Origin of the sequence: Streptococcus sp. oral taxon 431 (assembly GCF_001553685.1) — a bacterium.
Classification (GTDB): Bacteria; Bacillota; Bacilli; order Lactobacillales; family Streptococcaceae; genus Streptococcus.
Genome location: NZ_CP014264.1, coordinates 589044 through 704386, shown reverse-complemented (window position 1 = coordinate 704386; position 115343 = coordinate 589044). Strand labels below are relative to the sequence as shown.

108 protein-coding genes, 1 other RNA gene and 1 riboswitch (1 of these 110 only partly in view) are annotated in these 115343 nt (G+C 40.1%); of the genes, 24 read left to right on the top strand and 85 right to left on the bottom strand.

The genetic code is table 11. From position 1 onward, the window contains the following. From metA to cdaA, 11 genes are all read right to left on the bottom strand, one after another. Positions 1-880 carry the 5' portion of a homoserine O-acetyltransferase MetA gene (gene metA, locus AXE83_RS03400; protein WP_001122704.1) on the bottom strand. 65 nt of this gene lie to the left of the window's left edge, so 880 of the gene's 945 nt are visible here — the first part of the coding sequence; the start codon lies at positions 878-880; its stop codon lies beyond the left edge, outside the window. A gap of 193 nt (positions 881-1073) precedes the next feature. Then, on the bottom strand, positions 1074-1586 hold the full coding sequence (locus AXE83_RS03395) for an adenine phosphoribosyltransferase (RefSeq protein WP_001049312.1): 513 nt from the start codon (positions 1584-1586) through the stop codon (positions 1074-1076). 122 nt (positions 1587-1708) lie between these two features. Beyond that, a complete protein-coding gene (locus tag AXE83_RS03390; protein WP_060955438.1) occupies positions 1709-2314 on the bottom strand; it encodes a hypothetical protein in 606 nt (201 codons plus the stop codon). After that, on the bottom strand, positions 2314-4182 hold the full coding sequence (locus tag AXE83_RS03385) for an ABC-F family ATP-binding cassette domain-containing protein (RefSeq protein ID WP_060955437.1): 1869 nt from the start codon (positions 4180-4182) through the stop codon (positions 2314-2316). The genes AXE83_RS03390 and AXE83_RS03385 overlap by 1 nt, the downstream gene beginning before the upstream one ends. Then, complete coding sequence (locus AXE83_RS03380) at positions 4179-5378, bottom strand: CCA tRNA nucleotidyltransferase (RefSeq protein ID WP_083500977.1); 1200 nt, start codon at positions 5376-5378, stop codon at positions 4179-4181. Before AXE83_RS03380 ends, AXE83_RS03385 begins: the two co-directional genes overlap by 4 nt. After that, positions 5375-6142 (bottom strand): 4-hydroxy-tetrahydrodipicolinate reductase, encoded by a 768-nt coding sequence (gene dapB, locus AXE83_RS03375; RefSeq protein WP_060955435.1) that lies wholly within the window; start codon positions 6140-6142, stop codon positions 5375-5377. The genes AXE83_RS03380 and dapB overlap by 4 nt, the downstream gene beginning before the upstream one ends. A 282-nt stretch (positions 6143-6424) precedes the next feature. Next, positions 6425-7273, bottom strand: coding sequence for a DegV family protein (locus AXE83_RS03370; protein ID WP_060955434.1), 849 nt, complete (start codon positions 7271-7273; stop codon positions 6425-6427). A 3-nt stretch (positions 7274-7276) separates the two neighbouring features. Continuing rightward, positions 7277-7651, bottom strand: coding sequence for a DUF1149 family protein (locus AXE83_RS03365; RefSeq protein WP_001050093.1), 375 nt, complete (start codon positions 7649-7651; stop codon positions 7277-7279). 65 nt (positions 7652-7716) lie between these two features. Then, positions 7717-9066 (bottom strand): phosphoglucosamine mutase, encoded by a 1350-nt coding sequence (gene glmM / locus AXE83_RS03360; protein WP_060955433.1) that lies wholly within the window; start codon positions 9064-9066, stop codon positions 7717-7719. Between the two features lie 21 nt (positions 9067-9087). Next, positions 9088-9879 (bottom strand): CdaR family protein, encoded by a 792-nt coding sequence (locus AXE83_RS03355; RefSeq protein ID WP_060955432.1) that lies wholly within the window; start codon positions 9877-9879, stop codon positions 9088-9090. Further along, on the bottom strand, positions 9866-10723 hold the full coding sequence (gene cdaA / locus AXE83_RS03350; RefSeq protein ID WP_060955431.1) for a diadenylate cyclase CdaA: 858 nt from the start codon (positions 10721-10723) through the stop codon (positions 9866-9868). The genes AXE83_RS03355 and cdaA overlap by 14 nt, the downstream gene beginning before the upstream one ends. A gap of 134 nt (positions 10724-10857) precedes the next feature. Between cdaA and AXE83_RS03345 the strand changes: the two genes are divergently transcribed. Then, complete coding sequence (locus AXE83_RS03345; protein WP_060955430.1) at positions 10858-11826, top strand: NAD(P)/FAD-dependent oxidoreductase; 969 nt, start codon at positions 10858-10860, stop codon at positions 11824-11826. A 33-nt stretch (positions 11827-11859) separates the two neighbouring features. On the opposite strand, the gene whiA is transcribed toward AXE83_RS03345, so the two are convergent. From whiA to rlmD, 12 genes are all read right to left on the bottom strand, one after another. Next, positions 11860-12771, bottom strand: coding sequence for a DNA-binding protein WhiA (whiA, locus tag AXE83_RS03340; RefSeq protein ID WP_000011302.1), 912 nt, complete (start codon positions 12769-12771; stop codon positions 11860-11862). After that, positions 12768-13745 carry a YvcK family protein gene (locus tag AXE83_RS03335; RefSeq protein ID WP_060955429.1) on the bottom strand — a complete coding sequence of 326 codons (978 nt, stop codon included), beginning with the start codon at positions 13743-13745 and terminating at the stop codon, positions 12768-12770. The genes whiA and AXE83_RS03335 overlap by 4 nt, the downstream gene beginning before the upstream one ends. Then, positions 13742-14632 (bottom strand): RNase adapter RapZ, encoded by an 891-nt coding sequence (gene rapZ / locus AXE83_RS03330; protein ID WP_060955428.1) that lies wholly within the window; start codon positions 14630-14632, stop codon positions 13742-13744. The genes AXE83_RS03335 and rapZ overlap by 4 nt, the downstream gene beginning before the upstream one ends. A 51-nt stretch (positions 14633-14683) precedes the next feature. Continuing rightward, positions 14684-15064: a RidA family protein gene (locus AXE83_RS03325; RefSeq protein ID WP_001140424.1), complete on the bottom strand. Its 381-nt coding sequence runs from the start codon at positions 15062-15064 to the stop codon at positions 14684-14686. 9 nt (positions 15065-15073) lie between these two features. Then, the gene (gene yihA, locus AXE83_RS03320; protein ID WP_006148034.1) at positions 15074-15661 is read right to left on the bottom strand and encodes a ribosome biogenesis GTP-binding protein YihA/YsxC; all 588 of its coding nucleotides are present in this window, start codon (positions 15659-15661) and stop codon (positions 15074-15076) included. A gap of 8 nt (positions 15662-15669) precedes the next feature. After that, on the bottom strand, positions 15670-16902 hold the full coding sequence (gene clpX, locus AXE83_RS03315; RefSeq protein ID WP_006145154.1) for an ATP-dependent Clp protease ATP-binding subunit ClpX: 1233 nt from the start codon (positions 16900-16902) through the stop codon (positions 15670-15672). Positions 16903-17103: 201 nt separating this feature from the next. Then, positions 17104-17610: a dihydrofolate reductase gene (locus AXE83_RS03305; RefSeq protein ID WP_060955426.1), complete on the bottom strand. Its 507-nt coding sequence runs from the start codon at positions 17608-17610 to the stop codon at positions 17104-17106. Positions 17611-17737: 127 nt separating this feature from the next. Further along, positions 17738-18256, bottom strand: coding sequence for a Dps family protein (locus AXE83_RS03300; protein WP_060955425.1), 519 nt, complete (start codon positions 18254-18256; stop codon positions 17738-17740). 146 nt (positions 18257-18402) lie between these two features. Continuing rightward, on the bottom strand, positions 18403-20184 hold the full coding sequence (locus AXE83_RS03295) for an ABC transporter ATP-binding protein (RefSeq protein WP_060955424.1): 1782 nt from the start codon (positions 20182-20184) through the stop codon (positions 18403-18405). 10 nt (positions 20185-20194) lie between these two features. After that, on the bottom strand, positions 20195-21931 hold the full coding sequence (locus tag AXE83_RS03290) for an ABC transporter ATP-binding protein (protein ID WP_060955423.1): 1737 nt from the start codon (positions 21929-21931) through the stop codon (positions 20195-20197). A gap of 230 nt (positions 21932-22161) precedes the next feature. Next, on the bottom strand, positions 22162-22920 hold the full coding sequence (tpiA, locus tag AXE83_RS03285) for a triose-phosphate isomerase (RefSeq protein WP_000087887.1): 759 nt from the start codon (positions 22918-22920) through the stop codon (positions 22162-22164). Positions 22921-23037: 117 nt separating this feature from the next. Further along, positions 23038-24405, bottom strand: a complete 1368-nt coding sequence (gene rlmD / locus AXE83_RS03280; RefSeq protein ID WP_060955422.1) for a 23S rRNA (uracil(1939)-C(5))-methyltransferase RlmD — start codon at positions 24403-24405, stop codon at positions 23038-23040. Positions 24406-24460: 55 nt separating this feature from the next. On the opposite strand from rlmD, the gene AXE83_RS03275 reads away from it, so the two are divergent. The 3 genes from AXE83_RS03275 to ntdP all read left to right on the top strand — a co-directional run bounded on the left by AXE83_RS03275 (position 24461) and on the right by ntdP (position 26643). Further along, entirely contained in the window at positions 24461-25234 is a 774-nt protein-coding gene (locus AXE83_RS03275; RefSeq protein ID WP_060955421.1) for an aminoglycoside 3'-phosphotransferase, read from the top strand. 10 nt (positions 25235-25244) lie between these two features. Next, complete coding sequence (gene recX, locus AXE83_RS03270) at positions 25245-26021, top strand: recombination regulator RecX (RefSeq protein WP_060955420.1); 777 nt, start codon at positions 25245-25247, stop codon at positions 26019-26021. An 88-nt stretch (positions 26022-26109) separates the two neighbouring features. Beyond that, complete coding sequence (gene ntdP, locus AXE83_RS03265; protein ID WP_000775325.1) at positions 26110-26643, top strand: nucleoside tri-diphosphate phosphatase; 534 nt, start codon at positions 26110-26112, stop codon at positions 26641-26643. Between the two features lie 267 nt (positions 26644-26910). Here ntdP and AXE83_RS03260 read toward each other — a convergent pair whose 3' ends face one another. The 5 genes from AXE83_RS03260 to AXE83_RS03240 form a co-directional block, all read right to left on the bottom strand. Then, complete coding sequence (locus AXE83_RS03260) at positions 26911-27678, bottom strand: epoxyqueuosine reductase QueH (protein ID WP_000567559.1); 768 nt, start codon at positions 27676-27678, stop codon at positions 26911-26913. 67 nt (positions 27679-27745) lie between these two features. After that, the gene (locus tag AXE83_RS03255) at positions 27746-28945 is read right to left on the bottom strand and encodes an MFS transporter (protein ID WP_060955419.1); all 1200 of its coding nucleotides are present in this window, start codon (positions 28943-28945) and stop codon (positions 27746-27748) included. 223 nt (positions 28946-29168) lie between these two features. Further along, positions 29169-30512: an asparagine--tRNA ligase gene (gene asnS / locus AXE83_RS03250; protein ID WP_083279616.1), complete on the bottom strand. Its 1344-nt coding sequence runs from the start codon at positions 30510-30512 to the stop codon at positions 29169-29171. A gap of 150 nt (positions 30513-30662) precedes the next feature. Further along, the gene (locus AXE83_RS03245; protein WP_060955417.1) at positions 30663-31841 is read right to left on the bottom strand and encodes a pyridoxal phosphate-dependent aminotransferase; all 1179 of its coding nucleotides are present in this window, start codon (positions 31839-31841) and stop codon (positions 30663-30665) included. Then, entirely contained in the window at positions 31838-32326 is a 489-nt protein-coding gene (locus AXE83_RS03240) for a cell wall elongation regulator TseB-like domain-containing protein (protein WP_060955416.1), read from the bottom strand. The genes AXE83_RS03245 and AXE83_RS03240 overlap by 4 nt, the downstream gene beginning before the upstream one ends. Positions 32327-32587: 261 nt before the next feature. Between AXE83_RS03240 and AXE83_RS03235 the strand changes: the two genes are divergently transcribed. After that, on the top strand, positions 32588-33136 hold the full coding sequence (locus AXE83_RS03235; protein ID WP_060955415.1) for an NAD(P)H-dependent oxidoreductase: 549 nt from the start codon (positions 32588-32590) through the stop codon (positions 33134-33136). 49 nt (positions 33137-33185) lie between these two features. Here the strand turns inward: AXE83_RS03235 and AXE83_RS03230 are convergent, their stop codons facing one another. Next, positions 33186-34376 carry an O-antigen ligase family protein gene (locus AXE83_RS03230; RefSeq protein ID WP_060955414.1) on the bottom strand — a complete coding sequence of 397 codons (1191 nt, stop codon included), beginning with the start codon at positions 34374-34376 and terminating at the stop codon, positions 33186-33188. Between the two features lie 209 nt (positions 34377-34585). On the opposite strand from AXE83_RS03230, the gene birA reads away from it, so the two are divergent. Beyond that, positions 34586-35521 (top strand): bifunctional biotin--[acetyl-CoA-carboxylase] ligase/biotin operon repressor BirA, encoded by a 936-nt coding sequence (gene birA, locus AXE83_RS03225; protein ID WP_060955413.1) that lies wholly within the window; start codon positions 34586-34588, stop codon positions 35519-35521. Between the two features lie 54 nt (positions 35522-35575). On the opposite strand, the gene AXE83_RS03220 is transcribed toward birA, so the two are convergent. The 7 genes from AXE83_RS03220 to AXE83_RS03190 all read right to left on the bottom strand — a co-directional run bounded on the left by AXE83_RS03220 (position 35576) and on the right by AXE83_RS03190 (position 43977). Then, on the bottom strand, positions 35576-36766 hold the full coding sequence (locus AXE83_RS03220; RefSeq protein WP_060955412.1) for an acetate kinase: 1191 nt from the start codon (positions 36764-36766) through the stop codon (positions 35576-35578). A 49-nt stretch (positions 36767-36815) separates the two neighbouring features. Further along, positions 36816-37769 (bottom strand): class I SAM-dependent methyltransferase, encoded by a 954-nt coding sequence (locus tag AXE83_RS03215; RefSeq protein WP_060955411.1) that lies wholly within the window; start codon positions 37767-37769, stop codon positions 36816-36818. 103 nt (positions 37770-37872) lie between these two features. Further along, entirely contained in the window at positions 37873-38985 is a 1113-nt protein-coding gene (locus AXE83_RS03210) for an N-acetylmuramoyl-L-alanine amidase family protein (protein ID WP_060955410.1), read from the bottom strand. Positions 38986-39103: 118 nt separating this feature from the next. Further along, the gene (locus AXE83_RS03205; protein WP_049548381.1) at positions 39104-40711 is read right to left on the bottom strand and encodes a CTP synthase; all 1608 of its coding nucleotides are present in this window, start codon (positions 40709-40711) and stop codon (positions 39104-39106) included. 318 nt (positions 40712-41029) lie between these two features. Then, on the bottom strand, positions 41030-41605 hold the full coding sequence (gene rpoE, locus AXE83_RS03200) for a DNA-directed RNA polymerase subunit delta (protein WP_060955409.1): 576 nt from the start codon (positions 41603-41605) through the stop codon (positions 41030-41032). A gap of 282 nt (positions 41606-41887) precedes the next feature. Continuing rightward, the gene (locus AXE83_RS03195) at positions 41888-43087 is read right to left on the bottom strand and encodes an ABC transporter permease (protein ID WP_060955408.1); all 1200 of its coding nucleotides are present in this window, start codon (positions 43085-43087) and stop codon (positions 41888-41890) included. Further along, positions 43084-43977 (bottom strand): ABC transporter ATP-binding protein, encoded by an 894-nt coding sequence (locus AXE83_RS03190; protein ID WP_006147212.1) that lies wholly within the window; start codon positions 43975-43977, stop codon positions 43084-43086. The genes AXE83_RS03195 and AXE83_RS03190 overlap by 4 nt, the downstream gene beginning before the upstream one ends. Before the next feature lie 327 nt (positions 43978-44304). Here AXE83_RS03190 and AXE83_RS03185 point away from each other — a divergent pair, with 327 nt between their 5' ends. Then, a complete protein-coding gene (locus AXE83_RS03185) occupies positions 44305-45210 on the top strand; it encodes an alpha/beta fold hydrolase (RefSeq protein ID WP_060955407.1) in 906 nt (301 codons plus the stop codon). A 115-nt stretch (positions 45211-45325) separates the two neighbouring features. On the opposite strand, the gene pheT is transcribed toward AXE83_RS03185, so the two are convergent. From pheT to AXE83_RS03150, 7 genes are all read right to left on the bottom strand, one after another. Further along, positions 45326-47731, bottom strand: a complete 2406-nt coding sequence (pheT, locus tag AXE83_RS03180; RefSeq protein ID WP_060955406.1) for a phenylalanine--tRNA ligase subunit beta — start codon at positions 47729-47731, stop codon at positions 45326-45328. Between the two features lie 77 nt (positions 47732-47808). Beyond that, positions 47809-48318 (bottom strand): GNAT family N-acetyltransferase, encoded by a 510-nt coding sequence (locus AXE83_RS03175; RefSeq protein ID WP_060955405.1) that lies wholly within the window; start codon positions 48316-48318, stop codon positions 47809-47811. Further along, positions 48318-49364, bottom strand: a complete 1047-nt coding sequence (pheS, locus tag AXE83_RS03170) for a phenylalanine--tRNA ligase subunit alpha (RefSeq protein ID WP_060955404.1) — start codon at positions 49362-49364, stop codon at positions 48318-48320. The genes AXE83_RS03175 and pheS overlap by 1 nt, the downstream gene beginning before the upstream one ends. Positions 49365-49640: 276 nt before the next feature. Continuing rightward, positions 49641-50357 carry an LD-carboxypeptidase LdcB/DacB gene (ldcB, locus tag AXE83_RS03165; protein ID WP_060955403.1) on the bottom strand — a complete coding sequence of 239 codons (717 nt, stop codon included), beginning with the start codon at positions 50355-50357 and terminating at the stop codon, positions 49641-49643. Positions 50358-50360: 3 nt separating this feature from the next. Continuing rightward, positions 50361-50831, bottom strand: coding sequence for an HIT family protein (locus AXE83_RS03160; protein WP_060955402.1), 471 nt, complete (start codon positions 50829-50831; stop codon positions 50361-50363). A 53-nt stretch (positions 50832-50884) separates the two neighbouring features. Beyond that, entirely contained in the window at positions 50885-51838 is a 954-nt protein-coding gene (locus AXE83_RS03155) for a hypothetical protein (RefSeq protein ID WP_060955401.1), read from the bottom strand. A 17-nt stretch (positions 51839-51855) separates the two neighbouring features. Further along, positions 51856-52893 (bottom strand): M42 family metallopeptidase, encoded by a 1038-nt coding sequence (locus tag AXE83_RS03150; protein ID WP_060955400.1) that lies wholly within the window; start codon positions 52891-52893, stop codon positions 51856-51858. 133 nt (positions 52894-53026) lie between these two features. Here AXE83_RS03150 and AXE83_RS03145 point away from each other — a divergent pair, with 133 nt between their 5' ends. Next, positions 53027-53563 carry a DUF1307 domain-containing protein gene (locus tag AXE83_RS03145; RefSeq protein ID WP_060955399.1) on the top strand — a complete coding sequence of 179 codons (537 nt, stop codon included), beginning with the start codon at positions 53027-53029 and terminating at the stop codon, positions 53561-53563. A gap of 46 nt (positions 53564-53609) precedes the next feature. Here AXE83_RS03145 and brnQ read toward each other — a convergent pair whose 3' ends face one another. From brnQ to AXE83_RS11180, 6 genes are all read right to left on the bottom strand, one after another. Next, positions 53610-54935 carry a branched-chain amino acid transport system II carrier protein gene (gene brnQ, locus AXE83_RS03140; RefSeq protein WP_060955398.1) on the bottom strand — a complete coding sequence of 442 codons (1326 nt, stop codon included), beginning with the start codon at positions 54933-54935 and terminating at the stop codon, positions 53610-53612. 166 nt (positions 54936-55101) lie between these two features. Beyond that, the gene (locus tag AXE83_RS03135) at positions 55102-55383 is read right to left on the bottom strand and encodes a rhodanese-like domain-containing protein (protein WP_060955397.1); all 282 of its coding nucleotides are present in this window, start codon (positions 55381-55383) and stop codon (positions 55102-55104) included. Then, on the bottom strand, positions 55380-55970 hold the full coding sequence (locus tag AXE83_RS03130) for a uracil-DNA glycosylase family protein (protein ID WP_060955396.1): 591 nt from the start codon (positions 55968-55970) through the stop codon (positions 55380-55382). Before AXE83_RS03130 ends, AXE83_RS03135 begins: the two co-directional genes overlap by 4 nt. Positions 55971-56020: 50 nt before the next feature. Next, positions 56021-57421: a dipeptidase PepV gene (gene pepV / locus AXE83_RS03125; protein ID WP_060955395.1), complete on the bottom strand. Its 1401-nt coding sequence runs from the start codon at positions 57419-57421 to the stop codon at positions 56021-56023. Between the two features lie 9 nt (positions 57422-57430). Continuing rightward, entirely contained in the window at positions 57431-58036 is a 606-nt protein-coding gene (locus AXE83_RS03120; protein ID WP_000670142.1) for a nitroreductase family protein, read from the bottom strand. Further along, positions 58023-58244, bottom strand: coding sequence for a hypothetical protein (locus AXE83_RS11180; RefSeq protein ID WP_060955394.1), 222 nt, complete (start codon positions 58242-58244; stop codon positions 58023-58025). The genes AXE83_RS03120 and AXE83_RS11180 overlap by 14 nt, the downstream gene beginning before the upstream one ends. A gap of 18 nt (positions 58245-58262) precedes the next feature. On the opposite strand from AXE83_RS11180, the gene AXE83_RS03110 reads away from it, so the two are divergent. After that, complete coding sequence (locus AXE83_RS03110; protein ID WP_060955393.1) at positions 58263-59072, top strand: amino acid ABC transporter substrate-binding protein; 810 nt, start codon at positions 58263-58265, stop codon at positions 59070-59072. A gap of 63 nt (positions 59073-59135) precedes the next feature. Here AXE83_RS03110 and AXE83_RS03105 read toward each other — a convergent pair whose 3' ends face one another. After that, complete coding sequence (locus AXE83_RS03105; RefSeq protein ID WP_060955392.1) at positions 59136-59969, bottom strand: metallophosphoesterase family protein; 834 nt, start codon at positions 59967-59969, stop codon at positions 59136-59138. Between the two features lie 217 nt (positions 59970-60186). On the opposite strand from AXE83_RS03105, the gene AXE83_RS03100 reads away from it, so the two are divergent. From AXE83_RS03100 to AXE83_RS03075, 6 genes are read left to right on the top strand one after another with little or no spacing between them, the layout of a single operon-like run. Next, positions 60187-60381, top strand: a complete 195-nt coding sequence (locus AXE83_RS03100; protein WP_060955391.1) for a helix-turn-helix transcriptional regulator — start codon at positions 60187-60189, stop codon at positions 60379-60381. Positions 60382-60396: 15 nt separating this feature from the next. Further along, positions 60397-60939: a DUF3278 domain-containing protein gene (locus AXE83_RS03095; RefSeq protein WP_060955390.1), complete on the top strand. Its 543-nt coding sequence runs from the start codon at positions 60397-60399 to the stop codon at positions 60937-60939. 10 nt (positions 60940-60949) lie between these two features. Further along, a complete protein-coding gene (locus AXE83_RS11390) occupies positions 60950-61276 on the top strand; it encodes a hypothetical protein (protein ID WP_060955389.1) in 327 nt (108 codons plus the stop codon). Positions 61277-61302: 26 nt separating this feature from the next. Beyond that, the gene (locus AXE83_RS03085) at positions 61303-61845 is read left to right on the top strand and encodes a DUF3278 domain-containing protein (RefSeq protein ID WP_060955388.1); all 543 of its coding nucleotides are present in this window, start codon (positions 61303-61305) and stop codon (positions 61843-61845) included. 10 nt (positions 61846-61855) lie between these two features. Further along, positions 61856-62197, top strand: coding sequence for a hypothetical protein (locus AXE83_RS11385; RefSeq protein WP_060955387.1), 342 nt, complete (start codon positions 61856-61858; stop codon positions 62195-62197). Positions 62198-62209: 12 nt separating this feature from the next. Continuing rightward, positions 62210-62749 carry a DUF3278 domain-containing protein gene (locus tag AXE83_RS03075; protein WP_060955386.1) on the top strand — a complete coding sequence of 180 codons (540 nt, stop codon included), beginning with the start codon at positions 62210-62212 and terminating at the stop codon, positions 62747-62749. Between the two features lie 84 nt (positions 62750-62833). Here AXE83_RS03075 and AXE83_RS03070 read toward each other — a convergent pair whose 3' ends face one another. The 8 genes from AXE83_RS03070 to zapA form a co-directional block, all read right to left on the bottom strand. Next, positions 62834-63730, bottom strand: coding sequence for a TDT family transporter (locus AXE83_RS03070; RefSeq protein ID WP_060955385.1), 897 nt, complete (start codon positions 63728-63730; stop codon positions 62834-62836). A gap of 108 nt (positions 63731-63838) precedes the next feature. Then, the gene (locus AXE83_RS03065; protein ID WP_060955384.1) at positions 63839-64903 is read right to left on the bottom strand and encodes an acyl-CoA dehydrogenase family protein; all 1065 of its coding nucleotides are present in this window, start codon (positions 64901-64903) and stop codon (positions 63839-63841) included. Positions 64904-64917: 14 nt separating this feature from the next. After that, positions 64918-65466, bottom strand: a complete 549-nt coding sequence (locus AXE83_RS03060) for a carboxymuconolactone decarboxylase family protein (protein ID WP_045763587.1) — start codon at positions 65464-65466, stop codon at positions 64918-64920. 224 nt (positions 65467-65690) lie between these two features. Further along, positions 65691-66869, bottom strand: coding sequence for a ryptide export MFS transporter (locus AXE83_RS03055; protein WP_060955383.1), 1179 nt, complete (start codon positions 66867-66869; stop codon positions 65691-65693). 393 nt (positions 66870-67262) lie between these two features. Next, positions 67263-68585, bottom strand: coding sequence for an alanine/glycine:cation symporter family protein (locus tag AXE83_RS03050; protein ID WP_060955382.1), 1323 nt, complete (start codon positions 68583-68585; stop codon positions 67263-67265). A gap of 90 nt (positions 68586-68675) precedes the next feature. After that, positions 68676-68764, bottom strand: a riboswitch (glycine riboswitch). A 146-nt stretch (positions 68765-68910) separates the two neighbouring features. Next, complete coding sequence (locus AXE83_RS03045; protein ID WP_060955381.1) at positions 68911-71247, bottom strand: endonuclease MutS2; 2337 nt, start codon at positions 71245-71247, stop codon at positions 68911-68913. Between the two features lie 110 nt (positions 71248-71357). Next, complete coding sequence (locus tag AXE83_RS03040; protein ID WP_060955380.1) at positions 71358-71906, bottom strand: CvpA family protein; 549 nt, start codon at positions 71904-71906, stop codon at positions 71358-71360. Next, positions 71903-72205, bottom strand: a complete 303-nt coding sequence (zapA, locus tag AXE83_RS03035) for a cell division protein ZapA (protein ID WP_060955379.1) — start codon at positions 72203-72205, stop codon at positions 71903-71905. The genes AXE83_RS03040 and zapA overlap by 4 nt, the downstream gene beginning before the upstream one ends. An 86-nt stretch (positions 72206-72291) precedes the next feature. On the opposite strand from zapA, the gene rnhC reads away from it, so the two are divergent. From rnhC to recD2, 3 genes are all read left to right on the top strand, one after another. After that, entirely contained in the window at positions 72292-73173 is an 882-nt protein-coding gene (gene rnhC, locus AXE83_RS03030) for a ribonuclease HIII (protein ID WP_060955378.1), read from the top strand. 3 nt (positions 73174-73176) lie between these two features. Continuing rightward, positions 73177-73791, top strand: a complete 615-nt coding sequence (gene lepB / locus AXE83_RS03025; protein WP_060955377.1) for a signal peptidase I — start codon at positions 73177-73179, stop codon at positions 73789-73791. A gap of 100 nt (positions 73792-73891) precedes the next feature. Continuing rightward, positions 73892-76258 (top strand): SF1B family DNA helicase RecD2, encoded by a 2367-nt coding sequence (recD2, locus tag AXE83_RS03020; protein ID WP_060955376.1) that lies wholly within the window; start codon positions 73892-73894, stop codon positions 76256-76258. A 47-nt stretch (positions 76259-76305) separates the two neighbouring features. Here recD2 and tig read toward each other — a convergent pair whose 3' ends face one another. From tig to AXE83_RS02940, 16 genes are all read right to left on the bottom strand, one after another. Continuing rightward, complete coding sequence (gene tig, locus AXE83_RS03015) at positions 76306-77589, bottom strand: trigger factor (protein WP_060955375.1); 1284 nt, start codon at positions 77587-77589, stop codon at positions 76306-76308. 230 nt (positions 77590-77819) lie between these two features. Continuing rightward, positions 77820-78452 (bottom strand): response regulator, encoded by a 633-nt coding sequence (locus tag AXE83_RS03010; protein ID WP_060955374.1) that lies wholly within the window; start codon positions 78450-78452, stop codon positions 77820-77822. Positions 78453-78463: 11 nt separating this feature from the next. After that, a complete protein-coding gene (locus AXE83_RS03005; RefSeq protein ID WP_060955373.1) occupies positions 78464-79462 on the bottom strand; it encodes a sensor histidine kinase in 999 nt (332 codons plus the stop codon). After that, a complete protein-coding gene (liaF, locus tag AXE83_RS03000; RefSeq protein WP_060955372.1) occupies positions 79459-80157 on the bottom strand; it encodes a cell wall-active antibiotics response protein LiaF in 699 nt (232 codons plus the stop codon). The genes AXE83_RS03005 and liaF overlap by 4 nt, the downstream gene beginning before the upstream one ends. 94 nt (positions 80158-80251) lie before the next feature. After that, positions 80252-81253 carry a type 2 isopentenyl-diphosphate Delta-isomerase gene (fni, locus tag AXE83_RS02995; RefSeq protein WP_060955371.1) on the bottom strand — a complete coding sequence of 334 codons (1002 nt, stop codon included), beginning with the start codon at positions 81251-81253 and terminating at the stop codon, positions 80252-80254. After that, positions 81231-82244 (bottom strand): phosphomevalonate kinase, encoded by a 1014-nt coding sequence (locus tag AXE83_RS02990; RefSeq protein ID WP_060955370.1) that lies wholly within the window; start codon positions 82242-82244, stop codon positions 81231-81233. The genes fni and AXE83_RS02990 overlap by 23 nt, the downstream gene beginning before the upstream one ends. Beyond that, positions 82231-83184 (bottom strand): diphosphomevalonate decarboxylase, encoded by a 954-nt coding sequence (gene mvaD / locus AXE83_RS02985; protein WP_060955369.1) that lies wholly within the window; start codon positions 83182-83184, stop codon positions 82231-82233. The genes AXE83_RS02990 and mvaD overlap by 14 nt, the downstream gene beginning before the upstream one ends. After that, positions 83166-84044, bottom strand: a complete 879-nt coding sequence (gene mvk / locus AXE83_RS02980; RefSeq protein WP_060955368.1) for a mevalonate kinase — start codon at positions 84042-84044, stop codon at positions 83166-83168. The genes mvaD and mvk overlap by 19 nt, the downstream gene beginning before the upstream one ends. Positions 84045-84167: 123 nt before the next feature. Further along, positions 84168-85085 (bottom strand): N-acetylmuramoyl-L-alanine amidase family protein, encoded by a 918-nt coding sequence (locus AXE83_RS02975; RefSeq protein ID WP_060955367.1) that lies wholly within the window; start codon positions 85083-85085, stop codon positions 84168-84170. A 229-nt stretch (positions 85086-85314) separates the two neighbouring features. Continuing rightward, a complete protein-coding gene (locus AXE83_RS02970; protein ID WP_060955366.1) occupies positions 85315-86004 on the bottom strand; it encodes a response regulator transcription factor in 690 nt (229 codons plus the stop codon). An 11-nt stretch (positions 86005-86015) separates the two neighbouring features. Next, the gene (gndA, locus tag AXE83_RS02965; RefSeq protein ID WP_003017375.1) at positions 86016-87440 is read right to left on the bottom strand and encodes an NADP-dependent phosphogluconate dehydrogenase; all 1425 of its coding nucleotides are present in this window, start codon (positions 87438-87440) and stop codon (positions 86016-86018) included. A 76-nt stretch (positions 87441-87516) separates the two neighbouring features. After that, complete coding sequence (mapZ, locus tag AXE83_RS02960; RefSeq protein WP_060955365.1) at positions 87517-88980, bottom strand: cell division site-positioning protein MapZ; 1464 nt, start codon at positions 88978-88980, stop codon at positions 87517-87519. Between the two features lie 12 nt (positions 88981-88992). Beyond that, positions 88993-90150: a THUMP domain-containing class I SAM-dependent RNA methyltransferase gene (locus AXE83_RS02955; protein ID WP_049527389.1), complete on the bottom strand. Its 1158-nt coding sequence runs from the start codon at positions 90148-90150 to the stop codon at positions 88993-88995. A gap of 82 nt (positions 90151-90232) precedes the next feature. Then, positions 90233-90613, bottom strand: an RNA gene (gene rnpB, locus AXE83_RS02950) — RNase P RNA component class B. Between the two features lie 18 nt (positions 90614-90631). Then, positions 90632-90961 carry a cell division regulator GpsB gene (gene gpsB, locus AXE83_RS02945; protein ID WP_000146538.1) on the bottom strand — a complete coding sequence of 110 codons (330 nt, stop codon included), beginning with the start codon at positions 90959-90961 and terminating at the stop codon, positions 90632-90634. 69 nt (positions 90962-91030) lie between these two features. Further along, the gene (locus AXE83_RS02940) at positions 91031-91558 is read right to left on the bottom strand and encodes a DUF1273 domain-containing protein (RefSeq protein WP_060955364.1); all 528 of its coding nucleotides are present in this window, start codon (positions 91556-91558) and stop codon (positions 91031-91033) included. Positions 91559-91625: 67 nt separating this feature from the next. Between AXE83_RS02940 and recU the strand changes: the two genes are divergently transcribed. Together recU and pbp1a are read left to right on the top strand one after the other, a co-directional pair. Further along, positions 91626-92222: a Holliday junction resolvase RecU gene (gene recU / locus AXE83_RS02935; RefSeq protein WP_060955363.1), complete on the top strand. Its 597-nt coding sequence runs from the start codon at positions 91626-91628 to the stop codon at positions 92220-92222. Continuing rightward, entirely contained in the window at positions 92219-94375 is a 2157-nt protein-coding gene (gene pbp1a, locus AXE83_RS02930) for a penicillin-binding protein PBP1A (RefSeq protein WP_060955362.1), read from the top strand. Before recU ends, pbp1a begins: the two co-directional genes overlap by 4 nt. Positions 94376-94738: 363 nt before the next feature. Here the strand turns inward: pbp1a and AXE83_RS02925 are convergent, their stop codons facing one another. Further along, the gene (locus tag AXE83_RS02925; protein WP_060955361.1) at positions 94739-96721 is read right to left on the bottom strand and encodes a peptide ABC transporter substrate-binding protein; all 1983 of its coding nucleotides are present in this window, start codon (positions 96719-96721) and stop codon (positions 94739-94741) included. Between the two features lie 223 nt (positions 96722-96944). Here AXE83_RS02925 and AXE83_RS02920 point away from each other — a divergent pair, with 223 nt between their 5' ends. Next, the gene (locus tag AXE83_RS02920; protein ID WP_000032544.1) at positions 96945-97427 is read left to right on the top strand and encodes an S-ribosylhomocysteine lyase; all 483 of its coding nucleotides are present in this window, start codon (positions 96945-96947) and stop codon (positions 97425-97427) included. 54 nt (positions 97428-97481) lie between these two features. Here the strand turns inward: AXE83_RS02920 and AXE83_RS02915 are convergent, their stop codons facing one another. After that, a complete protein-coding gene (locus tag AXE83_RS02915) occupies positions 97482-99584 on the bottom strand; it encodes an AAA family ATPase (RefSeq protein WP_060955360.1) in 2103 nt (700 codons plus the stop codon). A gap of 404 nt (positions 99585-99988) precedes the next feature. Continuing rightward, a complete protein-coding gene (gene pflB / locus AXE83_RS02910; protein WP_049527379.1) occupies positions 99989-102304 on the bottom strand; it encodes a formate C-acetyltransferase in 2316 nt (771 codons plus the stop codon). A gap of 236 nt (positions 102305-102540) precedes the next feature. Between pflB and dinB the strand changes: the two genes are divergently transcribed. Beyond that, positions 102541-103602: a DNA polymerase IV gene (gene dinB / locus AXE83_RS02905; protein WP_060955359.1), complete on the top strand. Its 1062-nt coding sequence runs from the start codon at positions 102541-102543 to the stop codon at positions 103600-103602. A gap of 34 nt (positions 103603-103636) precedes the next feature. Here the strand turns inward: dinB and AXE83_RS02900 are convergent, their stop codons facing one another. Both AXE83_RS02900 and AXE83_RS02895 read right to left on the bottom strand, forming a co-directional pair. Beyond that, the gene (locus tag AXE83_RS02900) at positions 103637-104482 is read right to left on the bottom strand and encodes an undecaprenyl-diphosphate phosphatase (protein WP_060955358.1); all 846 of its coding nucleotides are present in this window, start codon (positions 104480-104482) and stop codon (positions 103637-103639) included. A gap of 62 nt (positions 104483-104544) precedes the next feature. Beyond that, positions 104545-106440 (bottom strand): DUF2207 domain-containing protein, encoded by a 1896-nt coding sequence (locus AXE83_RS02895; RefSeq protein ID WP_060955357.1) that lies wholly within the window; start codon positions 106438-106440, stop codon positions 104545-104547. Between the two features lie 130 nt (positions 106441-106570). Here AXE83_RS02895 and AXE83_RS02890 point away from each other — a divergent pair, with 130 nt between their 5' ends. Both AXE83_RS02890 and AXE83_RS02885 read left to right on the top strand, forming a co-directional pair. Beyond that, a complete protein-coding gene (locus tag AXE83_RS02890) occupies positions 106571-108136 on the top strand; it encodes an ABC transporter substrate-binding protein/permease (RefSeq protein WP_045763619.1) in 1566 nt (521 codons plus the stop codon). Further along, entirely contained in the window at positions 108136-108876 is a 741-nt protein-coding gene (locus AXE83_RS02885) for an amino acid ABC transporter ATP-binding protein (RefSeq protein WP_060955356.1), read from the top strand. The genes AXE83_RS02890 and AXE83_RS02885 overlap by 1 nt, the downstream gene beginning before the upstream one ends. Before the next feature lie 445 nt (positions 108877-109321). On the opposite strand, the gene AXE83_RS02880 is transcribed toward AXE83_RS02885, so the two are convergent. The 6 genes from AXE83_RS02880 to AXE83_RS02855 all read right to left on the bottom strand — a co-directional run bounded on the left by AXE83_RS02880 (position 109322) and on the right by AXE83_RS02855 (position 115210). Then, positions 109322-109537 carry a capsule biosynthesis transcriptional regulator gene (locus AXE83_RS02880; RefSeq protein WP_001140700.1) on the bottom strand — a complete coding sequence of 72 codons (216 nt, stop codon included), beginning with the start codon at positions 109535-109537 and terminating at the stop codon, positions 109322-109324. A 105-nt stretch (positions 109538-109642) separates the two neighbouring features. Then, positions 109643-110539 carry an SPFH domain-containing protein gene (locus AXE83_RS02875; protein ID WP_000243418.1) on the bottom strand — a complete coding sequence of 299 codons (897 nt, stop codon included), beginning with the start codon at positions 110537-110539 and terminating at the stop codon, positions 109643-109645. 82 nt (positions 110540-110621) lie between these two features. Then, positions 110622-111872: a threonine ammonia-lyase IlvA gene (gene ilvA, locus AXE83_RS02870; RefSeq protein WP_060955355.1), complete on the bottom strand. Its 1251-nt coding sequence runs from the start codon at positions 111870-111872 to the stop codon at positions 110622-110624. Between the two features lie 80 nt (positions 111873-111952). Beyond that, positions 111953-112975 carry a ketol-acid reductoisomerase gene (ilvC, locus tag AXE83_RS02865; protein ID WP_045763621.1) on the bottom strand — a complete coding sequence of 341 codons (1023 nt, stop codon included), beginning with the start codon at positions 112973-112975 and terminating at the stop codon, positions 111953-111955. 65 nt (positions 112976-113040) lie between these two features. Next, a complete protein-coding gene (gene ilvN / locus AXE83_RS02860; protein WP_001253809.1) occupies positions 113041-113517 on the bottom strand; it encodes an acetolactate synthase small subunit in 477 nt (158 codons plus the stop codon). Then, positions 113510-115210 carry an acetolactate synthase large subunit gene (locus tag AXE83_RS02855; protein ID WP_060955354.1) on the bottom strand — a complete coding sequence of 567 codons (1701 nt, stop codon included), beginning with the start codon at positions 115208-115210 and terminating at the stop codon, positions 113510-113512. Before AXE83_RS02855 ends, ilvN begins: the two co-directional genes overlap by 8 nt. Between the last annotated feature and the right edge of the window lie 133 nt (positions 115211-115343).

The window sequence follows — 115343 nt, the reverse complement described above, 5'->3', positions numbered from 1 at the left end:
AAACTGCATAATTTACCCAGTTACTGAAAAAGAGAGCTGCTGAGGAACTCCAACGCATACAAGGAAGTTCATGGATGTCATCATTTTTGAAATAATTTTCTGGTATATGGGGATCTAAACCAGCATCTAGATCTCTAAAATATTCCTTGGCTAGCGTATCACGATCATACTCCAAATGCCCAAAGCTATAAACTTCTCTTAAATCTCGGCTTGCAAGGATAGAGATTCCCACTTCTTTTCCAGATGCTAAGATCTCTAAATTTGTTTTATTTACAATGTCTTCTTTGAGAATTTCTGTGTGACGAGAATGGGGAGATACATACAAATCATCAAAACCTCTCAGCAAAAGATGACCTTCTTTTAAAACATCCTGAGGATAAATTCCCGAAAGTTTTTGAGCCATCTGGTGTTTATCTACGCCGTAACGATAGTAGAGGCCAGCCTGTGCTCCCCAGCAAATATGCAGGGTTGAAAAGACATGAGTCTTTGACCAATCAATGACCTGAGTAAATTCCTCCCAATAGTCCACTTCTTCAAAAGGGAGATGCTCAACTGGTGCTCCTGTGATAATCAAGCCATCAAAATACTGGTCTTGAACTTCCGAGAAGGTCTTATAAAAAGTCTCCATATGTTCAGAACGAGTTGTTTTCGACTGATGACTTTCCATATATAAGAAATCAATATCTAACTGCAAAGGAGTATTAGCTAAATGTCGTAAAAGCTGAGTCTCTGTAACCATCTTCTGTGGCATCAAGTTTAAAATCAGAATTTTCAGTGGTCGAATATCCTGATGAGCCGCCCGCTGGTCATCCATGACGAAAATATTTTCCGTTCGTAAAATCTCAACTGCTGGTAATTTTTTATCTATTCGAATCGGCATGGAAATCTCCTTACTGTATCAAGTTTAGGCTCAAGTGAACATACAGTCATCAAATGAAAAAATCAGCTGACGAAAGTCCTTCCCTTTATTATACTGTAAGAAGATATAGTTTTCAATTATAGTTTTTCTCTAACTAGGTATAGCTTATTTTTATATCAGATGAAGAGAAAACAGCCCTAGGGACTGTTTTTCATTAATAATGCATAAGCACCTTGTAGTCGTAATCTCCGATAGCTTCACGACCTTTAAGCTCATCAAGTTCGATCAAGAAGGCGCAACCTGCTACGACTCCACCCAATTTTTCAATCATTTCGATTGTAGCCTTAACAGTACCACCTGTTGCCAAGAGGTCATCTACGATAAGAACACGTTGTCCTGGTTTGATAGCATCTGCGTGCATAGTCAAAGTATCAACACCATATTCTTTTTCATAGTCAGCTGAAATCACTTCGCGTGGCAATTTTCCTGGTTTACGCACAGGTGCAAAACCAATTCCCAACTCAAAAGCAACTGGACATCCAACGATAAATCCACGCGCTTCTGGTCCTACGATCATATCAATCTTTTTGTCAGTAGCATATTGAACAATTTCACGAACAGCGTAGCTGTAGGCATTGCCGTTAGCCATCAAAGGGCTGATATCACGGAATGTAATTCCTTCTTGTGGATAATTTTCAATACTTGCAATGTAATCTTTTAAGTTCATAGCATTTCTTTCTTTTTAAGTTTTTACTCCCTATTATACCATAAATCTTAGAAAAGAGAAATAGAAAGAAACCCTGGAAACTGAGTCCAAGGCTTCTAATCAAATCTGTAACTATTGCTCGTTTAATGAAATCTTTCCTTCTTTTTGCTTTTAGAGTTTTGATTGAGTTGACGATTTTGTTCGATACGCCACTCTCGCTCAAAGTAGGACATGGCTTCAAAGACTCTTCGCGGTAAACCGACATCCAGCAAGTAGATTGGGATTTTCAAAACATTTGATTGCTTTGCAGTCGAAAATCTACTTCGTAGACGATTCCATAAAGAATTGGGTTTTATAAAATCCTTGTCAAAAAAATGAACTTCAATAGTATAAAAATCCCTTGAACTTCTTCCACCCTTGATTCTCATAAGAGAAAACGTTTCTACCTGCCCCCAGGAATAAAACTGCCAATCTTTTTTAGGATGTGGCTTATAGGAAAAACCTTGCGCCGTACATTTCAAATACTCTTTATCTGAAAAAAGAAGTCGCAAACGTTCATACAAAATCCACCCAACAATGATGATTAAGAATAAGACAAAGAGTCTTAATGCCACCAATCCCACAGGTGCCTCCTTGGGATAGGTCATCATAAAAGATAGGATCCAAAGAAGAAAAGCTAACTCAACTAAGCAGAGAAGAATAGTCCAGATGATTTTCTTACTGCTCCATTTGATGATTTTTTCTTCCATTAAGCCAACTCACTTAAATATTCATAGCGTTCATATTTTTCAAGCAAGGCTTCATTCTTCTCATCTAACTCTTTTTGAAGAGTAGCTAGCTTCCCAAAGTCAGAGCCATTGGCCTGCATTTCCTCTTCAATAACAGAGATACGATTTTCCAAGGCTTCGATATCACTTTCAATACTTGCCCACTCCTGCTTTTCTTGGTAGGTCATTCGTTTCTTCTCTTCACGGACTTTGACGACTTTTTCCTTCTCAGCCTTTTGAACTTGACTTGTTGCTTCTGCTTCGAAGGCTTTTTCATCTAGGTAGTCGGTATAGTGGCCAAAGAACGGACGTATGATGCCATTCTCAAAAGCAAGAATCTTAGTCGCCACCTTATCAAGGAAATAACGGTCGTGACTAACTGTCAAGACTGGACCTGCAAAACCTTGTAAAAAATTTTCCAGAACAGTTAAGGTCGCAATATCTAAATCATTTGTCGGCTCGTCCAAAAGTAGCACATTGGGTTTTTCCAATAGCAACTTAAGGAGGTAGAGACGTTTTTTCTCACCACCAGACAACTTCTCAATCAAGGTGCCGTGAGTTGAGCGTGGGAAGAGAAATTGTTCTAATAACTCCGCGATAGATGTCGTAGTACCACCGCTAGTCTTAACCTCTTCTGCCACTTCTTGCAGGTAATTGATAACCCGCTTACTCTCATCCAAGCCTTCGATTTGTTGAGAGAAATAGGCGATGCGAACCGTTTCACCGATAATAACCTTTCCTTCAGTCGGTTTCAAACTTCCTGCAATTAGGTTAAGAAGGGTTGACTTCCCAACACCATTGTCACCAACGATTCCGATACGGTCTTTGGCTTGCACTAAAAGGTTAAAATGCTGCAGAATCGGTTTGTCGTCATAGGCAAAGGAAACATCCTTGAACTCAATGACCTTCTTACCGATACGGCTGGTTTCAAAATTCATGCTCAAGTCTGTCTCAACACTAGTATCAGAAACCTCCTTTTTCAAATCATGGAATCGATTGATACGTGCTTGTTGCTTGGTTGCACGAGCCTGTGGTTGTCTGCGCATCCAGGCCAATTCTTGCTTATAAAGTTGCTCTTTTTTGTGAAGAAGAGCTGCATCGCGCTCATCCTGTTCAGCCTTGAGGCGAACATAGTCTTGGTAATTTCCTTGATATTCGGTCAAACCAGCACGGTCCAACTCGAAAATTCTCGTCGAAAGCGCATCTAGGAAATAACGATCATGGGTGATAAAGAGAACCGTTTTCTTGGAATTTTTCAAAAAGAGGGTCAGCCACTCAATCGTGGCAATATCCAAGTGGTTGGTTGGTTCATCCAAAAGCAAAAGATCGTGATTTCCTAACAGCACTTGGGCCAACTGAACCCGTCTTCGCAGACCACCAGACAAAGCTCCAACAGGAGTTGATAAGTCTTGAATGCCTAGTTTACTGAGAACAGTCTTGACTTGACTCTCAATTTCCCAAGCTTGGAGGGAATCCATCTCAGCCATAACCCGTTCTAAACGAGCCTGCTTATCCTCACTATAGTTGAGCATGAGTAGTTCATATTCACGTATCAGCTGGATTTCTTTCAAATCACTTGATAGGACAGTATCCAAGACAGTCTTGCCATCATCAAAATCCGGATCCTGGGTTAGATAGCCAATCTTGTAATCGCTCTTTGCTGAAAATGGGCTAACATCGCCATCAAAACCTGAAACGCCTGAAAGAACATCTAATAAGGTCGTCTTTCCTGTTCCATTGACACCAATGAGTCCTATGTGGTCCAATTCATGGATAATAAAGGAAATATCCTTAAAGACAGTCTTATCACCAACAGATTTACTTAGTTTTTCAACAATAAAATCACTCATTTTTTCTCCCTCAAGTAAGCATGGATGGCTTCCAAGTTATTTTCCAAATCCCCATCCACGATAGCATACTCAATCTCTGCTAAAATTTCTCCCATTTCTGGTCCTGGCTGATAGCCGTATTCCTTGATGAGAATCCCACCATTGATTTGAATTTCTTTCTTATCATGGATGGTTAGGCTGTGGTAAGTCTCTTCGATAGCCTGTGGATTGACTTCTTTTCCTTGAGCCTGACGAAGATGTTCAGCCTGTAAAAGTAAATCTAGATCAAAACGGTAACAATCGCGCTTGCTTAGTTCACCTTCTTCACGAAGTTCTAAGATCGTAAGTAAATCTTGAACCTGCTTAGCGAATTGACGCGAAGTTTTCCAATGTTTCAAAAATTGTTGCGCATCTTCCACTTCTAAAACCCATAAAAGTGCAGCCCAGGCTTGTTCAGAAGATTCAAAGGTAAAATCAGCATCTAAGTCAAATAAAGATTGGAGGTTCTCCTGACTACCAGCCATATCCGGAAGATAATCATAAGCTTTACTTGCAATCATAGAAGACAGACCTACTCGCCAATAGGGAGCCAGTAAAAGCTTATCAAACTCGACAAAGGTGCGCTCCACAGAAATCTTCTCTAAGAGTGGTGTCAGATCTTTCATAGCTTCAAAGGTTTCTTGCTCAAGCTCAAAGCCAAGACTGGCCTGAAAACGGAAACCACGCATAATCCGCAAAGCATCTTCGTTGAAACGCTCACTAGCTACACCAACTGCTCGTAAAACTTGATTTTCTAAATCTCTCAAACCATCGAACAAATCAATGATTTCGCCCATCTCATCCAAGGCAAAGGCATTGACTGTGAAATCACGGCGTTTGAGGTCCTCTTCTAACGAACGAACAAAAGAAACTGAACTTGGTCTCCGATAGTCTACATAGACATCCTCTGTTCGAAAAGTGGTGACCTCGTACTCTTCATCTCCATCTAAAACCAAAACTGTTCCGTGTTCAATGCCAATGTCAGCTGTCCGTGGAAAAATCTGCTTGGTCTCTTCTGGATAAGATGAAGTCGCAATATCCACATCATGGATGGGACGATTGAGTAGGGCATCCCTAACAGAACCTCCAACAAAATAGGCTTCAAAGCCTGCTTCTTTAATTTTTTCTAATACTGGTAAAGCCTTCTGAAATTCAGAAGGCATTTGTGTTAATCTCATAATAAGTGTTCTAATCCATAGACAAGCTCATGACGCTTGACAACTTCTTTGATTCCCAAATTCACCCCTGTCATGAAGGAGCTACGATCATAGGAGTCATGACGTAGAGTCAATCCTTCTCCCTGATTTCCAAATATAACTTCCTGATGAGCTACCAAACCTGGCAAACGGACTGAATGGATTCGCATACCATCAAAGTTAGCTCCACGTGCCCCTGAAATGAGTTCTTCCTCATCACTAGCACCTTGTTGGATAGACTCACGAACTTCTGCCATCAATTCCGCTGTTTTGATAGCTGTTCCGCTCGGAGCATCTTTTTTCTTGTCATGGTGAAGCTCAATAATCTCTACATTTGGGAAGTATTTTGCAGCTTGTGTCGCAAATTGCATGAGCAAGACAGCACCCAAAGCAAAGTTAGGAGCAATCAAGCCACCCAAGTTTTTAGAACGAGAAAATTCTTTTAGTTCTTCAATCTCTTGACTAGTGAAACCTGTTGTTCCAACTACTGGAGCAAAGCCATTTTCAAGAGCAAAGCGTGTATTCTCATAGGCAACAGCTGGTGTTGTAAAGTCAACCCATACATCTGCCTCAAAACCTGTCAAATCATTCTTATCATTGAATACTGGAATTCCCTGCCAGTCAGATGCAGACTCAAAAGGATCTAAAACCGCTACCAGTTCAAGTTCAGAATCAGACAAAACCATTTGACAAGCAGATTGGCCCATTCTTCCCTTAAAACCAGCAATAATTACTCGAATACTCATCTCAATCTCTACTCCTATTTAAGATACAAAGGACCTTAGCTGCCCATGAAAAATAGGGAATGGCGCTGACTTTCCACGAAAGGCAAGACAGGCATCTTTTTTCAAGAGGCAGGTAGTCCGTATTCAATTTCTAAGATACAAAGCCTGTAAGAACACAAAGTGAAATTAGGAGTTCTGATCAAGGAGTGTATACTTCTTGGAAGAACTATCTATTTCACACTGGGTTCCATGCGTGTTCAATTTTCAAGATACAAAGGACCTTTGCTGCCCATGAAAAATAGTCTAGATTATGGGTGTATATCCCAGAGCAATACTTCCTTCTCCCAGGTGAGTCCCAATAACACTACCGAAGGTTGCAATTGAAACATCTGTAGCCACTCCACCATCGATTAAAAGCTGGCGCAAATCTGCTGCTTTTTGAGGAGCATTACCGTGAATGACAGTAATCTGGTAATTCCCATTAGCTGTTGCTTCTTTAACAATTTCAACTAAGCGTTTTGTAGCCTTTTTCTCTGTACGAACCTTTTCATATACTTCTATCACACCTTGGTCATTGAAATATAGGATTGGCTTGATACTTAGGAGATTCCCCAAAATAGCCGCGCCATTAGAGAGTCGTCCCCCCTTAACTAGATGGTCAAGATCATCCACCATGATAAAGGCTGAGGTATTTTCAATCTGTTCAGTTACTTTATCTAAGATAGACTCAAAGCCATCTCCTTGCTCTGCCCATTTCAAGACACTCTCAACCATATAGCCTAGGGGAGCGCTTGTAATACGGGTATCAGGAAAGGCAATGGTTAACCCTTCATATTCATCCTTCATATACTGGATATTTTGGTAAAATCCTGATATTCCAGAAGATAGGAAAAGACCTAAGGCATGTGTATAGCCTTTAGCTTTTAATGATGATAAAATTTCATCCAACTTGGCAATACTTGGTTGGCTCGTTTTTGGTAATTCGCTTGCTGAAGCCATTTTTTCATAAAATTCTTGAGCGGTTAGATTTACACCTTCAACATACTCCTGTCCATCGATATTCACAGGAATGTCTAGCACAAATAAATCTTCTTTCCGCAAGGTTTCCGCTTGTAGAAAAGCAGATGAGTCTGTTATGACCGCTAACTTCATTTCTTAAAACTCCAAATTAATTCCCGGTAAATCAAGGGCAATTTCTGTTACTTCATAAGTCAAACGATTAAGCATATCCAAACATGGACGTGCTAGTGTCTCAACCTCTTCTTGGCTGAAATCACTTGGTTGATCGATAATACGACCTTCAACATGGTTGACTTGAGAAATCGTTCCACTAATGACAAATCTATCAAAGACAATCATAAAGCTCAAAACAACTACTAAAGAGGTAACTTGATTTTCTTGATCATGCTGAAGCAACTGGAAGTTTACATCTACCTTAGTTTCAGGTGCTCCATTTTCATTTTCCCATTCAAAGTTACGCGCATCAAAGTGATACTGACTGACAAATTCTTGTTCACGTTTTAAATTCATTTTCATCTCCATTGGTACAATATAGTTGCCATTGTACCATATTTTTTTATTTTCTGCTAGATTTACTAAATACCAATCTCAGTTTTAACAACTTCAGCAATAGTGTCTACATAGTAGTCTACTTCCTCAGTGGTTGGGGCTTCAGCCATGACACGCAAGAGTGGCTCCGTTCCACTTGGGCGAACGAGGATGCGACCATTTCCTGCCATTTCTTCTTCCATCTTCTCGATAATAGCTTTGATAGCAGGAACTTCCATAGCTTTTTCTTTCATGGTATTTTCCACACGGATATTGACCAATTTTTGTGGGTAAATTGTCACTTCTGAGGCCAATTGAGACAAACTCTTACCTGTTTCTTGCATGATCTTCGTCAATTGAACAGCTGAAAGCTGACCATCACCAGTAGTATTATAGTCCATCAAGATAACGTGACCTGACTGCTCACCTCCGAGATTGTAGCCAGATTTTCTCATTTCTTCAACTACATAGCGGTCTCCAACAGCAGTAACTGCCTTATTGATCCCTTCACGATCCAAGGCCTTATGGAAACCGAGGTTGGACATAACTGTTGTCACAATCGTGTTTTGAGCCAATTGACCTTTTTCAGAGAGGTATTTCCCAATGATGTACATAATCTTGTCACCATCGACAATTTCGCCATTTTCATCAACAGCAATCAAACGGTCGCTATCCCCATCAAAGGCTAAACCGATAGCTGACCCGCTTTCTTTTACAAGTTCTTGCAAAGCTTCTGGATGAGTTGAACCAACGTTCAAGTTGATGTTAAGGCCATCTGGTGTTTCACCGATAACTGTTAATTGAGCACCTAGATCTGCAAAAATTTGACGAGCACTTGTTGCTGCTGCACCGTTAGCAGTATCCAAGGCAACCTTCATCCCTTCAAGAGGAGTTCCAGTTGAAACAAGATAGGATTCATACTTACGTAAACCTTCTGGGTAGTCAACAACCGTACCTAAGCCCTCTGCACTTGGACGTGGGAGAGTATCTTCACTGGCATCTAGCAAGGCTTCGATTTCTGCTTCTTTGTCATCGTCTAGTTTAAAGCCATCACCACCAAAGAATTTGATTCCATTATCAAGGGCTGGGTTGTGACTAGCTGAAATCATGACACCAGCGCTCGCACCTTCTGTTTTAACAAGATAAGCTACTGCTGGTGTTGCAAGAACTCCAAGCTTATAAACGTGAATTCCCACTGAAAGAAGTCCAGCAATCAAAGCTGCTTCAAGCATTTGACCTGAGATACGAGTGTCACGTCCTACAAAAACTTTTGGCGCTTCAGTCGTATGTTGACTGAGAACATAGCCTCCAAAACGTCCCAATTTAAAAGCTAATTCTGGCGTAAGTTCTACGTTTGCTTCTCCACGGACTCCATCCGTTCCAAAATATTTACCCATGTTATATCCTTTTCTAATTTTTTAGTCTTTCTTTGAAGAGTCTGGTTTGGTTTCAGGCCCTGTAGTAGAAGATTTCGTTGAAGATGAGCTAGTCGTTGAAGAGGTAGAACTACTTGTTGATCTAGCTTGTTTCGTTGTTATCTTCATGGTTGTTTCATACGGTGTAATCACCGTTGGTAAAACTGTTCCATTCTTATCAATAGCTTGTAAGGGAACTGAACCTGTATAATTTCCAGTAATTTTTTCACTAGTTGGTAAAACAGCCACAATCTTATCAATCTTAGATAAGGTGTCGGCATCACTTGTAACTGAAACGCGTTCATCTGAAACGGTCACACTATCGATGAGAATTCGTTCATCAACCTTACCAGAGTCGATCTGTGGAGTGACTGGTAAATTATCCCGTGTTGCCTTCTTCCCAATTTTAACGGTGATTTTTTGTGGTGTTGCTAGAGCTGTTAAACCGCTTGGAAGATTCTCAATGGTCAAGGGAACTTCAACGGTTCCTTCTGTCGCCTGTGTCAAATCTGCAATAACCTTGAATTTACGAGTGCTTTCTTGCATCTCACTAGCCAAGGTCACTCGATTAGATCCAGTTAAAAATACCGTTACTTCTGAACTAAAACCGCTAATAAAATACTGCTCACTATCGTACTGAATATCAATCGGTACATTTACGACCGTATTGGTATAGGTTTCTGTTCGAGCTGGTCTTGCATTATTATTATTTTGGTAATTAATAGAGGTAGCGTAGATAAATAAAACGCAAGCAAATAGGAGTGAGGAGATGATATATAAACTATTTTTTTTCATTCTTCCAGCCTCCTAATATACGCTCTGTTAAGCTTGGCTCTTGTGAATTTTCCGGAATCAGTATACGACGTAGTTCTTCCTCAAATTCTTCCATCGTTAAATCATGCTTAAAGACACCATTATAGGTAATGGAAATGCCTCCAGTTTCTTCTGACACAACAAATGTTAAGGCGTCTGATACTTCAGATAAACCAATAGCTGCACGGTGTCGTGTTCCAAACTCCTTAGAAATACCAGTGTTTTCGGTAAGTGGAAGATAAGCAGATGTTACAGCTATTCGATCCCCTTTTATAATGACTGCACCATCATGTAAAGGTGTGTTTGGAATGAAGATATTGATTAAGAGTTCTGCAGAAATCTTAGCATCTAAAGGAATCCCCGTGGAAATATATTCCTGCAAGGTTCTGACACGCTGAACAGAGACCAGTGCTCCAATTTTACGAGGGCTCATATATTCTACCGCTTTAACAAAGGCCTGAATCATCTGTTCTTCTGAACTCATTGGTGTACTTGAAAAGAAATCAGTCGCACGTCCCAAACGCTCTAAACCTGTCCGAATTTCTGGAGAGAAAATAACTACCGCTGCGATAACACCGTAAGTAATCAATTGATTGATCAACCAGGAAATAGTTGTCAAGCCTAGGGTATTTGCTGCTATCTGAGCTAAGATAAAAACTAAAACACCTCGAACCAGGATCATAATCTTGGTTCCTGCAATTGATTTTGTAAATTGGTATAAGATATAGGCAACGATAAGAATATCAATCACATTTATCAGAATACTCCAAGGACTGGAAAATAAACTAGACCAGTATTGAAGATTAGATAATTGTTGAAAATTCATTCTAGGCCTCCTCTCCATAAAAAAGCTACTCTTCATTATATCATTTTATATGAAAATTTTCTTCCCCCTACTTCATTTTAAATTGGTAGAAAATATGATAGAATAAAATGATAGAAATGAATTAAGGAGAAACCATGTCTGAACTATATGATATTACCATTGTAGGAGGTGGACCTGTTGGTCTTTTCGCAGCCTTTTATGCTCACCTTCGTCAAGCCAAAGTACAAATCATCGATTCTCTTCCTCAACTAGGTGGTCAGCCTGCTATCCTATATCCTGAAAAACAAATTCTCGATGTTCCTGGTTTTCCAAACCTCACAGGGGAAGAATTGACTAACCGCCTTTTGGAACAACTTGAAGGGTTTGAGACACCTGTTCACCTCAATGAAACTGTTCTTGAGATTGAAAAAGGGGATGATGTTTTTAAGATTACAACTAATAAGGGAAATCATACTTCTAAAACCGTTATTATTGCTATGGGTGGTGGTGCCTTTAAACCACGTCCACTCGAATTAGAAGGGGTTGAAGGCTATGACAATATCCACTACCACGTTTCTAATATTCAACAATACGCTGGTCAGAAGGTAACCATCCTGGGTGGTGGTGACTCAGCCGTTGACTGGGCTTTAGCTTTTGAGAAGATTGCTCCAACTACACTTGTGCATCGTCGCGATAACTTCCGTGCTCTTGAGCATAGCGTCCAAGCCTTGCAAGAGTCTTCTGTGACTATCAAAACACCTTTTGTGCCAAGTCAGCTTCTTGGAGATGGAAAAACTTTAGACAAGCTTGAAATCACAAAAGTTAAATCCGAGGAGACAGAAAGCATTGAGTTGGGCCACCTCTTTGTCAACTATGGCTTCAAATCTTCTGTAGGTAATCTTAAAAAATGGGGACTTGACCTTAACCGTCACAAGATTATCGTCAATAGCAAGCAGGAATCAAGCCAAGCTGGAATTTACGCTATCGGTGACTGCTGCTACTACGAAGGTAAGATTGACTTGATTGCAACCGGTCTAGGTGAAGCACCAACTGCTGTCAACAATGCCATTAACTACATCGACCCAGAACAAAAAGTTCAACCAAAACACTCTACAAGTCTATAAGAAAAGAACCACGAATCATACGATTCGTGGTTTTTACAGTTCCTCTGCGATTTTGTTAATCTTTCTCAGTCGATGATTGACACCACTTTTGGTGAGTGGATTTGTCAGACTATCTGCCAACTTTTGAATAGAATAGTCTGGATGCTGGATACGCAGACGGGCGACTTCCTGCAAGTCTGCTGGAAGATTATCCAAGCCAATTCTATCTTTGATTTTACTGATATTGTTAATGGTTTTCATACTCGCTGAAACCGTACGAGCAATATTAGCCGTCTCTGCATTATTGGCACGATTGAGATCATTACGAGTTTCTCGGAGAATCTTGACACCTTCAAAAGTATCTCGCGCCTGCATGGCTCCCACCAAAATCAGGAAATCCATAATATCTTCTGCTCGCTGGAGATAGGTCACTGCACCTTTTTTTCGTTCAATCACCTTGGCATCTAACAAAAACTGCTGCAAAAGCGAAGCAATCCCTTGGGCATGATCTAGATAAACTGAACTAATTTCCAGCTGATACTTGCCTGACTCGGGATCACGAATGCTGCCATTCGCTAAGAAGGCTCCACAAAGATAGGCACGTCCTGCTTCTTCATCTCCTAAAATATCTGGATCAATTCCCGTCTCCAGACCAAAGAAAGAATCGGCCAAACGCAAATCAGCTAAAAGTTCTTGAACTTGCTCATCTGTAAACACAGTATAGACGCGATTTTTCCGTAGATTACTTCTCTGATGATGACGAATCTCCGACTTGATGCCATAGAAGTGTAAGAAAGATTCATAGAGATGGCGGGCAAGTTTGGCACTCTCTGTAACAACGGACAAGGTCAAGCCAGAACTCGACAAACCTACGCTTCCAGACATCTTGATAATGGCTGATAACTCATAGCGACTCAGATGATGCTGACCTAGGATTTCTTCTTTTACTGCTACTGTGAAACTCATTTTCTCACCTGTATGATGCGCATCAATTCATCAACGATTAAATCCCCATCGTGGAAGGCGCCACCATTTTCCAAACGTAAGAAATTGGATGAAATGACACGTGGGACTTCCTTACGTAAGCCTTCAAAATCATGCTCAACCTGTACTAAATACTCATCAAAACGGTTGGTATCCATATAATCTCTAGGTACCTTCTCGATATTAACAAGCACAGTATCAATAAATGGTCTACCCAAATGACGTTGCAAGACTTCTACGTGGTCACTGTCTGTGAAATGCTCTGTCTCGCCACGCTGGGTCATGATATTGCAAACATAAGCCACCTCAGCCTTAGTCTCAAGAAGTGCCTGGCCGATTTCCTCAATAACAATATTAGGCAAAATGGAGGTAAAGAGTGAACCAGGCCCTAAGACAATCATATCACTCTCAAGAATGGTATTAACAACTCGACGACTTGCTTGTGGTTTTTCATCATCCAGGGTATTGGTGACGTAAACATGATCAATCATGCCTGGATGGTCTGCAATGTGACTTTCCCCAACTACTTCTGAACCATCTTTAAAGACTGCGTGCAAGGTTAAGGGATGATCACTAGATGGATAAATCTTACCTGTCGTATGGAAAAATTTACTCAGTAATTGCATAGCATTATAGGTTGAACCCTGCATTTCAGAAAGCCCTGCTATGAGAATATTCCCCAGAGGATGTCCAGCAAAGGCACCTGCATCCTCCGAAAAGCGGTATTGAAAAACCTTCTCATAGAACTTTGGCATATCTGACATGGCAACAAGTACATTGCGTAAATCCCCAGGTGGTGTCAACTGCTGCATATTTTTACGCAGTTCACCTGAAGAACCTCCATCATCAGCTACGGTTACAATCGCTGCGATCTCGACATCCTTTTCCCTTAAACTTTTTAAGATAACTGGGATTCCAGTTCCTCCACCGATCACCGTAATTTTTGGTTTTCTCATGAACGGTTTACCGTTTCCTTTCTTCGATCTTTATCACGATGACTTTCATTTACAGACCAATTCTTAGACAAATCATTGGCTAAGCGTTTGGCAAATGCAACACTTCGGTGTTGTCCACCTGTACAACCTACAGCAATGGTTAAAACTGATTTGCCCTCTTTTTTATAGCCAGGTAGGATTGGTTCGATCAAGGCCAGCAAATGGCGGTAAAAATCTTCAGATTCTTCATGATTCATGACATAGTCATAAACGGCCTGGTCTTCACCTGTCTGATTGCGAAGTTCTGGTAGATAGTAGGGATTTGGGAGGAAACGGACATCAAAAACTAAGTCAGCATCAATTGGAATGCCGTATTTAAACCCGAAAGACATAATCTCAATACGGAAGGACTGAGCCTGTTCTTGATCTGAAAATTGCTCTGCAATCGTCTTACGAAGTTCACGGGGAGTTAACTCTGTTGTGTCTACTACGTTTTGACTCATATTTTTCAAGGGTGCCAAAAGTTCGCGTTCCAACTTAATCCCGTCCAAGATACGACCATCTGCTGCCAGAGGGTGACTTCTTCTAGTTTCCTTATAGCGTGCCACCAATTCCTTATCTGCTGCATCCAAAAAGAGGATTTTAAAGTCCAAATCATCTTGATTTTCCAATTCATCCAAGACAGCCTGAATCTCTGAGAAGAAAGAACGGCTACGCATATCCACCACTAGGGCTAACTTGTGGTCATCATCCTTGGTCTCAACCAACTGCAAAAATTTTGGTAAGAGGGCAGGCGGCATATTATCAATGGTAAAATATCCTAAATCCTCAAAGGATTGAATGGCTACAGTTTTTCCTGCACCACTCATTCCTGTCACAATCACCAGGTGAAGTTGTTTCTTTGTCATCATTGTCTCCTTATATCAAAAGAAGTTTGGAAGAACCAAACTTCAACTCGCTTATCCAATCTCTGCGATGACTTCAATTTCGACTTTTACATCGCGAGGAAGACGAGCTACTTCTACAGCTGAACGAGCTGGAAATTCCTTGTTAAAGGCTGTTTGGTAAACCTCGTTAAAAGGTACAAAGTCGTTCATATCACTCAAGAAGCAAGTTGTTTTAACAACATGGTCAAAATCTGTTCCTGCTTCTGCTAAAATAGCTCCAATATTTTTCAAGACTTGTTCTGTCTGTTCTTGGATTGTTTCTCCTACGATTTCTCCAGTTTCAGGAGATAGAGGTACTTGACCGCTAGCGAACAAAAGGTTGCCAACGATTTTTCCTTGAACGTAAGGTCCGATTGCCTTTGGAGCTTTATCTGTATGAATTGTTTTTGCCATTTGTATTCCTCACAATTTTTCTAAAATAGCATCCCAAGCTTGGTCCATTCCTGCTTTTGTCACTGAAGAAAAGAGGATGAAATCATCACTTGGATCAAAGTTTAATTTCTTTTTAATAGCTGATTCGTGCTTATTCCATTTACCACGCGGAATCTTATCTGCTTTAGTCGCCACAATGATGACAGGAATTTCGTAATATTTAAGAAATTCGTACATCTGTACATCATCAGCCGTCGGATCATGGCGAAGGTCTACAAGACTAACAACCGCTCGAAGATTTTCTCGAGTAGTCAAGTACTCTTCAATCATACGACCCCATTTTTCACGTTCCTTTTTGGAAACACGGGCATAACCATAGCCGGGCACATCCACAAAACGCATCTTATCATCAATATTAAAGAAATTGAGTAGTTGTGTTTTTCCTGGTTTTCCAGAGGTACGAGCTAGATTCTTACGATTGAGCATGGTATTGATGAAACTAGATTTCCCAACATTAGAGCGACCTGCAAGAGCAATCTCAGGAAGTTCATCCTGCGGATAGTGGGACTTGTTGGCAGCACTCAGTAAAATCTCAGCATTGTGTGTATTGATTTCCATAGTCACCTCTAGGCTGTCTCTAGGATTGGCTTAGCCGTTCCGTCAACCGCTTCTTTTGTGATACGAACTGTTTTCACATTTTCTTGACTTGGAACTTCAAACATAACGTCTAGCATAGTTTCTTCGATGATTGAGCGAAGACCACGTGCACCAGTTTTGCGTTCGATTGCTTTATTGGCAATTTCCTGGAGGGCTTCGTCGTCAAATTCTAACTCAACATCATCATAAGAAAGCAAGGTCTGGTATTGTTTGACCAAGGCATTTCTTGGCTCTTTCAAAATGCGAACCAAGTCATCTACTGTCAATTGCTCCAGAGCTGCAAAGACAGGCAAGCGCCCAATCAACTCAGGGATAATACCGAATTTTTGAATGTCCTCTGCAATGATTTCTTGCATGTATGAGCTGTTTTCGTCAATAGCCTTGTTATTTTGTCCGAAACCGATAACTTTTTCACCAAGACGCTGTTTGACAATTTCTTCGATTCCATCAAAGGCCCCACCCACAATGAAGAGGATATTCTTGGTATCCACTTGAATCATTTCTTGTTGAGGATGTTTACGTCCTCCTTGAGGTGGTACGCTAGCTACAGTTCCTTCGATAATCTTGAGGAGGGCTTGTTGCACCCCTTCACCAGAAACATCACGTGTGATAGAGACATTTTCGCTCTTCTTAGCAATCTTGTCAATCTCATCCACGTAGATAATTCCACGTTCTGCACGTTCGATGTTAAAGTCAGCAGCTTGCAAGAGTTTGAGGAGGATATTTTCCACGTCCTCACCTACATAGCCAGCCTCAGTAAGGGCTGTTGCATCAGCAATAGCAAATGGTACATTCAAACTTCTAGCAAGGGTTTGAGCAAGGAAAGTCTTCCCAGAACCAGTTGGGCCAATCATCAAAATGTTTGACTTTTGCAAATCCACATCTTCTGATTCTTCACGAGTGTCATGGAAATTGATGCGTTTGTAGTGGTTATATACAGCAACTGCCAAAGCACGTTTGGCACGATCTTGACCAATCACATAGTGGTTCAAAATGTTTAGGAGTTCGATTGGTTTTGGTACTTCAGACAAGTCTGCCAAGACTTCCTCAGCCAACTCCTCACGAATAATCTCCTGGGCCAACTCCACACATTCATTACAGATAAAGGCATTGTTCCCAGCGATTATTTTTTTTACTTCTTCTTGGCTTTTGCCACAAAATGAGCAATAAACCATCATATCATTTTTCCTATTTGTAGGCATGATTCCCTTCCGTTCTAAATGATTTTTCTATCTAAAATAAGGTCATATAAAAAGCATGAATGCTATTCACCAAGTTTGTAAAAGCATTTAGCCAAAGTAGAGTAGCAAGTCCAAAGCGCTTTTTACGAAAAGCGTGTGATCCAGCCACAAGACAGACAGCACACAAAAGAGCTGTAAAAAATCCAAAAATACTGCGCTCCATTAGACTTCCTTTCTCTTTCTATATTCGATGGTAAAATCATAGGCATTTTTCTCATCTTTGCTATAAGATTTGCTTGTAACAGTCTCAAAAACAGTCAAGTCAAAATCTGCTGGAAAAAAAGTATCCCCTTCAACTTGAGCATGGATTTGTGTCACAATAATCTCATCAAGATAAGCTTCAAAAAGCTGAAAAATCTGCTTGCCCCCAATGATATAGAGATTTTTATCCTGGTTATGGTACCAGTCTAAAACATCCTCAACATTTTGGAAAAAAAGAGCACCCTCAATTGACTCTTCAGGATTGCGCGTCAAAATCAGAGTCTCACGTCCTGGAAGCAATCGTCGTCCCATTCCATCAAAGGTGACACGTCCCATCAAGATGGCATGATTCAAGGTTGTTTCTTTAAAATGTTTTAACTCTGCTGGCAAATGCCATGGTAAGCGATCCTCTTTTCCAATTACACCCTTTTCATCTTGAGCCCAGATGGCTACGATTTTCTTTGTCATGCTTTCATCCTTTTTATTGATAGTTCTATTTTATCAAAAATCTTCAAAAAAGACTGTTTTGGAACGCCCACCCAAATAGAAAAAATCCGTAGAAGTTTTCTACGGATTTTTGACAAAATAGAGTATCTTACAAACCAGGTGCTTGTCCTAATTCTGCAGCAAGCATCCAGACTGTTTTTTCAAGATCTGCCTTAGCACCAACGAAGATATCGTTTGTTACATCATCACCTTCTTCATCAGTTACATCCAAAGCTTTTTGGAAAAGAGTGATGAGGTAACGATAAATTTCAAGAACACGTTCCAAACTTTCTTCTACGTTGCGGAACTCTCCAACTTCTTCTTCGATTTCACTGTGTTGAAGAAACTCTGTCAGAGTAGAGTATGGTTTGCCACCAAGAGTGATCAAACGCTCGCTGATTTCGTCAAGGTAACCATCAAGGCTATCCATGTATTCATCCATCTTAGGATGCCATACCATGAATCCACGTCCACGCATGTACCAGTGTACTTGATGAAGAGCGATATGGGCTACATACAAGTCTGCTACTGATTGATTCAAAACTTCCTTTGTATTTACTAGCGCTTCTGCCGCTGGTTTAGATAATGTTGCTACGTCTTTTACTGCTTCTTTTTTCAATTCTACCATCTTTCTCACCTCATGATTATTTTTTGTAACCATCTTTATTGATTACTATTTTAGTATACTACTCCCAGTAGACAAAAGCAAGGGAATTAACTCATATTAAAAAAGTTCTAATAGACTGATAATTTAAGAATAGGAAACTGTAATTTTTAGTTGTTTTCTGTGCCTTTCCCAGAGAATTGACTTTGATAAAGGTCATAATAGAAACCTTTTGCAGCTAGGAGACTTTCATGATTTCCTTGTTCGATTATCTGTCCATCTTTAAGTACCAATATCTTGTCAGCTTCCTGAATAGTCGAAAGTCGATGGGCAATAACAAAACTTGTTCTCCCCTTCATCAAACGTTTCATGGCCTTTTGAATCAAGAGCTCTAGACGAGTATCGACTGATGAGGTTGCTTCGTCCAAAATTAAGATTTTTGGATCCGCTAAGAGAGCACGTGCGATAGTCAAAAGTTGTTTCTGACCAAGAGAAATATTGCTAGATTCTTGATTCATCTCCATGTTATAGCCACCAGGAAGAGTGCGAATAAAGTGGTCAACATTGGCCGCCTTAGCCGCCTCAACGATTTCTTCATCTGTTGCATCCAAATTTCCAAAGCGAAGATTTTCCTTGATGCTACCTTCATAGAGCCAGGCATCCTGTAAGACCATGCCAAACTGGCGACGATAGTCCTGACGAGACAAGTCACGAATATCTTGGCCATCCACTAAAATAGCACCAGCTGTTACATCGTAAAAACGCATGAGAAGGTTAATCAAGGTTGTTTTACCTGCTCCAGTTGGTCCTACGATGGCTACCATCTCTCCAGGTTCAACATCTAAGTTGAAATTACGAATCAATGGTTTATTTTCCACATATCGGAAATCAACATTCTTGAAGCTAACTTGACCTGTCAACGGCGCCAACTCTTTTACTTCAGCAGTTTGAACTTCTTCCTGTTCATCTAAAACTTCAAAGACACGGTCAAGCGAAGACTTAGCACTTTGCATTTGTCCTGCTAATTGAGTGATATTTTGGATCGGTTGACTGACCTGCCACACATACTGAACGAAAGCCTGCATATTACCGATCGTCAAGCGACCTGCAATAACCTGCAAACCACCTAAGACAGCTACAATTAAGTATGTTAAATCAGAAACGATATGAAGGGCAGGCATCATCAAACCTGAAATAAAGCTCGCCTTGAATCCAACCCGCTGCAATTCATCCGTAATTTTTTCAAATCTCTCTTGAGAGTTTTCTTCGCGTCCGAAAAGTTTGAGGACATTAAAACCTGTCAAGTTTTCTTGCACAAAACCATTCATGCGTCCTAAGATAGCTGCCTGCTGTTTAAAGTATGGTTGCGAACGATTCAGAATTGTTTTAGCCCCAAAATAAGTTATCGGAATCGACAAGATAACAATGATAGCCAACTGAATATTTAGATAGAGAACCATTCCCATAACAAAAAGAATGGTAAAGACTGCATTGACAATCTGTAAGAAGGATTGTTGAAGAGCATTTGAAACAGTTTCAACATCACTGGTAAAACGGCCTAACAAATCTCCAAACTGGTGCTTATCAAAGTAAGACACAGGAATACGATTGATTTTTTCACTCATTTCATTTCGCAAATCCTTTATCATGGACTGCACCGCATTGGTCATAAAGTAGTTTGAATAGTAAGACCCCAACTCATAAAGAAGACCACGCAAGAGATAAATCACTAGAATTACTGCGATATAGCTGGTATTGATACCCGCTCCTGCAACACCATTTGCCATAGCAAGGAGGTTGCTGGTTAACTCAGTGATAGCAAGCCCCAATACGAATGGCTCGATAACACTCATAACGACGCTGACTATTTTCAAGAAGACTGCAAAGAAAACAGAGAAACGGTAGGCTTTTAAATAGCTCCATAGACGAGCTAGACTAGATTGATGTTTCATCCTTTACCTCCTAATCTTCTGTCAGAGACGCATTTTTCAACTGCGACTCAGCAATTTCTCGATAGATGTCATTGGTTTCCATCAATTCTTCATGACGGCCACGACCAACGATTTCACCTTTATCAAGGACGATAATCTGGTCAGCATCCATGATGGTTCCAACACGCTGCGCAACAATCAATACCGTAGCATCTTGCGTCACTTCCTTGAGACGACGTCGTAAGATTGCATCTGTACGATAGTCCAAGGCTGAGAAGGAATCATCAAAGATGTAGATATCTGGACCCTTGATAACCGCTCGTGCAATCGACAAACGTTGTTTCTGACCACCTGATAGGTTGCTTCCCCCTTCAGCCAGATGCGTCGCAAAACCTTCTTCTCGACTTTCGATAAAGTCTTTGGCTTGGGCTACATCAGCTGCTTGGTGCAAGTCCTCATGACTGGCATCTTCTTTCCCATAACGGAGATTGTCTGCGATAGTCCCTGTAAAGAGCAAGGCTTTTTGTGGAATAAATCCAATTTTCTGGCGGAGTGATTTGAGACGGTAATCCCGGACATCAACACCATCGACCTTAATTTTCCCCAGTGTAACATCATAAAAACGAGGAATTAACTGAACCAGGGTAGACTTACCTGACCCAGTCGAACCGATAAAAGCAATGGTTTCTCCCGGTTTAGCAGTAAAGGAAATATTATGCAAAACAGGGCTTTCTGTTTCCCCAGGATAGGCAAAGGTCACATTATCAAATTCTAAGTAACCATGTGTTTCTGTTTCTTGAATTCCGTCCTCATTTGGATCAATGGAAATCGGCATATCCATGATTTCCTTCAAGCGTTCACTGGATACGGCCGTTCTAGGGTACATGGTAAAGAGGTTTGACAAGAAAAGGAAAGACAAGAGGGCATGGAAACTATACTCGATGAAGGCTACCAAATCCCCAATCTGCAAACTTCCTTGTTGGAGAGGATCTAGAGCAAACCAAACAATTGCCACAATCATAGCGATAATGATTTGCACAAAAAGAGGTTCGGTCAAACCAGTCAATTTGAACAAACGATTTGAATTATCTGCATAGATTGCATTTTTCTCTTCGAAACGGTTTTCTTGGAAATCTTCACGAGCAAAGGCACGAATCACTCGTAGCCCCATCAAATTTTCACGGACATATTGATTTATCTTGTCTAGTGTTTTCTGTTGTTTTTCAGATAAGGGGCGCGTTTTCACTGCCACATAAAGGACTACTACAGCTAGGAAAGGAACGGAAAAAGCGACAATCCAGGCTAGTGAGGGACTAGTTAAGAAAATCATGAGAATACTCGACAGCATCATCATGGGAGTGATAACACCCAATTTAAGCGTCTGCTCTGCAAACTGCATAAGGACAAAGGCATCACTAGTAATACGAGTCACCAATGAAGAAACACCAATTTGTTCATATTCGTGATGAGAATACTCTTGCAGCTTTGCATAGACATCATCCCGCATGTCCTTAACCATATTCGTGGTCAATTTACTAGCAGCATAAGCTAGAACAACCCGCCCAAATGTTCCCAAGACGATAATAACCAACATGATGATGGCCCAAAAATAGAGTTTATCCTGGTCACCTTGGTTGATTCCCTGGTCAATCATGCGGGCCAAAACTGTTGGTAAACCTAGATTGACAATGACAAAGAAAATTGCCCCGAGAAAGTCTAACACTAACCACTTGGGATAGCGTTTGAGATAAGACCAAATATACAGCATGATTCTCCTTTCTTTTTCTTCTAATACTCTTCAAAAATCAAATTCAAACCACGTCAGCTTCGTCTTGCCGTACTCAAGTACAGCCTGCGGCTCGCTTCCTAGTTTGCTCTTTGATTTTCATTGAGTATAAAATGCAGAAAAGAGCGTGCTTACGCACGCCTTTTTACTAAAAAGAAGACAGGCAGCCAAAACCTCGAGAGGGGGAACTGTCTGTCTCAGATATTTGAAGCTTATTTTACAAAGTCAAGCAATGCCAAGAAGCTTTCTGGGTCAAGTGATGCACCACCAACAAGAGCTCCGTCAACGTCTGGACAAGCCATGTATTCAGCAACGTTTTCAGGTTTAACTGAACCACCGTATTGAACACGTACTTTGTCAGCTACTTCTTGACCGAAGTCAGCAGCTACAACGTCACGAACAACTTTACACATTTTTTGTGCATCGTCTTGTGAAGCTGATTTACCAGTACCGATAGCCCAGATTGGCTCGTATGCGATAACTGTTGAAGCTACTTGTTCTGCAGTCAATCCAGCAAGAGCAGCAGAAACTTGAGCACCTACGAATTCAGCTGCTTTACCAGCTTCGTAAGTTTCAAGGCTTTCACCACAACAGATGATTGGAAGCATACCGTTAGCAAAGATTGCTTTTGCTTTTTTGTTGATGTCTTCGTCTGTTTCGTGGAAGTAGTCACGACGTTCTGAGTGACCGATAACAACGTAGTCAGTACCGATTTCTTTCAAAACTTGTGGGCTAGTTTCACCAGTGAAAGCACCAGCATTTTCAAAGTAGCAGTTTTGAGCAGCAACTTTAAGGTTTGAACCTTTAGCAGCAGCAAGAACAGTTGTCAAATCAAGAGCTGGAGCTGCGATACCTGCTTCAACAAGGTCTGCTGAAGGAAGTTTTGATGCTACAGCTTCAACGAATGCTTTTGCTTCTTCTGGGTTTTTGTTCATTTTCCAGTTACCAGCGATAAATGGTTTACGTGACATTTCACATACCTCTTTTTTCATTTTATTTTCTACTTATTTTATCATATTTAAAGATAGCTTGCAAATCTTACTCTGTAACTAGAAGTCTTCTTTTCAAAAACTTTCCAGTTGCCGTTTTTATCTAGAAGCTGGCTTTCTCCTGGTTAATTTGACCACTGCTTCTGTTCTAGCCGTGTGTGGAAACATATCAACAGACTGGATATAGTGTAGATCATAGACCTCTACCAGACGGACTAAATCACGCGCCAAGGTAGACACATTGCAGGAAACATAGACCATCTTTTCAGGAGCATACTTGGCAATAGTATCCAAGAGCTTATCATCTAAACCTGTACGTGGCGGGTCCACAATCAAAGCATCTGCACGATAGCCTTCCTTGTACCAACGGGGGATGATTTCTTCTGCAGTTCCTGCTTCATAGTGAGTATTGGTATAACCCATGCGCTTAGCATTTTCTTTGGCATCCTCAATAGCTTCTGGAATAATATCCATCCCTCTCAAGCTTTTGACTTTCTTAGCAAAGGCAAAACCAATGGTCCCAACACCACAATAGGCATCAATCAGATGGTCATTCTCATTTACGTCTAAGGCCTTAACGGCTTCACTATAGAGAATTTCTGTCTGTTCAGGATTGAGCTGGTAAAAAGCTCGTGGTGAAAGAGAAAATTCATAATCAAGAACACCCTCGCGTATGCTATCCTGCCCCCAAATAATCTCGGTCTTGTCTCCATAAATCTCACTGGTTTTTGCAGTATTGGTATTGACTGCAACTGTCACCACTTCTGGAAAATCCTTGACTAGGTCTTGAACTAAGAGAGTCAGATTCAATTGACGGTTGGTGACGATAATGATTTGAACCTGCCCAGTTTTCCGTGCTCGACGAACCATGATAGTCCGAACCCCAAGAATTTTCCGTTCATCTGTAATCGGAATTTGATGATAGGTCAAGAGTTCAGCAATGCGATTGGCAATAATCTGCGTCTCCTTGTCTTGAACCAGACAGTCTTTTAGCTCAACCAAGTAGTGAGAATTCTGAGCATACAAACCTGCCTTGACTTGACCTTTAAACTTTCGCGTTTGAAATTGCAGTTTAGCCCGATAATACTTGGGTTTCTGCATGCCAATGGTTGGTCTGATTTCATAGTTTTCATAGCCAGCAGGTGCAAATTTCTTCAGAGCTTGATGAAGGAGATCTGTCTTGAACTCCAGCTGCTTGTCATAATGCAGATGCATGATTTGACAGCCTCCACACTCATTATAAATGGTACAGTCTGGAACCACTCGAAACTTAGATTTTTTATTGACCTCAAGCAGTTTAGCCTCAACGTAGTTACGCTTAACCGAAGTCACCTGACAATAGATATCTTCTCCCTTGAGGGCACCTGGAACAAAAACGAGGGTTTTCTGGAAAAAACCAATTCCTTCCCCGTTAATCCCCATGCGCTTAATTTTTAATGGAATTTTTTGTTTGACTTTTAGATTCATAAGTCTATTATACCACGTAGTTTCTCAATGGTTAAGAATATGTTACAATAAAACCATGAATACAAAGATATCTTTTTCCTCATTGGATTTTCCTGAGCAATTACGAACTTATATAGAGGGGGCAAGCCTTTCTGACAGCTCTTCTCATTCAGGCGCAAGGGTCCTTTATCTTGACTCAGGTTACTATTTAAAAATAGATCAAAAGGGAAGAATAGAGCGAGAAGCTGGCATTGCAAGGTGGTTTGAAACCAAAGGACTGGGAACTCCAGTTATCCACTATCTATCTACAGATAAAGACTACCTCCTGACTAAAGAGGCTATTGGTCGTAATGCTCTCGCTTTTTTAGATCAGCCAGAAAAAATCTGCCGAACAATGGCAGAGGCTCTTAAAAAGCTTCACAACTTAAACCCACACAATTTTCCATCAGAAAATCATTTAAAATCCTACAAAGACAGAGCCTTTAAAAACTATGAAAAAGGTGAGTTCTATGCCAAGGCGCTCCTACCCCAATTCCAGATTAGCAGTCGCGAAGAGGCCTTCCAACTCATCCAAGAACAAGGGCACCTTTTAAAGACAGATGCCTTCATTCACGGGGACGCCTGTCTACCAAACTTTATTCTCAAAGATGCTGACCATTTCTCTTGCTTCATTGATCTTGGTTTGGCTGATTTCAGTGATCGACATATCGATCTCTTTTGGGCAATTTGGTCCCTCAATTACAACTTAAAAGATCCCAAATATGCTGAACTATTTCTCGACTATTACGGGAGAGAGCTGGTTGTTAGCAACAAACTTCGACTCGTTGCTGCCTTTGAAGCATTTGGATAAAAGGAAAAACATGAAAATCACAAAACTTGAAAAGAAAAAAAGACTCTATCTGCTCGAACTTGATAGCGACCAAACCTGCTACATTACCGAGGATACCATTGTTCGCTTTATGTTAACAAAAGGGAAAGAAATCTCAGCTGAGGAACTAACTGAGATTAAATCCTTTGCGCAATTTTCCTACAGTAAAAATCTAGCTCTCTACCACTTATCCTTCAAGGCCCGTACTGAAAAAGAAGTTAGAGATTATCTTGCCAGACATGAAATTGATGAGAAAATCATTCCCCAAGTCATTCAGTCTCTAAAGAATGACAACTGGATCAATGACCGCCAATATGCACAAGCTATCATCAATTCCAATCAGCTTTCAGGAGATAAGGGAAGCTATATGCTGATGCAGAAGATTTCTCAAAAAGGGGTTGCTAAGTCTATCATCCAAGAAGTCTTACAAGAATTTGATATGGAGGAAGTCGCAGAGCGTACAGCTGAAAAACTACTGAAAAAATACCAAGGGAAATTACCTGCCCGCGCCTTACAGGACAAGATTATCCAAAATCTGACCAACAAAGGGTTTTCCTACTCAGAAGCCAAGGCTGCCTTTGATCAACTTGATAACCAGATCGATGAAGAAACTGTTCAGGAGCTAATTTTCAAAGAGCTCGATAAACAATACCCAAAATACTCACGAAAGTATGAAGGATACGAACTCAAGCAACGTTTAACCCAAGTTTTAGCTAGAAAAGGTTATGATTTTTCGGATATAGCCAGCGCTCTCAGAGAATATCTTTAATTTTTTCATGAAAAAACTAAGAACTTTAAACAAAAATGTGATACAATAGTAAACGATAAACTTATAAATTGTAGAAAGTTGGTTAGTTATGAAACTTCCAAAAGAAGGCGACTTTATTACAATTCAAAGTTATAAGCATGATGGAAGTCTCCACCGTACTTGGCGGGACACCATGGTACTAAAAACAACAGAGAACGCTATTATCGGCGTCAACGACCACACACTTGTTACCGAAAGTGACGGTCGTCGTTGGGTAACTCGAGAACCGGCTATTGTTTACTTTCACAAGAAATATTGGTTTAATATTATCGCTATGATTCGTGAAAATGGTATCTCCTACTACTGCAATATGGCTAGTCCTTACTATCTGGATGAAGAAGCTTTAAAATACATTGACTATGATTTGGATGTTAAAGTTTTTACAGATGGTGAGAAACGCCTCTTGGACGTTGAGGAGTATGAACGACACAAGCGAAAAATGAAGTATTCTTCTGATCTAGACTATATTCTGAAAGAGCATGTTAAGATTCTTGTTGATTGGATTAACAATGAGCGAGGTCCTTTCTCAGAAGCCTATGTCAACATTTGGTACAAACGCTACGTAGAACTAAAGAATCGGTAAAGTTGTCAGAGGTCAGGATTAAAATCCTGACCTCGTTTTTTGATTTTCAACAAGCCTTTGAGTAGCGACTAATTGAACTGTTTATCAGCCTTCTAAATTTCAAAAAGCTCCTTTAAGCAAAACTTCATTTTTATCCACAAATCTTAAGTCTCAACTAATTTATTGAAGTCTCGCAAGACTCGGACTAGGAATTCAAAGGTCGGTCCATCGACTTCTCTCCATCACCTTTTCCTAGCAAAAAACCTGCCACATTGGGCAGGTTTTCGTCTAAATATCTAACTTCGTAACAGTGAACTTGATATGCGAATAGTCTTTTTCGATATCCTTATCTACCATAAAGGCGGTTGCATCCTTCTTAACCTGTACCAAGTCAATATTCTGTGCTTGAGCTGCATAGACACAGCCACAGTAACATTGGCGATAAATGTCGTACTCTTCACACATTTCTACAGAGCGTTTATAGCCTTGATTTTTCTTAAAATCACTCGGAAGATAATGAGTGGTGTAGATTTTCTGCACATCAATCCCGATACTATTGATGGTTTGTGAATTTTTGTGAGGACTGATCGTCAGGGCCGAACCAAAGTAGTCAAAGCCCAAGTCCATAGCCACTTGAGCTGTCTTATCCAGACGATAGTCAAAACAAACCTTGCAACGATCGCCACCTTCAGGTTCTTCTTCCAAACCTCTGACCAGCTGACGGTATTCGTTGGGTTCATAGGGTGCTTCTAGATATTGAACCTTGTTGCCAGTTCGTTCATTGAAATCACTGACAAACTTTTTTGTCACATAGGCACGCTTGTGATACTCAGCTTTAGGATGGATATTTGAATTAGCAAAATAAATAGTTACATCTGCATACTTGGTCAAATACTCTAAAGTATAGGTGCTGCAAGGAGCACAACAGACGTGCATGAGAATGGTTGGTCTTTCTTCATTTTTTTCCCAAACTTGAACCATCTTTTGCATGACTCGGTCATAGTTGATCTTTTGATTGGGATTCATCTTACTTAGAATTTCTTCTACATCGATCATACTCTTCTCCTTTTCCTCTTGCTATTGTACCACAGGATGATCCTTTGGGCAAATAGGTTTTCGTGCTTTACTCAGTTTTTAAGTCCTTATCTAATAGCTTGCCCATCCTTGTCAGACTGATTATTAATATAGGATAAATTAAAAGCAAGATAAGACCTAGAACTAAAAAGACCGCTACAAGACCCCAACGATCAATCATCCAGCCCGTCAGTGGAAAAATGACAATCATGGAAAGACTAAAGAGCATGGAATTGATACTAAGCATAGTTGCTCTTACACTGGAAGGTAAATAACCTTGTAAATCATTGAAATAGATTGGCTGATAAACTGCATAGAGTGTATCAGTTAAAAGATATACAAGAAGAAAAGCAAAGGGGGTTCCTGAAAACACCAACAACAAGGCCAAGCCCGTTAGTGCAACAAGAGTCGGAAAAACTCGATTGCTATTCCATTTTTTACCGATTTGGCTAGCCACATAAACTGCCAATAGATTTAACCCACTACCAATCAGCATGACCAGCGATACCTGCCATCCTGCTAAGTCACTGATTTTCTGTTGATAGTAAAAGTAAAACATGCACATGAGTGTCCCGACTAGCTGATAAGTCATCATCCAGTAAAAGAGTACTGGTTTTTCCAGCCATTCTTTTCGAACTTGCAAGACAATCATTTTAAAGGTTAAGACTTCATTTTTCTCTCTCTTAGCCATTGGTTCTTTCATAAAATAAATCAAAATGATAGAAAGAAATGAAAATCCTATAGCAATCAGATAGGTCCAGGCCAATGCTCCGTGAATAAAGAAGCCTGCGACAACTGTACCTAGGGTTCGGGTGACTTCTGCCACACCAGACAAAAAGCTAGAAATCTGAAGATAACGGTCTTTTTGACCCGCTTCAACCGCCGAATCATATAAGAAAGCGGTGCTGGTTCCCGAGTCAAAATTGTAGGACCAAGCATTAACCATCATGGCAAGAGCATAAATCCAAAAATTCCCCTGACCAAACAAAATCAAGATAGAGGACACAATACTGGCCAAGCGAGACAAATAGAGATTGGTCTTATAACTAAATCGATCAGCCAACATACCAGATGGGATTTCACACAAGAGACTTGTCCCATGAAAAATACTCTCTAATAGACCGATTTGAAGCAAGGATAGACCATTTTGGATGAAAAATAAAATCCAAAAACTGGTAATCCCAAAATAAGAAGTAAATTCCAGACCTGCTAAGAGTGGAATATTGCGTTTGTAAGTTCTTTTAAACATTGTTTTCTCTCTTTCAATATGTAATATGAGTTTTTCTAAAAGACTTACTGAGATTTGCCTACATTTTCTCCACCTCTTTCATTTAAAGTAATACTCAATGAAAATCAAAGAGCAAACTAGGAAGCTAGCCGCAGGCTGTACTTGAGTACGGCAAGGTGAAGCTGACGTAGTTTGAAGAGATTTTCGAAGAGTATAAAAACGCCAGACGGCGTTTTTATGGCTATTATGGTTTGATACGGTGCAACATACGTGGGAATGGAATTGCTTCACGGATGTGTTTAGTTCCAGCTGCAAAAGTTACCATACGCTCGATACCGATACCAAATCCACCGTGTGGTACTGTACCGTATTTACGAAGGTCAAGGTAGAATTCATACTCTGTACGATCCATACCAAGCTCTTCCATCTTAGCCACAAGGGCATCGTAGTCTTCCTCACGCATGGAACCACCGATGATTTCTCCGTAACCTTCTGGTGCAAGCAAGTCTGCACAAAGCACACGCTCTGGATTTCCAGGAACTGGTTTCATGTAGAAGGCCTTGATGGCTGCTGGGTAGTTCATGACAAATGTTGGTACACCAAAGTGGTTTGAGATCCAAGTTTCGTGTGGTGAACCAAAGTCATCACCATGTTCAAGATGCTCGTAGTCAGCGTCTTCATCATTTTCATGCTCTTGCAAGAGGTCAATGGCTTGATCGTAAGTGATGCGTTTGAATGGCTCTGCAATGTAGCGTTTCAAAAGCTCAGTGTCACGTTCCAATGTTTCCAAGGCTTGAGGAGCACGATCAAGAACACCTTGAAGCAATGCTTTTACATAAGCTTCTTGCAAGTCAAGTGACTCATCGTGTGTCAAGTATGAGTACTCCGCATCCATCATCCAGAATTCAGTCAAGTGACGACGAGTTTTAGATTTTTCAGCACGGAATACTGGACCAAAGTCAAAGACACGACCAAGAGCCATAGCCCCAGCTTCAAGATAAAGCTGACCAGATTGGCTCAAGTAGGCTGGTGTTCCAAAGTAGTCAGTTTCAAAAAGTTCTGTAGAATCTTCTGCCGCATTTCCTGAAAGAATTGGGCTATCAAACTTCATAAAGCCGTTCTTGTCGAAGAACTCATAAGTTGCATAGATGATGGCATTACGAATTTGCATGACAGCGACTTGCTTACGAGAACGAAGCCACAAGTGACGGTTGTCCATCAAGAAGTCTGTTCCATGTTCTTTTGGAGTGATTGGGTAATCTTGAGATTCACCGATAACTTCGATGTCTGTAATATCCAATTCGTAACCAAATTTAGAACGCTCGTCTTCTTTAACAATCCCTGTCACGAAAACAGATGTTTCTTGACTTAGACGTTTGATGGTGTCAAATTTTTCAAGACCTACTTCTTCTCCAAATTTTTCGATAAAGTTTGGTTTAAAAGCTACACCTTGGAAAAAGGCTGTTCCATCACGCAATTGCAAGAAAGCAATTTTCCCTTTTCCTGATTTGTTGGCAACCCAGGCTCCTATGGTCACTTCTTGACCAACGTAGTCTTTTACTTCGATAATTGTTACACGTTTTGTCATCATTTATCTTCCTTTTTTCGTTTAACTTGTCCAAAGACATTGTTACCCACTATTGTACCACAAATAATGCCTGATAGCTAGCTAGTTTAACAGAAATTCATAAGTTTTTAGCTACCAAAACCTCCGCCATAAGGACGGAGGTCTGACTTCTTATTTTTCCATAAATTGGTGCAAACGACGAATGGCTTCTTTAAGAGTTTCCAAGTCTGTCGCATAACTGAGACGAACATTCTCCGGTGCTCCAAATCCGGCTCCTGTAATCAAGGCCAGACCAACTTCCTCAAGGATAGCTGTTGTAAATGCTGTTACATCTGTATAGCCTTTCATCTCCATGGCCTTTTTGACATTTGGGAAGAGATAGAAAGCACCTTGAGGTTTGACTACTTCAAAGCCAGGGACTTGACACAAGAGTGGATAGATGGTGTTTAAACGTTCCTCGAAAGCCTGACGCATAGTTTCTACAGAGTCTTGTGGACCAGTTAGCGCTTCGATGGTTGCATATTGAGATACCGCAGTCAGGTTAGAAGTCGTTTGACCAGTCAATTTGCTCATAGCAGCAATAATTTCTGGATCACCAACTGCATAACCCACCCGCCAACCTGTCATGGCATAAGCTTTAGATACACCATTGATGACGATGGTTTGCTTGCGAATGGCTTCTGACAGACTAGAGATTGGGACAAATTCATTTCCATTATAGACCAAACGACCATAAATATCATCTGCTAGGATGAGAATATCATGTTCAACAGCCCAATTTCCGATAGCCAAGAGTTCCTCACGAGAATAGATCATACCGGTAGGATTAGATGGTGAGTTCAGAACCAAGACCTTGGTCTTATCTGTACGAGCCGCTTCTAATTTCTCCACGGTTACTTTAAAGTGATTGTCTTCCTTAGCTTGGACAAATACTGGAACACCACCAGCCATCTTAACCTGGTCTCCATAGCTGACCCAATATGGTGTTGGAATAATGACCTCATCGCCTGGATTGACTACAGCCATAAAGAAAGTATAGAGGGAGAACTTGGCACCGGTAGCAAATGTGACCTCATTAGCCGCTACAGAATAACCATAATAACGTTCAAAATAGGTATTGACCGCTGCTTTTAATTCAGGCAAACCTGAAGCTACCGTATAGAAAGACGCGCGACCATCTCGAATGGCTGCAACCGCAGCATCCTGAATATTTTCAGGAGTATGAAAATCGGGCTGACCTAAAGTTAAGAAAAGAATATCTTTTCCTTCAGCCTTTAATTTCTTTGCTCTTGCATCGCTAGCCAAAGTCACACTTTCTTCCATTTCTAAGACACATTTAGATAATTTCATAGTTTCTCCTTTTCGATTAGGGCACCAGATTCAAAATCCACTAGATAGTAGTCTCCACCAGACTTGATTTCCCAGACGGGTTTATCAGCATACCGTCCAAAGGTAATCGTGTCAATATCAGTTGCTCCTTTTTCTCTGACAACTGCTTCTGCTTTTTCTTGTGAAGTGCCACGTTCTAGTTGATATACGTAAATATTGTTATTACTTTTCTCTATTAAAACAGCAACTTGTTTCTGATTCTTATCTTGACCAAGAACACTATAATAGCTTTCTAAGCCATTAAAAATATCAACCTGACTGACCGTTTCTAGATTTGCATACTGCTTGGCAAGCTTTTCCCCTTCTACCTTTGCTGTCTGATAAGGCTTCATGCTAAGCCACACCAAATAGAGAAAGGAAGAAGTCACAACTAGAGCCAGCAGGGTCAAGCCAATACTGTACTGAAATAATAAGGAATTTTTTTCTTTTTTCTGTCTCATTTTCACTCGTCTATTTTACCATCTATCCAAGTGAATTACAAGTGAATAAAGGAGGAGGATTTGGCTCGGAACTTCTCTTATGACAGGAATATATGACGCTTGAATCATTGATTTCACAGACTTTTTATAATCTCTACTCCTAAAAATAATCTTGACTATCATCGATTTTTATTTTCTGGGCAAATTTCTTGCAAATGATTTCGTTTTGTTGTAACATTGTTTGTAACAACAGAGAAAGCTCTGATTAAAATATAAAGGAGACTCCCTATGTCTAAAAAAGTATTATTTATCGTTGGTTCACTTCGTGAAGGTTCCTTCAACCGCCAAATGGCGCTAGAAGCTGAAAAAGCACTTGCTAAAAATGTTGAAGTCAGCTACCTTGACTACTCAGCAATCCCACTTTTTAACCAAGAACTTGAAGTTCCAACTCTTCCAGCTGTAGCAGCAGCTCGTGAAGCTGTTCTGGCTGCTGATGCTATCTGGATTTTCTCTCCAGTCTACAACTTCTCGATCCCTGGTACAGTGAAAAACTTGCTTGACTGGCTTTCACGCGCAATTGACTTGTCTGACACTCGTGGAGCATCTGCTCTTCAAGATAAAATCGTTACTGTGTCTTCAGTAGCAAATGCAGGTCATGAACAACTCTTTGCAATCTACAAAGACCTCTTGCCATTCATCCGTACACAAGTTGTAGGTGAATTCACTGCAGCTCGTATCAATGATTCTGCTTGGGGAGATGGCAAATTAGTCCTTGAAGGCAGTGTTGCTACTTCACTAAAACAACAAGCTGAAGACTTGGTTCAAGCTATTCAATAATTGAATTGAAAAAAAGATAGTAGAAAATGTTAGTTCTACTATCTTTTTCTTAATCAACTAATTCATCAATCATACTATGTTTTAGTGGTAAACTACACATCACTAACAGGAAAATAAAAGATGATTGAATCCAAAATAGCGCTAAATCAAAAATTCCGTGCACAGCTACTACTGTCAAGAAAGAGAGGTAAAGTCCAAGGATAGGACGCTTACTAGGTACTTGACTCATATCAATCAACATTCGTACCGGAGTGGCGGAGGCAATCCCCAAGAGAACGGTACCGACAACTCCATAACTCAAAATCGTATCTATATAAATACTATGAGCATGTTCATGATAAGGTGCTCCAATACGAGGGAAAGAGTGCATGTAGGTTAGCGGTCCTTCACCCCAGAATGGATTTTGCTTAAACAAGGCCATTCCAGCATTCCAGATAGAAACACGTTCTTCCATAGATGAATCTAAGGTTCCCATTCGAACACCCAAATCACTCGAAAATAGAAAGGCTAAACCAACCCCAAAAACTCCAATACTAAGCCAGAAGGCACGCCAGTTTTTAATGGTCGTGAAGAGGTAAATGATGGCTCCAAAGATGATGGCTGGAAAAGCTGTACGATTCTGCGTAAAGTTTAAACCGAATAAATTAGCAAAGATGGCAATCATAGAAAAGATTCGTAACCATCTTAACTTCGTTGTGCTAATCAGATAAAAACCAATCATGATACAGAAACAACAGATAATTCCATAGTAATTGGGATTAAAGAAGGCAACTTCCGCTCGGTTTTGATGCCAAACCTGCATCCGTGGTGAGAGGAAGGTATAATCAAATTTCTTTACAATTTGGAAATGTTCCAAGGCTGCAAAGACTGCTGCCAAGACACTTGAGGCTAAAACTCCTTCAATCGTCAACCTGAAAAATTTAGGAGTCAATTGAGTTTGGTAATAGTAAAAGAAGATGGCAAACAGAAACATGGCCACCGAAGAAACTACTCCCATCACATTTTGTGCTAGAAGAGAAATTGCAGTGCTATAAGCAATAAAAAAGAGCAAGATAGGGTGTTGAGACAAACGTTTCAAGATTCCCTTCATCTCCCCGGTATATACTAACCAAAGTAAGTAAGAGATAAAAATAATAACAAAAAGATAAAAAGGGAGAAAAATACTCAGAATAACTCCTAAAAGAAGTCCTTCTTGTTTCGATAAACTTTTTAACTTTTCAATGACACCTATTGATTTCACAACAGATCCTTTCCTTCTGAATATCACATTCAGATAAATAAGCTATTAAAACATTTTACCATTTTTCAAGCGATTTGAAAACCTCTTTACCTCTATACTCCTAACTAAAACTGGGTAAAATTTTATAGTTAGCTAAGATTACTTGAAAATCGCTATCCTTTTTTAAAAATATGGTACAATAAATCTAATTGTTCCAGAAAGGGTCTAGCATGAAATCCTACCAAGAAGTCTATAAAATACTAGCTACTGAAACTGATTATCTAAGCGGAGAAAAAATAGCTGAAAGATTGAACTTATCCCGAACTTCCGTATGGAAGGCGATCCAACGTCTCCAACAAGAGGGGCTGGAGATTGACAGTATCAAAAATCGTGGGTATAAACTTCTGGACGGAGACCTTATCTTGCCTCAGGAAATCGAAGCGAATAGTCCCATTACTGTCCAGTTTAAACCCTCAACAAAATCTACCCAAACCGATGCTAAAGAGGCTATGGAAGCTGGTGCTAAAGGGGATAAACTCTACCTTTCCACTAGCCAAACTATGGGACGTGGTCGTTTTCAACGTCCCTATTATTCTCCAGATAAGGGGGGAATTTACATGTCCCTTCACCTACAACCCAATCTCCCTTACCAGAAACTTCCCGCCTATACACTTCTAACAGCTGGGGCTATCTACAAGGCTATCAAGAATCTTAGTTTGATTGATGTGGATATCAAGTGGGTCAATGACATTTATCTGAACCAGAAAAAAATTGCTGGTATTCTAACAGAAGCCATTACCTCCGTCGAAACTGGACTCGTTACAGATGTTATCATTGGGGTCGGGATCAACTTTTCTATCGCTGATTTTCCCAAGAATCTACAAACTAAAGCTGGAAGCCTATTTACTCAAAATACTCCCATTACTCGCAATGAATTGATTGCTGAAATCTGGAAATGTTTCTACGAAACAGAAGCCGATGAACTCCTCTATCTCTATAAAAAGCACTCTATCGTTTTAGGAAAAGAAGTCTCCTTTAAGCAAGATCACCAAACTATCTCAGGAAAAGCCTGTGACATCTCTGACCAAGGACAACTACAGATAGAATTAGCCACTGGTGAAAAAATTTGGCTCAATAGTGGTGAAGTTTCACTGACTAAATGGTAGCTCTCCTCGATGAAAAAAATCGACCTTCAATAAGAAAGGTCGATTTTTATTCTTTTATTTTTTCAAACGTTCAACGTCACGCGCGATAACGAGTTCTTCATCCGTTGGAATAACAAGTACACGAATTTTTGCTGCTTCTGTTGAGATATCTCCAGTCACACCAAAGACATTTTTCTCTGGATCTACATCACAACCGAACCAAGAAATACCAGTGATAACTTTTTCACGCACACCAGTTGCATTTTCACCAACTCCTGCAGTAAAGATAATGGCATCTGCTCCGTTTAGGACAGCCAAGTATTGTCCGATGTGTTTCTGGATACGATCAACGTACATTTCAAGAGCCAATGTTGCATCAGGATCACCTGCTTCCATTGCTGCTTGAACATCACGCATATCACTAGACTTACCTGAAACACCCAACAATCCTGACTCGCGATTGAGGATGCGACTGATATCTTCAGGCTTGTTAAAGTCCTCTGTATATTGCATTAAATATGGAATGATAGCCGGGTCAATATCCCCTGTACGAGTTCCCATCATAACACCACCAAGTGGAGTGAATCCCATTGAGGTATCAACAGATTGACCACCCTTAACAGCTGTAATAGAAGCACCATTACCGATGTGACAGGTAATCAATTTCAACTCTTCAAGTGGGCGTCCCAAGAGTTTTGCTGCTTCTTGTGCAACGTACTGGTGACTTGTACCGTGAGCTCCATATTTACGAACCTTGTTTTCGGTATAATACTTAGTTGGTAATGGATAACGGTAGGCTTTCTCTGGCATTGTTGTGTGGAATGATGTGTCAAAAACTGCTACACTTGTGATCTCTGGCAACAATTCTTTGAAGGCACGAATTCCAGCAGCATTTGCAGGGTTGTGCAATGGAGCAAGAAGTCCTAGTTCTTCGATTTTTTCTAGAACATCCCCTTCAACAACTGTAGACTCTTTGAAGTATTCTCCACCTGCAACAACACGGTGTCCAACACCAGTAATTTCATCATAAGCTTTGATAATATCAAAACGGATCAAGTCATCAAGCAAGATTTTTACAGCCAAAGTGTGGTTTTCAATGTCAAGAACTTGCTGTTCTGAACGACCATCAAACTTAACTGTAGAAATAGAATCTTTCAATCCAATGCGTTCAATCAACCCTTTTGCAAGTACTTTTTCTTCTGGCATTTGGTAGAGTTGCCATTTCAAACTTGAGCTTCCAGCGTTAATTGCAATGGTTTTTGTCATAATGTTTCCCCTTTTTTAAGCGTTTTCAACTATTATATCAAAATTTATACTAGATTTCATGTTCTTGACACCAATTTTGAAAATTTTCCTTAAATTCCAACAAAATTTCAGGATCACGAAGACTAGCAAGTGGATAAACGAATGGCTCAAAGCCTTCTACCACCTTCTTTTGTACAACAAAAATGGTCTTAGACTGGGCTCCTTGAGCGAAGAGATCCTCTGGTAAAGCTACGATAGCTACTAGTTGAGCCTGATCAGTCAGCCAGGATTTCAAGAGGTCACTCTGGGGACTCGTCAAAAGATCTGTTGGAGCAAGGAAAATAGCATAGCCTCCCGTCTTAAGATACTTGAGAGATTGCTCCATTAATAGATGATGAGCATAAGTATGTTCATCCTTTGCTGCCACTTGATAACGTGAGGCAATCTGATCGTCTGGGTAGTAGCCAATCGGGAGGTCGCTCACAATAAAATCACTTTCTTTTAATACTTGTGGACGTACTGCATCTCCTTGGACAAAGCCCATTTGAAGATCCATAACTTCAGCCATACTCGCCGCCAGATCAATCAAGAGGTCGTCTATCTCAATCCCTAGGTAATCTACCTTTTTGTTCATGGACGTTAAAAAGCTAGCCCCCAGAATTCCCATCCCAGAGCCCAATTCTAGTAGACTTAGATCTTTAGCAGGCCACAATTGCTCCATCAAAAAAATCATCAAGTGACCAATCGCATCTGGTGTAAACTGGTGGTTGGCCTGAAGAGGTTCCGTTTGCGCTGCCTTCATTAATAAGAATTGGTAGGTTCGTAACCACTCTTCTTTTCGAAGAGCCAATCGTTTTAAAGCTTGATTGTTTTTCTTGACATCTTCCAGATTTGTCTGACCATCCAGATAGATTCCATTTTGTTCAATCAAGGCATCGTAAAAATTTGTCGCCAAATCGTTTTGAATGATTTGGACATTTTCTAGTAAATAGGTATATGCTTGTTCAATTTTTTCAAAATCCATACCCTTATCTTACCAAAAATAATGTCCTTTTTCCAGATTTTCATAATTGTGAAAATGAAAAAAAGAAAATCTACCTCCTCAGTAGACTTTCTCTGTTTAACATTTATTTCCAAGCACCACTGGCATCTACATAATATCCATCTGGTGTGCGTGTATTGCTAAGCATATTACCAGATGAAGCCAGATAGTACCACTTACCATTATCTTTGATCCAACCTGTTGCCATTGCACCAGAATCTTTTAGGTAATACCAAGAGCCGTTATCTTTGACCCAGCCTGTTGCCATTGAACCTGAGTCTTTTAGATAATACCAAGTACCACCATCTTTAAGCCAGCCTGTCGCCATTGAACCTGAGTCTTTTAGGTAATACCAAGAGCCGTTATCATATAACCAATCAGCTGAAATCATAGCTCCTGATGATTTAAAGGCATACCAGCTGCCACCTTGATGAAGCCATGTTTGATTAAACATAACCCCTTTATCATCCATGAAATACCAGCTTTCCTGATCCTTAATCCAAGCATCTTTAACTAGTTGGCCTTGTTTTTGATAGTACCAGTTTTGTTTTGATTTTAGCCAGCTAGCAGTTTCAAAGATTGGAGAAAGTTCTACATATGATCCACTACTATTATATTTCCGAACAATTCTTCCTGGTTTAATTAAATTAAGAGTTCCTTCTTCACGCCAGGCAACAACAGATTTTCCTGATGTTTCAGTTGGAAGGTTTGCAATATAAGATTCATTTAGAGAATCCCATGAACTTTCTAAGATTTGATCCCCATCGAGAACAAAGTAACCACTCTTAGCGTCATCTGAATAAACATCGTCAACTACTTTAGTCGACCAAGTCTTCACTTCATTTCCACTCTTAGCTTCTACCACAATATTCCCACGGTATCCATAAGGGATATAAAAGTGTAGAAAACGTCCCATATCTTCAGTTTTAGATACTGTTCTTTCCTCAGCTAAGAAGTTAGTATTTTGCTTTTCTCCATTTAAACTAACTGTCCATTCGATTTCGCTAGTACTAGGCAGATCTAACACTTTAATATTTACTTCGTATCCATTATTAATCTTACTAACTTTCCCATTCTCGTATCGAATACCACCCTTAATAGGCCATACCTCTTGTAGCTCAAAAGCCTTGGCAGATTGAGGGAGAGCCAGCATAGCTAAACCTGCCAATGATAAACTAAATAGTGTAATTTTTTTCATGAGATTTCCTCCTGTTTTGATTCATGTTAATTATATCACTATGTTATTTTTTTGCAAGAGATATCCTAAATTTATATAGGAAAAACCTCTGAGATGACTCTCAAAGGTTTAATCATGACTATTTACTATTTTCAACCGCTGCTGTTACAAAAGCAGTGTAGAGTTCTTCTGGGCGGTTTGGACGACTTGATAGCTCTGGATGGTACTGACAAGCCACAAAGAATTTATTTTTTGGAATTTCCACAATTTCTACCAAACGATTATCTGGTGACACTCCTGAAAAGACAAAACCTGCTCCTTCAAACTGTTCACGGAAGGCATTGTTAAACTCATAACGGTGACGGTGACGGCGTTGCACCACCTCTTTGTTATGATAAGCTGCCGCTGCCTTAGAACCACGTTTTAACTTAGAAGGATAAAGTCCCAAACGAAGGGTACCACCCATGTCCTCAACATCAATCTGATCACGCATGATATCGATGATAGGGTATTTGGTATCAGGATTTAGCTCTGCAGAATTAGCTCCTTCAAGACCTAAGACATTACGAGCAAACTCGATACAGGTCAACTGCATGCCCAAGCAGACACCCAACATTGGAACATCATTTTCACGCGCATAGCGGATCGCTTCAATCTTACCTTCTGTTCCACGTTGGCCAAAACCACCTGGTACGATGATGCCGTCAGTATCAGACAAAAGCTCTACCACATTCTCTGCTGTCACATCATTGGCATTGATCCAATTGATTTTAACTTCTGCGTCGTTGGCATAACCAGAGTGTTTCAAGGCTTCAACCACAGAGATGTAGGCGTCTTGCAACTCAACATACTTACCAACAAGGGCAATCTTGACTTGTTTTTTGAGGCTCATAACCTTGTCAACCATAGCTGACCACTCTGCCATATCTGCTGCAGGTGCATCTATTTTCAAATGGTCACAGACGATTTGATCCATGCCTTGTGCTTGCAGATTAAGTGGGATTTGGTAAAGATGATCCACATCCAAGGACTCGATAACTGCTTCTGGTGCCACATCACAGAACTGGGCTAGTTTATTTTTAATACCTTGTCCTACTTGTTTTTCTGTACGAATGACCAACATATTTGGCTGGATTCCCAAACCACGCAATTCTTTGACAGAGTGTTGAGTTGGTTTGGTTTTCATTTCACCAGCTGCCTTGAGGTAAGGAAGCAAGGTTGTATGGATATACATGACATTTTCTGCTCCGACATCAGACTTCATCTGACGAAGCGCCTCTAAGAATGGAAGGGACTCAATATCGCCGACTGTTCCCCCAACCTCTGTAATAATAACATCAGAGTCAGTCGTTAGAGCAGCACGCTTGATTTTTTCTTTCAAAGCATCTGTAATATGAGGAATAACTTGGACAGTTGCTCCAAGGTACTCTCCGCGGCGTTCCTTACGAAGAACTTCGCTGTAGATTTTACCAGTTGTCACGTTTGAGTATTTGTTGAGGTTGATATCGATAAAACGTTCATAGTGACCCAAGTCCAAATCTGTCTCAGCTCCATCATCTGTCACAAAAACTTCTCCGTGCTGGTAAGGACTCATGGTTCCCGGATCAATATTGATATAAGGGTCAAATTTTTGAATGGTCACCTTCAAACCACGGTTTTTTAAAAGACGTCCAAGACTCGCTGCAACGATCCCTTTTCCAATAGACGACACCACACCACCAGTGACAAAAATATATTTCGTAGACATAGATTCCTCTTTCTAAAATGCTCAAGGTCTTGTTCACTAACAGGGGATTGAGAAAACAAGACCTTCATCAATAACTACACCCCAAGAAGAAAAGCTTCCTGGAAAAACAAAAATAGCTCCCTAATAACTAGGGAGCTCCGACCTCTAAAAGAGGTGCCCGAACAATATATTACCTCAAAATGAAGCATTTGTCAAATAGAACAAATCGTTGACTTGGCGCATTCCAGCTTACAAAACTAATTCAAATTAATACAAAAAAGCTGGATCTAGGAAATCGAGACTTGATAGACCGATTCCAGCTCCAACTCCTTTTTATTTTTATTCTTCCTCTTCTTCAGAGTCTTCGTCGTCTTCTTCATTAAGATCGACTTCTTCATCTAGATCATCTGGGGCGATTTCATTGATTTCAGCATCGTAGGCTTCCACTTCATTCTTCTCATCATCTGGATTTTCATCATCATAAGAAAGAGCTGGATCTTCTTCGTAGGCGTCTTCATCCTCTGGATCATCTGCACTGTAATCAATAGCATCTGTATCACCATCCATAAAGGCGTTGACACGTTTTTTCTTAGCCTTAGGTGCTACTTCTTCATCATCACTTTCTTCAAGAGCAATGATTTCCTCATCGATTTCATCAACTCCATACCATGAACGAAGGCCCCATTTGTTATCTCCAAGGGAGATAAAGCTACCGTCAAAGTTCAACTCTGTATAGAACAAAGGCAAAGATTCACGAATATCGCTATTAGAGGTACCGAGATAGTTTTGGATTTCATTAACCAAATCACTAAAATGCATTTCGTGATCACGACCACGGAGTTCCAAGATGGCACGAGCCACCTCAATCATAGATAGTTCACTTTTTTCTTGCCCAGCAAATACTTCTAATTCCAAAGCGTTTCTCCTCATTTTTTACTACTAACGTCAGAGTGGATAAACTCTGATCTCATTTTATCATGTACTCTTTATTGTACGATAATTTTGCCTAATAGTCAAAGGTTTAGGAGAAATAAATGTGAAATATTTCAGCTAATTAATACTCAATGAAAATCAAAGAGCAAACTAAGAAGCTAGCCACAGGCTGTACTTGAGTACGGCAAGGCGACGCTGACGTGGTTTGAAGAGATTTTCGAAGAGTATAAAAGACCTGGGAGATACACTCACAGGTCCGATACTTTATTTATAACTTAAAGCTCGTTTAAAGGTTTTCCAGATACCTAAATCATCTGTTTGGAGAACTAGACTAGCATACATACGTCCGATAAAGGCTGTTGCAGTCACTGCAAAAATAACCGTTATAGCAAGCGAAATCCAAGCTTCTAGTCCATTAGCGTAACCATTGATAGCTCTGAAAGGCATAAAGAAGGTCGAAATGAAAGGAATGTAAGAACCGATTTTCAAAATCAAATTGTCTCCTGCAGCTCCTAGTGCAGTAACGCCAACAAAACCAGCTATTATTAAAATCATCAACGGAGACAAGGCCTTTCCTGCATCTTCGGGACGAGAAACCATGGAACCTAAGAAGGCTGCCAAGACTACATACATGAAGAGACTGACTAAGATAAATAATAAGGTGTTAAGCGAGAAAGCCTCTCCCAAGTGATTTAGAATACCTGAATTAGCCAAGATAGGCATATCCTTAAAGAATAAGATAGCTCCAAGACCACCAACGACATAAATACCAATATGGGTCAAAATCACAAGAAGTAAGGCAATCATGCGTGCGTAGAAATAATGGCTAGCACGAATGCTTGAGAAGACCACTTCCATGATTTTGGTTCCTTTCTCGCTGGCTACTTCTTGAGCAGTGACACTAGCGTAAGTAATCAAAATCATATAGAGGAAGAAACCCAGTCCTGCAGCCGCAAAGGTTTGAACCAACTTTTTATTTTCCTTGGCTTCATCAATCTGTTCTGTAAATTGAACCGTTTGAGCCAAGCGTTTTTCCTGTTCCTGAGACAAATTTGCTTCTGAGCGGTTGAGTTGGGATTGGAGTTCATTCAACTTAGCGGTCACTGCTAACTTGATGCCACTCTCTAGTGAAGTTTCACCATGATAGACTGCCTTGAGGACACTGTTCTCCTGGTCAATGGTTAGATAGCCTTTTATTTTTTCATCCTTGATGGCTTCTTGGGCACTCGCTTCATCCTTATAGTCAAAGTTAAGACCATTGGTCGATTTAAGTTCTTCTGTAACAAGAGGAACAGAACTAACTACTGCTACCTTACTATTTTGAGCAAAGGAAGAACCTTGGAGAACACCAATTCCTCCAGATAGACCTAAAAAGAGGAAAGGTGAAATCACCATAAAGAAGAAACTCCACGACTTGACATGTCTTAGATAGGTTTCTTTGATTACAACCCACATATTTCTCATACTTCCACCCCTGATTCTAATTTAAAGATTTCATCGATTGTTGGAGCTTGTTGATCAAAAGTCGCGATATATTGACCTTGAGTCAAGATTGGAAAGAGCTCTCTACCTGCACTTTCATCATCTAAAATCAACTTCCAACTACCTTGTTTTGTCAAGCTAACCTGTTTGACATGAGGAAGACTCTCCAGTTCTTCCTTGCTTCGTTCACTTGAAACAAAGAGACGGGTTTTTCCGTATTGATTGCGGACTTCTTGGACAGGTCCATGCAATACCACACGTCCATCACGAATCATCAGGATATCATCACAAAGTTCTTCGACATTGGTCATGACATGGTCAGAAAAGATAATAGTCGCGCCACGTTCTTTTTCTTTCAAGATAACCCGCTTAAGGAGTTCGGTATTAACTGGATCCAAGCCACTAAAAGGCTCATCTAGGATAATCAAGTCTGGCTCATGAATCAGAGTAATAATCAGTTGAATTTTCTGTTGATTTCCTTTTGAGAGACTCTTAATCTTGTCCGTCAATTTTCCCTTGACTTCCAGTTTTTCCATCCATTGAGGGAGTTTTTCTTTGATTTCCTTGGTATCCATGCCTTTTAGGGTCGCCAAGTAACGAACTTGTTCAAGGACTGTCAATTTAGGCATAAGACTACGTTCTTCAGGGAGATAACCAATGCGAGCATAGGTCTCCTGACGAATATCTTGACCATCAAGCTCAATCTCCCCTTGATAGTCTAAAAATTTCAAAATACTGTGAAAAATAGTTGTTTTCCCAGCTCCATTCTTCCCAACCAGCCCCAAAATACGCCCTGGTCGTGCTTGAAAGTCAACACCAAACAAAACTTGCTTAGGCCCAAAACTTTTCTCTAGATTCCTTACTTCGAGCATCATCCACCTCCGAAATTTATTGCACTCATTATACTCCTTTTTGATAGCTTTTACAATGATTTATGTACATTTTTAAATCTTGATTTCAAGAAGGATATTTTCTGGATAGGAACTTTATTAGCTTATCACCAAGCATTTTAGTCCTCCAGATTTTAAGTGATAAATTTATTATACTCATTTCTTGATAAATCCGTTGGCTATGTCCTCAAATGTTCATTTTCAGTCCTGAATTGTTACTACTAATCTTCATCATCCTGCCTAGCTTATCGTGCTATTTTATGGTATATTTCTGATAGACTATAGATTATCATCGGCAAGGAATCTGATATGAAAAAAAGACTTAAACTCGAACCAAACAACAATAACTTAATCATTTGGGAAGCTGAACAGCCAAAAGCCGTTCTTCAGCTTGTACATGGAATGGTAGAGTACGTGGAACGATATGAAGAATTTGCTCTAGCCATGAATAAAGAAGGCTTTACTGTTATCGGCCATGATCATCTCGGCCATGGTCATACTGCTCAAAATCCAAGTCAACTCGGAGTCTTTCCTGAATCTCCCGAGGAACTCATCGATGATATTGAAAGAGTGACCTCTTTTATTCAAGAAAGCTATCCAAAACTTCCAATCGTCCTTCTAGGGCATTCTATGGGTTCTCTTATGTGTCGCTATTATGTAGCTAAGCGAAAACCACCTATCAATGCCTTGATTATCATGGCGACTGGTCAACAACCTCAGTTTCTAACTCGATTTGCTCTCATCCTAACAGAATGCATCCGACTTATAAAAGGGAATAAACACCGTAGTAAACTTCTAACCTACCTGTCCACTGACAGTTTTAACCGTAGTATTAAAAATCCTAAAACATCTGTCGATTGGCTCTCAAAAAATGAAGAATCTAACCAAGCTTATCTGAAGGATCCATTCTGTCAATTCATCCCTACTATTCCTATGTACAGATCCATTTTTTACTTCTCTAATCAAGTAGCTAGTAAGCAAGTAATCGATGATATTCCAGCTCAACTCCCCATTCTCGTTATTTCAGGACAAGAAGACCCTCTGGGAGAAAATGGTAAAGGTATAGAAAGATTTGTAAAACTCCTAAAGGCTTCACATTCGAAAGTAAGCCTTCGATTAGTTGAAGATGCTCGTCACGAAATTCTGAACGAAATCAATCGACAAGATACTTACCACTTCTTAGCTGATTGGATGACAAAAAATATGGATGGCTAACCTAGATATAGCAGTATTACATAGAACTTATTCCCCAAGTTGATTACATCATCAGGCTGAAGCTTGATGATTTTTTGTACTAAAAAATCCATCCCTAGGGATGGATTATAGACTGTTAACGCACTTCTGCATTCACTTTGTCTTCAAGTGATGCTTGAATTTTTTCCATGTAGCGTGCGACTTCTTCATCAGTCAAGCTATCTTCTGGATTTTGGAAGGTCAAGCTATAAGCCATTGACTTCATACCAAGTCCTAGTTTTTCACCTGAGAAGACATCAAAGAGTTTGATAGCTGTCAAACGTTTCACACCTGCAGCTTGAATGGCATCAACTACATCTTGGTGAGTCACTTCAGCTTTCAAGAGAAGAGCAATATCACGGCTCACTGCTGGGAATTTAGTAATTTCCACAAATGGAGCTGCTGGTTGAAGAGCTTTCTCGATAGCTGAAAGGTTGAGCTCTGCTACATAAGTTTCTGGAATATCGTAAGCTTTAGCTGTAACAGGATGTACTTGACCGAGGAAACCAAGGACTTGGTCACCGAGTGAAATCAAGGCTGTACGTCCTGGGTGAAGGCTAGCGATTTCAGAGGTTGCTGTATAAGTCACTTCAAGACCCAAGCGAGCAAAGAGAGCTTCCAAAATTCCCTTGGCATAGAAGAAGTCAACTGGTGTTGCCGCAGTTTGGAAGTCTTTTTCAGCAACTAAGCCAGTCAAGGCAAAGGCAAAGCTATTGATTTCATTTGGCAATTCTTCTTTTGGATTACCGATTTGCTCGAAGACTTTTCCAATCTCATAAAGAGCCAAGTTTTTATTCTTACGTGCTACGTTGTAGGCAACTGTATCCAAAATACCTGAAACCATATTTTGACGGAGAACTGAACGGTCCACAGTCATTGGCCACATGAGCTCCGTTAAGTTGCTTGGTACAGTCGTGAACTCCACTGCTTTTTCAGGAGTTGTCAGAGCGTAGGTGATGATTTCTGTCAATCCAGCACCTTCTGCAATGGTACGAACTTGACGGCGCAATTTTTGTGTAGCTGTTAATTCACCGGCTGTCCCATCATCTTTTGGAAGACTAGTTGGCAAGCGGTCATAACCATAGATACGAGCGATTTCTTCAAAGAGGTCTGCCTCGATAGTGATATCCCAACGACGACGTGGAACGCTAACTGTGAAGGCTTCAGCATTTCCAGAAAGGCCAAATCCAAGACGACGGAAGACATCCTCTACATCGGCGTAGGAAAGCTCTGTACCGAGGACACGGTTGACGTCAGCAAGAGTTGAAGAAACTTCCACATCAGAAGTGTCGAGCTCACCTGCTGAAACGATACCCTTCCGCACTGTAGCACCAGCCAATTCCTCAATCATGCTTGCTGCTGCATCAAGGGCTTCATTAACAGTTGCCACATTGATCCCTTTTTCAAAGCGTGATGATGATTCAGAGCGTAGGTTGAGACGACCACTTGTCTTACGGATAGATTTGCCATTGAAAACAGCAGCTTCAAGGACCACACGACTAGACTTTTCAGAGATTTCTGTAGCCTGACCACCCATGACACCTGCAAGGGCTACTGGTTTATCAGCAACAGTGATCACTAAATCAGTTGTTGCTAACTCACGCTCTTCCCCATCCAAGGTCACTAATTTCTCACCAGCACGTGCTTCACGCACACGGATTTCAGTCCCTTCAAAGGTATCCAAGTCAAAGGCATGCATTGGTTGACCAAAGTAAAGAAGGATATAGTTGGTCACGTCCACCACGTTATTGATGGGACGGATGCCTTCATTCATGAGGAGGTTTTGCAACCATTGTGGACTTGGTGCAATGGTCACATTATCCAAGATACGAGCTGCATAGTATGGTGCCTTGTCTGTGTCGATGCTGACAGAAAGAGCATCCGCTGCAGCTTGGTCTGTTTCTGTTAAAGTAAATTCTTTGAAGTTGACTGCTTTGTCATAGATAGCGGCTACTTCGTGCGCTACCCCACGCATAGAAAGGGCATCCGCACGGTTTGGAGTGATAGAAAGTTCGATGATTTCATCATCCAAGTCTAGATAAGAGAAGACTTCCTCACCTGGAACAGCAGTTTCAGGCAAGATTTGGATTCCATCTGCAAATTCCTTTGGTACAACTGAGTCAGAAATCCCTAATTCACCAAGTGAACAGATCATTCCGAGAGATTCTAAACCACGGATTTTCCCTTTTTTAATCTTGTAGTTATCAGCAATGCGAGCACCTGGAAGAGCCACCATAACTTTGATGCCTGCACGCACATTTGGTGCTCCACAGACGATTTGACGGGCTTCTTCTTCACCCACATTGACTTGGCAGACATGCAAGTGTGTTTCTGGCACATCTTCGCAAGACAAGACTTCTCCGACGACAATTTTTGAGAGACCAGTAGCTGGTGATTCCACACCTTCTACTTCGATCCCTGTAGTTGACATTTTTTCAGCCAACTCTTGTGATGGTACATCAATGTCCACCAATTCTTTTAACCATTTATAAGATACAAGCATAATTTAATTCTCCAGAATGACAGTTGCCACTCTAGTTTTTTTCCTTTCCTATCATTTCATATAGAAGAATCATCTTCTTACCTTAATTTCTTTTTCAGTAACCAATCCGTATCTACCTTTTGCCCAACCATAAAACGATGTTGGCCAAATTTTTCAAAACCATATCGATTATAAAATGCTTGAGCTTTTGTATTATGCTCCCAAACACCTAACCAAGCCCAGGAAAAACCATTGTTTTCGGCATGTTCCAGAGCGAATTCAAATAGTTGCTTACCAAGTCCAAATCCTTGGTATGTTTGTAGCACATAGAGGCGTTGAATTTCAAAAGCGTTCTCTAATTCTCTCTCGGTTTGAGCATTTCCCCAGTTTACTTTGAGAAAACCAGCTATCTCCTCTTCATGCATAATGAAATAGGTTTCGGAGTCAGGATCTTCCAACTCAGTTGACAAAACTCTCAGATTATAAGCCTCTTCAAAGTATTCCTGTAACTGCTCTTCCGTATTATCATGAGCAAATGTTTCACGAAAGGTTTGTTTGGCAAGTTGGGACAACACCCCAACATCTGCCTTTTCTACTTTTCTAATCATTATTTAAACTGTTCTGAGAAGCGGACATCCCCTTGGTAGAATCCACGGATATCGTTGATTCCGTAGCGAAGCATAGCTACACGCTCTTGACCAAGACCAAAGGCAAAACCAGAGTAAACAGTTGCATCGATGCCACTCAACTCAAGGACACGTGGGTGAACCATACCGGCACCCATAATCTCGATCCAACCTGTTTTCTTACATACGTTACAGCCGTCTCCTCCACACTTGAAGCATGAAACGTCAACCTCAACAGATGGCTCAGTAAATGGGAAGTAAGATGGACGCAAACGAATTTGACGCTCTTCGCCAAACATTTTTTGTACAATCAACTGGAGAGTTCCTTGAAGATCAGCCATAGAGATGTTCTTCCCAACAACCAAACCTTCAATTTGGTGGAATTGGTGACTGTGGGTTGCATCGTCTGTATCACGACGGAATACACGTCCTGGTGAGATCATCTTCAAAGGACCTTTAGAAAAATCATGGGCATCCATCGCACGCGCCTGAACTGGAGATGTGTGGGTACGGAGCAAGATTTCTTCTGTGATGTAGAAAGTGTCCTGCATATCACGAGCTGGGTGATCTTTTGGAAGGTTCATACGTTCAAAGTTGTAGTAGTCTTTTTCAACTTCAAATCCATCCACGACTTGGTAACCCATCCCGATGAAGATATCTTCGATTTCTTCACTAGTTTGAGTGAGAACGTGACGGTGACCTGTAGCAACTGGGCGACCTGGTAGTGTAACATCGATGCTCTCACTAGCTAGTTGCGCTTCCACTTTCTTTTCTTCCAAGAGCTTAGCTGTTTCTTCAAAGGCAGCAGTTAAGACATCACGAGCCTCATTGACGTGTTTCCCGATAACAGGGCGCATTTCTGCTGATACATCCTTCATCCCTTTCAGGATTTCAGTAAGGGAACCTTTTTTACCAAGGACAGAGATGCGCAATTCTTGCAGCTCTTTTTCATTTTCAGCAGAAATCTGCTTTAAGCTAGCTAGCGTTTCTTCACGAAGCGCTTTTAATTGTTCTTCAATAGTTGACATAATTCCTCCATCAGTCGCTCGTAGATAAAAAGAAAACCACATGCCAAAAACTCCACTCGGAGCGTTGACACGCGGTACCATCCGTTTTCATCTGACAAGTCAGACCTTTATTTCTGAATCCATAGGCAAGTGAATTCACCCAGCTTTCATATAGAGAGCTTTCAGTCACGGCTCTCCTCCCTGATATACTTCCCCTGAGATACTAGTCTTGCAGATTCCTATTTAATTATTATTCATTTTATCAAAATTTAAGTAATCTTGCAAGATGTTTTGCGACTAATCAACATAGTCTCCACCTTCAAAGCCATAGTACTCTTCTAAACTGAGACCACTAGCTGCGATTTCTTTGGCTTCTTTGCCAACATAGCGAAGGTGCCATTCCTCAGCCATATAACCCGTTTCCTTTTCCTTACCTTTTAGATAACGAACGACAAAACCATAGTCAGCTGCATGGTCCAAAAGCCATTGGGCTGCCTTTTCTTCAGTGACTAGGTCTCCATTTGTTTCAATCAGGTCAAAAGCCAGACCAGTTTGGTGTTCACTATAACCAGGTCTTGCCGAATAGCGGTCAGCTTCAGCCTTGCCATCTTTATTTACATAGTTTTGATAAAGCTGAGTTTGAGTTTCATAACTTCTAAAGCCACTATAGTGATCACTAATTGGGAAACCTGCTTGTTGCATAGCTGCAATGAGTTTTAACAGTTCTGCCTTTGCAGTAGGATTTTCTCCTGGATTGTAATCTTTTGACATAGGATAATGCTTATTAGCGACAACAATCTCATCGTACTTTCCTTGAATGCTGTAGTGATCTCCTTTGTTAACCACTTCGGCTTTCTTTTTACTAGTATCCTGAGACTTACTTCCTGCAGTTCCTTCTTGTACAGTTGATTGTTCCGAAGAAGCTTTTGCGTCAGAAGTCGCTGATTTTTCTTGTGAACAAGCTGCCAATGTCAAGGCTAATAATCCTGATAAGATAAGGTATCTTTTTTTCATTGTTTATCCTTTCATCTCTATCATCTGGTCTAAAGTATCAGATAAGGTAGCAATCAAACCTTCTAATTTGCTTCCCTTAACCTGATATTCTTCAGCAACCATTTCATCCCATGGAACCCACCAAACTGGACCACGACCATTAAGACCGTGTCCCTTCATATCACCAGCTCGTCTAGGAAAAATATGCCAGTGGACATGGGCATCTCCATTTCCTAACAACTCTACATTCATCTTTTGAGCAGAAAAAGCCTTAGAAACAGCTTCCTGAACCAGACTCATTTCCTCTAGAAAGCCAAGTTTAACGCTTGGATCTAGTTGGTGTAGTTCTGTGACATGTTCCTTGGCTAAGAATAGAGTGTAACCTTCAAAATACTGGTGGTCTCCAATAACAACATAGCCTGTTTCCAGTTCCTTCACAAAGTAAGGATTGTCACCAGACTTGATGAGTTCAATTCGTTGACAGATGAGGCACATAAGTTTCTCCTTTCAACTCTAAAAGGGAGTGATTAAGGTCAAAGAGTCTGTGTTTATAGGTCATCATTCCCCTCCCTCTTATCTTTATGAAATAAAATCTTAATCTTATTTAAAAATGGAATGACTTTAAAATAATTTCTAAAGCGTCTCTTACTTAACTTGGGTCCCTGAAGTTTTCGATATTCTTCAATATAAATTGTAGATACTTTACCAATTTCACTTTCTCCGAAAATAATAGCTTTTAAAAATATTACACCAATACTTAAACAAAGTGATACTATTCCAACAATAAAAACAATAGATAAATTTTTATACAAATAATACGATATTACAGTATCAACTACGACAATATAAAAAAGGTACACTGTAATAAATATTCCAGATCTTCCATCATCACTTTCATCAATACTAAATTCTGGGAGTACAAAAATTAAAATTACAACAAGTAACAAATAAGACAATAACAAAGAGGCTCCAATACGTTGTTCTATAAAATTCTTATACCCAGAGTATATGAAAAATAGCTGAAGTAATAACATCATATACTGAAATAAATAAAACCATATTTTAGCTGAATTTATGAGCGGAATATTATTTTCTACTTTAATATCTAGTAATCGTTTAGAAATTTGTATCCGATGAGCTAGTTCTTTTAAATCTTCTATTTGAAGTATTTGAGAAGCAAGTTTTTTCTCTATAATTTCTATTTGATACCAAACATATCCATCATCTTCTATCCACTGATATTTTCCAAAAGTTTTTATTTTTCGTCCATACGGATTAATTTTTTGAGAAATTTTAAAAAGTAGTTTTTCTAAATCTGGATTAGTAATCCCTTTATCTACCAGTTCATCAACATAAACAACTAGTTCTTTAAAGTTTTCTTGTTTATTTTCATACACATACTTACGATATTCCTCTTTTTTCTTTTGAAAATAAGCATACAAACTCGAAATCACCCCTGTTATTATAGCAGGCGTTGCTATTTGTTTCAGTATTTCATACATAATACTTTATCGACCCTTCAGTCCACCAACTCACTCTTGAGATAGGCATCGACCATACGTTCAGTTGCTACAACAGAATCAATATGAGTACGCTCGTATGAGTGACTAGACTCGATACCCGCTCCGAGAAGGGCGTGTTTGACTTCTGCTCCAGCTGACATGGCTGCAGAAGCATCTGAACCGTAAAATGGATAGATATCTAGTTTAAATGGAATATCTTGCTCTTTTGCTAGAGCAACCAGATGTTGACGGAATTCGTAGTGATAAGGACCTGAAGCATCTTTGACACAGATTGACACTGTGTACTCGTCTGTCTGCTGATCATCTCCCATTGCTCCCATGTCTACTGCTAGGTACTCAACAACTTGACTAGGAATACTTGAGTTAGCACCATGCCCCACTTCTTCAAAGACTGAAAAGGCAAAATGCGTAGTGACAGGAAGTTCAATCCCTTCTTCTTTGTAGACTTTGAGGAGATTAAGGAGAATAGCTGCGCTGACCTTGTCATCCAAATGACGAGACTTGATAAAGCCTGTCTCAGTCACGACAGTTCGTGGGTCAAAACTGATAAAGTCTCCAACTTCGATACCGAGTGCGCGTGTTTCTTTTTCGTTGGTCACTTTTTCATCCAAACGAACTTCCATATTGTCCTGTGTACGTTCCGCAGTTCCAGCATCTTTGTAAACGTGACAAGAAGTTTGGTGGATCAAAATCGTACCTGAAACGGTTTTTCCTGTGCTAGCCACATGGACTGTACAGTTTTCGCCTTCAATCATGTTCCAAGGATAGCCACCGATACGATCCATCTTGAGACGACCGTCTGGTTTAACAGCACGGACGATAGCTCCCAGAGTATCCACATGAGCAGTCACATAGCGTTGTTGCTCGTCATTTTTCCCTTTAATGGTAACGTTCACTCCACCCTTAGCCGTGCGGACTGGTTGATAGCCTAGTTTTTCAAGCGTCTCAACTAGATAATTCGTAATTTCACGCGTAAAACCTGTCGGCGATGCAATAGCAGTTAGTTCTTTGATATATTCTACAGTTTGATTCATTTTTTCACCTCTCGTTACCATTATATCACTTTTCCCATCTTAGTATGTGCAAAAAAGAAAAACTTAAATACTTTGATTTTAAAATTAATCTATGGTAAAATTAAGTAAAGTATTATGATGAAAGGAATACAAAATGAACAAATATTTCAAAACGGCACTTTTCTTAGCCTTGCCTTTGGCATTCTTGTTGGGATGTTCAAAACAATCTTCAACCACTTCTTCTAGCTCTTCTACGCCAGAAACGACTGAGGTAAAAACTTCTGAATCTAGCACTACTGAAAAGAAATCAGAATTAAAAACTGCTACCTTTGTGAACGATTCTCAGCCTGGTGTCGTATCAACCTTAACATATACAGTTGACGGTGATAATGTTGTCAAACAAACTGCTCATAATGTCGCTGATCCTGAAGTCCTCAATACTACAGCAGATGCTGTAAAAAGTGTTCTTGAAGAAACCTACAAAGGCTATAAGGGACTTAAAGGGGTAACTTTCTCAATCGAAGTTAAAGATGGTAAAGTCGTTCAAGATCTTGAAATCGATCTTTCAGTTGCAAGCATTGACGAACTTAGAAAAGCTTTACCAGAAGAATACTCAGGCGTTGGAAAAAACGTAAGTTTTAAAGCCTCTAAAAAAATGTTAACAGACCTTGGTTATACAGAAAAAAACTAAGCAACTAAGACTAAATAGAAAAAACTTGGCCGATGCCAAGTTTTTTCTATTCCATTTCAAAAGCTTCACTTTCTTGTTTATTTGGAAGAACAAGAGAAAGTAGAATTCCGATAATAGCTGGTACCAACCATGGCAGAGAAGCCTCCGCAAATGGTAGAGCGTTCACGATATTTGCAAGGACCTCAACTTTAAAAGTAGATCCTAAAACACTTGCAATAGCAATGGCTGTGACAATACCAACAGTTAATTGCATTCCTGGTTTAGAAAGAGCAACAAACTTGTTCACAATCACAATCATGACAATGGCAATCGTAATTGGGTACAAAATAACGAGAACTGGTACAGAGTACTTAATGATAGCACTCAAACCAAGATTTGCAATGGCAAAACCAATCAAGGTAAAGACAGTCGCATAAACCTTGTAGCTGATTTGTGGGAAACGTCCGTTAAAGAACTCAGCAGTTGATACAATCAAGCCTACAGTCGTTGTAAAGCAAGTAACAGTTACCATAACTGCTAGGAAAAGCTGTGCTGTCGAACCAAAGATTTCTTGAGTCGCTTGAGACAAGATATAAACTCCAGGAGTTCCGCTCTTCATTGCTTCTTCTGTTACTGGGAAATGATTGCCCAAGAAACCTAGACCGATGTAGAGAGCACTAAATCCGAGTGCTACAACGATTCCAACCACCCAAATGGTTGAAATGTACTCTTTCTTGTTTGAAAAACCAAGTTGTTTCAAGGTTTGTACTGCAATAACACTGAAGGCAACCGAAGCAAGCGCGTCCAGTGTATTGTATCCTTCTAAGAAACCAGCTCCAAAGGCGGAAGCTTGATAAGCTCCTGAAGCTGCTTGTGGTGCGTTCCCACCATACTTGAAAGCTCCAAGGATAACCAGAATAACAATTAAAATGGCAAAAACTGGAGTCAAGACTCGACCGATACGATCCAAGATTTTTGAAGGATTCAAGGAGATTAGGTATGCAGCTACAAAGTATAGAATAGTGAAGACAATCAAACCTAAACCTTTATCTGCTTGATCTAATAGCGGACTAATACCAACTTCAAATGATGTCGTTGCTGTACGTGGAATGGCAAAGAATGGACCAATCGACAAGTACAAAGCTGCAAGATAAATTGTCGCAAACCATGGTGAAATTTTCTTAGAAATTTCATAGATATAGCCCTTTGGATTAAGGGTTCCAATGATTAAGGTTAGGACGGCAATCCCAACACCTGAAAATACAAATCCTGCAATGGCAGGGAGAAAGTTTTCTCCAGACTGTGCGCCTAGAGTTGGAGGGAAAATCAAGTTACCTGCTCCAAAAAATATTCCAAACAGGAGTAATCCTGTTAAAGCACCTTTTTTAGCCATAAACTCTCCTTATTAAAAATAAAATACTTTCTTAGTATAACATGATTAAAGGCTAGAAAAGACTGTCACGAAATAATTCTGAAATGTTTTCAATTTTCCGAATTTTAATGCAAAAAAATCCTTCGAAGCCTTCCCATTTTTTTAAAGGTTTCGAAGGAAATTTTTCTTATTCAAAGGCATCCATGCCACCTTGGACATTGACAACCTCATAGCCTTGTTCTGCTAAAAATTGGCTGGCACGTGCGGAACGTATTCCTGACTTACAGATCACGTAATAAGGCTGGGTTTTATCTAGTTGCTCATAAGTATCTGCCAGTTGACTCAGAGGGGAATTAAGAGCACCTTCTAAATGAAGAGCCTCAAATTCCTCTACTTCTCTCACATCCAATACAGAAAGCGACTCTTTCTGATAAAGCTGATAAAAATCGTCAAAAGTAATTTCGTTCATTCTTTTTCTCCTAAAATAGTTTTAATTCTTTTTTTCAAATCTGGAATCACTTCTTCCTCAAACCAAGGATTCTTTTTCATCCAGATTTGGTTCCGAGGTGACGGGTGCACCAAAGGGTAATAATCAGGCAAATAATCTTTAAATCGATGCACACGGTCTGTCACCTTGCCACTAACTTTCTCATGTAGATAGTAGGCTTGGGCATACTGACCAATCAAGAGCGTCAATTGAATATCTGGCAATTCTTTCAAAAGTTTAGGGTGCCATTTTTCTGCAAAACCAGGTCTGGGAGGTAAGTCACCAGATTTCCCATGTCCCGGAAAATAGAAATCCATGGGCATGACTGCAAAGTAACCTGAATTATAAAAAGTATCCTCATCCACACCCAACCAGTCTCGCAAGCGGTCGCCACTTTTATCCTTCCAGTAAAGTCCTGCTTCTTGGGTTTTGAGACCAGGTGCCTGCCCAATGATATTGATACGAGCAGTTTTTGGTGCTGCAAAAAGAGGTTGGATGCCTTGCTCAGTATAACTGGCATTCTGTGGATCCTCTATAATAGCTTGCTTGATTCTTTCAATTTGAGACATTTTCTCCTCCAAAAAGAAGTCTAAGCATTAAATCTCAGACTTCTATATCATTATTTGATCAATTCATAGATAGCTTCAGCGTAGATGGCTGCTGCACGGAAGAGATCATCCAAGGCAATAAATTCGTTGGCTTGGTGCATAGTATCGATAGAATCTGGGAACATAGCACCGTATGCGACACCACGCTCTAACAAACGTCCAAATGTTCCACCACCGATGACTTGTTCGTGACCTTTAAGACCTGTTTGTTTTTCATAAACATTCAACAAGGTTTGAACGAGTGGGTCTTCCATTGGCACATAGTGAGGAGTGTGCCCATGTTCAGAAAGACTAACTGAAGCAACTGGCAAGGTTTCAAGAACTGACTTGATTTGCTCTGGGCTTGTTCCTTTTGGATAACGGAAGTTGAGGGCAATAGTATTATCAGCACTTGCTTCGTCAAAGCGGAAGACACCCGCATTCATAGAAAGGGCACCCATCTTTTCATCCACATGAGCTACTTTCAAGTTCTTGCCTTCGTGGTCGTTCAAAAGAATCTTACCAGCAATGTCAAGATAGTCTTTTGCAGGTCCTTCAAAAGCAAATTGGCTTAGGAAGAGGGCAAGGTAAGTTGCACCATTGACACCCGAAGCAGGCATGGCACCATGGGCTGATTTACCAATTACAGTCACCTTGTACTGACCGTTCTCTTCTTGGATTTCTCCTCTGAGTTTGTGCTCTGCAACGAAAGCGTCTAGTTTCCCTTGCAAGTCAGCTAAGTCACCTGAAACGACTGCTGTTGCTGATTCAGGAACCATGTTTTCACGCAAACCACCTGTGAAGCTGTGAAGACGAACTGCACCAGTATTTTCACCGGCAAAGTGAAGGTATTCTGTGATGTTTCCTTTTTCACCATTGATGATAGGGAATTCAGCATCTGGAGAAAAACCAAAGTCTGGTTTTGCAAGTCCTACATGCTCAAAGTAGTAGTCCATATCTGCCCAACCTGACTCTTCGTCAGTTCCGACGATGAAACGAACTTTCTTAGAAGTTGGAAGTCCCAATTCTTTGATGATTTTCAAACCATAGTAACATGCTGTAGTAGGACCCTTATCGTCAGAAGCACCACGCGCATAAAGACGACCATCTTTGATAGTTGGAGTGTAAGGGTCAGTGTCCCAACCGCTACCTGCTGGCACTACGTCCATGTGGGCAAAAATTCCGAGAACTTCTTCTCCTTCACCAAACTCAAAATGTCCTGCGTAGTTATCAACATTTTTTGTTGGGTAGCCATCACGGTCTGCAATTTCAAGGAATTTTTCTAAGGCTTTTACTGGACCAGGTCCAAATGGATGCTCAGCATCTGCCTTGCTGTCATCACGTTCTGAGTTGATTTCCAAAAGGCTAAACAAGTCAGCCAAGAGGTCTTCTTTACGTTTTTCTACTTCTGCTGTAAAATCAATAACTGTCATTTTTTCTTCCTATCTTTTTTCGATAATTTCATCTACTGGCAAGCGGTAGCTTGGTTCTAACTTCTCATCTGTGTATCCCACTGTAATCAAGAGCTCTGGACGGAAGCGTTCTTCGATTTCCAAGACTTCATTGACTTTTGATTTGTCAAAACCAAGGATAATGTTTGATCCGATTCCTTGGTCAGTCAAAGCAAGGACCAAGTTCATAGCTACAAGCCCAGCATTAAGAGCCAAGTAGTCACTGACTTGTTGTTCGTTGTAACGCGCAAACTCAGCTGGAAGATTTTTCAAGAAGTATTGCAGTTGCTCTTCTGAGAAATTGTTGGCACCACCAGTACGGGCAATCTTGCGAGCACGTTTAGCTAAGTCTGTATCTGTAAACAAGGCAATGGTTACAGGTGCAGATGCTACTTGCTCAAAGTTTGAACCGTAAGCCAATTTTGCTAGTTCAGCATTTCTCTCACGAACCACGACAAATTTCCAAGGTTGACTGTTGTGAGCGCTTGGTGCCAAGGTTGCGATTTCGATAGCTGTACGAACATCCTTGGGATCAACCGGTTTATCAATAAAATGCTTAGTCGCATGACGTTTTTTATTTAACTCAAGAAATTTCATAATCGATTTCCTTTTCTATTTCTACTGCTTCCATTTTACCATATTTTGAAAGAGCTTGCAGAGATTTTTCATTAGTGAAACAAATTATCTTTCCCAAGATTCCACTTTTAGTTTCAAGCTCAATTTTGAAATTATAATATTTTTCTATCATCTCCATAAAAAATATATATTGGATATCTAATTGATTGTCTGGTAAGCTAGATACCATTAAGTAAAGGAGACTCTTATGAAAAAATTATTCTTATTATTAGCCATTAGTCCCTTGTTGGTCGCCTGTGGACAAGCCAAACAAGATAGTACTTCTACTGCTACTGCTAGTCCTAAAACCATTGTCGTAGCAACTGCTGGAGACATCCCTCCTTTTGATTTTGAAAAAGATGGTAATTTGACCGGATATGATGTTGAGGTTTTAAAAGCAGTCGATGAAAAACTGGATCAATACAAGATTGAATTTCAAAAAACTGCTTGGGAAAGTATCTTCCCTGGAGTGGATGCTGGCCGTTACCAAGTTGCTGCCAACAACTTGAGCTACACCAAAGAAAGAGCAGACAAATACCTCTACTCTCTACCTATCGCAAAAAATCCTTTGGTTCTTGTGAGCAGAAAAGACAAGGCTCTTACCTCTCTTCAAGATATCGCTGGTAAAACAACCCAGGATGACACCGGAACTTCTACTGCCAAGGTCGTTACAGACTGGAATCAAAGCCACTCCGACAATCCTGCTACCATCCAATATTCTGGCGAAGATGTGGCTAAGCGTCTGACTGACCTCGCCAACGGTGAATTTGATTTCCTAATCTTTGATAAAATCTCTGTTCAAAAAATTATCCAAGACCGAGGTTTAGACTTGAACCTAGTCGACTTGGAAAGCAATGACAATCCAAACAACTACATCATCTTCTCAAGCGACCAAAAAGAATTTAAAGAACAATTTGACAAGGTTCTCAAAGAACTCTACCAAGATGGAACCCTTGAAAAACTCAGCAAAACTTATCTCGGTAGTTCTTACCTACCAGATCAATCTCAATTACAGTAAGATATATTAAAAACGATTGGCTCGTCCAATCGTTTATTTAGTATCTGTTAATTAAAGCAACTCTTACAAAAAATCAAAATAATTCTTGACATCCTCTACATAGTCATGCTTTTCAATTAGACTAGCTAACAAATCTCTATTATGTCCTTGGTAATTGTCCTCTCGCCGCAATTCTTCATACATTTCGATAAAAGGAAGTCCTTTGGCCTTGGCTGATTCTAGTTCTGCTTCATAGTCATAGGCAATTTTTCGAAATTGAATATTGACTAATTCACCATTTTCAACTTCAAGTAAGGCATACTGAGCTCGGTGATTTTTCAGCCCATTCCAGTCAAAATAAGGCATACCAATCGAACCTGGATTGATGATTTGTTGACCTTGACTACCATAACGCAAAAGCTGTTTATGGACATGTCCATAGACGGCTACATCTGTAGCTTCATCAAGTAGCTGGTCAAATTTTTCTGTACCATTTTCGACCAGCAAATCACCACCGTAATTTTTCTCAGGTAAATTATGAGAAAGAGAAAAACGCAAGCCTTCAACTTCTTTCTTGGCTACCATAGGTAGATTCCTCAACCAATCAATTTGCTCTGGGTTTAGGCGCTCCATCAGATACTGAGTCATCCTGAGAAGCTGAATTTCTTGAGGATCCTCTAAACCATATTGCCCATCTAAAGCCTCTAAAACACAATCATCCCAGTTTCCTCGAACGGATGCTGTAATGGGTAGGCCTTTCAAAAGAGCCACCAAGTCATTTGCTCCCGGCCCAGGAAGAAAAATATCTCCCAAAAGCCAATATTCAGTCGCTCCCAAATTTTTAGCGTCCTCAAGTACTCCAGCTAAGGCCGTCATGTTGCCATGTATGTCTGATAAAATTGCAATCTTATGGTTCATTTTCTGCTCTTTCTTTAGTGGATAGCTTTCGGTTTATTCAATCCACTCTTATATTTTTTACTTTTCTTCATTATAGCATAAAATAGCTAGAAGATTTTATAATGGAAATATTCTCATCAACTTTCTTTTAAAAATATGTCAAAAATAGTTGACATTTTATTTTCAAAAGAATATACTATAGTCAAATATATGTGACACAATCTAAAAAGGAGGAAGCATGAATCGTGTAAAAGAATTTCGCAAGGAACTGGGCATGTCCCAACTCGAACTTGCCAAGGATATCGGTGTCTCGAGGCAAACTATCAACATGATTGAAAACGACAAGTACAATCCAACCTTGGAACTCTGTCTCAATCTCGCCCGCAGCCTCCAAACTGACCTCAACAGTCTCTTTTGGGAGGATAATTTTTAAAAAAGGAGCAAATTCATGAAAAAAGAAACCTTCACTGAAAAACTGATCAAGCGCACATACGGTATTTCTGATCCGCTTGACGAATACAAACGGCGTGAGGCTGACCGTATCGGCAACCAAGTCTTTATCATCCTCTTTTATCTGATGATTTTCGGAAATCTTATTCCACTCCTTCTGGCCTATAAATATCCTCAGCTAGTGGCTCTAGTCTATCCTCCTCTAATTTTAGTGATTGCCCTCATCGCTGCTGGCTATCTCACCTATCAAATGCAAAAAACAGGGATTACAACGATTGAACCAGATATGCTGAGCGAGAAAGAAAGTAAGCAACTACACTACCCAGGTCTTAAAACAGGTTTGTTCTTTGGTCTATGGATGTTTTTTATAACTCCTCTTCTCAGTATACTCATAGGTGAAGGTCAGGACTATCTTCATTCTCTTCTCACTATAAGAAATGGTATATCAAGCATTCTCGGTTCTATCTTCTTCGGAGCGAGCATACAGTTCCTCATCTCCCGTCGCATTGCAAAAGCTAAGAAGGATCAAGATGAGGATTAGGAGGTCCCCTATGAAATCACTAGTAACGTTACTTACCTATCATCTTTTGTTCAGTTCTCTGTTCATCTTCATCATCGTTTCAGGGAACTTGCCAATCAGCGAGATATTCCTCGTGCTAGTCTTTATTCCAGCCCTTAACAAAGGACTGACTTATCTAAAGATTGACTCCCAAAAAACGCGCATACTCAACTTAGCACTATACTTTATAATTCTATCTTTTCCACAACTGATGCTCATCTCAAGCGGTTGGAAATATTATTTACTGTTCACTATCGCTATCCTTTCTTCTATCACTTATCTTTATTATCTCTATCAATTCGTAAAAGAAACAAAATAACATCGTTCATTTAGGAGAAATTACCCATGAAAAAAGAACCCCTCAATGAAAAACTGATCAAACGTATCTATGGCATTTCAGGCCCCCTTGATGAACACAAACGACGCGAAGCTGACCACATCGGGAATAAAGTCTTTATGGTTCTCTTTTACCTCATGACTTTAGGCAATTTCATCCCCTTTGTCCTTGCTTATAAATATCCCCAAATGGTCGCTTTTGGATATCCAATCATTATTTTTCTGGTTTCCTTGGTTTGTGCTCTCTATGTCACTAGTCAAACTAAAAAAACTGGTATTGCTGCTATCGATCCTGATATGTTGAGCCAGAAGGAAAAGAAACAGTTACGTAATCCTGGACTTAAAGCTGGTCTGGTCTATGAAATAGCCATGTTCTTTGGAATGCCACTTCTCAATATCCTAATGGATGATAGCAAAAGCTATCTTACCGCTCTTTTGAATACAAGAAGTATCTTGTCAACCATCGTTGCAGCCTTCTTTTTCGGATTAACAGTGCATATTGTCGTCACTCTTCGTATTCAAAAAGCTAGAGAAGATCAAGACGACGATTAGGAGGAAACTTATGAAATCACTATTAACTTTAATTCTCAGCCATATTTTGATCAGTATCTTTATGACAGTTTTCCTAGTTTATGGCCAAATTACGCGTCCTTTTCTGATCATCTTCCTCTTAGCCATTCCTGTCTTGAACAAAGGACAAAGATTTCAGAAAATCAAATCAAAAAAAAGACGCCTCTTAAACGCATCTCTCTGCTTTATCCTCGTATCTCTCCCACAACTGATAACGAGTTCTATGGATTGGAGATATCTACTATTTCTAACCATCTGTATCGTTTTTAGTCTAGTCTACTTCTATACTCTCTATCAACTCTTTAAAGAAGTTAATCAAAAACAATGTTATTAAGAGGTCCCTACCATGAAAAAAGAAGACTTAACAACTCGCTTACTTCGAAATTTCTTTCATATCCAAGGACCCTTTGATGAATGCCGTCAAGAGGTCATCTATAAGGCTTGCGCCCGTTCCATGGTCCAAATCTTTTACTCTTCCTTTCTTCTCTTCCTGTTCTATCTGTTGTTTGGGCGCTTTATAGAGATAGTTCGAATGGCTATGCCCTACATCTATTTTGGACTCATTTGGTTCATGAGTATAAAAGCTCAAAGAGCCGTCCAAGAGCTTCATCTTGAAAAGGATGACAAATCAGAAATCATCTACAAAACCTACAGCAAACACCAAATAAAAGTTCGTAGTTGGTTGGTATTTATAAGTATTGAGATTGGCTTATTTGCCCTGCTACTCTTTCATAAACTCTTCGTTCAGCAGATACCTCTATCAATTTTCTTGGAAAAAATCATCCAAACAGAGATAATGGTCCCCTTACTTGTCTTTGGTCTTAGTATTGGAGCAATCTTTGGGACTATGGTCTACAGCTTTCTATCACTACATAAGGAAAAGTAAGAAACTGCTTGGATTGTTGGTTATAATAACTATCAACCTAACAGAAAGAACATCCCCTAACACTTCTCAGTGCTAGGGGCTTTTTTAGTTCCTTAAATACCGCAAATATTCTACTAATACATAGACAAGGATTGTTAAACAAATGATAGTTTCCAGCCAAACGAGGAGGTTAAGGACTGGAATCTGCAGAATGCCTTGGGCCATTTTCAATGAAGTTGCTGTGATGATAGTTGGGAAGGTTAGGGCTGAAAAAGCTGGTTGAAATCCCTGTTTTAAAATCTTTGGCAAACGACTGAGGACAAAGAAAAAGAAAGTCTGTGAGGCAAGGATCATGACTAGCAAAATCCAGCTATGGAGAGTTGAACCTCCGATTCGAACGAGTGCTGCTAACAGTAGAGAAAAGGGAGCACAATAAATTCCTTCTTGCCCCAGTAAAGCCCGTGGCAATGGATTACTTTTCAAATCTTGATAAATCAGAGGATAAAGGAAAAGGGTTAAGGTAAAGCCAAAAATCCAAGCGCCATAGGCAATCTCGACTATACCCACCACTGGGTAGGTCAAGCTTGCTACTGCTATCCCCACATAAAGAACTGTCCAACTTGGCGTTGCGTTCGTTCTTGGTTTAGTCTGCACATAATTTTTAGTAAAGTAGATGATTAAACCTACATCCAGTAGAAAGGCAAACCACCACAGAGTTTGCGCTATGATACTCATACTCGTGGGTAAGATTCGCAGTAAGTAGGTTGATAAAATCATCCCTGCCATGGGAAAGGTCGCCATTCCCGATAATAGAGGAGCTTTCTTAAGTTCTTGCTGGCTCTCTTGCCAATCACTAAGATGACTGTATAAAAAATAAAACCATAAAATCAAGCCTGACAAACTAAAGACGTGCGATAATAGTGGAAAAATATCCAGGATGAGATTGCCTGCTCCAGCCAATCCCAATAAGCACCCTGAAAAGGCCAAGGGGAGTTTTTTCATGTGAACCTCCAATAGTCATGTTATTATCAGTATAGCATAAAAGCGCTTAAATGAAGGATAAAAAAACGAAGTTTAAAAAGATAAACCTCGTTTTTATTTTCTTTATTGTTAGTTTGTCGCTAGAATATGTCGCAATTGCACTGCACTAGGAGAAACAATTGGCAAAAAGGCGCCTTCATTCCAACGACGTATGAAACCGGATGTCGATTTACTAAAATATCCTCTACCGCCACCAGCTTGTAGTTCTAACAAGAGACTTTGAGCAACAACATCAACAATATCAATTCGTAACTGGAATAGCTCACGCGGATTTCTAACGAAATAGGACTCTTCAGATAGTCCTTGATAGAGAGAATGTCGAATATCATCTAACTGTTCGACCTGATGCTGCCATTCTTCCTTCAAGATACCTCGTTTCCCCAATTCTTTTTCGACTTCTGAGAGTGAACGTTCAGCCAAACCAAAGGCTAGGCCAAATTGGTAGCCTAAAAAGGCTGGACGATTTTGCGCTAAAAATTGATGAGCATCCCTCGATAGAATCCACTCTTCCTTTAAAGATACCTTGTTAAAAGTCAGAGCTGCTGTATTCCCTCCTTGGAGAGAAACAAATTCCAAATCTTCGGAACGACTAAAGTTTTCTGCGTCCGATGGTACAGCTACTACGTAACTTTGACTCGGGTCATCTGCAAATCCTGCTACAAAAATAGTAAGAAAGCGATCCCTACGTGCATTGGTTACCCAAGGAAGTCGTCCTTTTAGGTAATAATTCCCATTTTCTTCAAGGATTCGAACATTTAGTTCTTCTAAGTCAGATAGATACTTGACTGCATTAGATAAGGCCGTAGCACCTGCATATTCTCCTGATAAGAGTTTTTCCAAGTAAACTTCTTTGAAATAAGCATTATCAGTATGTAGAATGTTGTCTATTAAAGTTCGTTGCCCCCATGAGATAAAGGAGGCTGTTAAGGAATGTTGAGCGAGTTCAGCAAGGATATCGATAACATCTTGATCATTTCCACCTAGCCCTCCAAGAACTTTGGGAACCCCTACACGAAAGGCGCCTTCTGCAGCAATTTTCTCAATCAGTTCTTCTCCAGCTTGACATGATTTTTTGTCAATTTCATCAGCGTGCTGGTCTAACCAGTTTAAAAATTCTTCTGAAAAAAATCCCATACTTTGTCCTCCTCTTATGCATAAGGTTGTAATTCTGGATTAATCGGTGTGTTAGCTAGGTTGTTAGCATAGTTACAAAGACTTGCTAAACTGACACCGAGAACAACATCCAAGGCATTTTCTTGCGTATAGCCAGCTTCAAGGAATTCTCCAAGAGCTTCATCTCCTACGCGCCCTTTGGTATTGATGACTGCCAAGGTAAACTTAGCTAGGGTATCCAGCTTAGGATCGCTTTCGATTGGAGTACGATTGCGAAGGGCTTGGAGAAGGTCATCATTCATCTGGATTTGCTTGATAGAAAAGGCTGTGTGACCAGCGACGCAAAAGGCACAACCATTAGTTACGGCTGCAGTAATTTGCACCACTTCGCGCTCTACAGGTGTTAGACTATTGCGACGGTTAATAGCTCCAACAGTTCGGTAAGCTTCTAGGGCTGTTGGGGCATTGGCCAAAAGACCGATAAGATTTGGAATATAGCCATTGTTATCCTTTTGTACCGTTTCAAGAACTTCTTTCACTTCTGCTGGTGCTGATTCTACTGTGTGGATAGTAAATGTTGTCATAAGGGGACCTCTTTTCGTTTTGTAATTGAATGATTTCTGCGAAAATCTTACGAAATCTCATCAGCCTATTGAACAAATCCTTGCCTTGATTGATGACTCATTAGCTTTTCGTTGACAATAAGTCTAACACAGAATCTATACCTTGCATAATATATATTTTAAATTGCACTGATAAAAAATTTTTATGAAAACAAAAAATCACACCAGATGTGTGATCATAACTGTTAATTTATCTGATGCTTGTTTCTTAAAACTAAGATGGACTCTACTAGCAAGTAGAATATAGCCAGGCCAAAACCAGTAAATACACCAAAATATTCTGTAATGGAACTCATTAGAAAAACAGAGGCAGAAAAGGCCAAGGTAGAGACAACTTCGATAACGGAGTAAACATTCACAAGTTCCTTCTCATCAACCGATTCCTGTAATAATACGCTCTCAGGAACTTCCTTAATCTGAGATAGAAAACCAATTACTAGAGATAGGAATAGAAAAGCAGGTGGATTTGGAAATAACACTATCAACAGAGTTACTAGTGCTGTAGCTAACAAAGAAAAGGTCATAGTTTGATATTTATAGGTAACAACTTTCTCTGCTAGACGGAAGACAATAGCTCCTCCCAAGATAATCCCCAAGGAATAGGCTGTATTGACGTAGCCCCAATAGCTTTCTGACCGATGTAAAATCTCAGTCACAAACACAAGTAAAACAGAAGATACCCAGATAGCATTGGCTAAAATTTCTAAAAGATTGGATTGGACAATAAAGCCTAATCTTGATTCTTTAGCCACCAATCGCCAACCTTTTGTTAGAGTCTCAAGACTTGTTTCAGAGGACAACTCTTCTTTTTCGACTAGTGGCAAACCGAACATCAAAATCGTCGAAATTGTAAACAAAACTAACACAATGAGCAGACTAGGATTCATTCCCAGACTCGCAAATAAGAAACCTCCTAATCCCCAACCAACGAGTTGCACACTTTCTCCACTCATTGAGATGGCTGCATTTGCTTTAGCTAAATCTCTTGCATATCGTGGAACAATCGCATAGGAAACAGGCGCTGCAAAACCATCCAAAACGGAGATTAAGGTAACAATAGCATATAAAAGAGGGAGGGAAATAGTTTCAGATTGCTTGAATAGAAAAACCAAAATCGCTAGCAGAATCGTCTTACCAAATTGAGTCAAGAAAAGAACACGATTTAAAGCTAATCTCTTTGTTACTAACGGGACTAAGAAACTAGCTAAAAAGGAGGATAGACCAATCAGAATTGGTACTAGGGAGGTTGAAATGACCGAACCAGATAAGACAAACACATTTGCGATCACAATGACTCTAAAAAAAACATCTGCTAGATTCGCTATTCCCTGTGAAGTCACTAATTTTCGAATATCTTTTGACATAAACACCTCCAGTTTATTTCTCTTTCGCACATAGATGAAACAAGACATTTCAGAACAAAAACAGATTTATGCTGACTATTATACAATAAATAAAAGTGCAAATAAAGGATATCATAAAAGAAGTACTATTGAATTTCATTCATCTTATGACAGAATACTCTTCGAAAATCTCTTCAAACCGCGTCAACGTCGCCTTGCCGTATATATGTTACTGACTTTGTCAGTTCTATCCACAACCTCAAAACAGTGTTTTGAGCAACCTGCGGCTAGTTTCCTAGTTTGCTCTTTGATTTTCATTGAGTATAAAATAAAAGACTAGCCCTAGTAGTGAAAAAACTAGCATCTCACAAACAGATGCTAGTCTTATCTATAAATGGTAATATCAATCTTACATTATTTATCAAAATACTTCTTAGTCTCAGCGATAACGACTGGTGATAAGGCTAAGAGTGCAATCAAGTTTGGTAGAGCCATGAGGGCATTAACAATATCCGCAATGACCCAGACCATATCCAGCTCGATAAATCCTCCCAGCAAGACCATGAGTACAAAGACCACACGATAAAGCCAGATAAAACGAACGCCAAAGAGAAATTCAAAACAACGCTCTCCGTAATAGTTCCATCCCAAAATCGTAGTAAAGGCAAAGAGTACCAAGAAGATTGTTAGAAGAGCAGGTCCAAAGAAAGAAAATACTGTAGAAAAAGCGGACTGAGTAAGGGCAACCCCGTCTAAATTACCATTCCAAACCCCAGTCACCAAGATTGTCAAACCAGTCAAGGTACAGATGATCAAGGTATCAATAAAGGTTCCTGTCATGGAAATTAAACCTTGCTCCACCGGTTCGTTGGTCTTAGCTGCCGCAGCCGCAATGGGTGCTGAACCCAAGCCAGATTCATTCGAGAAGACCCCACGCGCCACACCATTTTGAATAGCCATCCGAACACTCGCTCCTGCAAATCCTCCCACTGCAGCTATGGGACTAAAAGATGATGTGAGAACCAGTGAAAGTGTTGCTGGTACTTTATCGATATTAAAGAAAATAACTGTCAAGGTTCCCAAGATGTAGACAATAGCCATAAAGGGAACAACTGTAGTTGACACCTTTGAAATGGACTTGAGCCCACCAAAGACTGCGATACCTACGAAAATAGATAAAACAAGTGCAGTAATTGTCGGATCAATACTAGCCGTATTTTGAACGGATTCTGTAATGGAATTAACCTGGGTAAAAGTTCCAATCCCTAAAAGTGCAACCAATACTCCAGCTATAGCAAAGAAGATTGCAAGAGGGCGCCACCTTTCTCCCATACCTAGAAGGATATAGTGCATCGGTCCTCCTGCGATAGCGCCATTTTCATCCTTACTCCGATATTTGATAGCAAGTAGTCCTTCTGCATATTTGGTTGCCATTCCAAAGAAAGCAGCCACCCACATCCAAAAGAGGGCACCAGGACCTCCCACCTTGATGGCTGTTGCCACCCCGATGATATTTCCCGTACCAACAGTTGCTGCTAGGGCTGTACACAAGGCAGCAAAGCTCGAAACATCACCATGTCCCTTGTCTTTGGTAAAAATAAGCTGGAAGGCCTTAGGGAGACGCAAAATTTGTAAAAGTCCTAAACGAAGAGTCAAGTAAATCCCTGTACCAACCAATAAGATCAAAAGGGGTGGTCCCCATACCAGAGCATCCAGCTCTTTTAGCAAATTTAACATACCATTCTCCTATCTATTCAACCCCAAAAGAAAGAGCACATGTTAAAAACATGTACTCTGGAATGCATCGATAAATGCCAAAAAGCGCTCTATCATTGCTCTGTCCTTTTACCTGAGAGTTTGAGCAGTTGCCTGCCTTGCCCCTTCGGTGCCTTTACGGTCTCTCCAGAGTTCCGTCCATTTACAGTCATGGAAGGTCAAAGGCCTTTCCACTTCTATTAAACTTCATTCGGTGTTGTATTTAATTTTTATTTATTTTACAAGAAAATTTAGCTCTTGTCAATTATTTTCAGAAAATTTTATTATAATTTTCATTCGTTCCGCTTTATCCCTTAAAGGTTACAATGGTTGCGCCAGATCCACCTGCATTTTGTGGTGCATAGCCAAAGCTCTTGACCTGTTTATTTCTTTGTAGGTACTTAGTCACCCCTTCACGGATGACTCCTGTACCGATACCATGGATGATATCAACTTGGGCCATATTGTTGAGCAGGGCTTGGTCGATAAAGGCATCCAAGGCTTCCATAGCCTCCTCGTAGCGTTTGCCACGAAGGTCTAGTCGAGCTTGTGGACCTTTTCCTGCTGCACGTTTAACGACGTTAACTTGTTTCTTCTTGACTGGCGCTTCTTTCTGGGCTTGAACCAAGTCAAACTCTTTATCCTCAAGTGTCATCTTAATCAAGCCAACCTGTGCTTCCCAACGTCCATCCTTGAGTTGATTGGTCAAGGTACCACGTTGACCATAGCTTAAAACGATAATATCATCTCCAACTTTTGGAGCTCGTTTTTTCTTGGCCTTCTGAAGAACCTTGTTTTTAGAAAGGTCAACTTTTTCAGGGGCTAATTTTTTGAGTTTAGCCTTGGCTTCGATAATCTCATGTGGTTTTAGTTGAGATTTACTGTGAAGATTTTTAAGTATATCATCACTCTCAGCTAGTGCTAAGTCAACAATCTCAGCAGCTTGCTCACGCGCCTTATTGAGTTCTGTTTCCTTTTCACGATTGAGCTCGTTATAAAGTTTTTTAAGGGCACGATTCATCTTAAGGTTTTCTTGCTCGACTTGGCGAATATTCTCAAGACGTTTCCGGCTTTCAAGTGTCTGCTCTTCTAATTGCTCAATGATGCGATTGACATCATTGTCTTGATTAATCTGCTTGCTGGCATCACCTACGATGACATCTGACAATCCTAGACGTTTGGCAATTTCAAAGGCATTGCTTCGACCTGGAACTCCCTGCATAAAGCGATAGGTTGGGCGCAGGCTGGCTGTATCAAACTCCATACTAGCATTTTGAACATAGGCCGTTTCAATACCATAGGCCTTGAGTTCAGGATAGTGAGTGGTTGCCATAGTCTTGACCTGACGCAGACGTAAGTCTTCTAGGATAGACATGGCAAGAGCAGCCCCTTCTTGGGGATCTGTACCTGCTCCAAGCTCATCTAATAGCAAGAGCGAGTTTTGGTTGACCTTACCCAGAATATCGACGATGTTGGTCATGTGACTAGAGAAGGTTGAGAGACTTTGCTCAATGGACTGTTCGTCTCCGATATCTGCGAAAATCTCCTCGAAAATCCCTACTCGACTGCCCTTATCAGCTAAAATTGGTAGACCAGACTGGGCCATCAACTGGGTCAAACCTAAGGTCTTGAGCATAATGGTCTTACCACCCGTATTAGGACCCGTGATGACGATAGCTGTTAAATCTTTCCCAAAGTGCACATCGTTTGCGACTGCATTTTTTACAAGAGGATGACGAACGTGAAGAAGTTGAATCTCCTGTCCCTCAGACACTTGAGGTACTACTGCCTCCGTCTCTTGGATAAAGCGAACCTTAGCACGAATCAGGTCCAAATGTCCGATAATCCAAGCATCATTGGCGATTTCAGCTGCGTGTGGTCTTACTCGTTCAGAGAGTTCTTGGAGGATACGCAGCATCTCATAACGTTCATCTGCACGAAGACTTGCAATCTCCTCACTTAGCTTGACTACTTCACGCGGTTCGATATAGACAGTATTACCACTAGCAGAGATATCATGAACAACCCCAGCAATCTTGTTCCGATAGGTATTTTTAACTGGAAGAACCTGGCGTCCATTTCGACTAGCGATGATGCCTTCCGTCAACATCTGGGCCTTTTGTTTGAGAAGGTCTTGCAAGACATCTCTGACTTGACTTTCACTATCATGGATTTTTCGACGGATTCGTGCCAAGTCCTCACTAGCAAAGTTCTCAATAAATCCAGCTTCGTTGATGGCTTGTAAATTTCCCTGTAAATGTGGAAAATCATGAAGTTTCTCAAACCAACTTGCCAGGTGATCCAAACGTACATTTTCAAGATTGTCATAGAAATTCTTCAACTCACGACTGGCAAATATGACACGCTTGAGAAGGAGAAATTCCTCGATGTTGAGGTCAGCACCCATCTCCAAACGTTTGCTAGTTGCAACAATATCTTTTGTTCCCGAAATGCTGAAATGAGGATGTTCGACAAAGAGTTCTTGCATTTCCTTCATTTCTGCAAAGGACTGTCTAATTTTATCAGCTTTATCTGTTGGGACTAGCTCTTTTAACTGTTCTAGTCCTTGTTCCGTCAAAAGATGAGGTTCAAATAAAGCCTTGACCTTGTTAAATTCTAATGTTTCTAGTATCTTTTTATTCATTTTCTTTTCCTTCGTAATGAGCGAACGATTTTTTAAATTCTCACTCTTTTCAAAAAGGCTCCTAAACTATTGAAACTGTAAACAAAAGGCTAGGAATAGTTCCCGCCCTTTTATCCGATTATTTTGGTTACCCAGAGTTGTTTAATCACATGACTAGTAATGGGAACACTCTGGATAATATGTTTAGCTACAAAACTGTTTTCAAGTGAATTTTGAACAATTTGTAAAGGAACAGTCGCAAGAATGGTCAGTATCATCTGGAGGACAAATAAGGTCACAGCCAGAGATAAAACACCTGCACCTATACGGAAATATTGGCCCTCTAGCTTTTTAGTCGGTAGAAGATTAAGAAAGAGACCCACCAAACGACCAATGCAATAAAATATAGTAAAGGCTAAGAGGTAACCAATCCCTGCATAAAAGACCTTGTCCAGTTGGAAAAGTTGATTGGATGGGAAAAAGAAGGTTCCCTGCCCTTCCTGTGGACTTGCATATGGAATCAACAAATCAAATTGTTTCCCTAAAGATTGATAAAAATTTCCTGCAAGAAGAGCTGAAAACACAGTTGCTACAAAATAGTAAATCTGTAGAACCAAACCTCTACGATAACCGATATAAAAGCTCCATGCAAGAACCAATAAGAGAAGGACGGAAATCATAGGGAATCCTCAATCTTGCTCTGTTCTTGTTTAGTCGCTACAACTTGACGACGGAGGGCGTCTAATTCTTGTTCCTTATCATCAAATTCAATCTCACGGCTGAGTTGAGTTGACAAGCTATTAACTGCTAATAAAATAGCGATTGTCTCATCATCCGCTCCAGGCATCTGCTCTTTAATTGCTTCATATTTTTCTGTTGCGACCTTGGCAATTTCCTCCATAAAGAGGTTGTCATGTTCAGTTGTTAGGGTCAATGTTTTTTTTCCGAATGTAAACTTGTATCGATTTAAATTTGCCATAAAATTCACCTCACGATATTATACCAAATTTCACTTAGTTTGTCAGTTTTTACCAATTCTACGGCTTTTATGGTACAATAAGAATTATGGCAAGTATTACATTAACTCCGAGCGAAAAGGAAATTCAAGCCTTTGTTCAGAAATATGAACAAGCACTGACTCCTAGTAAAAATCCTTATATTCGCTATTTTTTGAAGCTTCCGCAGGCAAGTGTTTCCATCTACACATCTGGAAAAGTCTTGCTTCAGGGAGAAATGGCTGAAAACTATGCCAGTTTTTTTGGTTATCAAGTCAGTCAAGGAACTAGTGGACAAAACTTTCCGATGATTGGAACAGATGAGGTGGGGAATGGTTCCTACTTTGGTGGTCTAGCTGTAGTGGCATCCTTTATAACGCCTGACCAGCATGACTTTCTGCAAAAATTAGGTGTAGGGGATTCTAAGACTCTGACAGACCAAAAGATTCGACAGCTTGCGCCTATTCTTAAAGAAAAAATTCAGCATCAAGCACTACTTCTTTCTCCAAGAAAGTATAATGAAATCATCGGTGAGCGCTACAATGCTGTTTCTGTCAAGGTAGCTCTTCACAATCAAGCAATCTTTCTCCTCCTTCAAAAGGGAGTCCAGCCAGAAAAGATTGTGATTGATGCTTTTACTAGTGCTCAAAACTATGAGAAGTACTTAAAAAATGAAGCTAATCATTTTTCCAATCCAGTCAGTCTGGAGGAAAAAGCCGAAGGTAAATACTTGGCTGTCGCTGTTAGCTCAATCATTGCACGTGATCTCTTTCTAGAAAATCTCGAAAATCTGGGGAGAGAACTTGGTTATCAACTTCCAAGTGGGGCTGGAGCGGCTTCTGATAAGGTAGCTAGCCAAATCCTCCAAGATTATGGTATGCAGGGGCTCAACTTCTGCGCCAAGCTACACTTTAAAAATACTGAAAAAGCAAAAAAACTGCTAGAAAGGTAAATTATGAAATATTTAAAATCGTTTTTAAAAGAGTGGGGGAGTTTTATCCTCATCATCACTCTTGTCGCACTTAGCCGTCTCTTTCTCTGGAGCAATGTCCGCGTAGAAGGACATTCTATGGACCCTACCCTAGCCGACGGAGAGATTCTCTTCGTTGTTAAACATCTCCCAATCAATCGTTTTGATATTGTGGTTGCTCATGAAGACGATGGGAACAAGGATATCGTTAAACGGGTCATTGGTATGCCAGGAGATACTATCCGTTATGAAAGCGACAAGCTCTATATCAATGGTCAAGAAACTGATGAGCCCTATTTAGCAGAATACCTTAAGCGTTTCAAGGAAGATAAACTCCAAAGCACTTATACTGGAACTGGTTGGGATGGTAAAAAGGGAGAATACTTTAGAAGTTTAGCTCAAAAGGCTCAGGCCTTTACCCTAGATGTTAATTACAACACTAGCTTTACCTTCACTGTTCCAGAAGGAGAATACCTCCTCCTAGGTGATGACCGTCTGGTATCTAGCGACAGTCGACATGTTGGTACCTTTAAGGCAAAAGATATCACCGGTGAAGCCAAATTCCGCTTCTGGCCACTCAAGCGTATCGGAACATTTTAAAAACTAGGAAGAGGCCGAGAATTTCCCATCTCAGCCTCTTCTCATTCTATTTTGACTAAGTCTGGGATACATTTTCTCAGAAATTATTGTAAGGAATTTTATGGAAGTTTATTTTTCAGGCACCATTGAACGCATTATTTTTGAAAATGTCAGCAATTTTTTCCGTATTTTACTTCTAGATATTGAGGATACTAATGCTGAAGACTTTGATGATTATGAAATCATTGTCACAGGTACCATGGCTGATATCATTGAAGGAGAGGAATACACTTTTTGGGGACAAATCGTCCAACACTCCAAATATGGTGAACAACTACAAATGACTCGCTATGAGAGAGCCAAGCCGACTAGTAAGGGCTTGGTCAAGTATTTCTCCAGCAGCCATTTTAAGGGAATTGGACTCAAAACAGCCCAGAAAATTGTGGATATCTACGGCGAAAACACTATTGACAAAATCTTAGAAAATCCAGACAAACTCCAGTCTATCTCTGGCCTCTCTGCTAAAAATCGTGAAGCCTTTGTCTCAACCCTTCGTCTTAATTACGGAACAGAGATGGTCTTAGCCAAACTAGCTAATTACGGCATCCCAAATAAGCTAGCCTTTCAGATCCAAGACTTTTACAAGGAAGAAACGCTAGAGATTGTTGAGAACTATCCCTATCAACTGGTCGAGGATATCAAGGGTTTGGGATTTACCATCGCTGACCAATTGGCCCAAGAACTGGGAATTGAAAGCCAAGCTCCTGAGCGCTTCCGTGCGGGTCTTGTCCATAGTCTCTTTCAAGGTTGCATGGAGACAGGAGATACCTATCTGGAAGCTAGGGACTTGTTGGAACAAACACTCAATCTTCTAGAATCCTCCCGTCCAGTCGAACTAGATCCGAGTCAAGTTGCCCAAGAACTTGCTTATCTGATTGAAGAAGATAAGGTCCAGCAGATTGATACCAAGATCTTTGATAATAGCCTCTTTTTTGCAGAAGAAGGGATTCGCAGTCATCTCATCAGAATCCTCGAAAAAGGCCAAAGTAAAAAACAGGATCTAGAGACTATTCAAGACCATATCACAACTGTTGAGGAAGAACTGGGGATTAAGTATGATAGTATTCAAAAACAGGCCATCTGCGATGCTATCCAAAACAAGGTCTTTATCCTTACAGGTGGACCTGGTACTGGTAAGACAACTGTTATCAATGGCATTATTGCTGTCTATGCTCTTTTGGAAGGACTGGACCTCAAGAAAAAGAGCAATCTACCCATTCTCCTAGCTGCTCCAACTGGTCGCGCAGCCCGTCGCATGAACGAATTGACAGGTCTACCAAGCGCTACCATTCACCGCCACCTGGGCATGACTGGGGACGATGACACCAGCCATCTAGAAGATTATCTGGATGCTGACTTTATCATCGTAGATGAATTCTCCATGGTAGATACTTGGCTGGCCAACCAGCTCTTCTCCAACATCTCTTCAAACAGTAAAATTCTCATCGTGGGTGATAGCGACCAGCTGCCTTCTGTCAGTCCTGGTCAAGTCCTAGCAGATTTACTCCAGATACCAACCATCCCTCAAACACGTTTGGAAAGAATCTACCGTCAGAGCGAAGAATCAACCATCGTCACTCTTGCCAGTCAGATTCGCCAGGGAATATTACCTGCAGATTTTACCCAGAAAAAAGCAGACCGCTCCTACTTTGAAATCGCTAGTAACCATATCCCTGCTAGCATTGAAAAAATCCTAGGTGCTGCTATCAGAAGTGGCATTCCTGCTCGCGACATTCAGGTTCTTGCCCCTATGTACCGTGGAACTGCAGGTATTGATGCCATCAACCAGCTCATGCAAGACCTCCTTAATCCTCCACAAAAAGACCAGCTTAGCTTTGAAGCTCCTCAGTGTCACTATCGAACAGGAGATAAGGTTATCCACCTAGTTAACGATGCAGAGGTCAATGTCTTTAACGGAGACTTAGGCTATATCACAGACTTGATTCCAGGAAAATACACCGAGTCCAAGCAGGATGAGATTGTCATCGATTTTGATGGTAACGAGGTTTCCTATCCTCGAAATGAATGGTACAAGATTCGTTTAGCCTATGCCATGAGTATCCACAAGTCTCAGGGTAGCGAGTTTCCCGTCGTTATTCTACCTATTACTAGTGCAAGCAAGCGCATGTTAGAGCGTAATCTCATCTACACTGCTATTACTCGGGCCAAAAGTAAACTGATTTTACTAGGTGAATTACAGGCCTTTGACTATGCTACCCAACATATCGGAACAGCTCGTAAGACCTATCTAATTGAACGTTTCGCTGACCTAATGGAGAATGCCGAGGAAACAAACCAACTTGCAACCGATACTGCTACCTCAACAGACACTGAACAATCCTATATTCTAACCGAAGACAACTGGTCTAATATTCCAGCCATGATTGGGATTACTGAAGAAGACCTGCAGGAATTTTTCGGAAAATAAAGTACAAGAAAACCCACCGAATCAGGTGGGCTTTTATCTTGTATAGATTATTTTACTGTTGCAGTGCTTGTGATCAATTCAACAGCTTTTTTCACTGCGATATCGTGTTTCAACATTTCAGCTGAAAGCAAGCTTTGTACTTGCGCAACTTCCATGTTGTAGTCTGCAGCCAACTGCTCGATTTCTTTTTGGATTTCTTCTTCTGAAGCGTCAAATCCTTCAGCTTTCGCAACTGCTTCGATAACAAGGTTAGTCTTCGTACGTGACTCAGCTTCTGCTTCGTATTGTTTGTGAAGGTCTTCTTGAGTAGTTCCAGTGATTTGGAAGTACATGTCAGGGTTGATACCTTGACGTTGCAAGTTTCCAAGGAATTCATTTACTGAACGGTGAACTTCTTCGTGGATCATTTCTTCTGGAAGTTCTACGATTTCAGCATTTTCAACTGCTTTATCGATCGCTGCACCTTCAACTGCATCCTTGTATGCTTCTTCTTTAGCAGCAGCCAATTCGTTGCGGTATTTTTCTTTCAATTCACCAAGTGTTTCAACTTCTTCATCAATATCTTTTGCAAGCTCATCGTCAAGAGCTGGAACTTCTTTAGCTTTTACTTCATGGATAGTTGTCACGAATTTAGCTTCTTTACCAGCAAGGTCTTCTGCTTGATAATCTTCTGGGAATGTTACGATAACGTCTACAGTTTCACCAGCTGAGTGTCCAACCAATTGATCTTCGAAACCAGGGATAAATTGACCTGAACCAAGTCCAAGTGAGAAGTTTTCACCTTTTCCACCGTCAAATTCAACACCGTCGATAGAACCAACGAAGTCGATCACAACAGTGTCGCCGTTTTCAGCAGCACCTTCTTTGATCACCAATTCAGCCAAGTTGTTGCGTTCACGTTCGATACGCTCTTCAACGTCAGCATCTGTTACTTCTTTTTCTACATCAACTGATACTTCAAGGTTTTTGTAGTCACCCAATTTAACTTCTGGTTTTGTAACAACTTCAGCAGTGATAACCCAATCTTGACCTTTTTCCATTGAAGTTACATCAATTTTTGGTTGTGCAACTACTTCAAGACCAGCTTCTTTTACAGCTGCTTCATAAGCGTTTGGCAAAAGAGCGTTCATAACGTCTTGGTAAAGTGACTCTTCACCAAATTTTTGGTCGAAGATAGGACGTGGAAGATGACCTTTACGGAAACCAGGAACATTAAGAGATTTCTTTACTGAGTTAAATACACGATCCAATTCTGGTTTGATTTGGTCTTGAGAGATAGTGAAAGTCAAGACACCACGGTTTGTTTCTTTGTTTTCAAATGATACAGACATTCTGTCATTTCTCCTTAAAATTTTTTAAATACAGTCTATTATATCATATACTAGTAACTTTTTTCAAGTCAGAACCGAGTTTTCAGTACTGCTTGAGATACTTGCTAATTCTAAATCACTGTTTTATGGCTAAATGTATCCAATTTACCAAGAAAAAGTATTAAAAACTTATTTCAAAGAAAAAATTACCTTTGGAACAGAGAATTATGATTTCACTCCAAAAGATTCCTCTAGAAATCCTCATGCCCTACTAAGTGATGCTGAAAGGCATATACTGCTGCCTGGGTGCGGTCACTAACCTGAAGCTTTGCTAAAATATTGGATACGTGGGTCTTGACTGTCTTGAGAGAGATAAAAAGCTCATCAGCAATGCGCTGATTTTCATAGCCCTTAGCGATTAGTTGAAGGACATCTCGTTCACGAGCTGTCAGCTCTTCATGTAGTTCAATATGATTGCGGTTATATTCTACCTTCTTACTCACCTCTTGTTCAATGGCTAGCTCTCCAACCGCCACCTTACGAACAGCGTGTAACAATTCATCTGCACTGGACGTCTTGAGCATATAACCTCTAGCTCCAGCATTCAAGACCGGCATGATTTTTTCATTGTCTAGATAAGAAGTCACGATCAAAATTTTAGCCTCCGGCCATTCTTTGAGAATAGCTAGAGTTGCGTCAATCCCATTGACTTCAGGCATGACAATATCCATGACAATCACATCTGGACGAAGCTCCAAGGCCATGGAAATTCCTTCCGCACCATTGGTTGCTTCTCCTACAACCTCTACATCATCTTGTAATCCAAAAAAACTTTTTAAACCCAGACGCACCATTTGGTGGTCATCTACCAATAATAGTTTCATCTTACTTCCTCTTATCTATCCAAATCAAGCAAGGGAATGCGAATATCCACTGCCAAACCTTGCTTGGGAGCTGTTAATAATTGTATAGTCCCAGCCATATCTTCCACTCGTTCTTTGACATTGCGTAGACCATAGTTTAGTTCATCAACATCATCTAGCTGAAAACCACGACCATTGTCTACTACCTTCAACTGCAAACCTGTTTCCCTTTGATAAAGGTAAACATCTAGACATGAAGCTTGGGCATGACGAAGTGTATTACTAATCAATTCTTGTACAATCCGAAAAATATGTTCTTCAATCTTTTTAGGTAGTGCAGTTACCTGATATTTAAAGCTTACCTTCAATTCACTTTTTTCTTCTAACTCTTTGAGGAGTAGCTGAATACCCTCTACCAAGCTTTTTTGTTCCAGTTCAATTGGTCGTAAATGCAAAAGAAGAATGCGCAAGTCTCTTTGAGCTGTCTCTAAAATGGAAGTCACGCTTTGGAGTTGTGTTTGCATCTTCTCTCTGTCTAATTTGAAAGCTTGTTGACTGAGCCCTGATAAAATCATATGGGCAGCAAAAATTTCTTGGCTAACTGTATCATGCAAGTCACGCGCGATTCGCTTTCGCTCCTTTTCAACAATTTCTTCTTCTTTGACCAAGGCCTGATTGTCTGCTTTTTGAATAGCTTCTGTCAACAAACCGAGCTTTCCTGACAAATTTCTAAAACTTGCGTCTAGGTCAGCATCTCCCAGACTTTCAATATCTTTGCCAGCTAGTAGACGTTTGAGATTTGCTTGGATTCTTCTTCTTGAAATTTCGTCAACCATTTTCCAGAATAAGACTAATAAAAAAGCAAGGGCAAGACTAAACATCAAGCCTAAAAATACGACTTTTTCTGTCTTTTCTAAATCTTGGAAGAGAGAAGTCCACTCCAAATCCAAAATCTTAAAAATGTTTCGAAATAGAAAAGCAACAAAGAGAAATGAGGTAAGACCAATTAAAATATAAGGTTGTTTTTTCATCCTCTCACCACCTCAACATCTCCAACCATGGTTGTTAAAAGTACCTTAACACTCTTAGGACTCTTAAGATAATCTCTGGTTTCTTGATGAAATTGCTCATTACGTAAAGCACGTTTAGGATGGTCAAAAAAGGTTAAGTCTCCATACAGAGAATTGACACTAAGGCTGACTTCAACATCTACTGGTACAATAATTCTAGTCGTACCCACCAGTTTTCTCAAGATGATGACATTATCATGATTGCTCAAAATCACGTGCTCTAGATGAATGGTATCCTTCCCCATGAGACGAAAGAGGTTGATATCATCAAAGCGACAAGTCTGGTAGCTTGAGAAGTGGTGTAGATTCCCAAACCAGCGATTTTTCTCCCTCTTCACCGTCACTACTTCTTCAAAGAACAGATTGGTATCTTCTCTTTCCTGATTCATCATGGGATAAAGCAAGAAGAGACTATAAATCAAAGCCACAAAGATAGCTAAAATGACAAAGGGATTGAGCATGATGATAAAGAAAAATAGGATGCTCACTGCCACTAATATAAGGTTATTCCCCTGTCTTCCAGTATAGTATCGAATCAGCAGTAAAAATAAGAGCAAGATCAACAGAAAACGGGAAAAATGCTCTGATACCATCATAATCAGAGCTCCTGTTAATAAACAAGCTTCAATAAATAGAAAAATTTGAAATTTTCGCATGTATCCGTCCTCTCTATTTAATTGTATCACAAATCCCAAAAGTCACATCCGTCTGAGGAATGATAAAAAGATCGGGATAAAAATCCCGACCTCCTCACATTTGGTCTTTTGCTTCTTTTAATTTTCCATAAAGGAGATAGTCGACCTGCTGCAAATCCTCAATCCTTGCGCAATTAAGGGCACACATAATCAAGCGTAGGTCTTCCTTCCAGCTTTCAACAATGGAAATAACGACATCAACAGAGTAATTTTCAACCAGCTCTAACATAGTGCGTGATAGACCAACTGCCTTGGCTCCAAAGACCAGGCATTTGATGATGTCTAGTGGATTGCGCACTCCTCCACTTACCAAAAGCTCCATCTTATCTTTCCAGTCTTGGGCATTCAGAAGTGCTTGCATGGTCGATTGACCCCAATCATTGAGGTAGTCCCGTTGACCACTGCGACGGTTTTCGATATAGGCAAAGCTAGTCCCCCCACGACCAGACAAATCAACTGTTCTTATCCCTATCTCGTATGCTTTAGCAATGGTCCTAACATCCATGCCAAAGCCGACTTCTTTTAAAACAAGGGGAACCGTGATTTGATCAGCATAATCTTTCAGATTATGTTGCCACAATCTAAATTGACGTTCACCCTCTGGCATAAGCAATTCCTGAATGACATTAACATGAACTTGCAAGAGGAGAGGATTCATCTCCTTGACCGTTTGCAGACCTAGTTCAACAGGCTTGTCCAAGCCAATATTGGTTCCAAGAAGAAGATTAGGATGATTAGTTTTGACTGAAAAAGAGTCATCTGATGGATCCTTGAGTGCGGCACTGTAGGAACCTGTCACAAATAAAATCCCACAAGCCTCGGCTACCTGGGCCAATTTTTGATTGATTTCTCTCCCCTTGTCACTTCCACCTGTCATGGCATTGATATAAAAAGGAAAGTCCCACTTTCGACCTGCAAATTCTGTCGAAAGATCAATCTCATCTATGTCGTATAAGGGTAGCGAAGAATGAATCAATTCAACTTCATCAAAACTATTATAAGAACTTTTTTGTTCAAGGGCATAGCGGATGTGTTCATCCTTCCGATTTGTCGTCATGTCCTATCCTTTCTTGATACAAGAGCTCAATTCCTAGATCAGCCCAACGTTTTTTCAGTAATGTTGTCGAATCTTGGTCAAAACTAAGAGCAATCCCACAGTCTCCACCACCGGCACCACTACTCTTAGCAACAGCTTTCAAGTCTCTACTGGCAACTTTTAATTGTCTGAGCGAAGGTGTATAAATATCTGAACTCAAGCCTTCTAAGAGTTGGCTAGCTTGTTCTAGCAAGTCAATAACGATTTCTTCTTGACCTACCTGCAAAGCCTTTACCAAGTTAGCTACAATTTCTTTTGAAGCCTGCAAAAAGCTAGCGTTCATATTATTCTTGATTTGCTTGACCATGTGACTAGATACAGCCACTTCCTTAGTCCAACCAACCAGAAAATCAAATTTCAACGCTGGTTCAACACTCCTAATAGAAAAGCCCCAATCACGTTCTAATACAGGCTGCAAGTCTTCCTTTTCTAGCCAATCTGCCACTTTCTCACGATCAAATGACTGATAGAGGACTAGGTCTTCTGAGACGATACAGGCAATGTCCCCCATGGAGCCATTGTCCCCACGTTTAAGAAGTACTGCACTCGCTAATTTAAACAAGACTTCTCTTTCAGCTGGTCTTCCATAAAAAGCAAGCATGGCTTTGATGACCAAGACAACCACACTACCACTAGAACCCAGACCAAACTTCTTGCCCTCACGCTCCATTTTCCCACGAATCTCTAAAGAAAACGGCTGTAAGTCAACCCCTTGATCAGTCAGGTATTCCTCTACTATGGCAACTGTTTCTTGAATCAAGGCATAAGAAGAATCTGGTCGCATGTCTACACTATAGGTAAACATATCTGAGTAGAGTCTATAAACATCAGATGCATTAATTTCAGCAGTCATATAGATGGGAATGGCCTTCAGCAAGGCTAACTGTCCCGGCTCTAAAATAGCATATTCACCAGCCCAATAGAGCTTCCCACAAGTTTTAACAATCGTCATCTTGGCTCAAATCCTTTGTTTTTGAAACGATTAAGCGATAGCGTTGACCTAAAAGTTCTGATAAATGTTCCAAGTCCTCTTCCAAGCAAAGAACCTTGACATTAGGACCCGCATCCATGGTAAAGTAGCAAGCTTCTCCTTGTTCCCTAAGCTGACGGACGAAATCCATAGCCTCATAACTAGCATCTGTCAGATAAGAGAAAGGTGGATTTGCAGTCTTGGTCGTAGCATGCATAGCCAAGGCGTTCTTCTCTGTCAATTCTCCAACTTTCTTAAAGTCATTTTCCTTGAGGTAGACTAACATATCCTTGTAATCTTGTTCAGATTGACGAATCCACTCATCAAAAGTCGTAGAAGTTTCGACACAGAGCTTCATCCCATCTCGACTGGAAATTGGTTTTTTCTGGTCTTCCAAGACCAACATAATCATAGCTAGTTTCAAGTCAGTTTCGACAGGATAAATCTCTCCACTATCCTTGTCCCAGGCTGCCAAGGGGCCATAAAAACTACGAGATGAAGAACCCGATGCAAATTTAGCTTCCAAGGCCAATTCTCTGCGATTCAGCCCAAGTTGGAAATATGCGTTACAAGCTTTGACCAAGGCAGATAAACCACTGGAACTTGAAGAAAGTCCTGCTGCTGTTGGCATATTGTTCTTAGTATCGATACGAACAAACCCTGCTCCTTCAGGACGGTAGCGGTCAATGATTTTACTCATCTTAGCATGCTCAGTTTCGTTTTGCAACTGACCATTGATGTAAAAGGCATCCGCCTTTGCATCTGCTGGCAAAGGAGAAAGTGTCGTCTCCGTATACATATTTTCTAAAGTCAGAGAGATACTGCTAGTCGCAGGAACCATCTCTTTTTCTGCTTTCTTTCCCCAATATTTAATAATAGCAATATTGGCATAGGAACGTACTGTTACAGGCTTTCGATCCATGTCTGAACAGCTCCTTTCTCTTCTAATCTTTCAGCTAGTTCTTGTGCTTGGCTTACATTAGCAACCAGGGCGATAATACAGCCTCCTAGACCACCACCACTCATCTTGGCGCCTAGAGCTCCATGTGCAAGAGCAGATTCAACCAAGGTATCTGCCTCAGGGCTACTAACTCCAATTTCCTTTAGATTTCCATGTGCTTTGGTTAGAATCTCTCCCAGCTTCACGGCATCTTTTGTTTTTATTGCTTCTTCAGCTTGTTTGGTCAACTCTCCTAGCGCATGTAAGAAAGGTAAGGCATCCTTGCCCTTGCTCTCAACAACTTGGATAGCTTCACGAGTATGTCCATAGACTCCTGTATCTGCAATGACCAGATAAGCCGACAAGTCCATGGCTAGTTCTTCAAAACCAACATTCTTGATAAAACGAATAGGCTGGTCACTTAGACAAGTCTTGGCATCCAATCCGCTAGGATTCATATGGGCAATCATCTCCGCCCGATTGACTAAAATCTCTAAAACATCTCGCGGAAGTTCTGCTTGATAATAATCAAATACAGCGCGAATAGCCGCAATGCTAATGGCAGCCGAAGAACCCATTCCACGTTTTTCTGGAATAGCAGAGTCAATTTGGCAACGGATGTAAGCATCTTTGATATTCAGATACTCTAAGGAAGCATAAACTGCCATGGACAAGGTGTCCTCTGCAAACAGACGCCATGGTGTCGCTGCCGGTACAACCCGACAAGTCACCTCAACCTCTAAAAGAGGCAAAGAGATAGCTGGATAGCCGTAAACGACTGCATGCTCTCCTATTAAAATAATTTTACTATGTGCCTGACCGACACCAACTTCTTTTGTCATTTAATCCTTCTATCAGACGAATTTCGTCTTTTTCTAGATAAAATTTTAGAACTTTATTCCTTTCTATTTTATTATATTTTCACAAAAAAAGCGATTGTTTCCTTTCACAATCGCTTGTTTTCATTACTGGACCCACTCGCCATTATAGTTGACGTAGTAGCCATCTACTTTTGTATTTACAGCTAAGGCACCTGAACTATAGGCATAGTACCATTTACCATTAACTTGGAACCAGCCTGTCACCATAGCTCCTGACGAACGAAGATAATACCAAGTATTACCGACATAAATCCAGCCAGTTTTCATATCACCATTTTGAGCATCTAAATAATACCAAGTTGAACCATCTAGATACCAACCGGTCGCCATAGCACCTGATGAACGGAGATAGTACCACTTGTTACCAAGATACTGCCAACCTGTTTGCATTGCAGCAGTTGTTGGATCAAGATAGTACCAAGTTGAATTGTCGTTAATCCAACCAGCACGTCTTTCTCCACCAAGGTAGTCTTTTCCTGAAGAATCTGTTTTTGCTAGGTAATACCAGTTTGATTGATCATAAAGCCAACCTGTTTTTAATGAATGATCTTGGTCAAAGTAGTAGTTTGCTAATTTAAGAACTTCAGGACCCTCAAAGCCTTCACCATGTTTTTTACCAACATTTAACGAATCCTTAGCCTCTAATTGTTTCCAGCCAACAAACTCTTGTAGTACGCCATCTTTATCAAAATAGTACCACTTGTGTTGAAGACCGATTTCATTAACTGGTTGGTTATCTAATAAATCATCACGATAACCTGTTCCAGGAATTTCTATATATTGCCAGCCAACTACCATTTCTCCTTTATCACCAAAATAGTAAGTTTTACCGTCTATTTTATGCCAATAGATTGCTTTATGGTCATCTTTTATATAATATTTTCTATTGTCCTTATCGACAAACTGTCCACCTGTAGTGTCCGCAAATACTGTACTAGTTGCTAACAGACTAAAGAAGAAGACTGCTAGAGCGACTTGCATCATTTTTTTCAAAAATTTCATTCTTTTATCCTCCAAAATGATTATAGCAAATGTCTTTACTTTCGTCAATATATCAAATTTAAACCAACAAGAATCTATTCAAAGTTTACTTTGAACTTGAAGTTAAGACTGACCAATTTGTTTAAAAAATAAACTGATAGACAGCACAGCCAAGCCTCATGAAATTTTCGATAAAGATGTTCGTTTATTTAAAGATCAAAAAAAGCAGTTACACAACTGCAACTGCTTTCTATTCCTGCATGGTATAACCAACACCACGCACTGTTTTGATGTAGCTCTTTTGACCTTTGACATCAATCTTGCTCCGTAGATATCGGATATAGACATCTACGATATTGGTCTCTGTAGCACTTTCATACTTCCAGACGCTCTCTAGCAATTGTTCACGAGTTAAGACTTTCTTACTGCCCATGAGTGTAGCTAAGAGGTCATATTCACGACGAGTGAGAGCAATCATTTCATCGCCACGATAGACTGTATGGTGTTCAACATCCATACGCAGATTACGATAAGCTGTCGGAACTTTCATCTGACTACAGTGTTGGTCGATGAAATCTCGACCTCGGAAGATAGCTGAAATGCGACTGACCAAATCATCAATAATAATAGGTTTATATATGTATGAAACAGCGAAACGCTGGATTGTTTCAAGTTGGTCTTGCAATTCTTCTCGATGGTCCAAGACCATGATCACCGCAGCTGGCTTGGTTCGACTCAACTTATCTGCAAAATCCTGGGCTGTCATATCCCCTAGATGAGCATTCAGTAAAATCAAGTCATAGTCTGTCTGAAGAGCCATGGAGAGGGCTTTTTGTCCCTCTTCTACCTGATCAACTCGGTATTGCTCTTTTTGGAGTTCCAGACTTAAAAAATGAGCTAGATTTCTTTCTTTCTCAAGTAATAAAATCCGTTTCCCCATGGCTGACCTACTTATTTTTCGTCATACCAAGAGTAGTGGAAAGTTCCTTCTTTGTCTTTACGTTGGTAAGTGTGGGCACCAAAGTAGTCACGTTGTGCTTGGATCAAATTAGCTGGAAGATCAGCTGAACGGTAGCTATCAAAGTAAGTAATAGCTGCTGAGAATGTTGGTACTGGTACTCCAGCTTGAACAGCAAGAGCTACAATATCACGAACTGATTGTTGGTACTTAGCAGTTACGTCCAAGAAGTACTCATCCAAAAGAAGGTTAGCAAGATCTGCATCACGGTTGTAAGCATCTGTGATCTTTTGCAAGAAACGTGAACGGATGATACATCCATCACGCCAGATAGATGCGATGTCCGCAAATGGCAAGTTCCAGTTGTTTTCTTTAGAAGCTACACGCAATTGAGCAAAACCTTGTGCGTATGAGATGATTTTTGAGAAGTAAAGGGCTTGGCGGATTTTTTCAATCAACTCAGCCTTATCACCTTCAAATTTGAAAGCAGCTGGTTTTGGAAGCACCTTGCTAGCATGTACACGTTCTTCTTTGTAAGTAGAGATGTAACGCGCAAATACTGACTCAGTAATGAGTGACAATGGCACACCAAGGTCAAGCGCTGATTGGCTAGTCCATTTACCAGTTCCCTTGTTTCCTGCAGCATCCAAGATATAGTCTACGATTGGTCCGTCTTGACCTTCGTCATCTTTACGGCCCAAAATATCAGCTGTGATTTCAATCAAGTAGCTGTCCAATTCACCCTTGTTCCACTCAGTAAAGATTTCAGCCATGTCTTCTGCAGAGAGGCCAAGCAAGTGTTGCATAAGATCGTAGCTTTCTGCGATCAATTGCATGTCACCGTACTCGATCCCATTGTGGACCATTTTCACGTAGTGACCAGCTCCATCAGGACCGATGTAAGTTACACATGGTTTCCCATCTTCTGGAGCTTTTGCAGAGATTTCTTCAAGAACATCTGCTACCAAGTCATAAGCTTCTTTTTGTCCACCAGGCATGATAGATGGTCCTTCAAGGGCACCTTTTTCACCACCAGATACACCTGTACCGATAAAGTTGATACCTGAGTTCGCCAATTCTTCATTACGACGGATGGTATCTTTGTAGAAAGTATTCCCTCCATCGATCAATATATCACCTTTATCCAAGTGTGGAAGAAGGGCTTGTATGGTCGCATCTGTACCAGGTCCTGCTTGTACCATAAGCATGATACGACGTGGTTTTTCAATTGAGTTTACGAAGCTTTCGATATCATAGCTTGGCACGAAGTTTTTATCAGGGTGGCAAGCAATCACATCTTCAGTTTTTTCTTTACTACGGTTATAAATAGCAACTGTATAACCACGAGATTCAATATTAAGGGCAAGGTTACGACCCATTACGGCCATACCAACAACACCAAAGTTAGCTTTTGTCATGTGACACTCCTCTTGTTTAATATGTTTTATTTTATCATGTTTATCTGTGAAAAGAAAGAATTTTGTAACAATTTGACTAGTAGTCTAAATCATCCGCATGTCCAGAACCATTCCCTACAAAGTAACCTGTCTTACAATTAAGGGTAAAGAGATAGGTACCATCTGGTTTATAAAGGTTGTAATAACCATTGCCATTAACAATATTCACAGGTTCTAAAATGTATTGGTTACCCGTGATATAGCCACGCGCACGCGAAGTCTCAAGAATGCGTTCAAGGACACCATCTGCAAAAGTCCAAGCAGGATTACTACTATCACTTACAGCGGCTTGATTGTACGGTACTCGACTGACACTTCTTTGTAGGTTCACACCATTGCTTGCTAGTCCACTATTTAGGATATTATTTGCTGAGGCTGTTTCACCCGCTGAAGTTGATGCATTAGCAGAGCTGCTAGCATTGCTTTCAGTTGCTGAGCTTGACTCTGTTTGGCTTGATGAACTTGACTGACTACTGCTTGAGCTTGTAGAACTTGAAAGTTGACTCTTACCGAGACTAATAGCCTTATCTAGCAGTTTATCAATTTCAGTATTCCCAGTCTTGACTTCGGTAAATTTAGCATCTGCCTTTACTTTAGCATTTGTATCTAGAACACCATCTGTAATAGCTGGCGTTTCAAATTGAGCATTAACGTCTTGAACTGCCTTGATTTGTGTTTCAAGACTATCGTATTTTGATTTAGCAAGAGTATGCTCTCTAGCTCCCTCAAGTTTATCTAAAAGTTCTTTGAGTTGATTCAGTTGACTAAACTGACCATTTTTTAGGGCAGTTTTATTCTCATCAGTATAAAAAGTTTCATAGAGACTGTTAAATTGATCGAGAATTGCTTGATTACTTACCAAACCTGCATCAGATGACTGAGACTGAATTTCTTGTGAAGAACGAGTAATTTGACGATAAACGTAGTAGCTACCTCCAATAATCAAGACAATAATCGCTAAAATAGCTGACAAGATGACCCACAGTTTTTTGCGTCGTGGCTCATCCTCTTCTTGAAGAGAGCGAGCTAGAATTGGGGTTTCTTCTTGTGAAGTTTCCTCATTTTCTACCTGTTCAGGTTCAAATACTTCCTCTACAAGATTTTTGTCCATAACTAAAGTTTCTTCTAGTGGCGAAAGGAGAACTTCTTCAGTTGCTACTCCCTCTTCTTCAGCAAACTTTTCTGATTCAGAGATTTCTTCTACTGGTTCCACCTCTTCTTCAATCGTTTCTTTAGCATCTTGGATCAAATCATCTAGACTCTGAAGTTCATCTTTCTTCGCCTGAATGTTTGTAAATTTATCAGCTTCGATTTCTTCACGGTGTTGTTTAATGTATTTGTCCAAAATCGTATCATCAGGAGTTACTCCTGCTTCGATTTCTTCATTTTTTCGAATAACTTGTCCAACTGTTAGATCCTTAGCTTCCTCAAAGTCAAACTGAGGTTCTTGGGAGATTTTTTCCGGTTCTAACAATTCTTCTTTTTTATCCTTCTGATCCATGGCAGCTCCTTTCTAATCTGTCAAATTTCTTTTGACACGTTGACCAAAATATTGATACAAATCAACTTTCAAAGTACCATTATAGAGTTTTCGTTTTTTATCCGCCTGACTACCATACTTACTTTCAAAGGCTTCATCACTTGTCAGAATAAACTTACTCCAAGTCTTAAGAGGCTCAAAAACCTCACCCATTTCAGCATAAAGTTTAGTTACTCCTGCATCATCTGATAGACGTTCCCCATAAGGTGGGTTAGAAATAATAACTCCATTAATCTTATCCGTACGCAAATCCTGTACGCGCATCTGTTTAAAGAGAATATCTCCAGATACTCCTGCTGCCTGGGCATTGGCCTTGGCAATTTCTACCATACGACCATCGATATCACAACCCATAATATCCAGTTCAATCTCTCGATCTATCTGCTTACTTGCCTCAGTTCTGACTTCTTGAATCAAGCGGTCACTAACCCAGTTCCACTCTTCAAAGGCAAATGAACGACGCAAACCTGGTGCCATCTTGCGCGCAATCATAGCCGCCTCAATACAGAAGGTTCCCGAACCACAGGTTGGATCAATCAAAGGCTTATCAGGGTACCAGTTTGACAGTTGCAAAATCGCAGCTGCCATATTCTCCTTGATTGGAGCACCACCTTTTTCAGTACGATAACCACGTTTAAAGAGACTTGAACCAGTCGTATCAATCATAACAGTCGCTATATCTTTCAAAATGGAAACTTCAATCTTGAACTCTGGACCATTCTCCATCAGGGGAACACTTTCTGGTCGGGCATAGTGTTTTTGTAGTTTCTTAACAACTGCCTTCTTAGAAATCGCCTGCACACTTGGCTCATTGTGTAATTTTGACTTGACACACTTAGCCTTGGCAATTGGGAAACGGGCTCCAAGTGGGAGATAGTTCTCCCAATCTAGAGCAAAAACACCTTGGAAGAGTTCTTCAAATGTTTTTGCAGGAAAAGTTCCCACAACAATTTTGATTCTATCCGCAGCTCTTAGCCACAGGTTGGTTTGGATAATCGCTTTAACATCACCTTGAAAACGAACACGCCCATTTTCAACTTGACAATCATAACCCAAATCTCTCACTTCACGTCCAACTACAGCTTCCAAACCCGCAGCAGCAGTCGCAATTAAATTAAATGTTGTTTTCATTTCAGTCTTTTATAGACCTTTCTTTATTCACTTTAAAAAATGAGGTTGAGAAATATATCTCAGCCCCAACCTATATGCAATTTTCTATAAGCCATGTTTTGTTCCAGAAGTGACTAGGACCACTTCCTTCGATAATCATCTGTCTACCACTAGCAGCTCTAGCTGCTAGCAGTCAGAGTACTACGTTCGTTTCCGCGCACTCCATGCCCCGACCAAAATTTGGGTTGCTAGCTTGAGGGGTTTACCGCGTTCCACTCTCTCTGTTTCCAGAGAGACTCCGTCACTGTGGCACTTTCAAGTCTACTCTGACATATCCTAAGACTTAGCCATTTCAACTGCCGTAACGATTTCTCGTCCCTAGGCTTATGGTTTCGCCTAGCACAAACACTACAGGCATCACAGCCTGTGCTAGCATGGACTTTCCTCATGAAAAGAAACTCTCTTCACGCGATTATCCAAAAATTGCACAACAGAAGTATTCTTAGAAATCAGAATTATCCATGATTTGTTTGCCAAATACTTCTTTTTCAAGACGATTCAAACGTTTCAAAATATCAAAGTTTGTCATAGAAGTTGTACTTCCAAGCTCTGCTGGTTCAGAAGCTACTGGAGTTACTTGAGGTTTTTTCGCCAATTCCTCTTTCAACTCTGCAATTTCTAAACGGAGTGACTTTACTAATGCTGCATAAGTTTCATAATCCTTGATGACATCATCCAAGAACTCATCAACCTCTGCTTTACTATATCCACGTACTTCTCTTCCAAAATCCTGCTCAAAAATATCTTTTGCTGTAAAAATAATACTTGCCATGTCTCTCTCCATTCTCAGTTGCTAGTATTATTATATAAAAAAAGGCAAACAAAAAGCAAGGTCAAAGGCTCAATTTTCGGAAAAATTTTCAGCTACTTCGTTTAATTCCTCAAATGTTAATCTTTTTGTAATATAGTTGTCTTTCTTTTTCATCAGTTCGTAAAAATACTTCAGTTTTGTTTCATTTTCTTCATCATAAAAAAGATAGGCTCCATCTGTATTTTCAAGTAAGAAAAGTTGATAATCTCGTAATTGACCCTTGTGTTCATAGTTCGGATAGGCGTATTTAACAAAATCAACTTGTTTAAATTCACTAAGTTTAACCCGATTCCCCTCATTCCAGTTTTCCCCATGAGTCTCAAAATCAAAGATAGTCGCAAGTTGGAAACCAAAGTCTTCTTTCATATCTCTGGCCACCTCCAAAACCCAGTGTTCAAATCCCAGTGTTCCCGTAAACACCAACCATTTCAACCCTTCGTCAGCCATTTTTTCCAAATCTCTACGAATGGCTTTTTTAATAATTTTTAAACGAATATCTTTGTCATTAAACAATCCTAAATCAAAGCTAGAATAGCCTAAAACCAAGGCTGTATGCATTTTTTCACCCTTTCTGTTCACTTTTATGGTATAATAGAGTGATGTTATTGTACCAATAAGGAGAATTATGGTCAACTATCCTCATAAACTTTCATCGAAAAAAAAACAACAAGTCACCTCACAAACTAAAAATTTCGCAAATCGTGGGATGACCTTTGAGAAGATGATCAATGCTACAAACGATTATTATCTGACACACGGTTTAGCTGTTATCCATAAGAAACCAACTCCTGTTCAGATTGTCCGCGTAGACTATCCTCAGCGTAGTCGTGCTAAGATTGTTGAAGCTTATTTTAGACAAGCATCGACTACCGATTATTCTGGAGTTTATGAAGGGTTTTACATCGATTTCGAAGCCAAGGAAACCAGGCAAAAACATGCGATTCCAATGAAGAACTTCCATCCTCATCAGATTCGGCATATGGAACAAGTCCTTGAACAAAAAGGAATTTGCTTTGTCCTTCTTCATTTTTCTTCTTATCAAGAAACGTATTTATTGCCGGCACTTGACCTCATCCGTTTTTATCATCAGGATATGGGAAAAAAGTCAATGCCGCTTGACTATATCAAAGAATTCGGTTATGTGATTGAGCAGTCTGCTTTTCCACAAATTCCTTACCTTGATACAGTCAAACAACATTTACTAGGTGGTAAAACAATATGAACAAACAAACTATCTTACGCATCGCTAAATACCTCGGCATTGGTGTGATTAGCTTATTTATCGCAGCTTTCCTGCTTGGTGGTGGTGTCTTTCTTTACTATGCAAACAAGGCTCCTGAACTTTCCGAGAGCAAACTTGTTGCAACTACATCAAGTAAAATTTATGATAGCAAAAATGAACTAATCGCAGATTTAGGTGCTGAACGTCGTGTCAATGCTCAAAGTAGTGACATTCCTACTGATCTTGTCAATGCGATTGTCTCTATCGAGGATCACCGTTTCTTTAACCATAGAGGAATTGATAGCATTCGTATAGCAGGAGCTTTCCTTCGTAACCTTCGAAGCAATAGTGGTCTTCAAGGTGGATCGACTTTGACTCAGCAGTTGATAAAATTGACCTACTTCTCAACATCAACAGCTGATCAAACTCTATCCCGTAAAGTTCAAGAGGCTTGGTTAGCTATCCAGCTAGAGCGAACTGCAACTAAACAAGAAATATTGACCTATTACGTCAATAAGGTCTACATGTCAAATGGTAACTATGGTATGCAGACTGCTGCAGAGAACTACTATGGTAAGGATCTCAAAGATTTGTCCATTCCACAGCTAGCACTCTTAGCAGGTATGCCACAGGCTCCAAACCAATACGATCCTTATTCTCATCCTGAAGCTGCCCTTGAAAGACGAAACCTCGTTTTGTCAGAAATGCAAAGGCAAGGATACCTTACAGCCGAACAATATGAAACAGCCATCAATACTCCAATCACAGATGGACTTCAAAGTCTAAAATCTCTTAATAGCTATCCACAGTACATGGATAACTATCTTAAAGAGGTTATTGATCAAGTAGAACAAGAGACAGGTTATAATCTATTAACAACAGGTATGGAAGTCTATACAAACGTCGACCAAGAGGTACAAAAACACCTTTGGGACGTCTATAACACTGATCAATACGTAAACTATCCTGATGATGATATCCAAGCAGCTTCTACTATCGTTGATGTATCAAATGGTAAAGTTATTGCCCAACTCGGATCTCGTCACCAAGCTAGCAATGTATCCTTTGGTACTAACCAAGCAGTGGAAACAAACCGTGACTGGGGTTCAACTATGAAACCAATTACGGACTATGCACCTGCACTTGAATACGATATCTATGACTCAACTGCTTATATGCTTAAGGATGTACCATATAACTTCCCAGGTACTAGCACTCCAGTCTACAACTGGGATCGTGGCTATTATGGTAACATCACTCTTCAAACTGCTATCCAACAATCTCGTAACGTACCAGCAGTCGAAACTCTCGATAGAGTTGGACTTGATAAAGCCAAAAAATTCTTAAACGGACTTGGCATTGATTATCCAACCATGGTATATGCAAACGCAATTTCAAGTAATACGACTGAATCAGGTAAACAGTACGGTGCAAGTAGTGAAAAAATGGCTGCCGCCTATGCTGCATTTGCTAACGGTGGTATCTATCACAAACCAATGTATATCAATAAAGTTGTCTTTAGCGACGGTAGTTCAAAAGAGTTTTCTGATCAAGGTACTCGTGCTATGAAAGAAACAACCGCCTATATGATGACAGAAATGATGAAAACTGTATTATACTCTGGTACAGGTCGAGACGCTTATATTTCATGGCTTCCACAAGCAGGTAAAACTGGTACATCAAACTACACTGATGAAGAGATTGAAAACCACATTAAAACAAGTCAATTTGTTGCTCCGGATGAAATGTTTGTTGGTTATACCCGTAAATATTCAATGGCAGTCTGGACTGGTTACTCAAACCGCCTTACTCCAATCGTTGGTGATGGCTTTACCGTTGCCACTAGTATCTATCGTTCTATGATGCAGTATCTAGCAGAGGAAGATCATCCTGGGGACTGGACAATGCCAGAAGGACTTTATAGAAGCGGTGATTACGTCTTCAAGAATGGTGCACGTAGCAACTGGATTCCACAATCAACTCAAGCAAGTTCGACAACAGAGAGTTCAAGTTCAACTTCAACAACTGAAAGTGAAAGCTCTTCAAACGAAACTACGAATGGTACTACTAATCCAAATGCAACGCAACCAAACTCATCTGCAAATTCTCAACAACAAAACCAACCCCAACAAAATCCACGAAGACAACAATAAAATATATAGAAAAACTGAGAATAAATCCTCAGTTTTTTGTATGTAGTTTTTATAGTGGAATCTTAACTTCTACTAGGTCAAACTTTTTAAAAATATGTAGAGAAACAACTTAACAAACTAAAAACTGTCAAAGTTATCTCAATCGCAACCTTATCCCAAACACAAGTTAAATAGTCGGGAAAACTGTTTAAAATTATAGATAAAAGTTACCTTGTGTTTATGTAGTTTATCTATGAACTGGGGCGTGACTTAGAAAGTCTGTTCTACTACTTCAATGCAGTGCTTGAACCAATAACCAAAATGTCAAACTGATGTCTCAGGAATGATATCAAAAGGCCAGACTTTTTGTCCGGCCTCTTTTTCTTATTTGACATGATTTGCAAGATCTTCTTGCGCTTTTTTATTAGATTCTTCTTTTTCTTTCTTCCATTTATCTTGAGCTTTTTGATATTCATCAGCAGTTACTGGTTTATCTTGAAGTTCAAGGTATTTGTACAAGAGGGCTTCACTCATACCCTTGTTACCTGAGTAAGCAAATGGAAGTGTGAATGGTACCATCTTAGACAACATTGGACGTCCAGTTTGAGAAGTTGTTGGAATAATCAATGCACTATCTGTCAACCAAGCTTGGGCTGCAGCATATTTATCATAACGTTTTGAAACGTCAGTGTCTTCATTTCCAGCTTCAACAACCATCTTTTCGTAATCTTCCAAACCAACTTGTTTGGCAGCAGCGTTGTTTGTACCTGAATCAAATCCTAGGTAAGTCTTAGTATTTTCACCTACAGATGGTTTGATGATATCAAGGTATGTAGATGGGTCGATGTAGTCTGGAGACCAACCAACGTTATCTGAAAGGTCCCAATCTTCACCGGCAGCCGTTTCAGCAAAGTAAGTAACATTGAGGACTTCATCTTTTTGAAGTTGTTGGATATCAATAACGACATTGTCAGTTCCTAATGTTGCTTCAAGCGATTGTTTCAATGATTGAACACGTTGAACTTTTGTAGTATTGGTTTGGTCAACAGGCATATCCAAGTGGATTGGGAATTGAACACCTTCCGCTTGGAGAGCTGTCTTAGCCTTAGCAAATTCTGCTTTTGCTTTTTCAGGATTGTAAAGACCGTCTTGAGCGTCGTCTAGATTAACATCTTTCCACTCATCACCATAGGTAACTAATTTTTCCTTAACTAACTCTCCAAAGTTTTTACCATCTGCTTGAACAAATGTTGGTGGTACGAACAAGTTACGAAGGAGTTTGCTTGCTCCACTTTCTCCATTAACTTGAGAAGCATATGCTGTTCTATCGAAACCGAAGGCAATAGCTTGACGGAAGTCTTTGTTAAGAAGAGCTTTCTTAGTTGAAGTCTTTTGCTCATCTGTAGTCTTAGAAGTATATTTGTAAGACTGACGGTCAATATTTGTACCAACTAAGAAAGTAGCAGAATCTTGTGGTGTATAAACGATATTGTCTTTAAACTCTTTTTCAAGTTCAGAGTAGCTTCCACTTGTTGGGAAGAGACGAGCCATTGAGAAACCACCATCTTTAAAGGTTTCTGCAAGTTTGTTATTGTCTTGACCATCCCAGAATGAAAGTTTTACTTTATCAATATGAACATTGTCCTTATCCCAGTAGTTTGGATTCTTTTCAAATTCTACTGAAGATTTTGCTACTAATGATTTTAACAAGAAAGGACCATTATAAAGGATACTGCTTGGATCAGTTGCTTTGGCAAAGTCACTTCCTTTAGAAGTAAGGAATTCTTCATTGACTGGTGCAAGAATTCCCATGGTTGTCTTAGAGTTCCAGAAGCTTTCTGGTTTGTTCAAAGTGTATTGAACTGTTTGATCATCTACAGCCTTGATTCCAACTTCTGAGAAGTCTTTAACTTCACCTTTTACATAAGCATCAAGACCTTTAATAGATTCTTGAACAAGATAAAGGGCTTCTGACTTATTATCAGCCGCATATTTAAGACCTGTTACAAAGTCTTGCGCTTTCACTGGCGCATACTCTTCGCCTTCAGAAGTATACCACTTAGCATCCTTACGGATTGTGTAAGTGTAAGTTAACCCGTCTTTAGACACTGACCAATCTTCTGCCAAAGATGGCACGAAGTTACCGTAGCGGTCATTCTCCATCAAACCGTCAATAACATTACTTGTGATATTAGCAACCGCAGCCTTACCAGTTGTCAAATAGTTTAGGCTGTCTGGGTCAGTTTCATAAACATAAGAAAAAGTTTTCTCACCTTTTGCACTAGAGCCTGAACCTGAACAAGCTGCCAAAACACCTGACGCTAACAGAGTCACTCCTGCTAGGGCCATTACTTTTGAAAATTTCATAATAAACTCCTTTATGACTTTTTATACATTATAGTCCCTTTTTTGCTAAGTGTCAATACAATTTTCAGAATTTTTCAAATTGAATTGAAAACAATTGCCATTTTAAAATTATTTTTTACAGTCAGTCACTTTTTTGGCATTCATATTTGAAAAATCTCTTTGTTAGCAGTTTTCAAGTAAATCTTTATGATATAATGAAAGGAGAAAATTGAAAGGAAATACCATGTCAAAAGAAGTTATTGTTGAAAGTTTTGAACTGGATCACACCATTGTTAAAGCACCGTATGTCCGTTTAATCGGAGAAGAAACAGGTCCTAAGGGAGATATCATTTCTAACTTTGATATTCGCTTGGTTCAACCAAATGAAGACTCTATCCCTACTGCTGGTCTTCATACAATCGAGCACCTCTTAGCCAAACTCATCCGTACTCGCATTGACGGGATGATTGATTGTTCACCATTTGGGTGTCGTACAGGTTTCCATATGATTATGTGGGGACGTCATACTAGCGCAGAAATCGCTGCTGTCATCAAGGATTCACTAAAGGAAATCGCTGAGACTACAACTTGGGAAGATGTTCCAGGAACAACCATTGAGTCTTGTGGTAACTACAAGGATCATAGCCTTTTCTCTGCTAAGGAGTGGGCAAAATTGATTCTTGAACAAGGAATTTCAGACGATGCCTTTGAGCGTCATGTCATTTAACACAAAAGAACCAGCTTTTCAGCTGGTTCCTTTTTTGATTCGCAAAACTTTGATTTAGGCTTTTTCACGAATGACCAAGACACCATCTTCCATGTCGGCTTCAAGGTGTTTAGCATCAAGATTATCCAAGTGGAAGTCTGTTACTTTGTCACGGATTTGTTGTTCAACTACTCGACGGAGTGGACGAACACCCATGACTTCATCATAACCTTCTTCAGTCATGTATTCTTTGGCAGCTTCGCTCACCGCCAAGTCGATTTCTTTCTTAGCAAGTGTCTTATTGACATCAATCAACATCAAATCGACAATCTTAGAAAGATCTTCCTTGCTCAAGTGTGAGAATTCGATCACAGCGTTGAAGCGGTTCAAGAATTCTGGACGGAAGTATGGTTTCAAACGATCCATCAATTCTGGTTTATCCGCATCATCTGTCAAGTTGGCTTCATAACCAAAGCCAGCATTTGAAGTTGCGATAATCACAGTATTCTTGAAGTTTACAGTGTTACCTTGACCATCTGTCAAACGACCATCATCCAATACTTGAAGAAGAAGAGTAATCACTTGAGGGTCAGCCTTTTCAATTTCGTCGAGAAGGACGATTGAGTAAGGGTTACGGCGAACACGTTCTGTCAAAGTATTGCTATTGTCATCATAACCAACATAACCAGCTGTTGTACCAATCAATTTAGAAACGGCTGTACGATCGCTGTATTCTGACATATCCAAACGGATGATAGCATCCTTAGTTCCGAACATATCAAGTGCTAATTGTTTAGCCAACTCAGTCTTACCAACACCAGTAGGTCCTACAAAGAGGAAGCTACCGATAGGACGATTTCCTTCGTCAAATCCTGCTCGATTACGGCGGATCGCACGTGCTACTGCCTCAACAGCTTTATCTTGACCGATGACTTTGGTTTGCAAACGGTGACCCATATCTTTCAAGCGTTCAATATCAGTTGCCCCCATTTGTGATACTGGAATACCAGTCATACGTTCTACAGACTCAGCTACGTCATTGACAGTCGCTGTAACCTTGTGATCTTCTGTATGGTTAGCAATTTGCTTTTCAAGTTCTTCGATACGAACTTTTGCATTTAAGGCTGCTTCATAATCTTCTTTAGCAGCTGCAGCCTCTTGTTTAGCTTTTTCTTCTTCAATTTCATGTTCCACAGCATGTACATCTGTCACTGGGTGTTGTGCTGCCAAGTGAGCAGCTGTCACATCGACCAAGTCAATAGCCTTATCTGGCAAGCTACGTTGTGGAATATATTGAACAGAGTAATCAACAGCCGCTTTCAATACTTCATCTGGCAAGATAACATTGTGGTGTTGTTGATAAAGATCACGGATCCCTTGGAGAATCTTGAAAGTATCTTCAGCAGATGGTGCATTAACTTTTACTTCGTTGAAACGACGAGCAAGAGCAGCATTTTTCAAAATAGTGTTGCGATATTCATCTTGAGTTGTTGCCCCAATCACTGTCAATTCACCACGTGAAAGAGCTGGTTTCAAAATATCAGCAAGACCTTTAGATCCTTGACCATCCCCTGTGCTACCTGCACCAAGGATTTGGTGGATTTCATCGAAGAAGAGGATAATATTTCCAGCTTCTTTAACCTCGTTTACCAGGTTTTGAATGTTCTCTTCAAAGCTACCACGGTATTGAGTACCAGCTTCAAGTCCAGAAATATCAATTGAAATGATTTCTTTGTTCTTGATTGCTGCTGGAACGTCTCCATTCACAATAGCTTGAGCCAATCCTTCAACTACTGCCGTTTTACCAACACCAGCATCCCCGACAAGAACTGGATTATTCTTTGTACGACGAGAAAGGATTTCAGATGTTTCTTGAATTTCCTTATTACGTCCAATAACCGGATCCAGCTTCCCTTCACGAGCTTCAGCTGTTAAGTTACGTCCAAGTTTTGCAAGAATACCATCTTGTTTCATAGCTTTACCTTGAACATACTGAGCTTGGTCACTTCCTTCACTTGGAAGTTGCCCTGTTTGACGATAAATAGCAAATTCTTCAGGTGTTACTTCACGACCGTTAATCAAGTAACGACGATTTTCAGAACTATATCCACGCATACCGCCCATCAATTGGTTAAATAAATCATCCATGTTATTAAAGTTATTAAAGTTGTTATTCATATTTCATACCTCGTTTGTTTTCAAATTTACTTAGTCAAAACATTTTGACTTTCTCTGACCTTTGTTTTAAAAAATTTAGACTAGCTATTTGCTACTCTACGTATAATTTCAGGTTTTTCTTTATCCAATACAGGTTTTGTGATTGGACTTCTAAAAATACTAATGTTCATCATAGGTTGTACCTCTTTTCTAGGTTTTACCCATACTTTGACCTTAAGATAAATTACACAATCACCTTAAAATCAAGGTTTTCTAAGGATTTCCTTATCCTTATGTTCTTAGTATATCACTTTGGTCAGTATTAGTCAATAGATTTGACCAAATTTGACTAATTTTTTTAAAAAAATTTTTATAACAAAAAAACCAGTCAGAGTGACTGGTTTTTGATTTACTATTTATGAATCTTAGCTCAATGCATCATCCATTGAAAGAACTTCGTGGAAGACACGTTGTGTCAATTCAGTTTTTTGTTCTGGAGTGAGGTACTTAGTATTTACACAGTATCCTGAGATACGTACGATTACGTCTTCACCTGACATGATCTTTTCGTAAACATCGTTCAAGTCCATAACGTTCAAGTTAACGTGTTGTCCACCGTTTTCGAAGTAACCATCAAGGATTGTTACCAAGTTATCAACTTGTTCGTCACGAGTCTTACCAAGAGCACGAGGTGAAACTTGAGTTGTCAATGAGATACCATCAGCTGCGTAACCAAAGTCAAGGCTAGCAAGTGAGTTCAAGTTTTGCAACCATCCACCTTTAGCTTTGTTAGATGGGTTAGCACCTGGTGAGAAGAATTCAAGTTTAGACAAGTTCACTGAACCATCTTCGTTGAGGTATACACCTTTGTGGACTGGTGAGTTACCAGTTTGTTTAGAGTAGGCAACGTTAGATGTGATTGTCAAAAGTGATACAGTAGCTTCTGCGTCTTTGTAAAGTTTGTGGCTACGTAGACGAGTTGTGTAAGCTTCGATCAACCATTCTGCCAATTCGTTTGAACGTGGGTCATCTTCACCCCAACGTGGGTATTCACCGATTGTTTCGTAATCGTAGATGTAGCCATTTTCGTCACGGATTGGTTTAACTGTAGCGTACTTGATAGCTGACAATGTATCAACAGTGTTTGCGAAACCACAGATACCGAATCCCATGTTAGCACGTTGTTTAGTTGGCAAGAAGGCCATTTGAACAGCTTCGTAGTTGTACTTATCAGTCATGTAGTGGATGATGTTCAAAGCATCTACGTAAGTGTCAGTCAACCAGTCAAGAGATTTTTCAAAGTTAGCTTTAACTGATTCGAATTCAAGGACTTCGTCACGGATTGGTTCGATGTCAAATACTTTGTAGTCTTTATGAACATCGTCGTAACCACCATTCAAACCAGTAAGAAGAGCTTTAAGAACGTTAACGCGAGCACCGAAGTACTGGATGTTGTGACGTTGTTCTTCGTTTTCTGGGTCAAGTGGAGATACACAACATGAGATACAGCTCATTTCACCGTATCCGTCTTTAGCCATTGTTGTAACACCTTCGTATTGGATTGAAGAGTGTTTGTGGCTCATGTGCATACAGTAGCGACGGAAGTTGTATGGCAATTTGTCAGTCCAAAGAACTGTCAAGTTTGGTTCTGGAGAGTTACCGATGTTGTCAAGAGTGTTCAAGAAACGGTAGTCCATCTTAGTAACACGGTGACGACCGTCGTTACCCATACCAGCCATAGATGTTGTGATGAAGGTTGGGTCACCTGAGTACAATTGGTCGTAAGCTTTTGTACGAGCAAATTTAACTGTACGAAGTTTCATAACGAAATCATCAACAAATTCTTGGATTTCTGATTCAGTAAATGTACCACGAGCAAGGTCACGTTCTGCAAAGATATCCAATACGATTGGCACACGTCCAAGAGATGTAGCCGCACCGTTGATAACACGGCAGACAGCCATAAAGGCAATGTTAACCCATTGGATAGCTTCTTTAACGTTCATTGCTGGTTTACGAACATCAACTCCGTAAAGATCACCCAAGCGAACAACTTGTTGCAATGCTTGATATTGAAGGTTGATTTCTTCACGAAGACGGATTGTTTCTTCATCGATTTCTTCGATTGAGTTCCAATCGTTTACTTTTTCTTGCATCAAGTAGTCTGCACCGTAAAGAGCAAGACGTGCATAAACACCGATGATACGTCCACGTGAGTATGCATCTGGAAGACCAGTTACAGTGTGAGCGTGACGAGCACGACGGATGTTTGAAGTGTAAGCACGGAAGATACCATCGTTAACAGTTGTTACGTATTTAGTGAAAATTTCGTGAACAGCTGGATCTGGTTCGTATCCATTTTCTTTCAAAGTAGTTTCAGCCATACGGATACCACCTTTTGGCATGAAGTTCAATTTGAAGAGTTCATCGTTTTGGATACCATAAATCAATTCGTTTTCTTTGTCGATAAATCCAGCAGGAATATCAGCAATAGAAGTTGGACGAGTGTCCATTGGGAAACGAGTTTCTTCGTAGTGTGCTTTAGTTTCTTCTACGATTTTTTTGATGTGGAGTGAACGCTCTGTTGGTCCTGCAAGGAAGCTTTCATCTCCATCATAAGGTGTGTAGTTAGCTTGTACAAAGCGTGATACACTTGCTTTTTCTTTCCAGTCAACACCTTTAAAGCCTTCCCAGGCTTTGTCAAAAATGTCCTGTGCTTCAACAACTGTCTTAACAACCATGTTAATTCCTCTTTTTTCTTTCTAGTAACAGTCATCTGTTACATTCATGTATTCAGTATACCACACAGTAAACGATTTCAACAACTAAAAACTCACTTTTTTAACACTTTCTTTTCTAATACAGTTCGAAATATGCTGCAAACTGTATTATATTTTTGAAAGAGATTATTTGATTTTCATTTTTTCAGAAAAAGAGTATAATAAAATTAAACAAACTAGCACTGAGAGGTTTCTCCATGTTGATTTTTCCACTAATGAATGATTTATCTCGTAAAATCATCCATATTGACATGGATGCCTTTTTTGCTGCTGTTGAAATTCGAGACAATCCCAAACTTAAAGGGAAGCCAGTTGTGATTGGTAGTGATCCTAGAAAAACTGGTGGTCGAGGAGTTGTTTCTACCTGTAGCTATGAAGCGCGAGTCTTTGGCATCCACTCAGCCATGAGTTCTAAAGAAGCCTATGAACGTTGCCCTCAAGCTGTTTTTATTTCTGGGAACTACGAAAAATATACTGCTGTAGGTCAACAGATTCGAGCTATTTTCAAACGTTATACGGATAATATCGAGCCTATGAGTATCGATGAAGCTTATCTAGACGTGACTGAAAACAAACTCGGCATCAAGTCCGCTGTTAAAATCGCTCGACTAATTCAACAAGATATTTGGAATGAACTTCATTTGACCGCTTCTGCTGGTGTTTCCTACAATAAGTTCCTAGCTAAAATAGCCAGCGATTACCAAAAACCTCGAGGTCTGACAGTTATTCTCCCTGATGAAGCTGAAGATTTTCTCAAACAAATGGATATTGCTAAATTCCACGGTGTAGGTAAGAAAACAGTTGAAAAATTGCATCAAATGGGGGTATTTACAGGCGCTGATCTTTTAAAAATTTCTGAAATTAGTCTTATTGACCGTTTTGGTCGACTCGGGTTTGACCTGTATCGCAAGGCTCGTGGCATTGATAATTCTCCCGTCAAATCCAATCGCATTCGTAAGTCTATCGGTAAAGAAAAAACCTATAGTAAAATTCTTAGTCTGGAAGAAGATATCAAAAAAGAGCTAACTCTGCTTTCAGAAAGAGTTGCCCTTAGTCTTCAAAAACATGAAAAAAGTGGTAAGATTGTCATCTTAAAAATTCGCTACGCTGACTTTTCTACTTTGACTAAGCGAAAAACCCTAGATCAGCAAACACAAAATTCAGACCAAATCGCTCAATACATTATTCAACTCTACGAAACACTCAGTGATAAAGATAAAGGCGTCCGTTTATTGGGTGTCACTGTGACTGGATTTTAAAACCTTGAAGGAAGCTTCCCTCAAGGCTTTTTTCTTATACAAATAATCGTACAAAGCTATAAAGTAGCAAGACACTACCAAGGACAATACGGTATTTACCAAACATCGTAAAGTCGTGTTTTTTAACATAGTTGGTCAAGAAACGAATGGCAACCATGCTGACTGCAAAAGCTACTACCATGGCAACTAGAAGTAAGAAAAATTGACCAAAGCTCAAGACTTCTCCTGCCTTGATGAATTTAAAAATCTTCAAAGCACTGGCTCCAAACATAACTGGAATTCCTAGGTAGAAGGTAAACTCAGTTACCACCGAACGACTGGTTCCATTTAATAAACCACCGACGATAGTGGCGCCCGAACGGCTAGTCCCTGGTAAAAGGGCCAAGACTTGGAAAAGTCCGATATAGAGGGCCGTTTTATAAGGCAACTTGTCTAGCTCTGTGACTGTTGGCTCAATCGCTTGCGCTTTGTTGCGTTTTTCAAGATAAATAAAGGCAACCCCATAAACAATCAACATGATGGCTACTGAAACTTTATTATAGAAATGGGTTTCAAACCAATCATCAAATTTAAAAACGGCTAATAAAGGAAGTGTAGCCACAAATACTTTGGACCATAATTGCCACGTTCTACGAACTTGAACTTTATCCTTACCTGGTTTGAAGGGATTAAGCTTGTTAAAGTAGATAACCATAACTGCTAAGATTGCACCCAGTTGAATGACGACATTAAACATAGACATAAAAGTTTCATTTTGATCTTTAAACTGGATAAACTCTTGTGCTAAAATCAAGTGGCCAGTACTTGAAATCGGCAGCCACTCCGTGATTCCTTCAACAATTCCAAAAAAGATAGCTTTTAAAATTTCAAAAAAATACATAGATTACTCCTTTTTTCTATCCTCCATTATATCATATTTTTAAAGGATGTGTTTAGTTTTCTTTAGAAAGCGCCGATACTTCCACCACCGCCACCGCCTGAGAAACCTCCACCAGAGCTACCATTTCCAGATGATACAGAGAAGGTACTTGCTGTATTTGCAACCGAAGTGTATTGATTAATGTGAGCAGCAGATGTATGAAACTGTTTATCCCATCCACAAGATACATAAAGATTCATAGTTTCGTTTTCAAGTTGAATATTGTGGAGCTTCATGATCTTATTCACTTTCTTTGCGTATCCATACAGAGTTGCATAGACCAAAAGACGATTCCAAAGTACAATGCTCTCTAGTTCTGCCTTATCAAGATGCGCAATATCACGAAGCATATTTTCAAAACTTGTCCAAAGGTAATAGGCTTCTGCCCCTTCTTCGTTTAAGACTCCATCACGAGATGGACCTCGAGTCACAAAATAAACTAAGGCACTGGCAAGTAAGCCTATTAAACCTAGGGAAAGTAAAGGAAGTGAAAAATAACCACGTGTTCGCAGACTATAGTAAAAAATGAGAAGGCCGATAAGTCCTGTTACAGCTGAACAGACTTTCATCCCATTCACAAGACTACTTTCTTTATCAGTCAAAGGACGATAATAGCTTGGAAGACGTAGAATTTTTACCTTGTCTCGAACACAACTTTGCATGCGTTCAAGTCGTCTCTCGAAGGAACGCTTGAGATGCAAGCCGAATTCGCGAATATGCTGCTCATCAGCTTCCTTAGCTCCATGGAATAGTCCTGAAGAAACTTGATACTCTGGAAAAAGGTCTGAAAGAGCTAGTTCTTTATTAGTTGAGAGAGTCATCCGCAAGCATTCTTTTTCAAAATTCGACAAGCCTTTTTCACTATTGATTTTTATCCACGGTTCTTCTTCACCCTGAAAAATGGATAAATGCCCTCGATCAACTAAGTCTAGCAAAGTCGCCTGAATCAATCGTTCAAAAGAGAATTTGCCAAACTTCTTCTTATTCAAGGGACTGATTTCCTCCAAGGAGGTAGAGTAAATAGCCTCCGCCAAAACCATTGGAGGTAGGTCCATTGGAGGTTCGTAGATTCGATGCTCCTTGGGATATACCTTTTTGAGAGCCGTATGTTTACGGAATGCTCGATAATACATGATGGTCATCATCAATAACACGATAAAGATTATTGGAAAAATCCACTGTATCATGAGACTAGCTTGCACTTTGCTAGCTTTTATTTCTATTTCAATTTTTTTAAAATCTCTTAAACGCTCTTCTTCCAGTCCTTGGCTTGGAGCTACCGAGAAAGCCTCCCTGGGCCAATAGGCATGTAGCTCAACTTGACGTTTTCTCGGAAGATTTTTCATCTTCACCCGATAAATATCATTTACTTTTTCGACACTACCCTCATTGAGGAGTTTTCCAGTATGAAAAAAAACTTTCTCTGCCGGACTATCTGAAGTTACTCGAAATTCTAAGTCTTTGATGTCTCCTGAACTATCTGTCAGTGGTTGCCAATTCAGCTCAGCAATATCCTGATATAAGAAAAGAAGATTTTTCAATTGCCAGGTAATGGTTACACGTACAGTATCTCCAGCTTTTCCTGGATTTAAAATGATTACTTGATAGCCTTTTCCATTTTCCTTTGTGTAGGAAAGGGCATCTTCTATAATTTCCCCATTCTTTGATACTAGCACAGTTGGATCATCATCAATCTCAAAGCCTTCTGGCATTTTTCCTGCTTTTCCTAGTCCGACCGATTGACCATTAAAATCGTCTTTAAAACGATAGGTGATTGTTTGTTGGAAAACTGCTGTATTATCTGCATGAATATTCAAATCTCCCTTGTAAGATAGAATATCAAAGTCTACAGCAAAAACCAGGCGCGGCACCAACAGCAAACAGGCAAACACCAAAGTAAATAGCCATCTTTTTTTCATCGTATACTCCCTTTCAAGTTTTTTCACTATTATATCATTTTTCACAAGTAAGGGTTTACTAAGATTGAAAAAGTTCCGCTTTTTCGATACAATAGAGAGAAGCAATTTTAGACTAGAAATAGGAGAAAACATGAAAAAATTATGCTTAACTATCCTTGCTAGCCTGGCCCTTACTTTAGGACTAGTTAGCCAGGTCCAAGCCGATGAATATTTACGCATCGGTATGGAGGCAGCCTACGCACCCTTTAACTGGACTCAAGATGACGACAGTAACGGCGCTGTCAAAATCGATGGAACCAACCAATATGCTAATGGTTACGACGTCCAAATAGCTAAAAAGATTGCTAAGGACCTAGGCAAAGAGCCCTTGGTTGTTAAAACCAAGTGGGAAGGACTTGTTCCAGCCCTTACTTCTGGTAAGATTGATATGATCATTGCAGGTATGAGCCCAACTGCTGAACGCAAACAAGAAATTGCATTTTCAAGCAGCTACTATACTAGCGAACCAGTACTTTTGGTCAAAAAGGATTCTGCCTATGCAAACGCCAAATCGCTAGAGGACTTTAGCGGAGCAAAAATCACTTCTCAACAAGGTGTTTACCTTTATGATTTGATTTCACAAATCTCAGGCGCTCAGAAGGAAACTGCCATGGGAGATTTCGCCCAAATGCGTCAAGCTCTTGAAGCTGGTGTCATTGATGCCTATGTTTCTGAACGTCCTGAAGCCCTAACTGCAGAATCAGCAAACGCTAAGTTCAAAATGATTCAGCCTGAACCTGGTTTTAAAACTGGTGAAGAAGATACATCTATCGCTATTGGACTTCGTAAAGATGATGACCGTATTAGCCAAATCAACGCCAGTATTGAAACCATTTCTAAAGATGAACAAGTTGCACTCATGGATCGTATGATTAAAGAGCAACCAGCAGAATCTACAACGACAGAAGAAAGCAACAGTAATTTCTTTGGTCAAGTCGCTAAAATTCTGACTGAAAACTGGCAACAACTCTTGCGTGGTGCTGGTATTACCCTTCTAATTTCCATTATCGGTACCATCGTTGGTCTCGCTATCGGTCTTGCTATCGGTGTCTTCCGTACAGCACCTCTATCTGAAAACCAATTTATCTTTGGCATCCAAAAACTAATCGGTTGGATTCTCAATATCTATATTGAAATTTTCCGTGGGACACCTATGATTGTACAATCTATGGTTATCTACTATGGAACTGCTCAAGCTTTCGGAATCAATCTAGACCGTACGCTAGCTGCTATCTTTATCGTTTCGATCAACACTGGTGCCTACATGACTGAAATCGTCCGTGGTGGTATCCTAGCTGTTGATAAGGGACAATTTGAAGCGGCAACTGCACTTGGCATGACTCATAACCAGACCATGCGTAAGATTGTTTTGCCTCAAGTTGTTCGAAATATTCTACCAGCGACTGGTAATGAGTTCGTCATCAACATCAAGGATACTTCTGTATTGAACGTTATCTCTGTTGTAGAACTTTACTTCTCAGGAAATACAGTAGCAACACAAACCTACCAGTACTTCCAAACCTTTACCATCATCGCAGTTATCTACTTTGTCCTCACCTTCACAGTAACGCGTATCCTACGCTTCATCGAAAAACGTATGGATATGGATACTTATACAACAGGTGCTAACCAAATGCAAACGGAGGATTTGAAATAATGAGTCAACCAATCCTTGAAATCAAACACCTCAAAAAATCCTACGGGCAAAACGAGGTCCTAAAAGACATCTCTTTAACTATTCATAAAGGAGAAGTGATTTCTATCATCGGTAGTTCCGGTAGTGGTAAATCAACTTTCCTACGTTCTATCAACCTTCTCGAAACACCAACTGAAGGTGAAATCCTTTATCACGGTGAAAACGTACTTGAAAAAGGGTATAACCTCACTCACTATCGTGAAAAACTAGGCATGGTTTTCCAATCCTTTAACCTCTTTGAAAATCTCAACGTTCTTGAAAATACGATTGTTGCACAGACTACTGTCCTCAAACGTGAACGATCAGAAGCAGAGAAAATTGCTAAAGAAAACCTTGAAAAGGTTGGAATGGGAGAGCGCTACTGGCAAGCTAAACCAAAACAACTTTCTGGTGGTCAAAAGCAACGTGTAGCCATTGCTCGCGCGCTTTCTATGAATCCTGATGCCATTCTCTTTGACGAGCCTACTTCAGCCCTTGACCCTGAAATGGTCGGTGAAGTTCTAAAAATCATGCAAGAACTAGCTCAAGAAGGCTTGACAATGATCGTTGTAACCCACGAAATGGAATTTGCTCGTGACGTATCACACCGTGTCATCTTTATGGACAAAGGTGTGATTGCAGAAGAAGGCAAACCTGAAGATTTATTTACAAATCCTAAAGAGAAACGTACAAGAGAATTTTTACAACGCTATTTAGGATAAGATAAAAGCGGTTGGATAAACCTCTTAAACTAAGAGTTGTATTCCTTTTCAATCCCCAATCAACATTGAGTCAAAGGCTCATGAACATAAAAATCAAGGTCGGAGTTTTTTATTCCGACCTATTTTTATATCTTCGATGCCATCTTCTGCTTTCTGAGCAAGTATTGCTTGTAGCTATATTCCTAATCTTTTATTTGATTTTCATGAGTGATACTCAATGAAAATCAAAGAGCAAACTAGGAAGCGAGCCGCAGGCTGTACTTGAGTACGGCAAGGCGAAGCTGACGTGGTTTGAATTTGATTTTCGAAGAGTATGAGATCACTCAGCTCCCTGTCAACCTAGTTCATCCTGATAAATAGATTTGTTGAGTAGGTCATAGCATGGCTATTTCTCCATTCCATAAATAAAAGCAGACCCTAATTAGAGTCTGCTTGTATCCAAAGATTAATCTTCAAATTTTTCATGATTTTTTTCATAGAAATCAATTAATCCAAGGGCTGTTTCAAAGGAAATATTTTTAACTTTTGCACGTCCTTGAGCTAGAGCAATGATAGACATTTCACGTGCATTCGTTTCTTTAGAAATACGATAACCAGTGATCTTCTTATCACGAACCCAGCTAACAACTGATTCTACTTTTTCAAAGTTAGTCTTAGCCATGTTTTTCTCCTATTTTATTCTTTACGATATTTAATTGTATACGTTTTTATGGCATTTGTCAATAAAAAAACATATATCCAATCAAATAAGACGTTAAGATTACATTTACTTAGCTTTCAAAGCCGATAATATATGGGTTCGTATATCTTCAACTCCGTTAGGATTTGCTGGTAAGAAAATTGTATTATTACCTTGTTTTTCTGCAAAATTATTCAATGTATCTAAATACTGGTTAGTTAACAAGATTGACATGATTTGCTCTTCAGTTAATTCAACATTGGCTCCTTTTAACTCTTTAATAGAATCAGCAAGTCCATCAACAATTGCTTTTCGTTGCTCTGCGATCCCCACACCATGTAAGCGATCCTTTTCTGCCTCTGCTTCGGCCGCTGTTACGATCTTAATTTTATCTGCTTCGGCCAATTCTTGTGCTGCTACTCTCTTACGTTGAGCAGCATTGATTTCATTCATCGATTGCTTGACTTCCGCATCCGGCTCTACTTTGGTAATGAGCGTTTTGACGATAATGTACCCATACGTTGACATTTCTTCCGCTACTTGTTTTTGAACTTCTAATGCAATTTCATCCTTTTTCTCAAACAATTCATCCAAAGTTAACTTAGGAACTGATGAGCGCAATGCGTCTTCAATATAAGATTTGATTTGAGCCTCAGGTCTCATTAGTTTATAGTAAGCATCTGTAACATTTTGTTCATTTACTCGGTACTGTGTCGCAACATTCATCGTCACAAATACGTTATCTTGAGTCTTGGTTTCCACAACGATTTCACTTTGCAAGAGACGCAGTTGTACACGAGCTGCAATTTTATCAATTCCAAATGGTGCTCTTAGGTGAATACCACTATTGCTCAATTTTTGATACTTACCAAATCGTTCAATGATAGCTACTGATTGTTGTCGAACAACATAGATTGAGCTCATTAATATAGCTCCCACAATAAGCATTAGAATAATTAGAACAAGTATAACTTTTAAAACCATGGGAATCTCCCCCTTTCTTCACTTACATTATAGCACTAGTAAATAGGTTAGGCAAATAATATGATAAAAATTTCATAGCATATTAAACAAGCATATTATATAGGGTCTCATTCCCATTCAAGTTAATATAAGACGGGTCGAATTTTTCCATCCGGTGAATCAATCCAGCATAATCATGTTTATCAGCAAGTGCAATCCCTATTAGTACTGGACCAGTTCCCTTGCTAGCTCGTTTGATATATTCAAAACGAGTAATATCATCATGAGGTCCTAAGATATCATTTACAAACTCTCGAAGTGCTCCCGGACGTTGTGGGAAATTCACTACAAAGTAATGCTTGATACCATCATAAATCAAGGCACGTTCTTCCATCTCTGGCATACGGTTGATGTCATTATTCCCTCCAGAAATGATACAACAAATAGTCTTGCCTTTAATATAATCGGATAATACTTCTAGAGCTGCAACACTAGCAGCACCCGCAGGTTCTGCTACGATACCTTGTTTAGAGTAGAGATCAATTAAGGTCTCAGAAATCAAGCCTTCATTTACTCCGATAAGAGTTTCTACATGTTTGCGTGTTGCTTCATAGGTCAACTGTCCTACCTTTTGCACTGCAATTCCATCCGCAAACTTATCAATTTCTTTAAGTTTAACCGGTCCTCCAGCTTCAAAGGCAGCCTTCATAGAACGAGCACCTTCAGCCTCTACTCCAATGACCTCAATCTGAGAATTTGTTTCTTTAATATAAGTAGAAACACCTGAAATGAGACCTCCGCCTCCAACAGGTACCAAGATAGTATCAAATTCAATAGATTCTTTACGAGCTTCTTCTAAAATTTCATAGGCTACCGTACCCTGACCAGCTTGAACATAGGGATCATCAAAGGGGTCAATAAAAGTACGATTTTCAGCTACAGTAAAGTCTTGAGCAGCCTTGGCTGAAGCATCAAAAGTATCCCCTACTAATTTGATCGTAACAAAGTCTCCTCCAAAGAAACGAACCTGACCAATTTTCTGTTGAGGTGTCGTAATTGGCATAAAGATTGTTGCAGGAATCTTCATCTCATTACATGTGTAGGCAACTCCTTGAGCGTGATTTCCCGCTGAAGCACACACTACACCACGTTCACGCTCCTCTTTTGTCAATTGGGAAATTGCGTAATAAGCCCCACGAATTTTAAAAGAACGGACACGTTGAGCATTTTCCTTTTTAAGATAAATTTTCGCTCCGTATTTTTCGGATAAATAATGATCGTAGTCAAGTGGCGTATTGGCTACTACACCACTCAAAACCTTGTGGGCTTTCACCACATCTTTTGCACTTAGCATAATCTCCTCCTAGATGAGTTTTCAAGATAAAAAACGAGTTAGGTTCCCCCCAACTCGCCTTCTGTTTATATTCTTAAAAATTAGTTGTAGATCTTGAATGCATCATCGTCGTTTTTACCGACAAATGGCATTGCTTTACGCAATTCTGCACCAACTTTTTCAATTTCAAGGTTAGCTGCTTGTTCACGGTAGGCAGTCAATTTTGGACGTCCAGCTTTGTAGTCGTTTACAAAGTCGTTGGCGAATTTACCATTTTGGATGTCCGCAAGAACTGCTTTCATATTTTCTTTGACTTGTTCAGTGATTACACGTGGACCTGAAACATAGTCACCATATTCAGCAGTGTTTGAAATTGATTGACGCATTTTCTTGAATCCACCTTCGTAGATCAAGTCAACGATCAATTTCATTTCGTGAAGAACTTCAAAGTAAGCCAATTCTGGAGCATAACCAGCTTCTGTCAAGACTTCGAAACCAGCTTCGATAAGAGCAGTCAAACCACCACAAAGAACTGCTTGTTCACCAAACAAGTCTTCTTCAGTTTCTTCTTTGTATGTTGTTTCAAGAAGACCTACACGCGCTGCACCAACACCTTTACACCAGTCCATAGCGATGTCTTTAGCATTTCCTGTAGCATCTTGGTAGACAGCGTAAAGCGCTGGAACACCAAATCCTTCTTCGTAAGTACGACGTACCAAGTGTCCTGGTCCTTTAGGAGCACACATGAAGACATCAACATCTGCAGGAACTTTAATGAATTCGAAGTGGATGTTGAAACCATGTGCAAAACCAACTGCATTTCCAGCTTCCAAGTTTGGTGCAATTTCTGCTTCGTACAATTCTTGTTGGATTTCGTCTGGAGCCAAGATCATGATAACATCAGCCAACTTAGTTGCTTCTGCTACTGTGTATGTATCAAAACCATCTTCTTTTGCTTTGTCAAAAGATTTACCTGGGCGTACACCGATGATCACATCACGACCTGAATCACGCAAGTTTTGAGCGTGAGCATGACCTTGTGAACCATAACCGATAACGGCGATTTTTTTACCGTCAAGTGCTGCTACTTTTACATCTTTTTCGTATTCCATTTGAACTGCCATAGTTTTTTCTCTCTTTTCTATTTTTATTGCCTATTAGGCTAGTTTAACAAATTGAGGTTGGATTTTTAGTCGCGGGTAAATCCAGTTGCACCCGTACGAGCGATATTCTTTATACCGTAAGGTCGAATGACTCGAATCAAAGCTTCACTCTTTTCTGCATTCCCAGTCATCTGAATGGTAATGGAACTTGGAGCTACATCTACTACTGTTGCACGGAAAGGTTGGATAATAGCCAAAATTTCTGCACGTTTTTCAGCAGGCGCTGAAACCTTTATAAGAATTACTTCTCGTTCTAAGTGGGGCTGATCCGTGATATCACGAATACGAATCACATCAATCTGACGATTAAGTTGTTTGATGATTTGCTCCACCTCATCATGTGATGCAACATCGATGATAATGGTAATCCGTGATACATTAGGATTTTCCGTTGCGCCAACAGAAATGCTTTCGATATTGACTTGACGTCTCGATAAGACTCCTGTGAAACGATTGAGAACACCTGAACGGTTTTGAAGTTTGGCTGTTAACATTCTACGCATTAAACTTCACCCCCAACATCTCATGATTACTCTTACCAGCTGGTACCATCGGTAAAACATGTTCTTTCCGAGAAATGTCTACTTCAATAAACATTGGTTCATCTTCCATGATGACTTCCAAATCCTTCTCAAGAGTTTCAGGATTATCAAACTTATAATTCTTAATTCCATAGGCTTGAGCCATCAATTGGAAATCTGGAAGGCTATCAAAGACTGACTCTGATGTTCGACCATCGTAGAAGGCTTCTTGCCATTGACGAACCATCCCAAGTGAATGGTTATTAAGCATGATGACCTTGATTGGAATCTTGTAGATATTCAAGATTGCCAATTCCTGATTAGTCATCTGGAAACCACCGTCTCCGACAAAGAGAACAACTTCTTTATCTGGATTAGCAATCTTAGCTCCAATAGCTGCTGGAACTCCGAATCCCATTGTTCCTAGACCACCTGATGTTACCAATTGACGCTCGTTTTGGTAAGGATAGTATTGAGCTGTCCACATTTGGTGTTGTCCAACGTCTGTTACGATAATGGCATCGCCATTGGTCAACTCACCGACGCGTTCAATAACTGCTTGAGGTTGAACCACACGTTCTTTCTTATCATAAGAACGAACACGATTCTTATCTTTGGTAACTTTTTCAATCCATTTTTCAGTATTGTTACGAACGATTGGCTCAGCTAGTAACTGCTGCAAGGCCTTTTTCGCATCACCGACAACTGGAATATCAACTGCGATAATCTTACCAATCTCTGCTGGATCGATATCGATATGCGCTACTTTAGCATTCTTTGCAAAGGTCTTAGGATTTCCTGTTAAACGGTCATCAAAACGACACCCAATAGAAATCATAAAATCAGCTTCAGTCATGGCGATATTTGCTGCAAAGGAACCATGCATTCCACCCATTCCCAAAAACAGTGGATGGCTAGTTGCAATTGTTCCCTGTCCCAAAAGACTTGTCACAACTGGAATTTGATAACGCTCTGCAAATTCATTTAACTCTGCTGCAGCCTCAGCGTAACTAATCCCACCCCCAGCTAGCAAGACTGGTTTTTTAGCCTTAGACAATTGCTTCAAGATTTTCTTGATTTGCATATCATTTGGCTCAAGTGTTGGCTGATAACTTGGTAAATCTATCTCTGGAGAGTAAATGAAGTCTGTCTCAAGCGCAGAAACATCTTTTGGTAGGTCAATGACGACTGGCCCTGGACGACCTGTAGTCGCAATATGCACAGCTTCTGTAATAATTCGCGGAATATCCGCAGTTTCTCGAACCTGATAATTGTACTTAGTGATTGGCATGGTTATACCAACGATATCAGCTTCTTGAAAAGCATCCTTACCGATTCCCGCTCTTGCAACTTGTCCTGTGAAGACCAAAAGGGGAACACTATCGCTCATAGCATCTGCGATCCCTGTAATGGCATTTGTAGCTCCTGGTCCGCTTGTGACGACTGCAACACCCAGTTTTCCTGTTGACTTAGCATAACCTTCAGCTTCGTGAAGACAGCCCTGCTCATGGCGACCTAGAATATGGCGGATTCCCTTAAAATTATAAATAGCATCATATAAAGGAAGTACTGCTCCACCAGGATAACCAAAAATCGTGTCGATTCCTAAGTCGCGAAGTGTTTCCAAAACAAGATCCGATCCCGACTTAGGTGAGTCTAAAATGATTTTCTCCATCGTTCCCCTTTCTCTTCTCTTAAAAATAGCTTGTTACTATAATACCATTTTTTCAAAAATTTTCAAGAGAAAAGAGCAAATTTTCTGAATTTTCTATCTAGATACTTTACAATATTAAATGAATTAGAAAGTT

Bases quoted from the DNA above. Each gene is read 5' to 3' on its own strand.
- AXE83_RS03005 (WP_060955373.1), bottom strand. From the start codon at position 79,462: ATGAAAAAACAACCTTATATTTTAATTGGTCTTACCTCATTTCTCTTT.
- tpiA (WP_000087887.1), bottom strand. From the start codon at position 22,920: ATGTCACGTAAACCATTTATCGCTGGTAACTGGAAAATGAACAAAAAC.
- ilvA (WP_060955355.1), bottom strand. From the start codon at position 111,872: ATGCTAAGTGCAAAAGATGTGGTGAAAGCCCACAAGGTTTTGAGTGGT.
- AXE83_RS03150 (WP_060955400.1), bottom strand. From the start codon at position 52,893: ATGAATCAAACTGTAGAATATATCAAAGAACTAACTGCTATTGCATCG.
- AXE83_RS03190 (WP_006147212.1), bottom strand. From the start codon at position 43,977: ATGCTCGAAGTAAGGAATCTAGAGAAAAGTTTTGGGCCTAAGCAAGTT.
- AXE83_RS03110 (WP_060955393.1), top strand. From the start codon at position 58,263: ATGAAAAAATTATTCTTATTATTAGCCATTAGTCCCTTGTTGGTCGCC.
- gpsB (WP_000146538.1), bottom strand. From the start codon at position 90,961: ATGGCAAGTATTATTTTTACAGCAAAAGATATTTTTGAGCAGGATTTT.
- AXE83_RS03105 (WP_060955392.1), bottom strand. From the start codon at position 59,969: ATGAACCATAAGATTGCAATTTTATCAGACATACATGGCAACATGACG.
- liaF (WP_060955372.1), bottom strand. From the start codon at position 80,157: ATGCGAAAATTTCAAATTTTTCTATTTATTGAAGCTTGTTTATTAACA.
- AXE83_RS11385 (WP_060955387.1), top strand. From the start codon at position 61,856: ATGAAATCACTATTAACTTTAATTCTCAGCCATATTTTGATCAGTATC.
- AXE83_RS03095 (WP_060955390.1), top strand. From the start codon at position 60,397: ATGAAAAAAGAAACCTTCACTGAAAAACTGATCAAGCGCACATACGGT.
- AXE83_RS03135 (WP_060955397.1), bottom strand. From the start codon at position 55,383: ATGAACGAAATTACTTTTGACGATTTTTATCAGCTTTATCAGAAAGAG.
- AXE83_RS02915 (WP_060955360.1), bottom strand. From the start codon at position 99,584: ATGAATAACAACTTTAATAACTTTAATAACATGGATGATTTATTTAAC.
- AXE83_RS03010 (WP_060955374.1), bottom strand. From the start codon at position 78,452: ATGAAACTATTATTGGTAGATGACCACCAAATGGTGCGTCTGGGTTTA.
- AXE83_RS11390 (WP_060955389.1), top strand. From the start codon at position 60,950: ATGAAATCACTAGTAACGTTACTTACCTATCATCTTTTGTTCAGTTCT.
- pflB (WP_049527379.1), bottom strand. From the start codon at position 102,304: ATGGTTGTTAAGACAGTTGTTGAAGCACAGGACATTTTTGACAAAGCC.
- AXE83_RS03120 (WP_000670142.1), bottom strand. From the start codon at position 58,036: ATGAAATTTCTTGAGTTAAATAAAAAACGTCATGCGACTAAGCATTTT.
- AXE83_RS03275 (WP_060955421.1), top strand. From the start codon at position 24,461: ATGAATACAAAGATATCTTTTTCCTCATTGGATTTTCCTGAGCAATTA.
- zapA (WP_060955379.1), bottom strand. From the start codon at position 72,205: ATGGCAAATTTAAATCGATACAAGTTTACATTCGGAAAAAAAACATTG.
- AXE83_RS03040 (WP_060955380.1), bottom strand. From the start codon at position 71,906: ATGATTTCCGTCCTTCTCTTATTGGTTCTTGCATGGAGCTTTTATATC.
- AXE83_RS02955 (WP_049527389.1), bottom strand. From the start codon at position 90,150: ATGAAAACAACATTTAATTTAATTGCGACTGCTGCTGCGGGTTTGGAA.
- recD2 (WP_060955376.1), top strand. From the start codon at position 73,892: ATGGAAGTTTATTTTTCAGGCACCATTGAACGCATTATTTTTGAAAAT.
- AXE83_RS02880 (WP_001140700.1), bottom strand. From the start codon at position 109,537: ATGGCTAAGACTAACTTTGAAAAAGTAGAATCAGTTGTTAGCTGGGTT.
- AXE83_RS02970 (WP_060955366.1), bottom strand. From the start codon at position 86,004: ATGGGGAAACGGATTTTATTACTTGAGAAAGAAAGAAATCTAGCTCAT.
- AXE83_RS11180 (WP_060955394.1), bottom strand. From the start codon at position 58,244: ATGGTATCTAGCTTACCAGACAATCAATTAGATATCCAATATATATTT.
- AXE83_RS03160 (WP_060955402.1), bottom strand. From the start codon at position 50,831: ATGTGCCTCATCTGTCAACGAATTGAACTCATCAAGTCTGGTGACAAT.
- AXE83_RS03195 (WP_060955408.1), bottom strand. From the start codon at position 43,087: ATGAGAAATATGTGGGTTGTAATCAAAGAAACCTATCTAAGACATGTC.
- AXE83_RS03365 (WP_001050093.1), bottom strand. From the start codon at position 7,651: ATGAATTTAAAACGTGAACAAGAATTTGTCAGTCAGTATCACTTTGAT.
- AXE83_RS02925 (WP_060955361.1), bottom strand. From the start codon at position 96,721: ATGAAATTTTCAAAAGTAATGGCCCTAGCAGGAGTGACTCTGTTAGCG.
- mapZ (WP_060955365.1), bottom strand. From the start codon at position 88,980: ATGGATCAGAAGGATAAAAAAGAAGAATTGTTAGAACCGGAAAAAATC.
- AXE83_RS02900 (WP_060955358.1), bottom strand. From the start codon at position 104,482: ATGTATTTTTTTGAAATTTTAAAAGCTATCTTTTTTGGAATTGTTGAA.
- recX (WP_060955420.1), top strand. From the start codon at position 25,245: ATGAAAATCACAAAACTTGAAAAGAAAAAAAGACTCTATCTGCTCGAA.
- AXE83_RS03335 (WP_060955429.1), bottom strand. From the start codon at position 13,745: ATGAGAAAACCAAAAATTACGGTGATCGGTGGAGGAACTGGAATCCCA.
- AXE83_RS03295 (WP_060955424.1), bottom strand. From the start codon at position 20,184: ATGAAACATCAATCTAGTCTAGCTCGTCTATGGAGCTATTTAAAAGCC.
- AXE83_RS03380 (WP_083500977.1), bottom strand. From the start codon at position 5,378: ATGAGATTAACACAAATGCCTTCTGAATTTCAGAAGGCTTTACCAGTA.
- AXE83_RS03055 (WP_060955383.1), bottom strand. From the start codon at position 66,869: ATGTCAAAAGATATTCGAAAATTAGTGACTTCACAGGGAATAGCGAAT.
- AXE83_RS02975 (WP_060955367.1), bottom strand. From the start codon at position 85,085: ATGAAATTTTTGAAAAAAATGATGCAAGTCGCTCTAGCAGTCTTCTTC.
- AXE83_RS03065 (WP_060955384.1), bottom strand. From the start codon at position 64,903: ATGGGATTTTTTTCAGAAGAATTTTTAAACTGGTTAGACCAGCACGCT.
- ilvC (WP_045763621.1), bottom strand. From the start codon at position 112,975: ATGGCAGTTCAAATGGAATACGAAAAAGATGTAAAAGTAGCAGCACTT.
- ilvN (WP_001253809.1), bottom strand. From the start codon at position 113,517: ATGCGTAGAATGTTAACAGCCAAACTTCAAAACCGTTCAGGTGTTCTC.
- mvaD (WP_060955369.1), bottom strand. From the start codon at position 83,184: ATGGATCGAAAGCCTGTAACAGTACGTTCCTATGCCAATATTGCTATT.
- AXE83_RS03075 (WP_060955386.1), top strand. From the start codon at position 62,210: ATGAAAAAAGAAGACTTAACAACTCGCTTACTTCGAAATTTCTTTCAT.
- AXE83_RS03205 (WP_049548381.1), bottom strand. From the start codon at position 40,711: ATGTCTACGAAATATATTTTTGTCACTGGTGGTGTGGTGTCGTCTATT.
- pepV (WP_060955395.1), bottom strand. From the start codon at position 57,421: ATGACAGTTATTGATTTTACAGCAGAAGTAGAAAAACGTAAAGAAGAC.
- AXE83_RS02940 (WP_060955364.1), bottom strand. From the start codon at position 91,558: ATGCATACAGCCTTGGTTTTAGGCTATTCTAGCTTTGATTTAGGATTG.
- AXE83_RS03145 (WP_060955399.1), top strand. From the start codon at position 53,027: ATGAACAAATATTTCAAAACGGCACTTTTCTTAGCCTTGCCTTTGGCA.
- rnhC (WP_060955378.1), top strand. From the start codon at position 72,292: ATGGCAAGTATTACATTAACTCCGAGCGAAAAGGAAATTCAAGCCTTT.
- brnQ (WP_060955398.1), bottom strand. From the start codon at position 54,935: ATGGCTAAAAAAGGTGCTTTAACAGGATTACTCCTGTTTGGAATATTT.
- AXE83_RS03355 (WP_060955432.1), bottom strand. From the start codon at position 9,879: ATGAAAAAAAATAGTTTATATATCATCTCCTCACTCCTATTTGCTTGC.
- ldcB (WP_060955403.1), bottom strand. From the start codon at position 50,357: ATGAAAAAAAGATACCTTATCTTATCAGGATTATTAGCCTTGACATTG.
- AXE83_RS03175 (WP_060955405.1), bottom strand. From the start codon at position 48,318: ATGATTAGAAAAGTAGAAAAGGCAGATGTTGGGGTGTTGTCCCAACTT.
- AXE83_RS03185 (WP_060955407.1), top strand. From the start codon at position 44,305: ATGAAAAAAAGACTTAAACTCGAACCAAACAACAATAACTTAATCATT.
- pbp1a (WP_060955362.1), top strand. From the start codon at position 92,219: ATGAACAAACAAACTATCTTACGCATCGCTAAATACCTCGGCATTGGT.
- AXE83_RS03235 (WP_060955415.1), top strand. From the start codon at position 32,588: ATGTCTAAAAAAGTATTATTTATCGTTGGTTCACTTCGTGAAGGTTCC.
- mvk (WP_060955368.1), bottom strand. From the start codon at position 84,044: ATGACAAAAGAAGTTGGTGTCGGTCAGGCACATAGTAAAATTATTTTA.
- AXE83_RS03155 (WP_060955401.1), bottom strand. From the start codon at position 51,838: ATGTATGAAATACTGAAACAAATAGCAACGCCTGCTATAATAACAGGG.
- glmM (WP_060955433.1), bottom strand. From the start codon at position 9,066: ATGGGTAAATATTTTGGAACGGATGGAGTCCGTGGAGAAGCAAACGTA.
- AXE83_RS02875 (WP_000243418.1), bottom strand. From the start codon at position 110,539: ATGGTTTTAAAAGTTATACTTGTTCTAATTATTCTAATGCTTATTGTG.
- AXE83_RS03370 (WP_060955434.1), bottom strand. From the start codon at position 7,273: ATGAAGTTAGCGGTCATAACAGACTCATCTGCTTTTCTACAAGCGGAA.
- AXE83_RS03210 (WP_060955410.1), bottom strand. From the start codon at position 38,985: ATGAAAAAAATTACACTATTTAGTTTATCATTGGCAGGTTTAGCTATG.
- AXE83_RS02855 (WP_060955354.1), bottom strand. From the start codon at position 115,210: ATGGAGAAAATCATTTTAGACTCACCTAAGTCGGGATCGGATCTTGTT.
- clpX (WP_006145154.1), bottom strand. From the start codon at position 16,902: ATGCCTACAAATAGGAAAAATGATATGATGGTTTATTGCTCATTTTGT.
- tig (WP_060955375.1), bottom strand. From the start codon at position 77,589: ATGTCTGTATCATTTGAAAACAAAGAAACAAACCGTGGTGTCTTGACT.
- AXE83_RS03260 (WP_000567559.1), bottom strand. From the start codon at position 27,678: ATGATCGATGTAGAAGAAATTCTAAGTAAGATGAATCCCAATCAAAAG.
- AXE83_RS03390 (WP_060955438.1), bottom strand. From the start codon at position 2,314: ATGGAAGAAAAAATCATCAAATGGAGCAGTAAGAAAATCATCTGGACT.
- cdaA (WP_060955431.1), bottom strand. From the start codon at position 10,723: ATGAATTTTCAACAATTATCTAATCTTCAATACTGGTCTAGTTTATTT.
- whiA (WP_000011302.1), bottom strand. From the start codon at position 12,771: ATGAGTTTCACAGTAGCAGTAAAAGAAGAAATCCTAGGTCAGCATCAT.
- AXE83_RS03245 (WP_060955417.1), bottom strand. From the start codon at position 31,841: ATGAAATTATCTAAATGTGTCTTAGAAATGGAAGAAAGTGTGACTTTG.
- AXE83_RS02890 (WP_045763619.1), top strand. From the start codon at position 106,571: ATGAAAAAATTATGCTTAACTATCCTTGCTAGCCTGGCCCTTACTTTA.
- dinB (WP_060955359.1), top strand. From the start codon at position 102,541: ATGTTGATTTTTCCACTAATGAATGATTTATCTCGTAAAATCATCCAT.
- AXE83_RS03290 (WP_060955423.1), bottom strand. From the start codon at position 21,931: ATGCTGTATATTTGGTCTTATCTCAAACGCTATCCCAAGTGGTTAGTG.
- pheT (WP_060955406.1), bottom strand. From the start codon at position 47,731: ATGCTTGTATCTTATAAATGGTTAAAAGAATTGGTGGACATTGATGTA.
- AXE83_RS03045 (WP_060955381.1), bottom strand. From the start codon at position 71,247: ATGAATAAAAAGATACTAGAAACATTAGAATTTAACAAGGTCAAGGCT.
- gndA (WP_003017375.1), bottom strand. From the start codon at position 87,440: ATGACAAAAGCTAACTTTGGTGTTGTTGGTATGGCCGTAATGGGTCGT.
- dapB (WP_060955435.1), bottom strand. From the start codon at position 6,142: ATGAGTATTCGAGTAATTATTGCTGGTTTTAAGGGAAGAATGGGCCAA.
- pheS (WP_060955404.1), bottom strand. From the start codon at position 49,364: ATGTCAACTATTGAAGAACAATTAAAAGCGCTTCGTGAAGAAACGCTA.
- AXE83_RS03385 (WP_060955437.1), bottom strand. From the start codon at position 4,182: ATGAGTGATTTTATTGTTGAAAAACTAAGTAAATCTGTTGGTGATAAG.
- AXE83_RS03325 (WP_001140424.1), bottom strand. From the start codon at position 15,064: ATGGCAAAAACAATTCATACAGATAAAGCTCCAAAGGCAATCGGACCT.
- asnS (WP_083279616.1), bottom strand. From the start codon at position 30,512: ATGACAAAACGTGTAACAATTATCGAAGTAAAAGACTACGTTGGTCAA.
- AXE83_RS03070 (WP_060955385.1), bottom strand. From the start codon at position 63,730: ATGAAAAAACTCCCCTTGGCCTTTTCAGGGTGCTTATTGGGATTGGCT.
- AXE83_RS03300 (WP_060955425.1), bottom strand. From the start codon at position 18,256: ATGGTAGAATTGAAAAAAGAAGCAGTAAAAGACGTAGCAACATTATCT.
- AXE83_RS03130 (WP_060955396.1), bottom strand. From the start codon at position 55,970: ATGTCTCAAATTGAAAGAATCAAGCAAGCTATTATAGAGGATCCACAG.
- AXE83_RS02885 (WP_060955356.1), top strand. From the start codon at position 108,136: ATGAGTCAACCAATCCTTGAAATCAAACACCTCAAAAAATCCTACGGG.
- rlmD (WP_060955422.1), bottom strand. From the start codon at position 24,405: ATGAATCTAAAAGTCAAACAAAAAATTCCATTAAAAATTAAGCGCATG.
- recU (WP_060955363.1), top strand. From the start codon at position 91,626: ATGGTCAACTATCCTCATAAACTTTCATCGAAAAAAAAACAACAAGTC.
- rapZ (WP_060955428.1), bottom strand. From the start codon at position 14,632: ATGACAAAGAAACAACTTCACCTGGTGATTGTGACAGGAATGAGTGGT.
- AXE83_RS02895 (WP_060955357.1), bottom strand. From the start codon at position 106,440: ATGAAAAAAAGATGGCTATTTACTTTGGTGTTTGCCTGTTTGCTGTTG.
- AXE83_RS03345 (WP_060955430.1), top strand. From the start codon at position 10,858: ATGTCTGAACTATATGATATTACCATTGTAGGAGGTGGACCTGTTGGT.
- AXE83_RS03215 (WP_060955411.1), bottom strand. From the start codon at position 37,769: ATGGATTTTGAAAAAATTGAACAAGCATATACCTATTTACTAGAAAAT.
- AXE83_RS02920 (WP_000032544.1), top strand. From the start codon at position 96,945: ATGTCAAAAGAAGTTATTGTTGAAAGTTTTGAACTGGATCACACCATT.
- fni (WP_060955371.1), bottom strand. From the start codon at position 81,253: ATGACGACAAATCGGAAGGATGAACACATCCGCTATGCCCTTGAACAA.
- AXE83_RS03305 (WP_060955426.1), bottom strand. From the start codon at position 17,610: ATGACAAAGAAAATCGTAGCCATCTGGGCTCAAGATGAAAAGGGTGTA.
- AXE83_RS03220 (WP_060955412.1), bottom strand. From the start codon at position 36,766: ATGACAAAAACCATTGCAATTAACGCTGGAAGCTCAAGTTTGAAATGG.
- AXE83_RS02990 (WP_060955370.1), bottom strand. From the start codon at position 82,244: ATGACGATTGTTAAAACTTGTGGGAAGCTCTATTGGGCTGGTGAATAT.
- lepB (WP_060955377.1), top strand. From the start codon at position 73,177: ATGAAATATTTAAAATCGTTTTTAAAAGAGTGGGGGAGTTTTATCCTC.
- AXE83_RS03100 (WP_060955391.1), top strand. From the start codon at position 60,187: ATGAATCGTGTAAAAGAATTTCGCAAGGAACTGGGCATGTCCCAACTC.
- AXE83_RS03395 (WP_001049312.1), bottom strand. From the start codon at position 1,586: ATGAACTTAAAAGATTACATTGCAAGTATTGAAAATTATCCACAAGAA.
- birA (WP_060955413.1), top strand. From the start codon at position 34,586: ATGAAATCCTACCAAGAAGTCTATAAAATACTAGCTACTGAAACTGAT.
- yihA (WP_006148034.1), bottom strand. From the start codon at position 15,661: ATGGAAATCAATACACACAATGCTGAGATTTTACTGAGTGCTGCCAAC.
- AXE83_RS03060 (WP_045763587.1), bottom strand. From the start codon at position 65,466: ATGACAACATTTACTATCCACACAGTAGAATCAGCACCAGCAGAAGTG.
- AXE83_RS03255 (WP_060955419.1), bottom strand. From the start codon at position 28,945: ATGTTTAAAAGAACTTACAAACGCAATATTCCACTCTTAGCAGGTCTG.
- ntdP (WP_000775325.1), top strand. From the start codon at position 26,110: ATGAAACTTCCAAAAGAAGGCGACTTTATTACAATTCAAAGTTATAAG.
- AXE83_RS03050 (WP_060955382.1), bottom strand. From the start codon at position 68,585: ATGTTAAATTTGCTAAAAGAGCTGGATGCTCTGGTATGGGGACCACCC.
- AXE83_RS03085 (WP_060955388.1), top strand. From the start codon at position 61,303: ATGAAAAAAGAACCCCTCAATGAAAAACTGATCAAACGTATCTATGGC.